We start from the raw sequence: 115343 nt of genomic DNA, 5'->3' as shown, positions 1-115343 counted from the left end.
GGGGAGCCCGAGGCATCCGGAGCATCGACCTCGACCTCGACGACGTCGCCGGGAACCACCACGGACGAGCCCGCGGGTGTGCCCGTGAGGATCACGTCGCCCCGCTCGAGGGTCATGAGCTGCGAGAGGTCGGCGATGAGCTGCGAGAAGGGGAACAGCAGGGTGTCGCTGGTGTCGTCCTGTACGAGCTCGCCGTTCACCCAGGTGCGCACGCGCAGGGCGTCGGGGGACAGGTCGGTCGCCGGGATCAGCGCGGGACCGAAGGGGGTGAAGCCGTCGCCGCCCTTCGACCGGACGTTCGAGCCCTTGTCGGCGGCCCGGAGGTCGTAGACGCCGAAGTCGTTGGCCGCGGTGACGGCGGCGACGTGCGACCAGGCGTCGGCGGGCGCGATGCGCCGGCCCGGCTCGCCGATGACGACGGCGATCTCGCCCTCGAACGCGAGCAGCTCGGTGCCGGCGGGTCGCTCGAGGGTGCCGCCCGTGGCGGCGAGCGAACTGGCGGGCTTGAGGAAGTAGCTGGGCGCGGCGGGCGTGCGGCCCCGCTGCGAGGCGCGCGACGGGTAGTTCAGGTGCACGGCGATGATCTTGCCGGGCGTGGCGATGCCGTCGATGGCCATGAGCGTCCTCGTCTCTTCGTATCTCAAATCGTATACGATCGGTTGGGGCGGTGCAAGGGACTGCTAGTAGGAGGCGCGCGACGTGCCATCCGGCCCGCGATCACCGGCCCCGATGAATCGGTCGGCGAGCGTCTCGGTCGCTCGGGCCACGAGCGAGACGTCGGCTCCGACCGCCACGAACGCCGCACCCTCGGCGAGGTACCGCTCGGCCTCCTCGGGCACGAACGCGTTGACGCCCGCGGGCTTGCCGGCCGCAGCTGCGGCACGGAGGGCCGTGACCACCGCGTCGACGACCTCGGGATGCGACGGCTCGCCGAGCCGGCCCATCGATGCCGCCAGGTCGGCGGGCCCGATGAAGATCGCGTCGACGCCGTCGACCGCGACGATCTCGTCGACCGCCTCGACGGCCGCCGCCGACTCGATCTGCACGGTGAGGCTCAGGGTCGACGACGCGTTCGCAAGGTACCCGGGCACGCGGTTCCAGCGCGACGAGCGCGCGAGCGAGGCGCCGACGCCGCGCACGCCGCCGGCGGGGTAGCGGATGGCCCGAACGAGCTCCTCGGCGTGCGCCGCACTGTCGACCATCGGCACGAGCAGGTTCTGCGCACCGAGGTCGAGCACCTGCTTGATGATCACGGTGTCGCCGATCGGCACGCGGACGACCGGCGCGACCGGGTAGGCCGACACCGCGTACAGCTGGGCGAGGATCGACTCGAGCCCGTTGGGGGAGTGCTCGCCGTCGATGAGCACCCAGTCGACGCCGCTGCCCGCCACGAGCTCGGCCATGACCGGGCTGCCCGAGCAGACCCACAGGCCGACGAGCGGGCGGTCGGACGCGGCGAGGCGCGCCGCGAAGGTCTCGGGCAGGTTCAGGCGAATCGGCACGTGATCGCTCCCAGGGGTCCGTACTCGGCATGGACGGTGTCGCCGCGCTCGACCCACATCGGGCGCGTGAACGAGCCGGCGAGGATGATCTCGCCCGCCTGGAGCGATTGGCCGTGCTGGGCGAGCTTGTCGGCGAGCCATGCGACGCCCATGGCGGGGTGGCCGAGTACTGCCCCCGCGACGCCCGACTCCTCGATGGTCTCGTTGCGGTAGAGCAGCGCCGAGACCCAGCGGAGGTCGACGGCGTCGGGCTTGACGGGGGTCCCGCCGACGACCATGGCGCCCATCGCGGCGTTGTCGGAGATCGTGTCGACGATCGTGCGGCCCTGCATCTCGATGTGCGAGTTGAGGATCTCGAGCGCCGGCACGACGTAGGCCGTCGCCTCCAGCACGTCGAAGATCGTCGTGCCCGGGCCGGTGAGCGGCTTCGCGAGCACGAAGGCCAGTTCGACCTCGATGCGGACGTTCGAGAAGCGATCGAACTCGACCACGGCGCCGGACTCGTGGACCATGTCGTCGAGGATCACCCCGTAGTCGGGCTCGGCGATGCCGGTCGCGACCTGCATGACCTTCGACGTGAGCCCGATCTTGCGCCCGACGAGGCGGCGGCCGCCCTCGATCGCGCGATCCGCCCACAGGCGCTGCACCGCGTACGCGTCCTCGACGGTCATGTCGGGGTTGCGAGCGGTGAGGAGCGGGACGGTGGTGCGATCGCGATCGGCCGCGAGCAGCTCGTCGGCGATCTCGGTGATGCGTGCTGGGTCGAGCAATGTGTCTCCACTCCGTCGTCGAGGCCTCTCGTGATGCTACGCGAAAGCGTGATCACATTTGGTATCCGAAATCATATACGATAGTCTCCGAGCCTGCCTCACGCTTCGAGGCGGCATCCATCCATCCGCGGACCGACAGAGGAGTCGAATCCCGCCATGACCGCGACACCCGGCACCGAGTTCCACGCCTCGACACGACCGCACGAGCTGCGGCGCGTCGCCTTCGCCACCGTGATCGGCACGACCATCGAGTGGTACGACTTCTTCCTGTACGCGAGCGCCGCCGCCCTCGTGTTCGGCGCACTCTTCTTCGCACCGGCCGGCCCGCAGTTCGCGACGATCCTCTCGTTCGCCACGGTGGGCATCAGCTTCCTCTTCCGCCCGCTCGGTGCGTTCCTCGCCGGCCACTACGGCGACAAGATCGGGCGCAAGGCGATGCTCGTGATCACGCTCATCCTCATGGGCTCGGCCACCACCCTCATCGGCGTGCTCCCGACCTACGAGCAGATCGGCATGGCCGCACCGGTCCTGCTCATCCTGCTCCGCATCCTCCAGGGCCTCTCGACGGGCGGCGAGTGGGGTGGCGCCGTGCTCATGGCCGTCGAGCACGCCCCCGGTGGGAAGCGCGGCCGGTTCGGCGCGTTCCCGCAGATCGGCGTGCCGATCGGCCTCCTGCTCGCCTCCGGCATGCTCGCGCTCATGACCGGCGTGATCTCGCCCGGCGACGCGTTCCTCGAGTGGGGCTGGCGCATCCCGTTCCTGCTGAGCTTCGTGCTCATCATCGTCGGCATCGTCGTGCGCCGCGCCGTCGACGAGAGCCCGGTCTTCCAGGAGATCGCCGCGAAGAAGGAGAAGGCCAAGACCCCGATCCTGACCCTCTTCCGTCGGCACTGGCTGCTGGTGCTGCTCGCGGCCCTCACCTTCGCCGGCAACAACGCCGCGGGCTACATGACCACGGGCGGGTACCTGCAGAACTACGCCACGATGCCCGTCGAGGAGGGCGGGCTCGTCGGCATGGATCGCACGCCCGTGCTCCTCGCCGTCGCGGGCGCCTCCATCGTCTGGCTCATCACGACCTTCGCCGCCGGCGCGGTCTCCGATCGCATCGGCCGCAAGAACACGTACATCATCGGCTGGATCGCGTTCCTCGCGACCGTGTTCCTCCTCTTCCCGCTCACGAACACCGGCAACCCGTGGCTGCTCTTCCTCGGCGTCTCGCTCTTCGCGATCGGCAACGGCTTCACCTACGGCCAGCAGGCGGCGTACTTCACCGAGCTGTTCCCGGCCTCCATCCGCTACTCGGGCGTGTCGATCACCTACGCGATCGGCGCGATCATCGGCGGCGCGTTCGCCCCGACGATCGCCGCCTGGCTCGTGCAGTCGACCGGCACCGCGACCTCCGTGGCGTTCTACATCGCCGGCGTCATGGTGGTCGCGTTCATCGCGACCCTCCTGCTGCGCGACCGCACCGGCATCCCGCTCGGACCCGACCACGAGGCCGAGCAGGCTGAGCGGCACTTCGTCTGGGAGAAGTAGCGCCCGGCTCGAATCCGAAGGAGCGGATGCCGCGTGCCTCACGGGGACGCGGCATCCGCTCGTTTCACGGCTCGTCGTCGCCGAGGGCGGCTTGGATCTCGCGAATGATCGCCCCGAGGCGGCCGGAGGCGAGGAGCCCGGGACCGAGCGGGCCCGTGCCATCCTCACCGACGGCCAGCAGGCGCCGGAGCGCCGCCCGGGTGTCATCGGTCACGCGTTCGAGCTGCCAGGCGATCTCGGCACGGGTCGCCGCGGCTCGATCGGGTGCGGCGAGCCCTGCAGCATTCGCGGCGTAGGCAGCCGCGCCGAGCGCGTGCGCCCCCATGTGCGCGACACCCGCGGCCTGTGCTGCGGCGCGGGCGGCGGCCACGGCGGCAGGGGAGCTCACAGCGTGCGCCGCCCGGCCGGCGACGAATCGTCGGCGGATCTCGCCGGCGGCGTCCAGCTCGCCCCGAGCGAAGGCCCGAGCGCGGGCGATCGCGTCGCGCGGCCGATCATCCGACGGCGCCTCGGCCTCGAACAGGTGCAGCACGTGCTCGGCGCACTCCGCCGCCCACGCCGCGACCTGGCGCCGATCGGGCTCGCTCAACGACTGCGGAGACGGCATGGGAGCAGCCTTCCACACGGGCTCGGGGCGAGTGGCTCAGCCGACACCGCGAGCGCCCGGACGGTGGCCGGTCCGGCGCGCCGCTACTCGGAGGCTCGCAGGGGCTCGAGGGCGGCGAGGACGAGGTCGAGGCCGAACATGAACTCCTGCGCCGGGTCGTAGTCGGCAGCGACGAGGGCCGCGGCGGACTCGTTGAGGAAGGGGAACTCGTCGGGCGGCAGCTGGGGCAGGAAGACGTCCTGCGTCATGTCCGCGAATTCATCGGCGGTGTCGAACTGCAGGCTCGCCTCCTGCAGGGCGAAACCGTAGACATAGCTGTTGAGCAGCCAATTGGCGTGCGTCGCCATCTCGACCGAGAAGCCGGCATTCCGCAAGCAGGCGGTGACCGCCTCGCGGTGGCGGAGGTTCGCAGGTCCCGGCGAGGTCCGCGACTCCATCAGGCCGACCGCCCACGGGTGACGTGCGAGAACCTGTCGAGTGGATTCGGCCTCCCTTCGCATCGCCGACTGCCAGTCGGTCTCCTCCGGCGGAAACTCGATCTCCTCGAAGACGAGGTCGATCATGGCGTCCAGCAATTGCTCCTTGCTCGCCACGTAGTGGTAGAGCGACATCGCGCCTGCGCCGAGCGCCCCGGCCAGCCGGCGCATGCTCAGCCCGTGCACCCCCTCGCGGTCGGCGAGTCGGACCGCCTCGACCACGACGCGCCGCTTGCTCAGCGCCGTGTCCGACGCGACCTGGTGGCCTTCTCGCTGTGACACGGATCTCCTCGCTGCCTCGATGACGCTTGACAATCGTACAGCGTACGGTCATAGTACAGCGTACGACGTACAGTGTACGAAGTTGAGGAGACGTCCATGGGAATCCAAGCGCGATGGAATGCCGGAGCACGTCCGATGCCGGATCCGACTCCGGCCAGCGCGGCGACGATGCGGGCCGCCGTCCAGCACCGTTACGGCCCGCCCTCAGTGCTCGAGTCGTCCGAGGTCGGGGTCCCGCGCCCCGATCGAGGCGAGGTGCTCGTCCAGGTGCGCGCGGCCTCGGTGCATCCCGGCGACTACTTCGTCATGACCGGTGAGCCGTACGTGGTGCGCTTGGCGTTCGGGCTTCGCCGGCCGCGTCACGGCATCCCGGGCAGGGACCTCGCCGGCGTGGTGGAAGCGGTCGGGACGGATGCCACGGCGATCCGTCCCGGCGAGAAGGTGTTCGGATGGAGCACGGCGGGAGCCCTCGCGGAGTACGCCTCGGTTCCGGCGGACCGGCTCGTGTCCGTGCCTGCCGACCTGTCGTTCGTGGACGCGGCAGCGGTGCCCACGTCGGGCATGACGGCGCTGCAGGCAGTGCGCGACATCGCGAACGTCCGACCGGGGCAGTCGGTGCTGGTCACGGGGGCGTCGGGCGGCGTGGGCTCCTTCGCGGTACAGATCGCCAAGGCCTTCGGCGCCGAGGTGACGGGAGTGTGCAGCACCCGGAACGTCGACATGGTCCGGTCGCTCGGTGCCGACCACGTCGTCGACTACACCGGGACCGACTTCACCCGCACCGGGAAGCGCTACGACGTCATCCTCGACAACGTGGAATCGGAGCCGCTGGCGGCGGTGCGTCGAGCGTTGACGCGCTACGTCGCGGCCGGCCACACCAGAGGGAAGGTCGTGATCACCGTCTGACGAGGGCCCCGGACGAGAACGACCCGACCCGTGAACATGCACGCCCAGACCTGCCGCTCCGGCGGCGACCGCTCCGCTATCGAAGGGAAGAACCGATGACCATCCGAACGACAACCGCGAACCCGCTCGACACTCCGCCGATCCCCGTGCAGGCCAAGCTGGCCGCCGCATGGACCAGCTTCATGTTCCTCTACGTCTACGTCGACATCTTGAACTTCTACAAGCCGGGCGTCGTCGACGCCATCCTGAATGGCCAGATCTGGAGGTTCGACATCAGCGCGACGTTGCTGACGATCTTCCTCGTGTCCGTGTCGATCCCGGCTCTGATGGTGGTGCTCTCCATGACGCTGCCCGCCCGGGTGAACCGCGCCACGAACCTCGTCGTGGCATCGCTCCTCGTCCCGTACTCGATCTTCAACGCCGCTGGGTCGACCTGGGAGTGGGCCGCCTTCTACGCCCTCTCCATCGGAATCGAGTTGCTGCTCCTGGCCGTCATCCTGCGCTCCGCCTGGACGTGGCCTCGCACGCCCGCCGTCCCCGCCGGTCCCGCGGCGACCGACATTCGACGCGAGGTTCGACCGTAGTGAACGGGCGCTTCGTCCTGCGGCGTGAAGCGCGCCGCGGCGGACCTGATCGGCCGGGCCGGCGGACGCCTCAGTCGCGCGGGCGCGAGTTCACGCGCAGGATCTCCTCCTGGTACGGGGCGGTGACCGTGTCGGAGATGCGGCAGTCGAGCAGCAGGAAGCGCCGTTCGTCGACAGGCTCGGCCGCCCAGCTCGTGAGGCGGTCGAGGTCGGCGAGCTCGCGCACGACGACGCCCTCGGCCCCGACGGCCGTCGCGAGGGCGGCGAAGTCGGTCTCGGGGATGCGCATGGGCGGCTCGGCGAGGCCCTTGCGTCCGTAGAGGTGGATCTCGGCGCCGTACGCGGCGTCGTTCCAGACGACCGCGATACCGCGTCCGCCGGCGGTGCGCACCGCAGTCTCGAGGTCGGCGATCGCCATGAGGCCGCCGCCGTCGCCGGTCGTGAGCACGATGGTCGAGTCGGGCTTCGCGGCGGCGGCACCCGCGACGCTCGGGAAGCCGAGGCCGATCGACTGGAAAGCCGTGCCGACCATCATCATGCGGTCGGGGGAGGCGACGGGCCAGTGCATGTTGGCCCAGCCGATGAAGTGCCCGCCGTCCGAGACGACGACGCGGTCCTCGGGCAGCAGCTCGCCGAGCCGGGCCGCGACGGAGCGCGGGTCGAGCCGTCCGTCGGTCGGGATGATGCCGACGCCCCGGTCGTGCGTGCGCAGCGGCGCGAGGTCGACCGACTCGCGCCATCCGGAGCCCGATGCGCCGAGGACCGCCAGCTCGTCGACGAGTGCGCGCGCGACGACCGCTGCGTCGCCCTGGATGAACGCACCGACATTCGGATGCGTCGCCGCCGGCTCCACATCGACCTGCGCCACGCGCGTGCCCGGCGCGAAGAGCTCGCCGAAGCGCATCGTGAACTGGTTGAGCGACGCGCCGAAGACGACCGCGACGTCCGCCTCGCGGATGAGCTCCATTGCGTCCTCGGCGCCGAAGCCGCCCGTCACGCCCAGGTCGTAGCGGCCGTCGGGAAACACGCCGCGGCCGAGCGCGGTCGTCGCCGTGATCGCGCCGGTCGCCTCGGCGAGTGCGCCGAGCGCTTCGCCGGCGCCCGCGAGCCCTGCGCCGCGGCCGGCGAGCAGCAGCGGATGGCGCGCGCCGGCCAGCGCCCGCGCGAGGTCGGCGATCGCCCGCCGGGCGAACGGGCTGCGCGGGGCGAGCGGCTCGGGCAGGTTCGGCTGCGGCGCCGTCGGCACCTCGCCCGCCTCGAGGGCCGCCACATCGTACGGGATGGCGAGCACGGTGGGCACCCGGTAGGTCAGGGCGTGTTCGACGGCGATGATCGTGGTGGCCGCGGCATCCGCTCGGCCGACCGTGTACGTGCGGGCGCCGACCGCTGACGCGAGGGCGATCTGGTCGACGTCCCAGGGGCGCGGGCCCGACGTGGGCTCGTCGCCGACGACGAGGATGAGCGGCACGCGCGCCTGCACGGCCTCGGCGAGCGCGGTCAGCGTGTTCGTGAATCCGGCGCCGTACGTCGCGGTCGCGGCGGCGAGACGGGTGGATGCGCGGTAGTGCGCGTCGGCCGCGACGACGCCGCCGGCCTCGTGGCGCACCGCGGTGAACGTCGCGCCGGTGTCGCGCTCGAGCGCGTCGAGGAAGTAGGCGTTGCCGTTGCCCATGACGCCGAAGACGTGGTCGACGTGGGCGGCGAGGGTGCGGGCGACGTGCGCGGAGACGGTGGGCATGGCGGAGCCTTTCGAGACGGGACGGAGGTCGTGTGTTCCGTATGTGTCTCGCGGCCGACGCCGGCATCGGCGACGCTTCGCGCCCATTTTTCGAGCGCCGGCGCCGCCTCGGGGAGTGGCGCCTGGACGCGACGAGTATACCGGCGGCGTCAGCCCGCGATCGCCCGCGCACGCACGGCCGACGGCGGCTCGCCGAACTCGGCCCGGAACGCGCGGCTGAAGTGCGCGGCATCCGGGAACCCCCAGCGAGCCGCGACCTCGCTCACGGGCCGGTGCGCGGCGAGCGGATCGACGAGCTCGCGGCGGCAGCGGTCGAGGCGGCGCGAGCGGATCCAGCTCGAGACCGTGAGGCCTTCCTCGTGGAAGATCGCGTGCAGGTGCCGCGTCGAGATGAAGTGCGCGGCCGCGATCGTCGAGGGGTTCAGGTCGGGCAGCGGCAGGTGCTCGTCGATGTACGCCTGCACGCGGCGCAGCATGGGGCGGTGCGGCTTGTCGGCGTCGCGCGCCAGGTCGAGCTGCTGCGCGTACATGGTCGTGACGAGGTCGACGGCGTTGCGTGCGAGGCGGGCGCCGACCGGTCCGTCGAGCTGCTCGAGCTGACCCGCGAGGCCGCCGAGGAAGCCCGACACCACGCGCGCGAGACCGTCCTCGCCCGAGAGCGTCGTCGCGGTCATGCCCCGCACCGCGTCGGTGGGCAGCTCGATGAGCCGGTGCGGCACCATGAGCACCGCGGTGCTGAAGCGCTCCTCGAACACGAGCGAGTAGGGCGTGTTCGTGTCGTAGATGGCGAGGTCGCCGGGGCGCACGACGGCCTCGCGCCCGTCCTGGATGAGGAGCCCCGTGCCCGAGAGCTGCAGCCCGAGCTTGAAGTACCGCTGCTCCTTGCGGGCGACCAGGGCCGGCGTGCGCTGGATGTCGTGCGCATCGGCGGTGACGACCGAGAGGTGCACTTCGTCGGATGACGCGGTGCGGACCTCGCCGCGGAACGGCTCCGGGCGATCGACGTGCACGCGCAACGGCACGAACGACTGCGACACGATCGCGCTGAACTCCGTGAAGTCGAGCGGCGCGAGCGTGGGCTGGGCGGCGGATGTCTCGGGGACGTGGGGCACGGCGTGACCTCGGTCTTCCTCCGGACGTCGTCGTCCGGCACGGGTCAGGTAATTCTACGCCTGTAGGGACAAAAACGACAGGCGGGTCGTGCAGCCATGGACAAGGGGCGTTCGCACACCGACAATCGGTCACCATGATGCGGGACGATGATGGCGGGCATCGTGCGAGGCTGCCCCGGCTTCGCTCCGACCCAACGAAGGGCTCCTGCCATGACCTCAGCGCCGACGATGCCGCCGCCGACGACCACCGGTGACCTCGGTCACCGCCGCCTCGGCGTGCCATCCGTCACCTTCATGATCATCGCGGCCTCGGCGCCGCTCACGGTCGTCGCCGGCGGCGTGACCACGACCTTCGCCGTGACGGGCGTCATCGGCGTGCCGCTCTCGTTCATCCTGCTGGCCGCCGCGCTCGCCGTGTTCGCGGTCGGCTACGCGGCGATGAGCCGGTTCGTGACGAACGCCGGCGCGTTCTACGCGTACATCGCGCAGGGGCTCGGCCGGCCGTTCGGCGTGGGCGCGTCGCTCGTCGCGCTGGTGGCGTACAACGCGATGCAGATCGGCATCTACGGCCTGTTCGGCTTCCAGGCCTCGATGTTCCTCGAGACGAAGTTCGGCATCGTCACGCCGTGGTGGCTCTGGATCCTCGTCTGCATCGTGATCGTCGGCGTCCTCGGCGTGAACCGCGTCGACCTCTCTGCGAAGGTGCTCGGTGCGCTCGTCGCGTTGGAGTTCGTCGCCGTGCTCGTCTTCGACCTGGTCTCGCTGGCGGTCGCGCCCGAGGGACTCAGCACCGCGGCCCTGCAGCCCGCGAACCTCTTCGTGCCCGGCGTCGGCGCGGTGCTCGCGTTCGGCATCGCGGCGTTCATGGGCTTCGAGTCGGCCGCCATCTACGGCGAGGAGGCGAAGGACCCGAAGCGGACGGTGGCGCGCGCCACGTACTCGGCCGTCGCGATCATCGGCCTGTTCTACGCCTTCAGCGCGTGGGCCTTCACGGTCGGCATCGGCCCCTCGAACATCGTCGAAGCGTCGGCGACGGCGGGACCCGACCTCATGTTCGCGTTCATGGGTGAGCACGCGCCCGTCATCATCAGCGACATCATGCAGGTGCTGTTCCTCACGAGCCTCTTCGCGGCGCTGCAGTCGTTCCACAACGCGGTGGCGCGCTACCTCTACTCGCTGGGTCGCGAGGGCGTCATCCACCGTGGGCTCGGTGCGGTTCGCACCGGGTCGCGCGCGCCGTGGGCGGGTTCGGTCGCGCAGAGCGTCATCGCGATCGTCGTGACCCTCGCGTTCGTCATCGCAGGCGAGGGGCTCGGGCTCAAGGCCGACTTCGCGCCGGTCGAGTTCCTCTACCCGGTGCTCACGATGTTCACCTGGCTCACGAACACGGGCGCCATGGGCCTCGTGCTGCTCATGGGCATCATCGCCATCGCCGTGATCGGCTTCTTCCGGCGCGACCGCCGCGGTGTCAGCACCTGGGCGGCCGTCGTCGCGCCGACCATCGCGGCGATCGTGCTGTTCACGGTGTTCGTGCTCATCGTCGCGAACTTCGACGTGCTGCTCGGCCAGACCGAGCCCTCGGCGCTCACGTTCGTGCTGCCGGCGCTGCTCATCGTTCCCGGCATCCTCGGCGTGATCTGGGCCTTCGTGCTCCGTCGCCGCGACCCCGCGCTGTACCGCAACATCGGTCACGGCATCGAGGAGGCCGAAGCCGCCGCGTTCGACCACGAGCCGCACCGCGGGATCTAGGCGAGGGCGGCGAGCACACCCGGAACGGCCATGGCGGCGAGCATGACGGTCGTGCTCGCCGCCTCGGCCGCGTGCCGGGCCCATCCGCGCGATCCGTCGGCCGGCCCGGAGCTCCGAGCCCGTCGGCGGTTCCGCAGCTCCACAGCCACGAGCCATCCGCCGAAGGCCGTCATCGCCATCGTCGCCGCCACGAACAGCAGCTCCGTGCCGGCATGGGCGTGGCCCGCCTCCGATGCGCCGGCGCCCGATCCACCGTCGGCGGCGACGAAGGCCCAGGCGCCCACGATGAACGCGAGCGCCCGGTGCAGCGCGTGTCCGCGGCGTCCGGGGGAGAGCGGGGCTCCGTGCGCGCCGCGAGTCGGCCGCAGGCGGGTGCCGAGCGCGATGCCGAAGCCGGCGAGCACCGCGGTCCACGCCAGTGCGGCGACGAATCGGGTGAACGCCATGTCGGTCATCGCGACGAGCATGGCCGCGGATGCCGCGACGTCGAGGGCCGTGCGACGGCCGCCGACCGCGCAGGCCGCACCCCCCAGTGCGCCGACCAGCATCGCGCCGTGTGCGAGTTCGCTCATCTCCGGACTTCCCTGTCTCGTGATCGCAAGCTATTATTCAACGAACGTAGAGAAAAAGGAACCAGCATGACGACGTTGTCAGCCGCTCAGGCCCATCACTCGCACTCCGCCACCGCGACCGCTCGCCCCGCGCGATCCGCTTCCGCCATCGGGCCCGCCGATCCGCTCCGCGGCATCGACGCCGACGAGATCGTCGAGACCCGCGCGATCCTCGCCGAGGCCGGCCTCGTCGCCGAGACCACGCGCTTCGTCTACGTGGGCGTCGATGAGCCCGACAAGGCCCACGTGCTCGCGGGCGGCGACCTGCCCCGCGTCATCCGTGCCCTGCTCCTCGACCAGGCCACCGGCGCCGCGCACGACGCGCGCGTCTCGCTGACCGAGCACGCCGTGCTCCGTGCCGACGAGATCGACGGCGCGAACGGCCAGCTGCCGATCCTCGACGTCGAGTTCGAGGCCATTTCCGACATGCTCGGCGCCGAGGACGAGTGGCACGCGGCGCTCGCCAAGCGCGGCATCGCGCACGACCAGGTCGCGCTCGCGCCGCTGTCGGCAGGGCAGTACGGCTTCGAGGACGAGCGCGGGCGCCGCGTCATCCGCGTGCTCGCCTTCATGCGGCAGTACGAGCAGGACCACTGCTGGGCGCACCCGGTCGACGGCCTGTGCGCCTACGTCGACATGGTCGAGGGCCGCATGTTCAAGCTCGTCGACCACAAGGTCTACGACATCCCCGCCGAGGGCGGGAACTTCGACGACCCCGAGGTGCAGGGCGCGCCGCTCGACACCCTCAAGCCGATCGCGATCACCCAGCCCGAGGGGCCGAGCTTCACCGTCGAGGGCGACCAGGTCTCGTGGGCGAACTGGCGGTTCTCGATCGCGTTCGACGCGCGCGAGGGGCTCGTGCTGCGCCGCATCCGCTATGCCGATGCCGACCACGGCGGCGAGGAGCGCGACATCATCTACCGCGCGTCCATCGCCGAGATGGTGGTGCCCTACGGCGACCCGTCGCCCGCGAGATTCTGGCAGAACTACTTCGACACCGGCGAGTACGTCTTCGGCCGCTACGCCAACTCGCTCGTGCTCGGGTGCGACTGCCTCGGCGAGATCCGCTACTTCGACGCGACGCTCGCCGACGAGTTCGGCAACCCCCGCGTCATCCCGAACGCGATCTGCATGCACGAGGAGGACTACGGCACCCTCTGGAAGCACACCGACATCTACACGGGCTCGAACGAGGTGCGCCGTCAGCGCCGCCTCGTGATCAGCTTCTTCACGACCGTCGGCAACTACGACTACGGGTTCTACTGGTACCTCTACCTCGACGGCACGATCGAGTGCGAGGCCAAGCTCACCGGCGTGCTGTTCAGTTCGGCCTACGATCCCGAGGCCGGCGACTACGCCAGCCAGGTCGCGCCCGGGCTCGGTGCGCCCTACCACCAGCACCTCTTCAGCGCGCGCCTCGACATGATGGTCGACGGCGTCGCCAATGCGGTCGACGAGGTCGACGCCGTGCGCGTGCCGATGGGCGAGGGGAACGAGTACGGCAACGCGTTCACCAAGAAGCGCACGCGCCTGCGGACCGAGTCCGAGGGCGTTCGCGATGCCGACCTCAGCGTGGGCCGCGCCTGGCACATCGTGAACACCGAGAAGACGAACCGGCTCGGCCAGCCCGTCGCCTACGAGCTGCTGGCGCAGGGGTTGCCGACGCTCATGGCCGACCCCGAGTCGGTCATCGCCAAGCGTGCCGGCTTCACGCGCAACCACCTCTGGGTCACGCGCTACGCGCAGGACGAGCGGTACCCCGCGGGCGACCTCGTGAACCAGAACCCGGGCGGCGATGGCCTTCCGCGCTACACCGCCGCCGACCGCTCGATCGACGGCGAGGACCTCGTGGTGTGGCACACGTTCGGCCCGACGCACTTCCCGCGCGTCGAGGACTGGCCGGTCATGCCGGTCGACTACGCGAAGTTCACGCTCAAGCCCTACGGCTTCTTCGACCGCAACCCCACGCTGAACGTGCCGTCCTCCGAGTCGATGGGCATGGCCTGCCACGCGGATGTCGCGGGGCACGGTGCGTCCGAGGCCGCCGGCTCGTGCGACTGCGCCACGGGGGCCTGCACGTGCTCGGGCCACGCGCACTGAGCGACGGATCCGATCCGGGGCGGATGGCGCGCATCAGCGCCATCCGCCCCAGCGACGTCAGCGCAGCAGATCGAGGTAGCCGTCGAGCAGGCCCGTGAGGCGGTCGGCCGAGGACGTGCCCGGTGAGACCACCGCGACGACCTGGACCCCGTCGAGCAGCGCCATGAAGAGGTCGGTCGAGCGCGCGACATCCACGTCGTCGCGGATCTCGCCGAGCCGTTTGGCGGTCTCGAGGTGGTCGGAGATCTCGCCGCGCCACTGCTGCATCGTGCGCTCGTGCAGGGCGAGCAGCTCGGGCTCGTTGGCCGCGTACTCCCAGAACGGGATCACGATGCGCGCCTCGAGCAGCCGCTCCTCGTCGAGCGGGAAGATCTGCAGCATGAGCGCGCGCAGGGCGGGCAGTCCCTCGAGATCGGCGCGGACCGCGGCGAAGCGCTCGTTCGTCGCCTCGAAGACATGCTCGAACGTCGCCCCGATCAGCTCCTCCTTGTTCCGGAAGTACGGGGACAGGCCGCCGTTCGCGACGCCCGACGCCTTGGCGATCTCGCGCATCGTCGTGGCGCGGAAGCCCTTCGCGGCGATCAGCCGCCACGTCGCATGCACGATCGAGAGTCGTCGCTCGTCGTGATCGACGATCTTCGGCATGGCCTCTCCCGGGTGTCGGTTCGCTCGCCCTCCACGATACGGGGGACGACGGCGGCGGCCGCCCGGATGCATCCCGGGCGGCCGCCGTGTCGTGGCGATCGGAGGCGTCAGCCGTTGATCACCTGTGGCACGCCGAGCGCCTTCAGGCCCTCGACGCCGAACTCGAGCCCGTAGCCCGACTGCTTGGCGCCGCCGAACGGCACCATGGGGTGCACGGCGCCGTGCGAGTTGATCCACACCGTGCCGGCCTCGATGCGGGCGGCGACGGCGCGGGCGCGCTCGCGGTCGGACGACCAGACCGAGGCACCCAGGCCCACATCGGTGCCGTTGGCCTTCTCGATCACCTCGTCGAGGTCGCGGTAGCGGATGATCGGCAGCGCCGGTCCGAACTGCTCCTCGTCGACCAGCGGGGCGCCGTCGTGGATGTCGGCGATCAGCGTCGTCGGGTAGAAGTTGCCCGGCTGGTCGCGGTCGGGTTCGCCGCCGAGCAGCACGCGAGCGCCCGACGCCTTGGCCGCCTCGACGAGACGGTCGACGATCTCGAACTGCTGCCGGTTCTGCAGCGGCCCGAGGACGTTCTGCTCGTCGAGGCCGACGCCCATCGGCATGGCCCGCGCGACGTCGACGAGCGCGTCGCACACGGCGTCGTAGACGTCCTCGTGCACGTAGAGGCGCTTCAGCGCGGCGCAGGTCTGCCCGGTGTTGATGAAGGCGCCCCAGAACAGGCCCTCGGCGATGGCCTTCGGGTCGACGTCGGGCAGCACGATGCCGGCGTCGTTGCCGCCGAGCTCGAGGGTCAGGCGCTTGACCGTGTCGGCCGAGCTGCGGATGATCGCCTTGCCCGTCGCGGTCGAGCCCGTGAACATGACCTTGCCGACCTCGGGGTGCGTCGAGAGCGCGGCGCCCACGTCGCGGCCGCCGCTGACGACGCGAAGCACGCCCTCGGGCAGGACGCTGTTGATCACGTGGACGAGCGCCAGCACGCTGAGCGGCGTGAACTCCGACGGCTTGACCACGACGGTGTTGCCCATGCGCAGCGCCGGCGCGATCTGCCAGACGGTGATCATCTGGGGCCAGTTCCACGGCCCGATCGCACCCACCACGCCGATCGGGCGGTAGGTGAGCTCGGCGTGCGTCTGCCCGTCGTCGAACACGACCTCGGTCTCGAGCGGCGTCGCGGCCGCGGCGCGCATCCATCCGGATGCCCCGCCCACCTCGAAGCGGGCGTTCGGGCCGTTGAGCGGCTTGCCCTGCTCACGGGACAGCAGGTGCGCGAGCGCCTCGGCGTTCGCGTCGATCGCGTCGGCGGCGGCGAGCAGCAGCTCGCTGCGACGCTCGTGCCCGAGTGCCGCCCACGCCGGCTGTGCGGCCCGGGCGGTGGCCACGGCGCGGTCGAGGTCTTCGACCGTGTGCACCGGCGCGCGGCCGATCAGCTCGCCGGTCGCCGGGTCGAGGATGTCGCGGACCTCGCCCGTCTCGGGCGTGATCGCGTCGAGCAGGTCGGCGTAGGGCGCCTCGAGAACGCCGGTCGGGGTGTCGATGGTCATGGTCTCCTCCACATCGAGTCGTGGCCGTCCACGTTAGGCAGGCGGTCGCCCGCGGGCTTGTCGCGCGGTGCGCCGCGGTTGACCGACCGCGCAGGGATGCGGTGCGTCATCCCCTCGACCCGCACGGCAGAATGGCTCGCGTGAAGACGATCCAACTGCGCCGGTACACGCTCGTCGACGGGGAGTACGACGCCTTCGTGGCGTGGTGGGAGGAGTGGATGCCGCGCGTGCGGCCCTCCGCGGGCTTCACGATCGAGTTCGCGTACGGCATCCGCGAGGGGAACCAGTTCGTGTGGGCCGTGAGTGCGCCCGGTGACGCCGCCGCCTTCCGCGCCCTCGAGCAGGAGTACCTCGCGTCCGATGCCCGTGCGGCGGCCTTCGACGGGGTTCCGCAGCGCGTCGCGGTGTACGACATCGCGCTCGTCGACGACGACGTGGCCTGATCGCCCTGGCCGACGACGTCCCCCGTATCGACGTCGAGTACACTGGCAGCGGCCCGAGGTACCACCGTGTACGCCCTTCCCGCTCATCCGGGCCGGTACCATCTGAACATCCCCAACTTGAGTGCGGTCGACGCTGCCCACCATCGCGCGCGGCCGAGAAGGGCATGACGTGAGCCACGAGTTCGACACCCGCCGCGAGGAATGGATCGCCCGAGAGGAGCTCGCCGAGCGGATGATCCCGCTCATCGGCGGCCTCTACCGACGGCACGGGGTGGTGACCTCCATCCACGGCCGCCGGCTCATCAACGCCTCGACCGTCGACCTGCTCAAGGCGCACCGCTTCGCCCGCCAGGCCGGCGACGTCGAGCTCGCGCTCGACGACACCATGCGCGTGCTCGAGGCGCTCGCCGAGATCGAACCCTCGCCCGCGTCGATCGACGTGGCCCGCCTGGTCGCGCGCTTCCACACCGCCGCGCCGGGCACCGACCTCGTCGACTTCCTGCGGTCCGAGCTCGCGCCGGTCCTCGTCGAGGGCGGCGAGCCCGCGACATCCGGCACCGACGTCGTGCTCTACGGCTTCGGCCGCATCGGGCGCCTGCTCGCCCGCATCCTCATCGCCCACGCGGGCGGCGGCCAGGGCCTGCGCCTTCGCGCGATCGTCGTGCGCAAGGGCAGCGAGAACGACCTCGCCAAGCGCGCCAGCCTGCTGCGTCGCGACTCGGTGCACGGTCCCTTCCAGGGCACCATCACCGTCGACGAGGAGGCGAACACCATTCTCGCGAACGGCACGCTCATCCAGGTGATCTACTCCGACGACCCGGGCACGATCGACTACACCGCCCACGGCATCTCCGACGCGATCGTCGTCGACAACACCGGCCGCTGGCGCGACGAGGCGGGCCTCGGGCGGCACCTCGAGTCGAAGGGCGTGGCGCGCGTCCTGCTCACCGCTCCGGGCAAGGGTGCGATCAAGAACATCGTCCACGGCATCAACCACGACGCGATCACGACCGACGACCGCATCCTGTCGGCGGCCTCGTGCACCACCAACGCGATCACTCCCGTGCTCGCCGCGATCCAGGACGCGTACGGCATCGTGCGCGGCCACGTCGAGACCGTGCACTCGTTCACGAACGACCAGAACCTCATCGACAACTTCCACAAGGGCGACCGGCGCGGTCGGTCCGCCGTGCTGAACATGGTCATCACCGAGACGGGTGCCGCGAAGGCCGTCGCCAAGGCACTGCCCGAGCTGCAGGGCAAGCTCACCGGGAGCGCCATCCGGGTGCCGACGCCCGACGTGAGCCTCGCCATCCTGAACCTGCAGCTCGAGCGGCCGACCGACAAGGCGACGCTGAACGCGTACCTGCGCCAGGTCTCGCTCACCTCGCCGCTTCGCCAGCAGGTCGACTACATCGAGTCGCCCGAGGTGGTCTCGACCGACTTCGTGGGATCGAACCGCGCCGGCATCGTCGACGGCCTGGCCACGATCGCCGACGGCACCGACGTCGTGCTCTACGTCTGGTACGACAACGAGTACGGCTACTCGTGCCAGGTCGTGCGGGTCATCGAGGCCATGTCGGGCGTTCACCCGCGCGTGCTGCCCGAGCGGCAGCCGGTGCGCGTCGAGCAGGTCGTCGCCGCGGCCGTGCCCGAGGTCGCCGAGGTCGGCTGAGTCCTGCGCGGCCGTAGGCTGAAGGCATGACCCACGACGCCGTGATCATCGACGTGATCCGCACCCCCGTCGGGCGCGGCAAGCCGGGCGGCATGCTCTCCGGCGTGCACCCCGTCGACCTTCTCGCGGGCGTGCTCACCGCGATCGTCGACCGCAACGACCTCGATCCCGCCCTCGTCGACGACGTGATCGGCGGCTGCGTCAGCCAGATCGGCGAGCAGTCGTACAACGTCACCCGCAACGCGCTGCTCGCCGCCGGCTTCCCCGAGTCGGTGCCCGGCACGACGATCGACCGGCAGTGCGGCTCGAGCCAGCAGGCGGCGACGTTCGCCGCGCAGGCCGTGCTCGCCGGCCAGGCCGACATCGTGATCGCGTGCGGCGTCGAGTCGATGAGCCGTGTGCCGCTCGGGTCGAGCGCGGCCGGCGCCGACCCGTTCGGCTCGCGCCTCCGCGCGCGCTACCCCGAGGGCCTCGTGAACCAGGGCGTCTCCGCCGAGCTCATCGCCGCGAAGTGGGGCTTCTCGCGCGACGAGCTCGACGGGTACGCGGCGCGCTCGCACGCGCTCGCCGCCGAGGCGGGGGAGTCGGGCGCGTTCGCGACCGAGGTCGTTCCCGTCTCCGGGGTCGACCGGCTCGTCGACGAGACCGTCCGTCCCGGCACCACCGTCGACTCGCTCGCGGCCCTGAACCCGTCGTTCCGCACCGACGCGCTCGCCGAGCGATTCCCGGATGTCTCGTGGAACATCACCCCGGGAAACTCCTCGCCGCTGACCGACGGCGCGTCGGCCGCGCTCATCATGAGCGCCGACGCCGCCGAGCGGCTCGGGCTCGAGCCGCGCGCCCGCTTCCGCGCGTTCTCGGTCGTCGGCAGCGACCCGCTGTACATGCTCACCGGGGTGATCCCGGCGACCGCGAAGGTGCTCGAGCGCGCGGGCCTGACCCACGACGACATGGACGCCTACGAGGTGAACGAGGCGTTCGCGTCGGTCCCGCTCGCCTGGCTCGCCGACACGGGGGCGGATGTCTCGAAGCTCAACCCGCGCGGCGGCGCCATCGCGCTCGGGCACGCCCTGGGGTCGAGCGGTACGCGCCTGCTCACGACGCTCGTCAACCAGCTCGAGGCCACGGACGGCACGTACGGCCTCCAGGTCATGTGCGAGGGCGGCGGCATGGCCAACGCGACGATCATCGAACGACTCTGAGCTCGTCCGAGCTCACTCACCCGACGAAAGGACCCGACACGTGGAACTCAGCGGCGCATCCGCGATCGTCACCGGCGGCGCTTCAGGACTGGGGCGTGCGACGGCGCAGGCCCTCGTCGACGGCGGCGCGCACGTCGTGCTGGTCGACCTGCCCGGCCCCCGAGGCGAGCAGGCGGCGGCCGAGCTGGGCGACCTCGCCCGGTTCGTGCCGGCGGATGTCGCGGACGAGGCGCAGGTGCAGACGGCCGTCGACGCGGCGTCGGCCGTGGGGCCGCTACGGGTCGCGGTGAACTGCGCGGGCATCGTCACCGCGAACCGGACCGTGGGCCGCGACGGTCCGGCGCCCCTCGAGGCGTTCGAGCGCACCATCCGGGTCAACCTCATCGGCACGTTCAACGTGACGAGGCTCGCGGCGGCCGCGATGGCCGCGACCGAGCCGGTGTCGGCCGGCGTGCCGGGCGGGCCGGCGACGAGCGAGCGCGGCGTCATCGTGAGCACCGCGTCGGTCGCCGCGTTCGACGGGCAGATCGGACAGGCCGCCTACTCCGCGTCGAAGGCCGCGGTCGCCGGCATGACGCTGCCCATCGCACGTGACCTCTCGAAGCTGCTCATCCGCGTCGTCACGATCGCGCCCGGCATCTTCGAGACGCCGATGATGGCCGGCATGTCCGACGAGGTCCGCACGTCGCTCGAGCAGCAGGTGCCCCATCCGTCGCGCCTCGGGCACCCGGCCGAGTACGCCGCACTGGTCCGCTCGATCATCGCGAATCCGATGCTCAACGGCGAGGTGATCCGCCTCGACGGCGCGATCCGGATGCAGCCGAAGTAGTCGTGAGACAGCGGATGCCGCGGGGCCGACGAACCCCGCGGCATCCGCCCGCCCGACTCAGACCCGGCCGAGCGCGAGCGCCGACCCGCCGCGACCGCGCACGGTCTTGACGACGCCGTCGATCACGTCCCAGATCGCGACGCCGACGAAGACGACCACGAGCACGATCGTCGTGACGTCGGACCCCTCGCCCCACGGCCAGCCGATGACGTCGAGGAACTCGGGATTGAACAACTGGCCGGTGGCGAACAGCCAGAGCGCCGGCACCGTGAACGCGACGTTGAGCACGACGTTCGCTGCGACGAGCCACCAGTTCCAGCCCTTCACGTAGATCGCGATCGCGAAGAGCATCTCGAGCACGATCAGCACGAGGAAATACGGCAGCCAGAAGGACCACAGGTCGGGGTTGAGGATCGGCATCGCCTGGGCGGCTCCGAAGGCGAACGGCACCGCCTGCTGCCACAGGATCACGACGGCGAAGAGCGTCAGGAACACGAGCGACGCGATGAGGTCGCTGAGGCGACCCGACCGGCCCGCATCCGGAAGCTCGCGGAGCTGTTCGGGCGTCCATGGGGCGAGGTCCTGCGTCTTCGGCGAGCGTTCGAGGATCGCGAACACCAGCGTGACCCAGAATGCGAGGTGCACCACGAGTGCGAGCACGGTCGACACGACGCTGGCGGCGACCTCGCCGGGCTGTGCCCCGGCGAGCAACTGCGCGAGCAGCAGTCCGGCCCCGGCGATCGGCAGCACGATCGCGTACAGCAGGGTGAGCAGCCGCTTCCAAGCCAGGAAGTAGCGCGGCCCGATGAGCTGCATCGGCCGGTCGGCGTAGTCGGCCGCGAGCGCGTCGGGGTCGCCCAGCTCGACGAGCACGGCGCGCTCGGCGTCGGCCGGGGCGGTGCCGTCGGCGAGGCGGGCGTCGACCTCATCACCGATGCGTTCGCGCAGCTCGCGGCCGAACTCGGCGCGCTGCGTCTCGGGCATCCGGCGAGCGGCGGCCCAGATGTAGCGGTCGGTCAGGGTGGGCGTCGGTTCGCTCATCGTTCGTCTCCCGAGGTGAGCCGGGTCAGCGCCCGGTCGATGTTCTTCCAGTCGGCGGTGAGGACGCCGGCGAGCTGCTCGCCCGCCGGGCTGGTGCGGTAGAACTTGCGTGGCCGGGCCTCGTCGGTGTTCCACTCGCTCGTCAGGAGGCCCTGCTTCTCGAGGCGCCGGAGCAACGGGTACAGCGTGTTCGCGTCGACTGTGATGCCGATGCCGTTGAGCGCCTCGAGCAGGGCGTACCCGTAGTCGGGCTCGCGCAGCCTGATCAGGCAGCCGAGCACGACCGTGCCGCGCCGCAGTTCCTGCAGGTGGCCGGAGGTGGTGTCATCCATGCTCATGTGAGGCACTGTACTGTGCGTCGCACACTATTGCAACACGCGCGATGACGGATGGCGCATCACGATGTACGTGCCGCTCGCCGCCTACTCGCCGGCGTGCGCCTCGAGGAACGCATATACCTCGGCGTCGTCGACACCCGGGAACGTGCCTGACGGCAGCGGCGAGAGCACGTGCGCGTGCAGGCGTGCGCTCGGCCACGCGTGGCCCGACCACCGCTCCGCCAGTTCGTTCGGCGCGCGTCGGCAGCACGACTCGTCGGGGCACGTCGAACTCGCGCGCACGGTGGTCTCGCGCCCGCGGAACCACTTCGCCTGGCTGAACGGCACGCCGATCGTGATGGAGAACTCCGCGGCATCCGTTCGGCCGGTCTGCGTCGCGCACCAGTACGTGCCGGCGGGCGTGTCGGTGTACTGGTAGTTCTCGGTCGTGCGGTTCGTGTGCTCGAACGCCGTTCGGGCGCTCCACTTCTTGCACACCCACTGGCCCTCGATCGACCCCGTGACATCCGTCGGCAGCGGCAGGCCGTCGTTCTCATAGCCCTTGAGCAGCGCGCCGTCGCCGTTCACCCGCAGGAAGTGCACGGTCATGTCGAGCCGGCTCGTGGCGAGGTTCGTGAACCGCAACGCCGCCGCCTCATGCGTCACGCCGAACGCGTCGCGGAAGTCCTCGATCGCGAGTCGCTTGTCCTTCTTCGCATCCTGCAGGAACGCGACCGACGCGTCCTGCGGCATGAGCGCCGCCGCCGCGAAGTAGTTGATCTCGAGTCGTTGCCACAGGAACTCGTCGTAGCTGGCCGGAGGAGTGTGGCCGAGCAACCGGTGCGCCATGGCCTGCAGGGCCATCGACCGCAGGCCGTGGCCCCCCGGGATCGACGCGGGCGGCAGGTAGATGCGGCCGTTCGCCAGGTCGGTGATCGACCGCGTCGAGTCGGGCAGGTCGTTGACGTAGATGAGCTGGAACCCGAGTCGCTCGGCCATGACGCTCACCTCGCGGTGCGTGAGGGCGCCGGAGCGGTGCCCGGCGGCGCGCACCTGCTCCTCGGCGAGGTCCTCGATCTCGGGCAGGTAGTTCGCCTGGTCGCGCATGCGCTCGCGCAGGTCGGTGTTGGCGCGGCGCGCCTCCTCGGGCGTCGCGATCGCCTCGCCCGCGCGACGCTCGAGCTCGCGGTGCAGGCCGACGATCGCCTCGAGCGACTCGTCGCTCATGCCGCGCGACGGCTTGACGTGCGGCAGTCCGAGGGTGGCGTAGAGCGGGCTGGACTGGGCGCGCCCGAGCTCGAGCTCGAGCGCGGCGCGGCGGCTCGGCGCCTCGCGCGAGAGCAGGTCGGACATGTCGACCTCGAGCGCCGTCGCGAGCGCGTCGAGCGTCGAGAGCTTGGGCTCGCGCTTGCCGTTCTCGATGAGGGAGAGCTGGCTCCCGGCGAGGCCGACGCGGTCGCCGAGCTGGTCGAGGGTGAGGCCGCGTTCGCCGCGGTAGTGGCGGATGCGGTGGCCGAGCGTGGCCAGGTCGGGACTGCCGAGCTTCATGCCTTCAGAATATCGAAAGATCACGCGTTCTTAACACGTCATGGGGCTGAATGTATGTCCTGTCTTCTCGCAGACTGGAAACACGCCACCGAACCTGGGGCTCCCGAACCTCCACGAAAGGGACGACGATGACCATCTCCGACTTCTCGGTCAGCGCCTCCGGATCCGCCTCGGACGCGGGGGACCGCCAGCGCGGCACCACCGACCCCGCCCTCCGCGCGTGGGTCGCCGAGATCGCCGCACTCACCAAGCCCGACGAGATCGTCTGGTGCGACGGTTCGAAGCATGAGGCCGACCTGCTCACCAAGCAGCTGGTCGCCGAGGGCAAGATGATCAAGCTCAATCCCGAGTGGCGTCCGAACAGCTTCCTCGCGCGCACCGACCCGTCGGACGTCGCGCGCGTCGAGGACCGCACGTTCATCTGCTCGACCTACGAGGAGGACGCCGGGCCCACGAACAACTGGCGCGACCCGCACGCGATGCGCGAGGAGCTCTCGCACGTGTTCGACGGCTCGATGAAGGGTCGCACGATGTACGTCGTGCCCTTCTCGATGGGTCCGCTCGGCGGCGAGATCAGCCAGCTCGGCGTCGAGATCACCGACTCGCCCTACGTCGTCCTCTCGATGGGCATCATGACGCGCATGGGCGAGCAGGTGTACCGCCTCATCGAGACCGGCGAACCGTGGGTGCGCACCATCCACTCGGTCGGCTACCCGCTCGTCGACGGCGTCGGCCACCGCCGCGACGACGTCGAGTGGCCCTGCAACGAGACGAAGTACATCGTGCAGTTCCCCGACTCGCGCGAGATCTGGTCGTACGGTTCGGGCTACGGCGGCAACGCCCTCCTGGCCAAGAAGGCCTTCGCGCTGCGCATCGCCTCGGTGATGGCGCGCGACGAGGGGTGGCTCGCCGAGCACATGCTGCTCATCAAGATCACCTCGCCCGAGGGCAAGGCGTACCACGTGGCGGCCGCATTCCCGTCGGCGTGCGGCAAGACCAACCTCGCGATGCTGCAGCCCACGATCCCCGGCTGGAAGGTGGAGACGATCGGCGACGACATCGCGTGGATGCGTCCCGGCGAGGACGGCCGCCTCTACGCGATCAACCCCGAGGCGGGCTTCTTCGGCGTCGCGCCGGGCACGGGCGAGTCGACGAACCCCACCGCCGTCCAGACGCTGTGGGGCAACACGATCTTCACGAACGTCGCGCTGCGGCCCGACGGCGACGTGTGGTGGGAGGGCCTGACCGACACCGCGCCCGCCGAGCTCATCGACTGGGAGGGGAACCACTGGACGCCCGAATCGGGACGCCCGGCCGCACACCCCAACTCGCGGTTCACCGTCGCGGCCGCGCAGTGCCCGCAGATCTCCGACGACTGGGACGCCCACGACGGCGTGCCCATCGACGCGATCCTGTTCGGCGGCCGCCGCGCCACCAACGTGCCGCTCGTCGCCGAGGCGCGCACCTGGAAGCACGGCGTCTTCATGGGTGCGACGATCTCGTCCGAGCAGACCGCCGCAGCCGAGGGCACCGTGGGCGAGCTGCGCCGCGACCCCTTCGCGATGCTCCCGTTCTGCGGCTACAACATGGCGGACTACTGGGGCCACTGGGTGAAGATGGGGCGCATCCTCGGCACGAACGCGCCGAAGATCTTCCAGGTCAACTGGTTCCGCAAGGGCCACGACGGGAAGTTCCTCTGGCCCGGGTTCGGCGAGAACTCGCGCGTGCTCGAGTGGATCGTCGGCCGCGTCGAGGGCACGGCCGAGGCGCGCGAGACGCCCATCGGGCTGCTCCCGGCCGAGGGTTCGCTCGACCTCGACGGACTCGAGATCTCGCAGGACACGGTCGACCACCTCTTCGAGGTCGACCCGAAGACCTGGCTCGCGGAGTGCGACCTCACCGAGGAGTACTTCGCCCAGTTCGGCGACCGGGTGCCCGCCGCACTCAACGCCGAGCTCTCGAGCCTGCGCTACCACCTGCAGCAGCAGGTCGCGTAGCGATCGCTCGCGGCCGGCCGTCCCTGGGCGGGGGCGGCCGGCGGCCGCGCGCATGGGGGTGCGCGCACGGCGACGGATGCCGCGGGCGCGGCGTGCACGGGAAGGCGCGCCTCGCCCGCGGCATCCGTCGCCCTTCCTCACGGCCGGCCCTGCGGTAGACCTTCACGCCACGCCCGGCGCCACGCTCGCGGGATCGTCGCGCGGGTCTACCGTGAGCCGTGGAGGGCGGCATGGAGTTCGGCACGGTCATCACGCGCGTCGGCGAGGTCATCGACATCATCGGCGTCGTCGCGATCGTCGTCGGGGTGCTCTACGCATTGACGGATGCCGCGGTGCGGCGCCTCCGACGCACCGGCCCGGTCTACGCGCGGTTCCGGCGCGTACTCGGCCGCGGCATCCTCATCGGGCTCGAGCTGCTCGTGGCCGCGGACATCATCCGCACGGTCGCCGTGACGCCGACCATGGAGTCGGTCGCGGTCCTCGGGCTCATCGTGCTCATCCGGACGTTCCTCAGCTGGTCGCTCGAGGTCGAGATCGCGGGTCGCTGGCCCTGGCAGAAGGCGCGCTTGGGCACCATCGACGACGAGGTGGCCGATGCCCCCGCCGCGCCGGCGCCCACCGGCGGCGCCGAGCGCGCGTAGTTCCGTCGGGCGGGCACGGCTCCATACCCGCGCGGCCGGGTGTGCCCGCATCCGCGAGGTGGTGCCGTGCGGCTCGTTCGCGTTGCCGGGCGCACCGCGGAGGAGTACCGTGCGGCGCATGGATTGGCTGTGGATCGCCGGTCTGCTGATCGTCGGGCTCGTCGTCCTGGGTGTGCTGCTGGCGATGCGGATCCGGCGCGATCGGTCGGCCGGGACCGAGGGACCCGACCTCTGGGATGACGCGGAGGCACAACGCCGCCGTGACGATCCCGGAATCCGCGAGTGGGATCGCGGCGGCTTCTGAACGGTCGAGCGCCGCCCGGCATGAGCTGAGCGTCAGGTGGCCAGCGGCCAGACCGCGGCGACGGTCCGCATCGCGCGTCCCTCGGGCGGCCTGAGGTCCACGAGTGCCGCCTGGGTGAGCCGGACGGTGCGGCCGGGCGGGATCGATCCGTGCGAGTTGTCGGTCACGTGCGGTCGATAGTCGAGCCGGGCGCGCGCGACGTCGACATCGGCGTCCCGAAGTGCGCCGAGCAGGCGCGTGCGCATCGCGCCGAGCGGTCCGCGGTCGCGGACGAGCGTGACCGGCACGTCGCGCTTCGGTCCGAACATCGCCCGGTCGAACGCCTGGGCCTCGATCGGACGTCGGCCGTGCAGCACCGGGCCGAGGAGCTCGGCGACCCACACGGCGTCGTGCCGCGTCTCGAACGGCTCGACGACGGTCACGTGCAGTGGCCACGCCGCGACCGGGAACGCGTCGCCCGACGCGAGCGGTTCGAGCGGCAGCACCACGGCGAAGCGTCCCATGCGGCGAGGCTACGCCGCATGGGACGCGTCGGTCGATGGTCGGGCCGGGGCGGTCAGGCGATGCCGGCCTGGTCGAACAGCTCGAGCAGGGCGGACGGCGCGAACCGCACCTCGATGGACCCGGTCGGCCCGCCGCCGGCGGAACCGATCCAGAGGCCCGAACCCTCGTGGACGCGCATCCAGCCGTCGCGGAAGACGAGGTTGGCGCCGAGGACGATCGCGATGGCCGGGCGGTCGCCCGCGCGGAGGTCGATCGAGCCCTCGATGTCGTGCTCGGCACGTGCGTCGACGTCCTCGCGGGCCTCGACGCCGACGAGCGGCCGGCACACGGGGGTCCCGAAGCCCGGCGCGTCGAACGGGCTCGACGTCGCGGCATCCGCGGTCACGCCGACGTGCACGCTGGTCGAGGCGAGGGCGGTCTCGGCGCGCCCGTCGAGCACCAGCCGGCTTCCGGCGCGGAACCGGTAGAAGAGGCGACCGTCCACCGGCGCGGCCGGCAGCGTCACCGCGGTCAGCCAGTTGCGCGACCAGGCGAGGGCGTCGCCCTGCCGGTTCGGCGCGTCGTACAGGCTCGCGGTGATGCGCACGGCGCCGTCGGCGCGCGTGGCGGCGGTGCGGAAGGCGCTCGTCCGCTCGCCTTGCGGCATGACCGAGCGGGCCTGCTCGAACGCGGGCAGGCGCTGGGTGTCCCATTCGCGCAGCCAGGTCTGCAGGCGGCCGCGGAGTTCGTCGAATCCGGGCGCGGCTGCGGCGGGCGCGTCGTCGACGGGCGGGGTGTCGAGCGCGGCGACGAGGTCGCGGGAGGAGAGGACCGCGGGGCCTGCGGTCCGGGGGGAATCGAGCAGCGTCATGGTGGTCCTCCGTCTGGGGCGGCGCGAGCGCGCCGGGATTGCGATGGAGGCCACGTTATGGACGATGCTCCGGCGCGACATCGGAGTCCGCCCCGGGTCGACATGGGGGATAACCCTGAACCCGGGCGGCGAGGATCGGTCGACTCGCGGCGCCTCCCGGCGCTCGAGGGCTCACACGAGGAGCTGGTGCTCGGCGAGTTCGCGATACAGCGGCACGGTCTCGACGAGCTGCTGGTGGGTGCCCTCGCCGATCACCCGACCCTCGTCGAGGACGACGATCCGGTCGGAGTCGACGACCGTCGACAGCCGGTGCGCGATCACGATCAGCGTGCGGCCGGCGGCGACCGCGTCGATCGCCTCGCGCATCATGCGCTCGTTCACGCCGTCGAGCGACGAGGTCGACTCGTCGAGCAGCAGGATCGGCGGCGCCGCGAGCAGCGCTCGTGCGATGGCGAGTCGCTGGCGTTCGCCGCCCGACAGCATGATGCCGTTCTCGCCGACCTGCGCGTCGAGCCCGGCGGGATCGCGATCGAGCACCGAGCCGAGGTTCACCGCGTGGAGCACGTGCTCGCACTCGTCGTCGGACGCATCGGGGCTGCCGAGCTTGAGGTTGTCGCGGATAGTGCCGGCGAGCACCGGTGCATCCTGCTCGACGTAGCCGATCTGGGCGCGCAGCTCGGCCCGATCGACGGCGCGGACGTCGAGCCCGCCCATCCGCACCGTGCCGACGCTCGGGTCGTAGAACCGCTCGATGAGGGCGAGGATGGTGGACTTGCCGGCTCCGGAGGGGCCGACGAGAGCGATGCGCTGCCCGCGCGGCACCTGGAAGGAGACGCCGCGCAGCACCGGCTGCCGGTCGGTGACGTCGGGCTCGGGCAGGTGCTCGTCGGGCGAGTCGTTGGCGGGGTCGGCCGGGTCGGACGGGCGCGTGAGCGCGTACGCGAAGTGCACGTCGTCGAACTCGATCGCCGCGGCATCGGGCAGCAGCCCCTCGTTGGCGGGACCGACGACGACGGCGCGAGCGGCGAGCTGCCGGTCGTGCGCGTCCTCGTCGGGGAGTTCGAGGATCTCCTGGATGCGGCCGAGCGCGCCGAGCGCCTGGTTGACCGAGGTGATCGCGCCGAACGCCTGGCCCAGCGGCAGGATCATCATGAACAGGAACAGGATGAACGCCACGAGGTCGGCGACCGTGATCGCGCCCGACGCGACGCGGAAGCCGCCGACGCCGAGCACGACGAGGAACGACACCTGCATCGCGATGCCGGCGATCGGCACGATGAGTGCCGAGATCTTGGCGACCTGCACGCCCATCGACCAGGCGCCCTCGGCCTCGCGGTCGACCGCGACGATCTCGCGCTCGGTCGCTCCGGCGGCGCGGATGGTCCGAACCGAGGTGATGGCGCGTTCGACGGATGCCGCGACGTCGCCGACCTTGGCCTGCGCTGCGTGCGACGCCTCGCGCACGCGCGACGACAGCAGGGTGACGGTCGTGATGGCGATGGCGATCACGAGCGCCGTGAGACCGAGCAGTGCCGCGTCGATGATGAGCATCGCGATGAGGGCGCCGACGAACGTGACGGCGCCGCCGATCGCCTCGACGAGGCCCTGTGTCAGGACGGCACGCAGCATGGTGGTGTCGCTGCCCACACGCGAGACGAGGTCGCCGGTGCGACGCGTGTCGAACTCGGCGATGGGCAGGTGCAGGATCTTGGCGATGAGCCGGCGGCGGCTCGAGAGCACCACGCCCTCGCCCGTGCGCTGCAGCAGGTAGTGCTGGTACCCGGTGATGATCGCGCTGACGACCACGAGCGCCACGAGTGCCCAGACCAGCCCGTCGAGCGGTTCGCCGGCCTCGACGATCGTGATGACCCGGCCGACGAGCAACGGCTGGGCGAGGCTCGCGACGGCGCCGACGACCGAGAGCACGGCGACGAGGATGAGCACCGGCCGGTGCTCGAAGATGAACGGCAGGAGCTGGCGGAAGGTCGCGCGAGGGCCGGGCGGAGTCTCGCCGCGACGGCCGAATGGGTTGCGGCGCCGCTCGCCGCCCGCGCCCGGGGCGGATGCCGGACGCTCCGTCGTCGGACGGTCGGTGGCCGCGGGGCGGCGGCCGGGCAGCGGGATGCCGCCGGTGCGGGCCGAGCGCTCGGCGGCGCGTTCTGCGGCGCGTGCGGCGGCGCGGGTGCCGGGACGGGTCTCGATGTCGCTCATGTCGTCTTCCTGTCGCGTGGCGCGCGGCTGCGGCATCCGTCGTCGCGCTCGCGGGCCGCCTTGCAGCATACGTCTCCCGGCTGGGAGCCGTGGCCGCGGGTTCGGGCCTGTGGATGGATCGCGGTTACGCGCGCCCGTACTTCTTGTGGACGGCCTGCTTGCTCACGTCGAGCGCGAGTGCGATGAGCTGCCAGCTCGACCCCGACGCGCGAGCGCGCCGGACCGCGGCGGCCTCGGCCCGATCGAGTTCACGGGTGACCTCGATGCGCGCGGCGCGGATGCGGCGCAGCGCGCGGTAGGGATCGTCGCCGTCGGCCGCGGCGATGGCGGTCTTGAGCGTGCCGTCGTCCATGCGTCAACCGTAGTTGACGAAGACCAGGACGTCAACCGCCGTTGACGTCGCCGCCCGGCGTGGCGATGACGGATGCCGCGAGCGCGTGTCCGGCGAGGCAGCACGCCGTGGCATCCGCCCCGGAGCGTGCCGCGGCGATGTAGCCCGCGGCGAACGCATCGCCCGCGCCGGTCAGGTCGCGCACCGAGGCAACGGGAGCGACGGGCACGCGCTCGACGAGCGAAGCCGCGTCGAACACCTCGGTCGGCCAGGGCCCGTGCTTGACGACGACACGCCGGGCGACGGATGCCGCGACGTCACCGCCGCGCGCGACCCCGAGCAGTGCCGCCTCGGTCTCGTTCGCGAACAGCACGTCGGGGCGCAGGTCGGCGAGCCACCCGAGCACGCGCTCGACGCCCAGCGTCTCGAGCAGGCCGGTCGAGGAGGCGTCGATCGACACCGTCGCGCCGCGGTCGCGAGCACGCGCCACGAGGCGTCGCACCTCGCCGCGCATGGGCTCGTGCTCGAACCCGTAGCTCGGCACGTGCAGCCAGGCGGCGTCGTCGAGCCAGCCCGGATCGACGCGTTCGAGCTCGGCCGCGGCCGCCCGGTCGGGGAACATCGTGCGCTCGCCGTCGGGCGCGACGATGAGCACGACCGCACCCGACCGGCCGGCACGCTGCACGCGCACGTCGACCCCGGTCGCAGCGAGCGCCGCCTCGAGGGCGCGGCCCGCGCCGTCGTCGCCGACCCGGCCGATGAAGCGGGTGGGTACCAGGGCGGCCGCGTGCGCGGCGACGTTCGCCGCGCTGCCGCCTCGCGAGCGGAACACCTGTGATGCGGAATCCGTCGCCGCGCGGATCGGCTCGGTCGCCCACACCACGATGTCCTCGAGCAGGTCGCCGACGACCACGAGCACACCGGTCGTCGGTCGCCCATCCGCCGGGTGGGCCCCCTCAGCCGGCGAGCTCACGCGCGATCTCCGCGCCGAGGCGCGCATTGCCGAAGTACACGGCGAGGTTCACCTCGAGGCTGCGGCCACCGGTGGCGCGCTGCACGTAGTCGAGGAGGAACGGTGTCGTGTCGTGCCCGGTGATGCCCGCGTCATCCGCCGCCTGCAACGCCTCGGCGAGCACGCGGTCGTGCTCGGCCGGATCGAGCTGCTCGGCCTCGGCGATCGGGTTCGCGACGAGGACGGCGGCCGGCAGCCCCAGCTCGTCACGCGCCCGTGTGACCGCCGCGATCTCGCCCGCGGACTCGACGCGCGCCGGCACGGGGAAGCCGGAGTCGGCGACGTAGAAGCCCGGGTATCGGTCCGTGCGGTATCCCACCACGGGGATGCCGAGCGTCTCGATCCGCTCGAGCGTCGCGGCGATGTCGAGGATCGACTTCACACCCGCGCTCACGAGCGTGATGGGGGTGACGGCGAGGGTCGGCAGGTCGGCCGACTCGTCGAACGTCTCGCCCGCGCCGCGATGCACGCCTCCGAGCCCGCCGGTCGAGAACACCCGGATGCCCGCCCGATGCGCGAGCCACGCGGTCGCCGCGACGGTCGTGCCCGCGTCGAGGCGTTGCGCGCGGGCGAGCGGCAGGTCGCGCGTGCTCGCCTTCACCACGGCCTCGGCGGTGCAGAGGTGCCGGATGTCGTCGGGCTCGAGCCCCACGACCGGGACCCCGGCCACGACCCCGATCGTCGCCGGCTCGACCCCGGCCTCGCGCACCATGGCCTCGGCCTCGAGACCGACGGCGAGGTTTCGCGGGCGGGGGAGGCCGTGCGTGAGGATCGTCGATTCGAGCGCGAGGACCGGGCGCCCCGCGGCGACGGCCTCGCGGACGCGATCGCCGACGCGGATGGCGCTCCCGGCGCCGGGGGAGGGGGCGGGCTGCATGGCGCCATGCTATGTCGGCACCCGGGTCTAGGGTGGGGAACCGTGCCGCAGCCCGTGATCGTCGCCGCCGACCTCGTCAAGCGATACGGGGAGTTCGCCGCCGTCGACGGACTCTCCTTCGAGGTCGCCCCCGGCGAGTCGTTCGGGCTGCTCGGGCCGAACGGGGCCGGCAAGTCGACCACGATGCGCATGATCGGCGCAGTCTCGGCGCGCACCGACGGCGAGTTGTCGATCCTCGGGCTCGATCCCGACCGGCACGGTCCCGACATCCGCTCGCAGCTCGGCGTCGTGCCGCAGGCCGACAACCTCGACGCCGAACTGCGCGTTCGCGAGAACCTGCTCGTCTACGGCCGGTACTTCGGGCTGCCGCGACGCGTGGTGGCCGAACGCGCCGACGAGTTGCTGCGATTCGCGCAGCTCGACGATCGGGGTTCCGCCAAGGTCGACGCGCTCTCGGGCGGCATGAAGCGGCGACTGACGATCGCGCGCGCGCTCATCAACGATCCCCGCATCCTGCTGCTCGACGAGCCGACCACCGGGCTCGACCCGCAGGCCCGCCACATCCTCTGGGACCGGCTGTTCCGGCTCAAGGAGCAGGGCAAGACGCTCGTGCTCACGACGCACTACATGGATGAGGCCGAGCAGCTCTGCGACCGGCTCATCGTGGTCGACCACGGCCGCATCATGGCCGAGGGCACGCCGGCCGAGCTCATCCGCCGGCACTCGTCGCGCGAGGTGCTCGAACTGCGGTTCGGCTCCGACCGCAACGAAGCGGTCGCGCAGGCCCTCGAGGGCACGGGCGACCGCGTCGAGGTGCTGCCCGATCGCATCCTCGTCTACACGGGCGACGGCGAGGCCGAGCTCGAGCGCATCTCCGACGCGGGGCTGCGGCCGCTCACGAGCCTCGTGCGGCGCTCGAGCCTCGAGGACGTCTTCCTCCGGCTGACCGGACGGAGCCTCATCGAATGAGCGACTCCCGCACGACGCCCGAGGCCGTGAGCGACGACGCCCGCCTGGCCCTCGCCGGCGGAGCGCGCCCTCGGCGGTTCGGCGCCTGGTACGTCGCCGAGCACCGCCTGCGCGTCATGTGGTCGTACGGGCAGACGATCATCGCGACGGGCTTCGGCGAGCCGCTCATCTACCTCTACGCGATGGGCGTCGGGCTCGCGACGCTCGTCGACCAGAACCTCGGGGCCGAGGCCGCCGGCGTCGGCTACCTCGTGTACGTCGCGCCGGCCCTCCTGTGCAGCGCCGGGCTCACCACCGCCACCATCGAGTTCTCGTACCCGGTGCTGCTCGGCTACAAGTGGAACCCCACGTTCAGCGGCATCCACGCCGGCCCGATCAGGCCCGGCCAGATCGTCGACGGGCTGGTCATCTCGGTGGTCATCCGACTCGCGGCGACGATGGCCGTGTACTTCGTCTTCATGCTCCTCTTCGGCGCCGTGCCGTCTCCGACGGGCTGGATGGCGATCGTCGTCGCCACCCTCACCGGCATGGCATTCGGCACGTTGCTCATGGCGTACGCCTCGACGATCCGCGACGACACCGGGCAGCTCGCGATGGTCGAGCGGCTCGTCGTGCTGCCGCTCACGCTGTTCTCGGGCACGTTCTTCCCGCTCACCGAGCTGCCGTGGTTCCTCCAGTGGATCGGATGGCTCTCGCCGCTGTGGCACGGCACCGAGCTCGCGCGCGTGCTCACGTTCGGGTACGCCGAGCCGATCTGGCTCACGGTGCTCCACGTCGTCGTGCTCGTGGCCATGACCGCGGTCGGGTGGGCCTGGTCGCGGCGCATCGCATTCCGGAGGCTGACCGCATGACCACGGTCGACCACGCCGCCCAGCACCGCACCCGTCGAGGGGTCGGGGCGCTGTACGCCGGCAACGCCCGATCGGTCATGTACCGCGGATGGCGCGCCACGCGCTCCACGAACTGGCTGGTCATGCTCAGCGGCCTGTTCGAGCCCATCTTCTACCTGCTCTCGCTCGGAATCGGGCTCGGCGCGCTCGTCGGCACCGTGACCGTCGACGGGCGCGAGGTGCCCTACGCGGCCTACATCGCCCCGGCGCTGCTCGCGGTCGCGGCCATGAACGGCGCGATCTACGACTCGACGTGGAACGTCTTCTTCAAGATCCGGTTCGCGAAGCTCTACGAGGGCATGCTCGCGACCTCGCTCGGTCCGCTCGACGTCGCGCTCGGCGAGATCTCGCTCGCCCTGCTGCGCGGCGGCCTGTACGCGGCCGGGTTCATGGTCGTGATGCAGGTGCTCGGGCTGGCGCTGTCGTGGTGGGCGCTGCTCGCGATCCCCGCCGTGCTGCTCATCGCCTTCGGGTTCGCGAGTGTCGGCATGGCGGTCACGAGCTACCTGAAGTCGTTCCAGGAGATGGACTGGATCAACTTCGTGATGCTCCCCATGTTCCTGTTCTCGGCGACCTTCTACCCGCTCTCGGTCTACCCCGAGCCGATCCAGTGGGTGATCCAGGCGCTGCCGCTGTGGCACGGCGTCGAACTCGTCCGCGGGCTGACGACGGGGGCGGTCGGTCCGGCCATGCTCGTCCACGTCGGCTACTACGTCGTGATGATCGCGTTCGGCATGTTCTTCACCACGAGGCGGTTGCGAGCGCTGTTCCTCGCCTGATCCCGGTCACTGTTTCGACGTGTGACGGCCCACCGCGACATCCGGTGACCCCGGGCGTATCGTCGCCTGCACGGTACGAACCCCGAGGAGCACGCCATGTCGACCCACCAGCCGCACGCCGCCGCCGAGTCCCGCACGGGCCTCGCGATGGGCATGCGCGGCTGCGTCGAGGGCGAGGCATGCGCGAGCGACCGCCCGGGCCACGGGCTGCACCCGATGCAGGACCGCCTGTCGCGCATCGCGTCGAGCCGCTGGGTCGACGCAGTGGTCACGGCGAGCGGCACCGACGGCTTCGTCGAGCTGCTCGACCTCGACGGCGGGCTGCACCGCGTGTGGCACCATGGCGCGCTGACCGGCGGCCTCGCGGTCGGCGACCCGGTCGCGCTGCACGGCGTCTACGGCGTGCTCGCGCGCGGCGACGACCGCTTCAGCGTCGCCGCCATCTGAGCCCCGACATGCGAGACGCGGCCGTCCAGGCCGCGTCCACGCCGATCGGGTGACGTCAGCTCGCGGGCATCATCTCCTTCATCGCGCCCATCATCTTCTCCATGGCCATGACCGCCTGGTCGCACGCCATGGCGCACATGCGGCAGTGCTCGCTCATCTCGGCGTGCATGTTGCACTCGGCGGAGCACGCGCGGCACATCTTCACGCACGTCTCCATCATCGACATCATGACCTGCGTGTCGTAGCCGGTCGTGCGGAGCATCATCCGCATCATCGTGTCGCACACGTCGGCGCAGTTGGCGCACATCGCCGCACAGCGGCCCATGCCCTCGCCCGCGTCCGCGTCGGCGCACATGATGCACGCCTGCATGCACGCGGAGAGGGCCTCCATACACTCCTGCATCATCGACATGTCCATATCCTTCATCGGCATGTCGGACGCCGACATCGCGCCCTTCATCATGTCCATCGTCATGTTCATCCGCGCACCTGCCGTCTCCGGGGGGCCGGGCGTCGACGTTGCCGGCTGAGTGTCCCGGCGACCCTGTCGGCGTCATGGTACGCCGCGGCTCGCACGGCCAGAAGGGGGTCGCGCCATCCGTCACCGGCGTGGAACGGAACCGGAACACGAACGGAACAGGGCGGATGCCGCGGGGCCGGTGAGCCCCGCCACATCCGCCCCGGATCGGGTGCGACGCGTTACAGCGACGCCGCCTCGGCCTCGCTCTCGGCGAGCTGGTCGCGGGCGCCGACTCCGGCGTCGTCGTAGTCGACGTCCTTGGTCTCCTTCGAGATGATCAGTGCGACCAGGGTCAGCACGCCCATGACCGAGAGGTAGATGCCGACCGGCCACGGCTGCCCGTCCGCCGCGGCCCACAGGGCGACGGCGATGAGCGGGGCGACGGCCGCGCCGAGGATCGACGAGACGTTGTACGCGACGGCCGACCCGGTGTAGCGCACGTTCGTCGGGAACAGCTCGGGCAGGATCGCGCCCATCGGTCCGAATGTCGAGCCCATGAGCAGGAACCCGAAGATGAGGAAGGCCTGCACGAGGGCGCCCGTGAACTTCGGGTCGAGCTGCGGCATGAGGAACAGGTTGAAGGTGAGGCCGAAGACGATGATCGCGACGGTCACCCAGATGAGCAGGCGGCGGCGTCCGATGGCGTCGGCGATCGGGCCCGACAGCAGCGTGAACAGCCCGAAGAACATGACGCCGATGATCTGCATCATGACGAAGTCGGGATAGGTGAACCCGAGTCCGGGATAGAACGCGGCGGCGAAGGCGTCGGCGTCGAACGGCTGGCCCGACGCCTCGGCGGCGGCCTGCGCGGCGGCGCTCGCGGTCTCGAGGTCGGCGGCCTTCGTGCCGTAGGACAGCGTGAAGTTCGTCATCAGGTAGAAGAGCACGTAGGTGGCCAGCATGATGAACGTGCCGAGGATGAGCTCGCGCCAGTTGTGGCGGAACGCGGTGCCGAGCGGGAGCTTGCGGATCGCACCCTTCTGCGCGGCCTTCGTGAAGGTGCTCGACTCGACGAGCTTGAGCCGCACCCACAGGCCGACGATGACCATGACGGCCGAGAAGAGGAACGGTACGCGCCATCCCCACTCGAAGAACCACTCGCGCGACGGCGAGAGCAGGTTGATCGCGAGGAACACGCCGTTGGCGATGATGAAGCCGATCGGCGCGCCGAGCTGCGGGAAGGTGCCGTACCAGGCGCGCTTGCCCTTCGGCGCGTTCTCGGTCGCGACGAGGGCCGCACCCGACCACTCGCCGCCGAGCGCGAAGCCCTGCGCGAGGCGGAGGATCAGCAGGAACAGCGCGGCGAACCATCCGATCTGCTCATGCGTGGGCAGCAGGCCGATGAGGAACGTCGCGACGCCCATGGTGAGCAGCGACGCGACGAGCGTGGCCTTGCGGCCGTACTTGTCGCCGAAGTGGCCGAACACGATCGCGCCGATGGGGCGCGCGACCATCGCCGCGCCGAACACGGCGAACGACGACAGCAGGGCCGTCGTCTCGTTGCCGGTCGGGAAGAACAGGATGGGGAACACGAGCACCGCGGCGGTCGCGTAGGCGTAGAAGTCGTAGAACTCGATGGTGGTGCCGACGAGGCTGGCGAGGATGACGCGCCCTCGCGAGTTGGCGGGCGCGGTGGCGGCGCGGGTGACGGCCGGCGCGGTCGAGTCGGCGGGGGATTCGGTTGCGGTCATGGCAGGACGGGACTCCGATGGTGACGAGTGCCGGCACGTCGGCGCTCGGTGGGCGCCGCACCGCGTCGGCGGAGGGAACCGCTGCTTGTGGCAACCTGCACACCCTACGCAGGCGTGTTGGTGCTCGCGACTCGGATGCGACGAACGGCCCGGTCGTGCGACGAACGGTCGTGTCATCCGATTTCGGCTCGTCTGGGACGTCACGTAAGGTTAGCCTTACCTCTGGCGCCCAGTCGGCGCAGCCCTCGTCTGATTCCGGAGCCCCCGCATGCGCACCACCCTGACCAGGACCGAGCCCGCCGTGCTCGACCTGCTCGGGGGCGACTCCTCCGCAGCGGCGATCGTGACGGGCGACGTGACGGTGGACTACGGGGAGCTCGCCGAGCGCGTGGCCGACCGTCGAGCCGCGCTGGGAACCGGCCGCCGGCTGGTGTTCCTCACCGGGTCCAACACGGTCGAGACCGTGGTGACGTACCTCGCGGCGCTCGCCGGCGGACACCCGGTGCTCCTCCAGGCGGGCGGGGCGGATGGCGCGCCCGGACTCGACGGCCTCATCGACCGCTACCGGCCCGACGTGATCGTCACCGCCGGCCCGGACGGCGCGGACGCCGAGGTCGACGACCGCGGTGCGGGCAGCCGGCACGCGTTCCATCCCGAGCTCGCGCTGCTCGCGAGCACGTCGGGATCGACGGGGTCGCCGAAGCTCGTCCGGCTCTCGCGTGCCAACGTGCTGAGCAACGCGCGCAGCATCGCGGACTACCTGCGACTGACGCCCGACGACCGTGCGGCGACGACGCTGCCGCTCCACTACTGCTACGGCCTCTCGGTCGTGAACAGCCACCTCATCTCGGGCGGCAGCCTGCTGCTCACCGATCGCTCCGTGGTCGAGCCCGAGTTCTGGAGCGAGTTCGACGCGGCGGGCGCGACGTCGTTCGCGGGGGTGCCCTACACCTACGACCTGCTCGATTCCACCGACTTCGCGCAGCGCCGACTTCCCTCGCTGCGCTACGTCACGCAGGCCGGCGGACGGCTCGCACCCGAACGTGTCCGTTCTCTCGCCCTCCTCGGCCGCGAACGCGGCTTCGAGATCGTCGTCATGTACGGCCAGACCGAGGCGACCGCACGCATGGCCTACCTCCCGCCGTCGCTCGCCGAGTCCGCGGCCGGGGCGATCGGCGTGCCGATCCCGGGCGGGTCGTTCCGCATCGACGAGTCGGTCGGCGGCGGCGCGCCCGGTGAGGGCGAGCTCGTCTACTCGGGACCCAACGTGATGATGGGCTACGCCGAGGAATCCTCCGACTTCATCCACGGGCCCGAGCACGACGAACTGCGCACGGGCGATCTCGCGCGGCAGCGCGACGACGGGCTGTACGAGATCACCGGTCGGCTCAGCCGCTTCGTGAAGGGCTACGGCCTGCGGCTCGACCTCGACCGAATCGAGCGGCTGCTCGCCACCGACGGCATCGAGGCGCGCAGCGTCGGGGTCGACGAGCGACTCGCGGTGTTCGTGCGGCACGAGCGGTTCGCGGCGGCCGCGCGCGAGGCGGTGCAGCGCCACAGCGGGCTGCCGACGCACGCATTCGACGTCCACGCGCTCGCCGAGTTCCCGCGCACGGCCAACGGCAAGCCCGATCACGCAGCGCTGCGCGCCCATGCCGCGATGCTGCAGGCGACGGTCATGGCGGCGACGGCGACGGATGCCTCGGGGTCGGCATCGACCGCGTCGGCGGACTCGGCGTCCGACCTCCGCGACCTGTACGCCGAGCTGCTCGCTCGTCCCGACGCGACCGAGGACGACAGCTTCACGACGCTCGACGGCGACTCGCTGAACTACGTCGAACTCGCGCTGCGGCTCGAGGAGCGCATCGGCGCCCTGCCCGCGGACTGGCCGAGCCGGCGGATTCGCGAGCTCGCACCTCGTGCTGCACCGCGCTCCGAAGCGGACCCCGCGACCGTCCCGGCCGACGAGGCGAGGACGGTCCACGACCTCGACCAGCCGAAGCCGCGGCGCCGCATCGCCCGGCTCGAGACCTCGGTCGTCCTCCGCGCCGCCGCGATCCTGCTCATCGTCGCGACGCATGCCGACGTGGTGCAGCTCAAGGGCGGCGCGCACCTGCTGCTCGCCGTCGCCGGCTTCAACCTGGCGCGCTTCCGTCTCAGCGGGGCCGCCGTGCGCGGCGGCGAGGAACGGGAAGCCCGCACACGCCGCGTGCGCGGGCTGCTGCGAAGCGTCCGGGCCCTCGCGGTGCCGGCGGTACTGTGGATCGGCGGCGTCGCGCTCATCGCCGGCACGTACGATCCTGCGACCGTGCTCCTGTCGAACTGGGCGGTGCCCGGCGCGACCGGGTGGAGCGAGCAGTGGCAGTTCTGGTTCCTCGAGGCGCTGATCTGGTCGTTCGTCGGGCTCGCGGTGCTGTTCGCGGTGCCGCGGGTCGGAGCGCTCGAGCGCCGGTATCCGTATGCCTTCGCGCTGGTCGTGCTCGGCGCGGTGCTGGCCTGGCGGTACGTCGTCGCCGGCGGCGTGACCCCCGACTCGCCCATGCGCTACGCACTGCCCGCGGTCGCCTGGCTCATCGCGCTGGGCTGGCTGGTGGCCCGCTCGACCACGCTGCTGCGCCGGGTGGCCGCGACCGCGATCGTACTCGCGACCGTTGCCGGGTTCTTCGGCGATCCGGTGCGCGAGTCCATCGTGCTCGTGGGGCTCGGCCTGCTCGTCTGGGTCACGAGCCTGCCGGTCCCCGCGTTCGCTGCGGGAGCGGTCGGCACCGTGGCCTCCGCCTCGATGTTCGTCTACCTGACGCACTGGCAGGTGTACCCGCCCATCGAGGAGGTCTCGCCGCCGCTCGCGATCGCGGCCTCCTTCGCCGTGGGCCTCGCCGCGTGGTGGGCATGGGGTCGACTCGGGGCCGCGACGCGACGGCTCAGCGCCAGGCGACGGCGAGGATGACGTTCAGGACGGTGAGCCCGCCGACGCTCCACAGCGCCCACGACGGCGCCGGGTCTTCTTGCGGAAGACGAACACGAGCTCTGTGATCACGACGGCGACCACGAGCTTGACCCCGATCTTGATGTTGTCGAGATCGAACAGGTGGTTCCGCTCGAAACCGGGTGGAAAGGTATCCGGCGGATACCTTTCCACCGGGTCTTCGAGGTGATTGCCATCACGAATCGACGACGCTGACGCGTTCTCGCCGAGCGACGTCGCCTGCGCCTCGGCGGTGACGCGCCGCCGAGCACCGCGGCGGAATCGGTGACTGAGGTCGCGTGCGACACTCCGACGCGGCTGCCGTGGCAGCGCTGCAGCGCTGAAGACCGCGAGTGGGCTCAGGCGCGCAGACCCCGCAGCAGGTTCGCCGTCGCGATCGCGGCCTCGGCGGCCTCGCGGCCCTTGTCCTCCTTCGAGCCGGGCAGGCCGGCGCGGTCGAGGCCCTGCTGCTCGTCGTCGAGGGTCAGGACGCCGAACCCGACGGGCTTGCCGGTGTCGAGGGCGACCCGCGTCAGGCCGTCGGTCGCGGCCGAGGAGACGTACTCGAAGTGGGGCGTTCCACCGCGGATGATCACGCCGAGGGCGACCACCGCGTCGGCACCCGCCTCGAGCGCCGCCTTCGAGACGACGGGCAACTCGAAGCTGCCGGGCACCCGCACGAGCGAGAACTCGGCGCCGGCCGACTCGAGCCTGCGCGTCGCGCCAGCGATGAGGCCGTTCGTGATCTCGTCGTGCCAGCTGCCGGCGACGATCGTGACGCGAAGGCCCCGGCCGTCGACGTCGAGTTCGGGGGATCCGGCTCCGCTCATGATGCGTGTCCTTTCAGGAGTTCGTCGGCAGCGCCATCCGTCAGCTGCTCGTCGTCGATCGCGTGACCCATACGGGTGCGCTTGGTCTCGAGGTAGCCCGCGTTCACGGCGCCGACGCCGACGACGAGCGGCAGCCGGTCGGCAACGCGGATGCCGTGCGCCTCGAGCTGGCGGACCTTCTCGGGGTTGTTCGTCAGCAGGCGCACCCGTTCGACGCCGAGGTCGTCGAGGATGGCGCTCGCCGCGGTGTAGTCGCGCGCGTCGATGGGCAGGCCGAGGGCGACGTTGGCGTCGAGCGTGTCGAGCCCGCCCTCCTGCAGCCGGTACGCGCGCAGCTTGTTGATGAGGCCGATGCCGCGGCCCTCGTGACCGCGGAGGTAGATCACGACGCCGCCGCGCTCGGCGATCGTCTCGAGCGCCGCGTCGAGCTGGGGGCCGCACTCGCACTTGAGCGAGCCGAACGCCTCGCCCGTCAGGCACTCCGAGTGCACGCGCGTGATGGCGCCGGATGGGTCGGCCGTGGGATCGCCCGCGATGATGGCGAGGTGGTCGGCGCCGGTGTTCCGGTCGCGGTAGGCGCGCACCCGGAACGTGCCGTGCATGGTCGGCAGGTTCGTCTCGACCTCGAACTGCACGCGCGAGGACTCCGCGATGGGCTCGGGCGCCTCACCCGCCGCGAGGTCCTGTCCGTCGTGCCACTCGTGCAGCCAGGCGACGAGGGCCTCGACCGTCGTGACCGGCAGGCCCTCGTGCTCGCCGAGCGTGATGAGCTCGGGCAGTCGCATCATCTCGCCGTCGTCGGCGACGAGCTCGCCGATGACGGCGACGGGGGACAGGCCCGCGAGGCGCATCAGGTCGACCGCCGCCTCGGTGTGGCCGGCGCGCTCGCGCACGCCGCCGTCGACCGCGCGCAGCGGCAGGATGTGCCCGGGGCGGATCAGTCGATCGGGCGTCGCGGCGGGGTCGGCGAGGATCCGCAGCGTGTGCGCCCGATCGGACGCCGAGATCCCGGTCGAAATGCGGTCGGCGGCGTCCACCGACACCGTGTACGCGGTTGCTCGCGCGTCCTCGTTGCGCTCGACCATCGGCGGCAGGCGCAGGCGATCGGCGAACGCGTTCGGCATGGGCGCGCACAGGTACCCGCTCGTGCGGCGCACCATCCACGCGATCCACTCCTGGGTCGCGAACTCGGCCGCCATGATGGCGTCGCCCTCGTTCTCGCGGCCCTCGTCGTCGGCCACGATCACGGGCTTGCCCGCACGCAGGGCGTCGAGCACCTCGGGCATCGTCGCGAGGCTCATCGGGCACCTCCGACCGGCTCGGCGAGCGAGGACGGCAACGACCGGTGCCCGTCGAGCCGCAGCATCCGCTGCACGTGACGGGCGAGCACGTCGGTCTCGAGGTTGACCCGGTCGCCCGGCTCGAGCCGGCCGAGCGTGGTCGCGGCCAGCGTCTCGGGGATGAGCGAGACCTCGAACCACGAGCCGTCCGCCTCGTCGCCGAGCGCCGACACGGTCAGCGAGACGCCGTCGACCGCGATCGAGCCCTTGTCGACGACGAGCGACGCGAGCGCGTCGGGCAGCGCGAACCGGATGACGCGCCACTCGTCGCCCGGGCGGACCTCGAGGACCTCGGCGGTGCCGTCGACATGCCCCTGCACGATGTGCCCGCCGAGGCGATCGCCGACGAGGGCCGCGCGCTCCAGGTTCACGGGCCGTCCGGCCGCGACCGTGTCGAGCGTCGACATCCGCAGCGTCTGGGCCATCACGTCGGCGCTGAACGACATCGCGTCGCTCTCCACGACCGTGAGGCACACGCCCGACACGGCGATCGAGTCGCCGTGTCGGACGCCCTCGACCACCTTCGGCCCGCGCACGGTCAGCCGCACGACGTCGGCGTTCGGCTCGACGCGAGTGACCTCGCCGAGCTCCTCGATGATTCCGGTGAACATGTCAGGCCCTTCCATGGGTGGGGATGTCGTGGTGCGCGGCGGCTCGCGGCCGCGCGACGACGAGCAGGTCGTCGCCGAGTCGCACCAGGTCGGTGAAGTCGTAGCGGAGGGCGTCGGCGATGGTCGCGACGCCCAGGTCGTCGACGGCGGTCCGCGGGCCGCCGATGAGGGCGGGGGCGAGGTACACGAGGACCTCGTCGGCCAGTCCGGCCGCGAGGAACGAGCTCGCGAGCTTCGGGCCGCCCTCGATGAAGAGCGAGCGGATGCCTCGGCGCTGCAGTTCGGCGAGGTCGGCGGCGAGGTCGGTCCCCGCCATCCGGATCGCCTCGTGCGGGTGGCGCTCGAGCGCGGCCCCGGATGGCACCTCGCGACGGCCGAACACGACGGGCACGGGCTGGTTCTCGAACAGCTCGCCGTCGGCGTCGCGCGCGGTGAGCGCCGGGTCGTCGGTGAGCACGGTGCCCGTGCCCACCGCGATGGCATCGGATGCCGCGCGGCGGAGGTGCACGTCGGCGCGTGCCTCGGGTCCGGTGATCCACCGGCTCGTGCCGTCCGCGGCGGCCGCCCGCCCGTCGAGGCTCGACGCCCACTTCACGGTGACCCGCGGACGGCGGTGCCGGGCGGCGAACAGCCAGTCCTCGAGGAACGCCCCCACCTCGTCGGCGAGCACGCCGGCCACCACCTCGACGCCGGCGCGCCGCAGGGTGCGCGCCCCGCCCGCGGAGTGATCACCGGGGTCGTCGACCGCGTACACGACGCGCGCGATGCCGGCATCGACGAGGGCGTGCGCACAGGGGCCGGTGCGTCCCGTGTGGTTGCACGGCTCGAGCGTGACGATGGCGGTCGCGCCGCGAGCCGCGCCGGGCGGCAGGGTCGACAGTGCGTCGACCTCGGCGTGCGGGGTTCCGGCACCGCGATGCCATCCCTCGGCGAGCACGTCGCCGTCGGGCGAGAGGATGACGCATCCGACACGGGGATTCACCCCGCGGGCCGGGCCGCGCTCGGCCAGCTCGAGCGCCCGGCGCATGGCCGCGACATCCGTCGCCGCGCGCGTCGCCGTGGACATCGGTCGCCTGCCTTCCAGGCTCCGGGATTCCCGGCGGCGCCGGAAACGTCGACGGCGCTCGTGAGCATCGCCGACACGTGCCGCCTCCCATCCGGACTTTCACCGTCGGTACCGGAGTTCCACCGGTTCAACCGCTCGCGCATGGCCGGACGGCCACGCGCTCCCGGCTCGCGGACTTTCACCGCCGGTTCGGACTTGCACCGACCCCGGAGCACGTTTCGTGTTCGATTCTAGGTCAACGCGGGGGAGCGGATCGTATTCCCGGCTCCCGGTGCCAGCGGAGCCGAGCCCTCAGCGGCACTGCGCGGCCGCGGCCACCTGCGCATCGGTCGGCCGCCCGTACGCCTCGATGCCGGAGCCGGGCAGGTCGTAGCCCATCCCGATGGCCCACGCCGTCGCCCACGACTCGTGGTCGCTGCCGGCTTGCTCGAACAGCGCCCGACACGCCTCGCGGATCACCTGCGTGTGGCCCACCTCATGGACGACGACCGCCTCGGCGTTCGGGTCGTCGCCCCACGCCCACTCGATGCTCTCGCTCAGGGTGATCAAGCCCCACTCGCCGCCGTCGACTCCGAACTCGGCGGTGCCGGAGTACCACGTGTCGCTCTCGAGCCCGGCGACCTCATAGGCCCAGGCGAAGTCGAGCGCGACGCCGTTGGCGATGGAGCGTGCGAACGCCTCGATCTCGGCGCGCACCGGATAGGCCTCGGCACGCGCGACCTCGGCCGCGTGCGATGCGCGCACGTCGGCGACCGCCGTGGCGAGTGCGGTGAAGGCGGCGGCATCGGTGCCGGACCCACCGCCGTCGACGAGCTGCTCGAGCACTCGGCGCGTCTCGGTGGTCGCCGAGGGGTTCGCCGCGAGTTCCGCTCGCGCGACCTCCTGCGCGCCCGTGATGAGCGTCTCGGTGGCCGCGTCGACCTCGTCGGCGGCCGCCAGCACGGCCTCGGCCGCGGCCTCGCTCGACGCGGCGGCGGCCGCACGCTCGGGGACGAGCTCCGAGATCTCCCACAGGTCGGCGTAGAGCTCCCAGGCGGGGGCGAACGCGTCGGGGTCGACCAGGTCGACGATGCCGAGCCGTGACGCGCCCGCGTCGGCGTCGAGCACCGACCGCAGCCCGACCAGCGCATCGGCCAAGGCCGTGCGGTCATCCTCGCCCACGAGGTCGGGCGTGAGGACGGCCTCGAGCGACTCGGTGCGGCTCGCGGCCGACTCGGCGCGCGCCGCGGCCTGGTCGTAGGCCGCGTCGGCCTCGTCGTGGCGTGCGTCGGCCGCGACCCATGACGGCCAGAGCTGCCGGTGCAGCTCGGTGGCGACGAGCTGGTGGCCGACCGCGGCGATGAGGACGCCGACGACGACCGCGACCACGGCGGTCGCGGCCGGGCTGCGTCGTTCGGGCGGGCGGGGTGGGTCGGTCATCCGACGGTCACGCTACCCGTCGGGCCTGCTCCGCGCGATCACGAATCTGTCACGCCTCGCCGACGAGACCTCGCGCCGTACCCTCGTCGATGATGAGGTCGGTGACCAGTCCGGCCGCGAGGGCGCCGGTCAGGCTCGGCAGCTTGGCCCGCCCCGAGACGACGCAGATGCGGCGGGGTGCGCGTCGAAGGGTGCCGAAGTCGGGCCCGGTGCCTCGTGCGTTCATCTCGATGCCGTCGGTCGAGCCGTCCGCACGGTAGAAGACCGTCGCGACGTCGCCGACGACCCCGTCGCGAGAGAGCGACTGGTAGTCGGCGCGCTCGAGGTACCCGCCCTGGTACACGTGGCTCGGAACCTCGGCGAAGGGCGAGCCGATGCCGAAGATCGCGACATCCATCGCGGCCTGGAGGTCGAGCATGCGCCGCGTGCTGCGCTCACGCCAGAAGGCCTGCTTCGTGGCGGGATCGTCGAAGAACGCGGGGACGGGGAACTGCTGCACGCGTGCGCCGAACGCGTCGCCGAACCGGCGCAGCAGTTCCGAGGCGTACAGGATGCCGGTCGTGCGGAGGTTGCCGGCGCCGTTGAGCTGCACGACCTCGGAGTTGTGCGTCGCCTTGGGCGCGAGGTGCCGGCTCATCGCGCTCATGGTCGAACCCCACGCGACGCCGATCGTCTGGTTGGAGTCGATGAAGCGGCTGAGAATCCGTGCAGCCGAGAGCGCGACGCGTTCGAGCCGGTCGACGTCGCTCGCGTGGTCGGGCACGGGCACGACGTGCGCGGAGACCTCGTGGCGCTCGAGGATCTCCTGCTCGAGCCGGCTCGGCAGGTCGAGCGGCGAGTGGATCGAGATCTCGACGAGGCCGGTCGCGCGTGCATGGCTCAACAGGCGCGAGACCGACGATCTCGAGGTGTGCAGCTCCTTCGCGATGGCGTCCATCGTGAGGTCCTGCAGGTAGTAGAGGTGCGCCGCTCGCAGCGCGTCGCGGGTCTTGCCCGTGGGCAGTTCGCCGTCGATCGCCGGCCCCGCGGCATCCGTCACCGTCATCTTCGCCCCTTGCACGTATGTTCAATCGGCTTGCAAGCATGTGCGCATGTGCTCACGATGTATTCATCCACAGCCGGCCCGCCTCCGCAAGCCGGCGTGACCGCAGCTCGAAAGGACAGCGATGTCGCCCATCACGTCGACGACGACCCGCCCGCACGCGCCCCGCATCCGAGCCGAGGTGTCGGCGCTGCGCGCACGACCGACCGCCGAGGTCGTGATCATCGGCGGGGGCATCAACGGCCTCGCCACGTTCCGCGACCTCGCCCTGCAGGGCGTCGACGTCGTGCTCGTCGAGCGTGACGACTTCGTGTCGGGCGCCTCGTCGGCCTCGAGCCACATGATCCACGGCGGCATCCGCTACCTCGAGAACGGCGAGTTCCGGCTCGTCAAGGAATCGGTCGAGGAGCGGAACGGGCTGCTGAAGATCGCGCCCCACTACGTCAAGCCGCTGCGCACGACCGTGCCGATCCACTCGACGTTCTCCGGCATCCTCTCCGCGCCGTTGCGGTTCCTCACGCACAAGCAGGGCCGGCCCACCGAGCGCGGCGCGGCGCTCATCAAGGCGGGCCTCACCATGTACGACGCGTTCTCCCGCGACGGCGGCAGCGTGCCGCGGCACCGGTTCCTCGGCGCGAAGAAGTCGCTCGCCGAGCTGCCCGCGCTGAACCCGCACCTGAAGTACACCGCGACCTACTTCGACGCGAGCATGCACGACCCCGAGCGGCTCGCGCTCGACGTGCTGTTCGACGGCCTGGCGGCCGGCCCGCATGCCCGGGCGGCGAACCACCTCGAGGCGATCGGGTTCGGTGCCGATGGGGTGCGCGTGCGCGACGCGATCACGGGCGAGGAGTTCGACCTCGCCGCCGACGTCGTCGTCAACGCGTCCGGCCCCTGGACCGACCTGACGAACGCGCGGCTCGGGCGCGAGAGTCGCTTCATGGGCGGCACCAAGGGCTCCCACATCGTGCTCGACCATCCGGAGCTGCTCGAGGCGACCGGAGGCCGCGAGATCTTCTTCGAGCACGAGGACGGCCGCATCGTGCTCATCTATCCGCTCAAGGGCCGGGTCATGGTCGGCACCACCGACCTCGAGCACGACATGCGCGAGCCCGCGGTGTGCACCGAAGCCGAGGTCGACTACTTCTTCGACCTCATCGCGCACGTTTTCCCAGGCATCCTCGTCGACCGTTTGCACATCGTGTACCGCTTCTCGGGGGTGCGGCCGCTGCCGCGCCACGACGACACCCAGCCCGGCTTCGTGAGCCGCGACTACCGCATCGAGCGGGCGGATGTCGCAGAACGCCCGGGCACCACGCTGCTCAGCCTCGTGGGAGGCAAGTGGACCACCTTCCGGGCCCTCGCCGAGCACCTCGCGGACGAGGTCCTCGGACTGCTCGGCCGAGCACGCGTGCGCTCCACGAAGGGCCTGCCGATCGGCGGCGGCGCGGGGTATCCGACGACGGACGACGCCCGCCTCGTGTGGGTGGCCGGACACGGCGACGGGGTCGGGCGTGCGCGCGCCGAGGCGCTGCTCGAGCGCTACGGCACGCGCGCGGAGGCGCTGATCCGCGAGGTCGAGGGCGGCCCCGAGACACCGCTCGCCGGGCACGACGGGTACACCCGCGAAGAGGTCGCCTGGCTGGTGCGGAACGAGCGCGTCGTGCACCTCGCCGACCTCGTCCTCCGGCGCACGAGCCTCGCCTTCACGGGCGCACTCACGCCCCTGTTGCTCGACGAGCTCGCGGCGGTCGCGGGCGACGAGCTCGGGTGGGAGGCCGTCGAGCGACGCGCCGAGGTCGAGGCCACGCTCCGCGTGCTCGCCGACCGCCACGGCGTCGTGCTCGAGGCAGCGTCGCTGATCGAGTAGCCGGGGAGCGAATCTGCACAGACGTGCACCCGGGACGCCGGTTTCCGGGGGGAACGCGCCGGTACGTTTCATCGGGGCCGCGCGGATGCGGCATCCCGATCACAACGAAAGAAGGTCAACGTGGACACTCTCGGTGTCGTGTTCCTGTCGGAACTCGTCGGCACGGCCATGCTCGTGCTGCTCGGCTGCGGCGTCGTCGCCAACGTCGCGCTCGCCAAGAACAAGGGACTCAACGGCGGGTTCCTGATGGTGAACTTCGGCTGGGGCCTCGCCGTCTTCGCCGGCGTCATCGTCGCCTACGCCTCGGGCGCGCACCTGAACCCGGCCGTGACCCTCGGGCTCGTCGCGAACGGCGCGACCGAGTTCGGCAACCCCGCCTTCGGAACGGGCGTGCCGGTCGACGTGCTCTCGGTGCTCACCTACATCGGCGCCCAGCTGCTCGGTGCGTTCCTCGGCGCCGTCGTGGCCTGGCTCGCCTACAAGCAGCACTTCGACGCCGAGCCCGAGCCCGCGAACAAGCTCGGCGTCTTCTCGACCGGCCCCGCCATCCGCTCGTACGGATGGAACCTCGTCACCGAGATCATCGGCACGTTCGTGCTCGTCTTCGTCGTCATCGGCTTCGGCCGCCAGGGCGACGCCTCGGGCCTGGCGGCGCTCGGCGCGCTGCCCGTCGCACTCCTCGTGGTCGGCATCGGCGCCTCACTCGGCGGTCCGACCGGGTACGCGATCAATCCGGCCCGCGACCTCGGCCCGCGCATCGCGCACGCCATCCTCCCCATCGCCGGCAAGGGCGGCAGCGACTGGTCCTACTCCTGGGTTCCGGTCGTCGGCCCGATCGTCGGCGGCCTGCTCGCCGGCTGGGTCGCGATCCCGCTCCTGCCGCTCCTCGGCTGAGCCGCGGCATCCGCCCACCCCACCCACCCGCATCACCCATTCACTGACAGCAACGGAGTTCTCAGATGGCTGACTACGTCCTCGCGATCGACCAGGGCACCACCTCGTCGCGTGCGATCATCTTCGACAGGGCCGGATCGATCGTCTCGACCGGGCAACTCGAGCACGAGCAGATCTTCCCGAAGGCCGGTTGGGTCGAGCACGACCCCGCCGAGATCTGGCGCAACACGGGCGAGGTCATCGGCCAGGCCCTCGGCAAGGCGAATCTGACCCGCCACGACATCGCCGCGGTCGGCATCACCAACCAGCGCGAGACGGCGGTGGTCTGGGATCGCACGACCGGCGAGCCCGTCTACAACGCGATCGTCTGGCAGGACACGCGCACGCAGCCCATCGTCGATCGCCTCGCCGCCGACGGCGGCGTCGAGCGGTTCAAGGACACGGTGGGCCTGCCGCTGGCCACCTACTTCTCGGGCACCAAGATCGTGTGGATCCTCGAGAACGTGCCCGGGGCGCGCGAGAGGGCCGAGGCGGGCGACCTGCTCTTCGGAACGACCGACACCTGGGTGCTGTGGAACCTCACGGGCGGCGTCGAGGGCGGCGTGCACGCGACGGATGTCACGAACGCCAGCCGCACGATGTTCATGGACCTCGAGACCCTCCAGTGGGACGACGAGATCCTCGCCGCGTTCGGCGTCCCGCGCTCGATGCTCCCGGAGATCAGGTCGTCGTCGGAGGTGTACGGCGTCGCGAACGAGCACTCGCTGCTGCGCGAGACGCCGATCGCCGGCATCCTCGGCGACCAGCAGGCGGCGACCTTCGGCCAGGCCGCGTTCGACGTGGGCGAGGCGAAGAACACGTACGGCACGGGCAACTTCCTCATCTTCAACACGGGCGAGGAGATCGTCCACTCGAAGAACGGGCTGCTCACCACGGTGGGCTACAAGCTCGGCGACCAGCCCGTGCACTACGCGCTCGAGGGATCGATCGCGGTGACGGGCTCGCTCGTGCAGTGGCTGCGCGACAACCTCGGGCTCATCTCGTCGGCCGCCGAGGTCGAGGAGCTCGCGAAGTCGGTGGAGGACAACGGCGGCGCGTACTTCGTGCCGGCCTTCTCGGGGCTCTTCGCCCCGTACTGGCGTCCGGACGCGCGGGGCGCGCTCGTGGGCCTGACCCGCTACGTGCAGAAGGGGCACATCGCGCGGGCGGCACTCGAGGCGATCGCGTTCCAGACGCGCGACGTCGTGGACGCCGTGAACGCCGATGCGGGGATCGACCTCACGGAACTTCGCGTCGACGGCGGGGCGACGTCCAACGACACGCTGCTGCAGTTCCAGGCCGACATCCTCGGCGTGCCGGTCGTGCGACCGGTCGTCGCCGAGACGACCGCGCTGGGCGCCGCCTACGCGGCCGGCCTCGCGGTCGGCTTCTGGGCCGACCTCGACGACCTTGCCAAGAACTGGCAGGAGGATCGTCGTTGGGAGCCCTCGATGGACGAGGCCGAGCAGGGCCGGCTGCTGCGCAACTGGCGGAAGGCCGTCACGAAGACCCTCGACTGGGTCGACGACGACGTGCGCTGATCCGAGCGCCGTCGTCCCTCCGGTGGTCGGGTGGCACGCCCCTGGCGGGCGCTACCCGACCACCAGGCGGTCGCGGAGCAGGGCCGGGAGCTCGGCGAGCGAGCGGATCTCGAGCACGCCGGCGGCCGCGGCATCGGCCGCGTCGGATTCGTCGGGTCGCTCGCCGGACCGGTTGAGCCACACGCCGACGAGCCCCGCCCGTGCGGCGCCGATCGCATCGGTGCGCAGTCGGTCGCCCACGTAGGCGGCCGCTCCGACCGGCGAGGATGCAGCGAATCGCGCGACTGCCGCACGGAAGATCCGCGCATCGGGCTTGGTCACGCCCTCGGAACCCGAGGCGACCACGTGCTCGATGCGACCGGGATGCCCCACCTCGAGTCCGAGCCGCACGAGCTTGGCGAGCTGGAAGGCCTCCTCGCCGTTCGTGATGATGCCGAATCGCACTCCCGGAAGGGCCCGCTCGAGCGCGTCGAACGCCGGCTCGACGTCGTCGTGCAGCGCCCACGACGCGCGGTAGTGCTCGAAGTATCGCGCGAACCACGCCCCCGCCGCCTCGTCGTCGAGGGCGTCGCCGTGCGCGCGGGCGAACTCGGCCGCGCGGGCGCGCCGCTGCTGCTCGAAGGTCAGCTCCCCGGCGAGGTACGCGTGGTAGTGCCGTTCCTCGAGCTCGTGCCAGAGCGCGCGGGACTCCGCGACCTCGGCCTCGTATCCTCGCTCACGCAGGTGCGCGAGGATGCCCGAGGCGACCGCCTCGCGATGCGCCATGAGCGTGTCGTCGAGGTCGAACAAGACGACGGCGCCGCGGGCCGTCGGCTCACGCGACTCCGCACTGTGGGTCGGGCTCGCGTTCACCGTCGGCGGAGGAACCCGACGCGCTCGTAGACCGTCGCGAGCGTGCGATCGGCGCGCTCGGCGGCCTTCTCGGCGCCCATCGCGAGCAGCCGATCGAGCTCGGCCGGGTCTTCCATGAGCTCGAGCGTGCGCGCGCGGATCGGCGCGACGCGATCGACCACGACCTCGGCCAGGTCCTTCTTCAGGTCGCCGTAGCCGCGGCCGTCGTACTCGGCCTCGAGTTCGGGGATGGTGCGGCCCGTGACGGTCGCGTAGATGTCGAGCAGGTTGGCGATGCCCGGCTTCGCCTGCGGGTCGTACCTGACCTCGCGCTCGTTGTCGGTGACCGCGCTCTTGATCTTCTTTGCGATGACCTTCGGGTCGTCCATCAGGTTGACGAGGCCGTTCGGGCTCGATGCCGACTTCGACATCTTGGTGTTCGGCTCCTGGAGGTCGTAGATGCGGGCCGACTCCTTCGGGATGAGCGCCTCGGGCACGACGAATGTCTCGCCGAAGCGCGAGTTGAACCGCGCTGCGAGGTCGCGCGTCAGCTCGAGGTGCTGCCGCTGGTCGTCGCCGACGGGAACGAGCTGCGTGCCGTAGAGCAGGATGTCGGAGGCCATGAGCACCGGGTAGGTGAAGAGGCCGACCGTGGTCGCCTCGGCGCCGTACCGGGCCGACTTGTCCTTGAACTGCGTCATGCGGCTGGCCTCGCCGAACCCGGTCAACGTGCCGAGCACCCAGGCGAGTTCGGTGTGCGCGAGCACGTGCGACTGCACGAACAGGGTCGCTCGCTCGGGATCGACGCCGGCGGCCAGGTACTGCGCGGCCGTGCGGCGCGTTGCCTCGTGCAGCACCGCCGGATCCTGCGGGACGGTGATGGCGTGCAGGTCGACGACGCAGTAGATCGGATCGTGGTCGTCCTGGAGGGCGACCCAGTTCACGAGGGCGCCGAGGTAGTTGCCGAGGTGGAGCGAGTCGCCCGACGGCTGCATGCCGGAGAAGACGACGGGGCGTGCGGTGTTCATATCGGTGTCAGGTCCTTGAGGTCAGATGGCGTAGTCGACGACGACGGGGGCGTGGTCGGACCATCGCTCGTCGTAGGCGTCGGCGCGGTCGACCGAGTACGCGGCCACCGCCTCGGCCAGCTTCGGGGTCGCGAGCTGGTAGTCGATGCGCCATCCGCTGTCGTTGTCGAACGCCTTGCCGCGCCACGACCACCAGGTGTACGGCCCGGGGACCTCGCCGGCGACGCGTCGACCGACGTCGACCCAGCCGAAGCCGGCGCCGGCGTTGTAGCCGTCGTCGCCTTCGGCGCCCAGGAAGCGGTCGAAGTAGGCGCGCTCCTCGGGCAGGAACCCGGCGTGCTTGAGGTTGCCCTTCCAGTTCTTGATGTCGAGCGTGCGATGGCCCACGTTGAGGTCGCCGACGACGACGGCGAGCTCGTGGTCGGCGAGCTGCGCCATCCGCTCGCTCATCGCATCGAGGAAGCGGTACTTCTCGACCTGCTTGGGCGAATCGGCGACACCGGATGGGACGTAGCAGCTCACCACGGTGACGATGCGGCCGTCGACCTCGTAATCGGCCTCGAGCCACCGCCCGGCGGTGTCGTGGTCGCCGACGCCGAGCTCGACGCGGTGGATGCTCGCATCGGCACGGCTCGCGATCGCCACGCCCGCGCGGCCCTTCGCCGACGCCGGGTCGTGCACGAGGCTCCACTCGTCGCCGAGGAGCTCGGCGACGTCGTCGGTGGACGCTCGGACCTCTTGCATCGCGAGGATGTCGATGTCGCGCGCGGCGAGCCATTCGCCCATGCCGCGGCGGAACGCCGCCCGGATCCCGTTCACGTTGGCGCTGGCGATACGGAGCGGGGACGCGGAGGGCATGCCTTCGATCCTAGGCGAGGCCACCGACGCCGCCGGCCGCCCGCTCACGTGCCCGGATCGCCGCCGTCCTTCCGTCGTGACGCGCGTCGCGGGTCGGTCGGACGCGGCCCCCGCGGCCCGGCGGCGGCGTTCGCGCGCTCGAGGTCGCGCTCGGCGTCGGCCTCGGCCAGCTCGGCGTCCGCGAGGGCGGACTTCGCGCGCGAGACGCGCCGCTGGGCTTGGTAGCGCTGGTACCAGGGACTGCTCTCGAGGGCGTCCGCCGCGGCGCGCACCTCGCTGCGCCGCTCGGACGTGTCGGCACGGCGGCGCGCGAGCGACGCCTGCGCCGTGCGCTGGGCATCGGTCACGAGCTGCAGCGACTCCGCGGCATCCGCCGTCTCGACCGCGACCCACGCCGCCGCGACCAGGATGATGATGCTCGCGATCCGGAACCACAGCAGGAGGCCGATGAACACCGTGAACGTCGCGAGCAGCGGGTTCTGCGTCGCGAGCCCGACGAGCGTGCCGCCGAGCAGCTGGAGAACGGAGAGCGCAGCCGAGCCGAGCAGCGACCCCACCCACATGCGGCGCCACGGGACGGCGGCGCCCGAGAGGAACCGGAAGAGCACCGCGAGCGCGAGCGTGTCGATGACGAAGACGACGGCGAGCGAACCGGCGCGGATCGTGTCGGACGCGATCGCCGACCCGGAGTCGCCCGAGACCCCGAACCACCTGAGCAGGCTCTCGAACAGCGTGGTCGCCACGATCGAGAGCACCGCCGCGACGAGCAGCGTGATGCCGAAGGCCAGCGCGGCGAGGAAGTCCCGCGTCTTCAGCATCACGTAGGAGCGGTCGTCGCGCGGCAGTCCGAACGTGCTCCGCACCGCGAGGCGGGTGTAGGTGATCCAGTCGGTCGCGGTCCAGATCAGGCCCGCGAGGGCCACTGCGCCCGTCAGGCCGAACAGGCTCGTGCTCGTCGTCGCGACCTCTTGGAGGTCCTCGGTGGAGATGATGCCCTGCGGCCCGACGAGCCCGGGTGCGTACGTGTTGATGAGCGAGATGAGCGCGTTGAGCGTCTCCTCGTTGGAAGTCAGCCAGATCCCTGCCACCGCGAAGGCCACGTACACGGCGGCGAAGACCGCGAACAGCGACTGGTAGCTCATCCCCGCGGTCAGGAGGAAGCCGTTGCGCGAGAGGAAGTGCCGCCAGACGCGGATCGGGAAGAACTCCATGGTGCGGTAGGTGAGCTCGGTCACCTTCGCGATCGGCTCGTCGAAACGCTCGCGCACGCTCTCGGCGACCTCGGCGGCGGGTGACCGGGCACGGCCGTTCGATTCCGGAGCGGATGTCGCGGGCGAGGCCCCGTCGGCGGGCACGCCCGAGGCATCGTCGGGCGTCCCGTCCCCGCGCCCCCGATCGCGTTCGCTCACACGCTCACCCTAGCGAGCGGATGCCACGGCACCGGCGGGGCCAAGGGCCCGGCGCTCGCATGGCACCCCGGGAACGACGGAGGGGCCGGCGCGACGCGCCGACCCCTCCGCGGGAGCGTGGACCGGGCTCAGGGGGAGCCGCGCAGGATGGCCTGCTTGACCTCGGCGATGGCCTTGGTGACCTCGATGCCGCGCGGGCACGCGTCGGTGCAGTTGAAGGTCGTGCGGCAGCGCCAGACGCCCTCCTTGTCGTTGAGGATGTCGAGGCGCACCTTCGCCTCGTCGTCGCGCGAGTCGAAGATGAACCGGTGGGCGTTCACGATCGCGGCCGGGCCGAAGTACTGGCCGTCGGTCCAGAACACGGGGCACGACGAGGTGCACGCGGCGCACAGGATGCACTTGGTGGTGTCGTCGAAGCGGGCGCGCGACGCGACGTCCTGGATGCGCTCCTTGCCGGGCTCGGGCGTCGTGTTCGCCTGAAGGAACGGCTGCACCTCGCGGTAGCTCGCGAAGAACGGCTCCATGTCGACCACGAGGTCCTTCTCGAGCGGCAGGCCCTTGATCGCCTCGACGTAGATCGGCTTGGAGATGTCGAGGTCCTTGATGAGCGTCTTGCACGCCAGTCGGTTGCGGCCGTTGATGCGCATGGCGTCGGACCCGCAGATGCCGTGCGCGCACGAGCGGCGGAACGTCAGCGAGCCGTCCTGTTCCCACTTGATCTTGTGCAGCGCGTCGAGCACGCGATCGGTCGCGTACATCTCGACGTCGAAGTCCTGCCAGCGCGGCTCGGTGTCGACGTCGGGGTCGAAGCGGCGGATCAGGAACGTGACGGTGAAGGCCTGGGTCGCGGCATCCGCGGCGCCGGTCGACGCGGTCTCGAGCGTGGCGGTCGTCACGTCAGTACTTCCTCTCCATCGGCTGGTATCGGGTGATCGTCACGGGCTTCCAGTCGAGCCGGATGTGGTCGGCCGCGTGCGAGGACTGCGGGTCGCCCGAGAGGTACGCCATCGTGTGCTGCATGTACTTCGCGTCGTCGCGGTTCGGGAAGTCGTCGCGCATGTGGCCGCCGCGGCTCTCCTCGCGGTTCGCGGCGGACGTCACCACGACCTCGGCCAGGTCGAGCAGGAAGCCCAGCTCGACCGCCTCGAGCAGGTCGGTGTTGAACCGCTTGCCCTTGTCCTGGACCGCGACGTGCTTGTAGCGCTCGCGCAGGTTCGAGATGACGGATGCCACGTGGGCCAGCGACTCGCTGGTGCGGAACACCTGGGCGCCCTTGTCCATCTCGTCCTGCAGCTCCTTGCGGATCGCGGCGATGCGCTCGGTGCCGTCGGAGTCGCGCAGCGCGTCGAGGAGCGTGCGCACGCCGGCCGCCGGGTCGTCGGGGAGGGGCGTGAAGTCGACCGTCTTGACGTACTCGACGGCATTGCGACCGGCGCGCTTGCCGAAGACGTTGATGTCGAGCAGCGAGTTGGTCCCGAGGCGGTTCGAGCCGTGCACCGAGACGCACGCGCACTCGCCGGCCGCGTACAGGCCGGGCACGACCGTCGTGTTGTCGCGCAGCACCTCGGCCGCCACGTTGGTCGGGATGCCGCCCATCGCGTAGTGCGCGGTGGGCATCACGGGGACGGGCTCGTACACCGGGTCGACGCCGAGGTAGGTGCGTGCGAACTCGGTGATGTCGGGCAGCTTCGTCTCGAGCACCTCGGCGCCGAGGTGCGTGCAGTCGAGCAGCACGTAGTCCTTGTGCGGCCCGGCACCGCGGCCCTCGGCGACCTCCTGCACCATGCAGCGCGCGACGATGTCGCGGGGCGCGAGGTCCTTGATGGTGGGCGCGTAGCGCTCCATGAAGCGCTCGCCCGACGCGTTCCGCAGGATCGCGCCCTCGCCGCGGGCACCCTCGGTGAGGAGGATGCCGAGGCCCGCGAGGCCGGTCGGGTGGAACTGGAAGAACTCCATGTCCTCGAGCGGCAGGCCCTTGCGCCAGATGATGCCGACGCCGTCGCCCGTGAGGGTGTGCGCGTTCGAGGTGGTCTTGTAGATCTTGCCGAAGCCGCCGGTGGCGAAGATGATCGCCTTCGCCTGGAAGACGTGCAGCTCGCCCGTCGCGAGCTCGTAGGCCACGACGCCCGACGGCTGGGGGACGCCGTCGACCTCGGTCATGACCAGGTCGAGCGCGTAGTACTCGTTGTAGAACTCGATGCCGAGCTTCACGCAGTTCTGGAACAGGGTCTGCAGGATCATGTGACCCGTGCGGTCGGCCGCGTAGCATGCGCGACGCACGGGCGCCTTGCCGTGGTCGCGCGTGTGCCCGCCGAAGCGGCGCTGGTCGATCTTGCCCTCGGGCGTGCGGTTGAACGGCAGGCCCATGTTCTCGAGGTCGATGACCGCGTCGATGGCCTCCTTCGCCAGGATCTCGGCCGCGTCCTGGTCGACGAGGTAGTCGCCACCCTTGACGGTGTCGAACGTGTGCCACTCCCAGCTGTCCTCCTCGACGTTCGCGAGCGCTGCGGCCATGCCGCCCTGCGCCGCGCCCGTGTGGGAGCGGGTCGGGTAGAGCTTCGAGATGACGGCCGTCTTCGCGCCGGGCCCGGCCTCGATGGCCGCGCGCATGCCGGCACCGCCGGCGCCGACGATGACGATGTCGTACTGGTGGAGGTGGACGCCGTCGACGACCGTCGTCTCGACGTGGTTCTCGGTGGTCACGTGTCTCCTATGCGGTGCAGAACGAGGGGAGGAGCTCGGCCGGCGATCCGGCGGGGCACGGGTCGAACGTGAAGATCACGAGCGTGCCGAGCACGAGCAGGACGACGGTCGCGAGCAGGAGCGCGCCCTTCAGCACCTTCTGCACCGCGCCGGGGCTCGTGTAGTCGTTGATGATCGTGCGCATGCCGTTCGCGCCGTGGATCAGCGCGAGCCAGAGGATGAGGAGGTCCCAGACCTGCCAGAACGGGCTGGCCCACTTGCCGGCGACGAAGCCGAAGTCGATGGCCTTCACGCCCTCGCCGTCGACGAGGTTCACGTAGAGGTGGCCGAAGATGAGGACGACGAGGAGCACGCCCGAGGCGCGCATCCAGATCCAGCCCCACTTCTCGAGGTTGACGCCCCTGCGGGGCGCCCGCCGCGCCGGCGTGCGCGGGGATTCGATGACGGTCATCTCGCGCTCCTAGTGGCTGAAGACGTTGATCAGGTGGCGCGGGGTGAACGCGAGCATGGTGAGCACCCACAGCGCCACGACGACGTAGAAGAGGACCTTCTGGTTGCGGGTGGCCCACGACCAGAAGTCGACGAGGATGATGCGCAGTCCGTTGAACGCGTGGAAGACGATCGCGCCGACGAGCGCCACCTCGCCGAGGCCCATGATCGGCGTCTGGTAGGTGCCGATGACCGCGTTGTAGGCGTCGGGGCTCACGCGAACGAGGGCGGTGTCGAGGATGTGCACGAGGAGGAAGAAGAAGATCGCGACCCCGGTGATCCGGTGCAGCACCCACGACCACATGCCCTCGCGGCCGCGGTAGAGCGTGCCGCCCGGCTTCTGCTGTGCCGGTTGGGGTGCGGTCGGGGTCCGTGTCGTCGTTGCGGACATGGACAACCCTCCTGGCGGTGTGCGTCGCCCGACTGTGGGCGTGACGGGACCGATGGCCCGGCACCGAGTCTATCCCCGCCGCGAGCGTGCTTCGTTCGCCGCCGCGTCCATGCAGGGCCCCGCCACTATCCTGATCGGATGCGACAGGCTCCCCTCGAACGCTTCTACAGCGTGATCCCCGCCGGCGGCGTCGGCTCCCGGCTCTGGCCGCTGTCGCGCGCCGACGCGCCCAAGTTCCTGCACGACCTCACCGGCTCGGGGCAGACGCTGCTACGGGACACGTGGGACCGCCTGGCGCCGCTGTCGGGCGAGCAGCGCATCATGGTCGTCACGGGTCGCGCGCACCGCGCCGCCGTCGAGGCCCAGCTGCCCGAGCTGACCGACGAGAACATCGTCCTCGAGAGCGAGCCCCGCGACTCGACCGCGGCCATCGGCCTCGCGGCGGCGATCTTGGAGCGCCGCGAGCCGGGCGTGATCATCGGCTCGTTCGCGGCCGACCACGTGATCTCCGGGACCACGCTGTTCCGCGAGGCGGTCACCTCCGCGGTCGCCGCGGCCGACGCGGGCTACATCGCGACGATCGGCATCACGCCGACGGAGCCGGCGGTGGGCTTCGGCTACATCGAGTGCGGCGAGGAGCTCGAGATCCCCGGGGCGAGGCATGCGTCGGCGGTCTCGAGCTTCGTCGAGAAGCCCGACCTCGACACGGCTCGCACCTACCTCGAGGGCGGCCGCCATCTCTGGAACGCGGGCATGTTCATCGCACGTGCCGACCGCCTGCTCGAGGAGCTCGCGCGCACCAAGCCCGAGCTCCACGCCGGCCTCGTCGAGCTCGCCGCGGAATGGGACGACCCGGCCACCCGCGGGCCCGCGGTCGACCGCATCTGGCCGGGGCTCGAGAAGATCGCGATCGACTACTCGGTCGCCGAGCCCGCCGCCGAGCGCGGCCGGCTCGCCGTGATCCGCGGCCACTTCCAGTGGGACGACGTGGGCGACTTCGCATCGCTGGCGAAGCTGAACACGGCCGGCCGTTCGGGCGAGCTGGCGATCCTCGGCGAGAATGCGCGCGTCCTCGCCGACGCCGCGAGCGGCATCGTGGTCAGCCGTGCCGATCGCGTCATCACGCTCATCGGGGTCCGCGATATCGTCGTCGTGGACACGCCGGACGCGTTGCTCGTCACCACGAGCGAGCACGCGCAGCGCGTGAAGGCCGTCGTCGACGCCCTGCGTCTCGGCGGATCCAGCGACGTGCTGTAGGCACGGGAAGGCGGTCGGGATGTCGGTGCGCAGGGTCCTCACGTTCGGAGCCGCGCTCGTCGCGGCATCCCTCGCCCTCGCCGGGTGCGGCCCGGCACCCGAGGGCGGCGACGACGGCGCCCAGGCCGAGGTGTGCGCGCGCATGGTCACCAACTCCGGCGGCCTCGAGGACCGTTCGTTCAACCAGTCCAGCTGGGAGGGCCTGCAACAGGCCGAGGAGGAGTACGGCATCGAGGCCGAGGCGCTCGTCTCGACCGGCGAGACCGACCTCGAGCCGAACGTGCAGCAGGCCGTCGACTCCGGCTGCGAGCTCATCGTCACCGTGGGATACGAGCTCGCGCAGGCCACGCTCGACCAGGCCGAGGCCAACCCCGATCTCGCCTTCTCCATCGTCGACGAGGTGGTCGAGGCCGAGAACGTCAAGCCCGTCGTCTTCGACACCGCGCAGGCGTCCTTCCTCGCCGGCTACCTCGCCGCGGGCGTCTCGAAGACGGGCGTCGTGGCGACCTTCGGCGGTGGCAACCAGCCACCGGTCACCCTGTTCATGGACGGCTTCGTCGACGGCGTCGCGATGTACAACGAGGTGCACGGCACCCAGGTGCGCGCGCTCGGCTGGAACAAGCAGACGCAGGACGGCGCGTTCACGGGCGACTTCGAGGACGTCAACAAGGGCAAGGTGCTCACCGAGGGCTTCATCGACCAGGGGGCCGACGTGATCCTCCCCGTCGCGGGCCAGGTGGGCGAAGGGGCGGCCGCGGCCGCGCTCGAGCGCGGCGGCACGTCGATCATCTGGGTCGACAGCGACGGCTACGACACACTTCCCGAGCAGTACCGCGCGGTCCTGCTGACGAGCGTGCTGAAGAACACCCAGCAGGCGATGGTCGAGATCGTGGGCGACGTCGTCGAGGACTCCTTCACGAACGAGCCCTACGTCGGCACGCTCGAGAACGGCGGCGTCGAGATCGCGCCGTACCACGACCTCGAATCGCTCGTCCCCGCCGAGCTGCAGGGCGAGATCGAGGGCGTCAGGCAGCGGATCATCTCGGGTGAGCTCGTCGTCGAGTCGCCCTCCACGCCCTGAGCCGGATGGTGCGTCCCCCGCTCGGGGGTGAGCCATCCCTGCTCATATGAGCAGAATGTCGCGGCTTCATAACCATTGCCCGACCGGGCCGAACGACCCGTGGCGCCCGCCGAAACATTGGGTAACGTGACCTCACGGTCCCCGAGACCTGATCGGGGTGCAGTCTTTTGGAGGACACTGTGACGTTCACGTTCAAGAAGGCCGCGTTCGGCGGCCTGGCGACGCTCGGCGCGGTCGCGCTGCTCGCGGGCTGCGCATCGGCCCCCGAAGAGGCCGAAGACGGCGGCGCCTCGGGCGAGGCGATCGACTTCCAGCCGTGCATGGTCTCCGACGCCGGCGGCTTCGACGACAAGTCGTTCAACCAGCTCGGCTTCGAGGGCATCACCAAGGCGGCCGACGAGCTCGGCGTCGAGGCCATCACCGTCGAGTCCGCGTCCGAGACCGACTACGCGCCGAACCTGACGAGCCTCGTCGACCAGGGCTGCGACCTCATCGTGACCGTCGGCTTCGCTCTCTCGGCGGCGACCGTCGAGTCGGCGCTCGCCAACCCCGACATCGAGTACGTCATCATCGACGACGCGGCCGACAACGACTTCGACGGCACCGTCGACTCCGAGAACATCAAGCCGATCCTCTTCGACACCGCCCAGGCGGCGTTCCTGGCCGGGTACGCGGCGGCAGACTTCAGCGAGACCGACAAGATCGGCACGTTCGGCGGCATGAACTTCCCGACCGTCTCGATCTTCATGGACGGCTTCAAGCAGGGCGCCGACTACTACAACCAGGAGAAGGGCACGAGCGTCCAGGTCCTCGGCTGGGACGGCACCGACGGCCTCTTCACGGGTGGATTCGAGGCGAACGACACCGCTCGCCAGGTCGCCCAGGGCCTGATCGACCAGGACGTCGACGTGCTGCTGCCCGTCGGCGGCCCGATCTACCAGTCGGCTGCGGCGGCGATCCGCGAGGCCGGCCGTGACATCGCCCTCATCGGCGTGGACGCGGACTTCACCGAGACCGACCCCGACGTCGCCGACCTCGTGCTGACCTCGATCCTCAAGGGCATCGACGTCGGCACCTACGAGGCCGTGCTCGCCGCCGGCCAGGGCGAGTTCGACGCGACGCCGTTCATCGGCACGCTCGAGAACGAGGGCGTCGGCCTCGCGCCGTTCCACGACTTCGAGTCGAAGGTCTCCGACACGCTCCAGGGCGAGCTCGACGAGCTGAAGGATGCGATCATCGCCGGCGACATCGAGGTCAAGTCCTACCTCGCCGGTTAAGGACGACCCGCATGGACGGGGAGGTCGGCACCAGCCGACCTCCCCGTTCGGCATTCCTGCCCGCGCATCCGCGCAGGCGCGTCAACATGTGAGCAGGCCCCCTCGGGCCGTTCCGACATCCGCGCAGCACCCCCAACAGATGCAGCGCGCTCACTAGGATCGGGGACATGAAGCTCGAACTTCGCGGCATCACGAAGCGCTTCGGCAGCCTGGTCGCCAACGACCACATCGACCTCACCGTGGAGGCTGGAGAGATCCACTGCCTCCTCGGCGAGAACGGCGCGGGCAAGTCGACGCTGATGAACGTGCTCTACGGCCTGTACCAAGCCGACGAGGGCGAGGTGCTCCTCGACGGCGAGGTGCAGCACTTCGCCGGACCGGGTGACGCGATGGCCGCTGGCATCGGCATGGTGCACCAGCACTTCATGCTCATCCCCGTGTTCACGGTGGCCGAGAACGTCATGCTCGGCAACGAGTCCACCCGCACCGGCGGGTTGCTCGACCTCGCGGCGGCCCGCGAGAAGGTTACCGAGATCTCGAAGCGATTCGGCTTCCACGTCGATCCCGACGCGCTGGTCGAAGACCTCCCCGTCGGCGTCCAGCAGCGCGTCGAGATCATCAAGGCGCTCTCCCGCGACGCGCGCGTGCTCGTCTTCGACGAGCCCACGGCCGTGCTCACGCCGCAGGAGACCGACGAGCTGATGGGCATCATGCGCCAGCTCAAGGAGTCGGGCACGTCCATCGTGTTCATCACGCACAAGCTGCGCGAGGTACGCGAGGTCGCCGACCGCATCACGGTCATCCGCCTCGGCAAGGTCGTCGGCGAGGCGTCCCCCACCGCGTCGAACGCCGAGCTGGCCTCCCTCATGGTCGGTCGCACGGTCGAGCTGAAGGTCCACAAGGAGGAGCCGACGCTCGGCGAGCCCTCGCTCGTGGTCGACGGCCTCACCGTGATCGACCCGCTCGGTCACCTCGTCGTCAACGACGTGAGCTTCGAGGTGCGTCGGGGCGAGATCCTCGCCGTCGCGGGCGTCCAGGGCAACGGCCAGACCGAGCTCACCGAGGCGCTGCTCGGCCTGCAGGAACGCGTCGAGGGCACGGTCCGCCTCGAGGGCGTCGAGCTCGTCGGAGCCAGCGTGCGCCGCATCCTCGAATCCGGCGTGGGCTTCGTGCCCGAGGACCGCAACGAGGACGGCCTGGTCGGCGAGTTCACGATCGCCGAGAACCTGATGCTGAACCGGAGCGAGAGTCCGCCGTTCGTGCGGGCCGGCAACCTCCAGCGCGGTGCGCTGGCCGAGTTCGCGCGCGAGAAGGTGCGCGAGTTCGACATCCGCACGCAGGGCATCGACGTCTGGGCGAGCCGGCTCTCGGGCGGCAACCAGCAGAAGGTCGTGCTCGCGCGCGAGTTGAGCCGCGACCTGCGCCTGCTCGTCGCCGCCCAGCCCACCCGCGGCGTCGACGTCGGCTCGATCGAGTTCATCCACAAGCGCATCGTCGAGGCGCGCGACGCCGGTGTCCCGGTGCTCGTCGTCTCGACCGAGCTCGACGAGGTCGAGGCGCTCGCCGACCGGATCATGGTCATGTACCGGGGTCGCATCGTCGGGATCGTCCCCGGCAACACGCCCCGCGACGTCCTCGGCCTCATGATGGCCGGCGAAACCCCCGCAGAAGGAGCGGCCGCATGAGCGACCCCCAGGACCCGCGGGGCGACGCGCCCCGCGCCGACGAGCCCGACCTCGACATCGACGTCGTCCTCGAAGAACCCGGCGCCGTGTCCGAGGAGCCCGCCGCGGCCCCGGTCGCCGGCCCCGGCGTCACGCCGACGCCCGAAGGCGCCGAGGTGCCGCCGCCGTCCCGCTGGCACACGACCCTGCGCGACATCGCGACGGGCAACGCCATCATCTCCGTGCTCGCGGTCCTGCTCGCGCTGCTGGTCGGCGCGATCATGATCGCCTTCACCGACGAGCGCGTCCAGGAGACGAGCGTCTACTTCTTCGCGCGTCCGACCGACACGCTCATCGCGGTCTGGGATTCCGTGTCGGGCGCTTACTCGGCGCTGTTCCAGGGTGCGGTCTACAACTTCCGGCGCGACAACTTCATCGACGGCATCCGCCCGCTCACCGAGACGCTGACCTTCGCGACGCCGCTGATCGCGGGTGGCCTCGGCGTGGCGCTCGCGTTCCGCGTCGGCATGTTCAACATCGGTGGACGCGGCCAGATGCTCATCGCCGCGTCGGTGGCGGGATGGCTCGCATTCGGCTTCGACCTGCCCTGGGGCATCCACATGCTCGTGGCCCTCGTCGGCGGACTCGTGGGCGGCGCCCTCTGGGCCGGCATCGCCGGTGTTCTCAAGGCGCGCACCGGCGCCCACGAGGTGATCGTGACGATCATGCTGAACTACGTGGCCTTCTACCTCGTGTCGTGGCTGCTCCGAACGCCCGGCCTCCTGCAGGCGCCGGGGTCGTCGAACCCCAAGACGCCCGCGATGAAGGAGACGGCGGTCTTCCCCGCGCTGCTGGGCGACCAGTACAACCTGCACTTCGGGTTCATCCTCGCGGTGATCGCGACCGTGGTCGTCTGGTGGATCCTGAGCCGCTCCAGCCTGGGGTTCAAATTCCGCGCCGTCGGCATCAACCCCAACGCGGCGCGCGTGGCCGGCATCAACGTCAAGGGCATGTACGTCTACGCGATGCTCATCTCGGGCGCGCTCCTGGGCCTCGCCGGCGTGAGCCAGGTGCTCGGCACCGTGACGAGCGGTTTCACGGCCGGCATCGACGCCGGCATCGGCTTCGACGCGATCACCGTGGCACTGCTCGGCCGCTCGACGCCGTGGGGCACCTTCGCGGCCGGCATCCTCTTCGGCGCGTTCAAGGCCGGCGGCTTCGCCATGCAGGCCGCCGAGGGCGTGCCGATCGAGATCGTGCTCGTGGTGCAGTCGCTCATCGTGCTCTTCATCGCCGCGCCGCCGCTCGTGCGCACGATCTTCCGACTGCCCGACCCCGACCGCCGCAAGCGACCCACGCGCGTGACCCCGAAGGAGGTGGTGGCGAAGTGACCAGCTCACTGGCGAACGCCCCCGTGGCCCCGCAGTCCGCGTCGCTCGACACGACGGTCGTGACGAGCTGGAAGGCGCCCATCGCCTTCGGCATCTTCACGCTCGTGCTGCTCGCCTTCGCCGTGTTCGCACCGCGATCCGGCGGCACGACCACCTATCGGCTCTCGACGGCCAACGACGTCATCCAGCTCCCAGAGCTCGTCGTCCCCGCGATGCCCGCGCTGTGGACCGTCGTGATCCTGCTCGCGATCGCCACGGCGTACTCGGCGTGGCTCGTCTCGCAGAAGCGCCGCGTGCCGCTCTGGCTGGTCGTCGTCTACGCGATCCTGTTCATGTTCGGCTTCCTGACCTGGGCCGGCGCGGGTGCATCGCTGCCGATGATCGGCCTGCTCTTCGGCTCGCTGAGCCTCGCGGTCCCGCTGATCTTCGGCTCGCTGGCCGGCGTCATCGGCGAGCGTGCCGGCGTCGTCAACATCGCGATCGAGGGCCAGCTCCTCGCGGGCGCCTTCACCGCGGCCGTCGTCTGCTCGATCGTGTCGACGTCGACCGGCCAGTCCTGGCTCGGCCTCATCGCGGGCACCGTGGCGGCCATGGTCGCCGGCATGCTCGTCGGGATGGTGCTCGCGGCCTTCGCGATCAAGTACTTCGTCGACCAGGTCATCGTGGGCGTGGTGCTCAACGTGCTCGTGGTGGGCCTCACGAGCTTCTTCTTCTCGCAGGTGCTCGCCCCGAACGCCGCCGAGCTCAACAACACCGGCCAGCGGTTCGAGCGGCTGCCCATCCCGATCCTCAGCGAGATCCCGATCATCGGACCCGTCCTGTTCCGGCAGACGATCATCGTGTACCTCATGTACATCGCGGTCGCGCTGGTCTACGTCGGCCTGTTCCACACCAAGTGGGGCCTGCGGGTCCGCGCGGTGGGCGAGCACCCGCAGGCGGCCGACACCGTCGGCATCAACGTCAACCGCACCCGGTTCTGGAACGTGGCGCTCGCGGGCGCGATCGCCGGCCTCGGCGGCACGTTCTTCACGATCGGCTCGGGCATCGCCTTCAACAAGGAGATGACCGCGGGCGCGGGCTTCATCGCGCTCGCCGCCGTCATCTTCGGCCAGTGGGATCCGATCAAGGCGACCCTCGCGGCGCTGCTGTTCGGCTTCGCATCGAACCTGCAGAACACGTTGTCGGTCATCGGTTCGCCCGTGCCGAGCGAGTTCATGCTCATGCTGCCGTACGTCGTGACCATCTTCGCCGTCGCCGGCCTGGTCGGGAAGTCGCGGGCGCCCGCGGCCGACGGCAAGCCGTACATCAAGTCCTGACCCGAGGAGCACCATGACCGCCCAGCACGCGATCGACTGGGACCACCTCCGCGAGATCGCCCGCGAGGCGATGGCGAAGGCGTACGTCCCGTACTCTCAGTTCCCCGTCGGCGCGGCAGCCATCGCCGACGACGGCCGCATCGTGAGCGGATGCAACGTCGAGAACGCCTCCTACGGCGTCACGCTGTGCGCCGAATGCTCGCTGGTCTCCGCCCTGGTCATGTCGGGCGGCGGCCGGCTCACGGCGTTCACGTGCGTCGACGGCCACGGGAACGTGCTCATGCCCTGCGGCCGGTGCCGCCAGCTGCTCTTCGAGCACTCGGCCGACGGCATGATCCTCGAGACCGTGTCGGGACTGAAGACCATCGACGAGGTGCTGCCCGACGCGTTCGGTCCGCGACAGCTCGCCGAGTTCCGAGGGGAGTCCGCATGAGCGCGGTCGAGGCCTTCGACGCCGTCGACCTGATCCGCACGAAGCGCGATCGCGGCGAGCTGTCGACCGAGCAGATCGGCTGGCTCGTCGACGCGTACACCCGGGGATACGTCGCCGACGAGCAGATGTCGGCCATGACCATGGCGATCTTCCTCAACGGCATGACGCGCCGCGAGATCCGCGACATGACCATGGCGATGATCGCCTCGGGCGAGCGCATGGACTTCTCCGGCCTCGGCAAGCCCACGACCGACAAGCACTCGACGGGCGGCGTGGGCGACAAGATCACGCTGCCCCTGATGCCGCTCGTGGCGTCCTTCGGCGTCGCCGTGCCGCAGCTGTCGGGCCGCGGTCTCGGCCACACGGGCGGCACACTCGACAAGCTCGAGTCCATCCCCGGATGGCGCGCCGAGCTGTCGAACGACGAGATGTTCGCGCAGCTGCGCGACGTCGGCGGCGTGATCTGCGCGGCGGGCGCGGGCCTCGCCCCCGCCGACAAGAAGCTGTACGCGCTCCGCGACATCACGGGGACCGTCGAGGCCATCCCGCTCATCGCCTCGTCGATCATGTCGAAGAAGATCGCCGAGGGCACGGGGGCGCTGGTGCTCGACGTGAAGTTCGGCTCGGGCGCGTTCCTGCAGGACATCGAGCGCTCTCGCGAGCTCGCTCGCACCATGGTCGAGCTCGGCGAGGATGCGGGCGTGGCGACGTCGGCGCTGCTCACGAACATGAACGTCCCGCTCGGACTCACCATCGGCAACGCCAACGAGGTGCGCGAGTCCGTCGAGGTCCTCGCGGGCGGCGGGCCTGCAGACATCCGCGAGCTGACCGTCGAACTCGCGCGCGAGATGCTCGCGCTCGCCGGGCAGGCCGACGTGGACGTCGAGGCCGCGCTCGACGACGGTCGCGCGATGGACACCTGGCGTGCGGCCATCCGCGCGCAGGGCGGCGACCCCGACGCGCCGCTGCCGACGGCGCGGGAGCAGCACGTGGTGGTGGCCGAACGCGACGGCGTGCTCGTCCGGCAGGAGGCGCTGCCGTTCGGCATCGGGGCATGGCGCCTGGGCGCCGGGCGGGCACGCAAGGAGGACCCGGTCCAGCACGCCGCCGGCATCGACCTGCACGCCAAGCCCGGCGATGCGGTCCGCAAGGGCGAGCCGCTGTTCACGCTCCACGCCGATGAGCCCGAGCGCTTCGCACGCGCCCTCGAGGCCGTCGAGGGCGCGTGGACGATCGGCGAGCCCGGCGACGAGATCCAGGACGGCGGCCCCCTCATCGCCGACCGCATCGGCCGCTGACGCCGCGCGAAATGGCCACGCCGGGCGAGGCGCGCGCCGCTATCGTGGTGGGGTGGACACGCACGCGACCGACTACCGGCTCGAGGGGGACGGCACCGACATCCGGTCGCTGCCCAAGATCTCGTTGCACGATCACCTCGACGGCGGCCTGCGGCCGCAGACCCTGATCGAACTCGCCGACGAGATCGGCCACGAGGTGCCCGCGGCCGACGCCGAGGCGCTCGGCACCTGGTTCGCCGAGCAGTCGAACTCGGGTTCGCTCGTCGAGTACCTCAAGACGTTCGACCTGACGACCGCGGTCATGCAGACGCGCGACGGCTTGGCCCGAGTCGCCCGCGAGTTCGTGCTCGACCTCGCCGAGGACGGCGTGATCTACGGCGAGGTGCGCTGGGCGCCCGAACAGCACCTCACGCGCGGGCTCTCGCTCGACGAGACCGTCGAGGCCGTGCAGGCCGGTCTCGACGAGGGCGTCGACGAGGTGCGTCGGCAAGGCGGTCGCATCCGCGTGGGGCAGCTCGTGACGGCCATGCGCCACGCCGACCGCGGGCTCGAGATCGCCGAGCTCGCGGTTCGCCATCGCGATCGCGGCGTCGTCGGCTTCGACATCGCGGGAGCCGAGGCCGGGTTCCCCGCCAGCCGGCACCGCACGGCCTTCGACTACCTCGCCACGCGGTTCCTCCCCGTCACCGTGCACGCCGGCGAGGGCGACGGCCTCGAGTCCATCCGCAGCGCACTGTTCGACGGCCGGGCCCTGCGCCTGGGCCACGGCGTCCGCCTCGCCGAGGACCTGACCATCGAGCGCCAGGACGACGAGAACACCTACGTCTCGCTCGGTCCGGTCGCGCAGTGGGTTCGCGACCGCGAGATCGCGCTCGAGACGAGCCCGTCGTCGAATCTGCAGACCGGCGCGATCGCGCGGTGGGGTGACGAACTCGTCGACCACCCGTTCGACCTGCTCTACCAGCTCGGCTTCCGTGTCACCGTCAACACCGACAACCGCCTGCAGTCGTCCACGAGCCTCACCCGTGAGCTGGCGCTGCTCGTCGACGCCTTCGGCTACGACCTCGACGACCTCGAGACGTTCCAGCTGAACGCCGCCGCGGCCGCGTTCCTGCCTCTCGACGACCGCGAGGACCTGGTCGAGCAGATCCAGGACGGCTTCGACGAGGCCTGACCCGATTCCGATCGCATGACGCTTCCCCCGCTCCCCGACGATGCCGTGATCCTGGCCGCTCGCGCAGACGACTGGCGTGCCGCCGTCCGAGAGGCCGGGCGGGGGCTGGCCCGATCCGGCGCGACGCGCGAGGGCTACGCCGACCGCATGATCGCGGTGCTCGAGGAGTTCGGCGCGTACATCGTCATCGCGCCCGGCCTGGCGCTCGCGCACGCGCGACCGGGACCTGACGTCGTGCGCAGCGGGCTCGCGGTCGTCACCCTCGCCGAGCCCGTGGCGTTCGGCCATCCGCACAACGACCCGGTGCGCGTGGTCGTCGGACTCGCGGTCTCGAACGCCGAGGAGCACGTGGCCAGCGTGGCGGGCCTGGCGAACGTCTTCAACGAGCGGTCGGCCATCGACCGGCTCGCCGGTGCGCGCTCCGCGGCCGACGTGATCGCCGTGTTCGACGAGGGCGCTGAGGCGCGCCGCGAGGCGACGGATGGCACGGGGGCGGCCTCATGAGGATCGTCGCGGTGTGCGGGCTCGGCGTCGGCACGTCGGCCATCCTGAAGGCGAACGCGGAACGCGCGCTCGACCGGCTCGGGCTCTCGGCCGACGTGACGGCGAGTGATCTCGCGGGCATCGCCGACGCCGCGGCCGACGCGCAGGTCGTGCTCACCTCGACCGAGCTGGCCGACCGGGTGCGCGCCGCGCTCGGCCGGACCTGGTCCGAGATCGTCGAGGTCGAGAACTACTTCGACGTCGAGGAGATCGGCCGCAAGCTCGACGCGTCGCTCGGCTGAGGCGACTCGGGCTCAGGCGACGAGCTCGCGCATGCCCGCTTCGAGTCGAGCGACCATGTCGGAGGCGGCGGCACGCCGTTCGGCCACCGTCCCCTCGGCGGACGCCGCGTCGATGTAGACCTTGAGCTTCGGCTCGGTGCCGCTCGGTCGGACCATGACCCGCGCGCCGCCATCGAGCCGGATGCGCAGCACGTCGGACGGCGGGAGCCCGTCGACGCCGCGCGCGAGGTCGTCGATCCGCTCCACGCGGACCCCGCCCACCTCGGCCGGGGGCTGCGCCCGCAGCCGCGCCATGACGCCGGCGATGCGAGAGAGGTCGGTCACGCGGATCGACACCTGAGACGAGGCGAACGCGCCGAACCGCTCGACGAACTCGTCGAGCAGATCGGCGACCGTGCGGCCATCGGCCGCGGCGGCGGCCGCGAGCGACAGGAACGCCACGCCTGCCGAGATGCCGTCCTTGTCGCGCAGCGTCGCGGGATTCACGAGGTAGCCGAGCGCCTCCTCGAAGCCGAACACGAGGCCCGGCGCCCGCGAGATCCACTTGAAGCCCGTGAGCGTCGCGGCGAAGTCGAGTCCGTGCGCGCGCGCCACGACCTCGAGGCCGGGGGAGGAGACGATCGAACACGCGAGCGTGCCCCGCGTGCCGCCGCCGTCCGCCGCCGGCGCCGCGGCATCCGCCCCGGTCACCTGCTGTGCGACCAGCCAGCCGAGCAGCAGCCCGACCTCGTTGCCAGTCAGCCTGCGGTAGCCCCCCTCGGCCGAGGGGTCGGGGATCGCGATCGCGAGCCGGTCGGCGTCGGGGTCGTTCGCGATGACGAGGTCGGCGCCCGCCTCGCGGGCCGCCTCGAAGGAGAGGTCCATGGCGCCCGGTTCCTCGGGATTCGGGAACGTCACGGTCGGGAACCGGCCGTCGGGCTCGATCTGCGCCGAGACGAGTGTGGGGACGTCGAAGCCCGCGGTCTCGAGCACGCGCCGCATGGTCTCCCAGCCCACCCCGTGCATGGCCGTGTAGACGACGCGCGGCTGCGCCGGCGGGGGGCCGGCGATGGCCGCCGTCTCGGCCACGTACGCGTCGACGACCGACTCGGGTGCGGTCTCGAATGCGCCGCGCGGCAGCTCGGGCACGGTCGTGCCCTCGGCGACCCGCGAGATGTGCGCCGCGATCTCGGCGTCGGCCGGCGCCACGATCTGCGATCCGGCATCCTCGCCGCCGAGGTACACCTTCATTCCGTTGTCGTTCGGCGGGTTGTGCGAGGCCGTGATCATGACCCCGGCGCTCGTGCCGAGGTGCCGGACCGCGAAGGCGAGCACGGGAGTGGGCAGCAGCCGGGGCAGCAGGATGGCGCGCACGCCCGCGCCCGCCATGACCTCGGCGACGTCGCGGGCGAACGCCTGGGAGTTGCGTCGGCCGTCGTAGCCGACGACGACCGAGGGCGTCGTGCCGTCCGTCGCACGCTCGAGCAGGTAGGCCGCGAGGCCCGCGGCGCCCTGGGACACGAGCACGCGGTTCATCCGGTTGGGACCGGCGGCGATCTCGCCGCGCAGCCCCGCGGTGCCGAACGCGAGCCGGCTGTCGAAGCGATCGGCGAGGTCGGCGGCCGCGGCGGCGTCGCCCGACCGCGCGCCCTCGACGATGGCGGCGAGCTCGTCGCGGGTCTCGGGGTCGGGGTCCTGGGCCATCCAGGCCTCGGCGAGGGCGATGCGGTCGGCGTCGGTGGACTGCGGCATCCGTTGCCTTCTCTCTCTCGATGCGGCGGCGCGTCGTCGCGCCGCGAGGGCCGGGTGCGGACCGCGGCTAGATGGCCGCGACGACCTTCGCGAGCAGGTCGGAGATGGCCGCCTCGGCGTTGCGGCCGGCCTCGATGACCTCCTCGTGGCTGAGCGGCGTCGTCTGGATCCCGGCCGCGAGGTTGGTGATGAGCGACATCCCGAGCACCTCCATGCCGGCCTGCCGCGCCGCGATGGCCTCGAGCGCGGTCGACATGCCGACGATGTGCCCGCCGATGGTCTTGGCCATCTGCACCTCGGCCGGCGTCTCGTAGTGCGGCCCGCGGAACTGCACGTACACGCCCTCTTCGAGCGAGGGGTCGATCTGCTTCGCGACGCCGCGCAGCCGTGCCGAATACAGGTCGGTCAGGTCGACGAACGTCGCGCCCTCGAGCGGCGAGTCGCCCGTGAGGTTGATGTGGTCGCTGATGAGCACGGGCGTGCCCGGCGTCCAGTGCTCCTTGATGCCGCCGGCGCCGTTGGTGAGGATCATGGTCGTGGCGCCGGCGGCCGCCGCGGTGCGCACCGAGTGCACGACCCGGCGCACGCCGTGTCCCTCGTAGTAGTGCGTGCGCGCGCCGATCACGAGCGCGCGCTTGCCGTTCGGCAGGGCGACCGAGCGGAGCGTGCCGACGTGTCCCTCGAGCGCGGGCTTCGAGAAGCCGGGCACCTCGGTCGCGGGGATCGTGTGGGTCGTCTCGCCGATCAGTTCGGCCGCGGCGCCCCAGCCCGATCCGAGCGTGAGGGCGAGGTCGTGCCGCTCGACGCCGGTGAGCTCCGCGATGCGGGCGGCGGCGTCGCGAGCGACGGCGAACGGGTCGGCGGCGGGGTCGTCGAGCGGGTTCTGCTGCTGCATCCCATCATGGTACGCATCGGTCGGATGCCGCGGGACGGCGTGCGCACCGGCGTGCTCGCGTGCGCGCGCCATCCGACCGCTCGGCCGCGTTCGCGCGTGCGGTCGCGCGTGCGGAAGAATGGTCCGCATGTCTCACACCGAGTTCGAGCGCACGCAGCGGATCGCCGTACTCGGAGGTGGACCGGGCGGCTACGAGGCCGCGCTCGCGGCCGCACAGCTCGGCGCCGAGGTCACGCTCGTCGAGCGGGCCGGCGTCGGCGGCTCCGCGGTGCTCACCGACGTCGTGCCGTCGAAGTCGCTCATCGCGACCGCCGAGGCGTCGAACGCGGTCAAGGAGGCCGCCGACCTCGGCGTGCAGTTCTACGCGAAGGGCGACCACGAGAAGGCCGTCAAGCCGCAGGTCGCGATCAACCTCCAGGCCGTGAACAAGCGGCTCCTCGGGCTCGCGGCCCAGCAGTCCGAGGACATGCGCTCGAACCTCATCGAGGCCGGCGTGCACCTCGTGCAGGGCGAGGGCCGGCTCGACGGGCCGAACGCGATCATCGTCTCGACCGCGAAGGGCGGCACCGACTTCGACCGCATCGAGGCCGACACGCTCGTCATCTCGACGGGCGCGACGCCGCGCGTGCTGCCCACCGCCGTGCCCGATGGCGAGCGCATCCTCACGTGGACGCAGCTCTATCACCTCACGCAGGTGCCCGAGCACCTCATCGTCGTCGGCTCGGGCGTCACCGGCGCCGAGTTCGCGTCGGCCTATCGGGCGCTCGGCGCGAAGGTCACGCTCATCTCGAGCCGCGACCAGGTGCTCCCGGGCGAGGATGCCGACGCGGCATCCGTCATCGAGAAGGTCTTCAAGCGCAACGGCATGAAGGTCATGAACAAGTCCCGCGCCGAGTCGGTGGTCGCCGACGCCGACGGCGTCGTGGCGACCCTGACCGACGGGCGCGAGGTGCGCGGCTCGCACTGCCTCATGGCGGTCGGGTCGGTGCCGAACACGCGCGACCTCGGCCTCGAGGAGGCGGGCGTGCAGCTTGCCGAGTCGGGGCACATCCGCGTCAATCGGGTCGCGCGCACCTCGATGCCGAACATCTACGCGGCGGGCGACTGCACGACGTTCCTGCCGCTCGCATCGGTGGCGTCGATGCAGGGCCGCACCGCGGTGTTCCACGCCATGGGCGACATCGTCAACCCGCCCGAGAATCGCAACATCACCTCGAACATCTTCACGCAGCCCGAGATCGCGACGGTCGGCTGGACCGAGAAGGAGATCGACGAGGGCGTCGTGCCCGGAGCCGTGTACAAGCTGCCGCTCTCGTCGAACCCGCGCGCCAAGATGATGGGCATCCGAGACGGCTTCGTGAAGCTGTTCGCCTCCGCCGGATCCGGCGCGATCATCGGCGGCGTGATCGTCGCCCCGAAGGCGTCCGAGCTGATCTTCCCGCTCGCGCTCGCGGTCGAGCACCGGCTCACCGTCGACCAGTTCGCCGAGGCCTTCCCGGTCTATCCGTCCTTGTCGGGTTCGCTGACGGATGCCGCGAGGGCCATGCACGTCGTACGCTGACCCTTGTGCGCCTCGACGCCGACGGCGCGTGAGAGGGGGAGGCTCATGGACTGGCGCGTGAAGTCCGTCGAGGCGACGATCGCCGATTCAGGTGATGAGGAGCGCAGCCTCAAGCGGTCGCTCGGCACGTGGGACCTGGCGCTCATGGGGATCGCGGTCGCGGTCGGCGCGGGCATCTTCTCGGTCGGCGCCAACGCGGCGGCGAACTTCGCCGGGCCGAGCGTGATCGTCTCGTTCATCCTCGCCGCCATCACCTGCGGGCTCGCGATCATGTGCTACGCGGAGTTCGCGTCGACCGTGCCGGTCGCCGGCAGCGCCTACACGTTCACGTACGCGACGATGGGCGAGCTGCTCGCCTGGATCATCGGCTGGGACCTCATCCTCGAGATGTTCACCGGCGCCGCCGTGATCGCGAAGTACTGGGGCGTGTACCTCGGCGAGGCGCTGCTGGCGTTCGGAGTGCCGTTCCCCGCGACGCTCGACCTCGGCGGGATCGAGGTCAGCTGGCCGGCGTTCCTCGTCGTCGCGGTGTTCACCGCGCTGCTCGTGGCCGGAACGAAGCTCACGTCCCGCGTGGGCTGGGTGTTCACGCTCATCAAGGTCGCGATCGTGCTGTTCGTGATCGTGGTCGGGTTCTTCTTCCTCAACGCCGCGAACTTCACGCCGTTCATCCCCGAACCCGTCCCGACCGAGGGCGGCTCGGCCGACGTGTGGACGCAGTCCCTGTTCTCGTGGGCCACCGGCGCGGCGCCCGCGCAGTACGGCGTGTTCGGCATGCTCGCCGCCGCCTCGCTCGTCTTCTTCGCCTTCATCGGCTTCGACGTCGTCGCGACGAGCGCCGAGGAGGTCCGCGAGCCGCAGAAGCGCCTGCCGCGCGGCATCTTCCTCGGACTCGGCATCGTGACGGCGCTCTACGTGCTCGTCTCGATCGTGATGACCGGGATGGTGTCGTACCAGGAGCTCGCGAAGGAGGAGGCGCCCTCGCTCGCCACGGCATTCCGGCTCGTCGGCCAGGAATGGGCGTCAGCGGTCATCTCGGTCGGCGCGCTCGCCGGACTGACGACCGTGATCATGGTGCTGCTCCTCGGGCTCTCGCGCATCGTGTTCGCCCTGAGCCGTGACGGCCTGCTCCCGCGGTGGCTGTCGGTGACGACGCACCACACCAAGACGCCGGCGCGCATCCAGATCATCGGCGGCACCATCGTGGCGCTCGTCGCGGCCTTCACCGACGTCGGGCTGCTCGAGGAGATGATCAACATCGGCACGCTCTCGGCCTTCGTGCTCGTGAGCCTCGGCATCGTGGTGCTTCGTCGCACCCGGCCCGACCTGCCGCGCGGCTTCCGGGTGCCGTGGTCGCCCGTGCTGCCGATCCTGTCGGCGGTCCTCTGCTTCTGGCTGATGCTCAACCTCACGACGCTCACCTGGGTGCGGTTCCTCGTGTGGCTCGCCATCGGCGTCGTGATCTACCTGCTCTACGGCCGCCGACGCTCGCGCGTGGGCGAGGAGGTCAGCGAGGTCGAGCTCCCCACGCCGCAGGGCGCTCCGCCGTTCGGCTGAGCCGCGCGCGCCGAGGCCGTCGGCGCGACGCCGCTACGCCCGTCAGGCGGCGGGCGCGTCGGCGATCGACAGGAGCAGGTGGCCGCTGGACACGGTCGCACCGGGCTCGGCGTTGACCAGCCCGATGACGCCGTCCTTGTGGGCGACGATGGGCTGCTCCATCTTCATCGCCTCGAGCACGAGCACGAGGTCGCCCTTGACGACCTTGTCGCCCTCGGCGACGGCGACCTTGACGACCGTCGCCTGCATGGGCGCGGTGACCGCGTCGCCCGTCGAGGTGTCGACCGAGTGGTGCACCGCGCGCCGGCGCGGCGCGGGTCCGGCGGTCGCCGACGCGGAGGTCGCGCCGGCGAGGCGCTTCGGCAGCGACACCTCGACGCGGCGGCCGTCGACCTCGACCACGACGCTCGTGCGAGCCGCCGGGCCCTTGGCCTCCTCGAGCTCACCGGTCCACGGTTCGAGGCGGTTGTCGTACTCGGTCTCGATCCAGCGCGTGTAGACCGAGAACGGCTGCCCGTTGGTCGGAGCGAACGCGGGGTGGGCCACGATGTCGCGATGGAAGGGGAGCACCGTCGGCAGTCCGGCGACCTCGAACTCGTCGAGCGCGCGACGAGCGCGCTCGAGGGCGTCCTTGCGAGTCGCGCCCGTGACGATCAGCTTGGCGAGCAGCGAGTCGAACGCGCCCGAGATCTCGTCGCCGCTCGTGACACCCGAGTCGACGCGCACGCCGGGGCCCCCGGGGAAGCGCAGCTGGTGGATGGGTCCGGGTGCGGGGAGGAAGTTGCGACCCGGGTCCTCGCCGTTGATGCGGAACTCGATCGAGTGGCCCGTGGTCTCGGGGTCGGGGTAGTCGAGGACGCCGCCCTCGGCGAGCCGGAACTGCTCGCGGACGAGGTCGAGCCCGGTGACCTCTTCGGAGACGGGGTGCTCGACCTGGAGGCGCGTGTTCACCTCGAGGAAGGAGACCGTGCCGTCCTGGCCGATGAGGAACTCGCATGTGCCCGCGCCGACGTAGCCGACCTCTTTGAGGATGGCCTTCGACGCGTCGTACAGGAGCCGGTTCTGCTCCTCGGTGAGGAACGGCGCGGGCGCCTCCTCGACGAGCTTCTGGTGCCGCCGCTGCAGCGAGCAGTCGCGCGTCGAGACGACGACGACGTTGCCGTGCTCGTCGGCGAGGCACTGGGTCTCGACGTGGCGGGGCTTGTCGAGGTACTTCTCGACGAAGCACTCGCCGCGGCCGAACGCGGCGACCGCCTCGCGCGTGGCCGACTCGAAGAGCTCGGGCACCTCCTCACGCGTGCGGGCGACCTTGAGTCCGCGGCCGCCGCCGCCGAATGCGGCCTTGATGGCGACCGGCAGGCCGTGCTCGTCGACGAAGTCGAGCACCTCCGCGGCATCCGCCACCGGGTTGAGCGTGCCTGGTGCGAGGGGCGCGCCGACCTTCTCGGCGACGTGCCGGGCGGAGACCTTGTCGCCGAGGCGCTCGATCGCCTCGGGCGACGGCCCGATCCACACGAGGCCGGCAGCGATGACGGCGCGGGCGAAGTCGGGGTTCTCGGCCAGGAAGCCGTACCCGGGGTGCACGGCGTCGGCGCCGGAGCGGCGGGCGACGGAGAGGAGCTTGTCGATGACGAGGTACGTCTCGGCACTCGTCGTGCCGTCGAGCGCGTACGCCTGGTCGGCGAGCTTGACGTGGCGGGCATCGCGGTCCTGGTCGGCGTAGACGGCGACCGAAGCGATGCCCGCGTCGCGAGCCGCGCGGATGACGCGGACGGCGATCTCGCCACGGTTGGCGATGAGGACCTTGGTGATGCGACGCATGATCCCCAAGCCTATTGGCGGATTCCCAGCCGCCTTTGGGCGCGGTCGACAAAAAAGCCGGGGGAGCGTGTCGTTCGCGAACAATGATCGGATGCCGCTCCGCGTGTTCCGGCTGGTCGGGCTCCGATTCGACGCTTCAGCGCAAGTCCCAGAGATCCGTCCACCGGACGCCCAACTCGCGGACGAGTTCGCGCAGCGTCGACAGGGAGAGTCCCACCACCGTCGAGGGATCGCCGGTCACGGACCGGATGAACGGCCCGCCGAGGCTGTCGACCGTGAACGCGCCAGCGACCGCGAGCGGCTCGCCCGTGGCGACGTAGGCGTCGATCTCGGCGTCGTCGAGCCGGGCGAACTCCACCACCGCCGACGCGGGACGGCCAACCGCGGCCCGAGGCGCCCCGTCGCGATGGTCGATGAGCCAGTGGCCCGACCACAGCACGCCCGATCGCCCGTTCTGCCCGGCCCAGCGCGCGCGTGCGACCTCGGGCCGGTGCGGCTTGCCGTGCAGCTCGCCGCCGACCAGGAAGGCGGAGTCGCCGCCGAGCACGAGCCCGTCGATCGGCCGGCCGTCCACGTCGCGGCCCACGATCGCCTCGGCCTTGCGCCGCGCGAGGAGCTGCACGAGCTCGTCGGGCGAGAGCGGGCCGTGCTCTGCCTCGTGCGCCGTCACCGCCGCTTCCTCGTCGACCGCGGGTGCGACGAGCAGCGGCTCGACGCCCGCCTGCCGCAGGAGCTGCCGACGTGCGGGCGAGGTGGAGGCGAGGTAGAGGCGCATCCCCCCATCCTGCCGGTCGCGCCGTGTGCGATGCTCGGGTCATGGCACAGGATCGTCGTCGTCGCCGCCCGGCCCGCGGCCACCGCCGAGGCGGCTCGGCCCGGCCCGCTGCGCCGGGACCCGTCCTCGACCTCGAGGTCGAGCGCATCGCGCACGGCGGCGTCGCGGTCGCCCGGCACGAGGGCCGGGTCGTCTTCGTCGCCGACGCCATCCCGGGCGAGCGCGTGGCGGCGCAGGTCGTGGACGCGGGACGCGAGCGGTTCTGGCGCGCCGAGACGATCTCGGTGCTGCGCGCCTCGCCCGATCGCCGCGAGCACCCCTGGGCCGAGGCATCCGTCGACCGGGCCCCGGAGCAGCGTGCCGGCGGCGCCGAGTTCGGCCACATCGCGATGGCCAGGCAGCGCGAGCTCAAGGCCGACGTGCTGCGCGATGCACTGCGGCGCATGGGCGGAGTCGAGGCGGAGGCCGCGGTCGAGCCCGTCGATCCCGCCGTCGCGCCGGGCGTCGACCCCGAGGCCGGCACCGGATGGCGCACTCGCGTGCGACTCCACGTCGCGCCCGACGGCACCGTGGGTCCGTACGCGGCGCGCAGCCACACCGTGGTGCCGGTCGCCTCGCTGCCGCTCGCGGCGCCCGCCATCCAGGCCATCGCACCGATCGCACGCACGCTCGAGGGCGCCACCGCCGTCGACCTCGTCGCCCCGGCCGACGGCGACCCCCAGCTGATCGTCCGCTCGCCCGGCGACCACCGCAGCCGACGCGATGCGGCGCCGACGATCACCGAGCGCGTCGGCGAACGGCGCTTCACGGTCGACCGCGACGGCTTCTGGCAGGTGCACGTCGGCGCGGCAGCGACGTTGACGGCCGCCGTGCAGGACCTCGTCGACCCCGATCGCTTCGATCCCGCCGCCGACAACCAGGACCTCTACGGCGGCGTCGGCCTGCTCGCCGCCGCCGTGGGCGATCGATTCGGGTCGGGCGTGCGGATCACCACCGTCGAGGCCGACGCCGGAGCCACCGAGCACGCGGGCGCGAACCTCGCCGACTGGGTGGGCGCTCGCGCCGTGACGGCACGGGTCGACCGCTACCTCGACGAACTGGCGGCGGCGCCGGATGCCGCGACGCGGGGCCTGCGCGGGGCGACCGTCGTGCTCGACCCGCCGCGGTCCGGCGCGGGTCGGGCCGTCGTCGACCGGCTCGCCGCGCTGCGGCCCGCCCAGGTCGTCTACGTCGCCTGCGACCCCGTCGCGCTGGCACGGGATGTCGGGCTGTTCCGCGCCCACGGGTACGAGCTCGAGGCGCTCCGCGCCTTCGACCTCTTCCCGGACACGCACCACGTCGAGGCGGTCGCGCGACTGGCCGCTATCGTGTGAGGACCAGCACGGAACCAGACGACGGAAGCCGGATGACGGGGGTGGCCGAGTGACGGAGCAGTCCGATGGGGGCCGCGGCGCGACGACCGTCGCCATCGTCGACGACCACGAGGCCGTGCGCCTCGGCCTGCGGGCCGCATGCCGCGACGCCGGCTACGACGTCGTCGCCGACACCGCCGACGTGCCCACCCTGCTCGCGGCCTTCGAGGATCCGGGCAGCGAGCCTCCGCGGGTGGTGCTGCTCGACCTCTCGCTCGGCGACGGATCGAGCGTGACCGACAACGTACGCAGCGTCCTCGCCTCGGGCAGTCAGGTGCTCGTGCACAGCATCGCCGATCGCGTCGCCGCGGTCCGCGAGGCGCTCGCTGCGGGCGCGGCCGGGGTGATCCCGAAGTCGTCGCCGACCTCGGCCGTGATCGCGGCCATCGCGACGGTGGCGCGCGGCGAGGCGCTCAACAACGTCGAATGGGCGAGCGCGATCGAGGCCGACCGCGACTTCGCGAAGGCGCAGCTCGGTCGGCGCGAACGCGACGTGCTGCACCTGTACGCCTCGGGGCTGCCGCTGAAGCTCGTCGCCCAGCAGCTCGGGATCGCGCATTCCACCGCTCGCGAGTACCTCGACCGCATCCGGGCCAAGTACGTCGAGGTCGGGCGCCCGGCGCCCACGAAGGTCGACCTGCTGCGCCGGGCGGTGGAGGACGGCATCCTGCCGGGGCTCGACGCCGAGGCCGGTGATGGCCGGGCCTGACTGGCGCGCGAGCCGGCTCGCGTCGCGCCGCGGAGCGGTGAGCCGTGCGCAGGTCGAGATCGTCTCCGGACGCGCACTCGGCGCATTCGGCGTCGTCTTCGGGGCGCAGACGGTCCCCACCGCGATCGAACAGTCGGCCTACCTCGTCGACGGCGCGGGCGTGGCGATGATGGCGCTGCTCTACGGCGCCATCGCGGCGCTCGCGGCCGCCACGTTCACCCGCCTGGCCGTGCGCGGCGCCGCGGTCGCGTTCGCGGGACTCTACGTGCTGTGCCTGATCGCCTGGCCCTGTGCTCGTCGTCGACACCGCGGCCATGGATGGCGAGACGCCGTGGCTGTACTACCTGTGCACCGTGGCGACGACCGCGTCGGTGATCGCCGTGCCCGTGGCGCCCGCGGCCGCCTATACGGTCGCGGTGCCCGCCCTCTACGGCGTCGTGCGGTTGAGCCCGTCCGGTGGCGCGGCCGACGAGCCCGTGCGCGCCGTCCTCGACACGCTCTACGCGGTGATCCTCGGCATCGTCGTGCTGGTCATCATCACCATGCTGCGCCAAGCCGCCGAGGCAGTCGACGCGGCGCAGGAGGGCGCGTTGCAGCGCTACGACATGGCCGCGAGGCAGCACGCGAACGAGATGGAGCGCGTGAAGGTCGATGCGCTGGTGCACGACAGCGTGCTGACCACCCTGCTGTCCGCCGCCGCTGCGAACACGCCCGCGGAGCGCCAGCTCGCGTCGCGCATGGCCGCGGATGCCGTGCGACGTCTCGACGAGGCCGCCGTCGAGGTGCCCGGCGTCGCCGATCGAGCCGATCTCTCGGTGCTCGCCCGTCGCCTGCGCTCGGCGGTCACGGGCTTCTCCGCGCCGTTCATCGTGCGCGTGACCGACACGAGCGGGGTCGAGCTCCCCGTGGAGGCGGTCGACGCACTCTCGTCCGCCGCGGTGCAGGCGATGGTCAACAGCGTCCAGCACGCCGACGGCCCGATCGGCCGGGTGCGGCGCGAGCTCGAGATCCGCGGCGTCGGCGCGGGCGGATGCGTGATCGAGGTCGTGGACAACGGCTCGGGCTTCGAGCCGGCCGAGGTGCCGTTGAGCCGGCTCGGCCTGCGCGTGTCGATCGAGGAGCGGATGGCGAACGCGGGCGGCTCGGCCCGCATCGACTCCGCCCCGGGCCGAGGCACGCGAGTGACGCTCGCCTGGCCCGCCGGGCTGGACGGGGGCCGATCGTGATCTCGGTCCCTCGTTGGCTGCTCCTCGTGCTCGCCGCGCTGTTCTCCGCGTACCACGTGGTGCTCGGCGTCATCTCGCTCACCGTGCCCGACTCGCCGTGGCCGGCGCTCGTGGCGCTCGCGCTCTACGCGGTCGCCACCGCACTCAGCCTGTGGCCGGTCCGCCGGGCGCGCATGCCCGACTGGCTCGCGGCGCTCAACCTCGCCGTCAGCATCGTGCTGCCCATGCTGGTCACGAGCCAGCTGGATCCGAACAACGACAACGGCTACGCGACCTGGTACGTGGCCGCAGTGGGAACGCTGATGACCATCACCGCGGCCCGTCGTCAGCTGGTGGCCGCCTGGCTCGGGGTCATCGCGCTCGCCGTGCAGACCGTCGTGTGGGCCGGGCCGCTCGCGCTCGGCGAACTGGGAGTCATCGGCAGCATCGTCTGGGTGGCGATCGCGCACATGCTCTCCGCGGCGCTCGCCGGCGCGGCGCGCGCGACGCGGCGGTATGCGCAGGCCGAGCGCGAGGCGGCCGCCTGGCAGGCGGCCCAGGACGCGCACCTCTTCGAGGGGCGGATGCGCCTCGCGCACACCCAACGGCTCGCCGCGCCCATGCTCAGGCGGATCGCCGACGAGGACCACTCGCTCACCGATGCCGAACGGCGGGAGTGCCGCACGCTCGAGGCGGCGATCCGCGACGAGATCCGAGGGCGGATGCTGCTGACCGACGCCGTGCGACAGGCGGTCAAGCGCGCGCGCGACCGCGGTGCGACGGTCACGCTGCTCGACGAGGGCGGCATCGACGACCTCGACGAGGCGTCGCGCGACCGCGTGCTCTCGCAGCTCGCCGATGCGCTGGACGCCACGCGCGCCGACCGCCTCATCGCCCGCACGGCGGCCGAGGGCTCGCCCGTCGCGGTCACCGTGGTCGGGCTGCGGGGCGGCGGCGAGGACGAGGTCGCTCAGTCGGAGGACGCCGAGGTCGACCTCTGGATGGAGATCCCGCGAGCCGGGTGAGGCGCTCGTGCCGCGTGAACGGGTCCGGACATGGAAGCGGGGGGTCGGCCCCTACCGACCCCCCAGCAAGCCCGAGTCACGGCGACAACCCGAATATCGCCCTGACTCGCCCCCAGAGCGCCACCGGTTACCCAGCCGGTGACGAGACGGCCTCCTGAGGAGCCCGTACGTCCATGGTACGGATCGGGGCGCGTCTGCGAAGTCAGCATTTCGGGGGACAACGAGGGGGACATCATGCGGACCCGGCCGCGCGACGCGCCCCACTCGGGGGACACACCCGGATCAGCGGACGGACATGGCCCATCGCCGCGGGCCGACCTCGACGTGGGGACGCACCGCGCCGCGCAGGTGGGCCCATTCGCTGCGCCCGGGCGGCGGGGGTGCGGCCTGCACTTCGCCGACGGCGGCGACGATGACGGCGGTCACGGCCGCGGCCTCCTCGGCCGACACGTCGCGCGTGAGGAACTTCAGGTCGATCGACGACGCGGCCTCGCCGGCGTCGCCCGATGCGGTGGTCATGACGAGGCCTCCTAGAGCGGGATGTTGCCGTGCTTCTTGGGCGGCAGGCTCGCGCGCTTGGTACGCAGCGCCCGGAGCGCCTTGGTCACCGACACGCGCGTCGCCGCGGGCTCGATGACGCCGTCGAGCTCGCCGCGCTCGGCGGCGAGGAACGGGGAGGCGACGTTGTACGTGTACTCGTTGGCCAGCCGCGTCCGGACGGCCGCGACATCCTCGCCGGCCTCTTCGGCGCGCTTGATCTCGCCGCGGTACAGGATGTTCACCGCGCCCTGGCCGCCCATGACGGCGATCTCGGCGGTCGGCCAGGCCAGGTTGATGTCGGCGCCGAGCTGCTTCGAGCCCATGACGATGTACGCGCCGCCGTACGCCTTGCGGGTGATGACCGTCACGAGCGGCACGGTCGCCTCGGCGTAGGCGTAGAGCAGCTTCGCGCCCCGGCGGATCACGCCGGTCCACTCCTGGTCGGTGCCGGGGAGGTAGCCGGGCACGTCGACCAGGGTGAGGATCGGGATCGAGAACGCGTCGCAGAATCGCACGAAGCGCGAGGCCTTCTCGCCCGCCGCGATGTTCAGCGTGCCCGCCATCTGGCTCGGCTGGTTGGCGATGATGCCGACCGAGCGGCCCTCGACGCGCGCGAAGCCGACGACGATGTTCGGCGCGAACAGCGGTTGCACCTCGAGGAAGTCGCCGTGGTCGACGATGCCCTCGATGATCGAGTGCATGTCGTACGGCTGGTTGGGCGAGTCGGGGATGACCGTGTTGAGGCGCCGGTCGTCGTCGGTCACCTCGAGCTCGACGTCGGCGTCGTACACGGGCGCCTCGGACATGTTGTTGTCGGGGAGGAACGACACCAGCGTGCGCGCGTAGTCGAGCGCGTCGGACTCGTCGCTCGCGAGGTAGTGCGCGACGCCCGACACCGTGTTGTGCGTCAGCGCGCCGCCGAGCTCCTCCATGCCGACGTCTTCGCCGGTGACGGTCTTGATCACGTCGGGGCCGGTCACGAACATCTGGCTGGTCTTGTCGACCATGATCACGAAGTCGGTGAGCGCGGGGGAGTACACCGCGCCGCCGGCGGCGGGGCCGCAGACGATCGAGATCTGGGGGATCACGCCCGAGGCCGCGGTGTTGCGGCGGAAGATCTCGCCATACTTGCCGAGCGCGACGACGCCCTCCTGGATGCGCGCGCCGCCCGAGTCGAGGATGCCGATGATGGGCACCCCGGTCTTGAGGGCGAGCTCCATGACCTTGATGATCTTCTCGCCCGCGACCTCGCCGAGGGATCCGCCGAAGATCGTGAAGTCCTGCGAGTAGACCGCGACCTGGCGGCCGTGGATCGTGCCGGTGCCGGTGACCACCGCGTCGCCGTAGGGGCGCTTCCGGTCCATGCCGAAGGCGTGCGTGCGGTGGCGCACGAACTCGTCGAGCTCGACGAACGAACCGGGGTCGAGCAGCTCGGCGATGCGCTCGCGAGCGGTCATCTTGCCCTTGGCGTGCTGCTTCTCGATGGCCGCCTCGCCGGAGGCGGTCACGGCCTCGTGATAGCGCTGCTTGAGGTCGGCGAGCTTGCCCGCGGTGGTGGAGAGGTCGGGGCCGTCGGTCGTCGATTCGGTCACGCGGTTCACTCTACCGGCGCCCATACGGGCCGGTTCGTTGAGGGATTCCCACAAAAAGGCACGGCCGGGTGGTGGTGATCGCCACGCCGACCCGACGCACGGACACTAGCCTGAACCCGACGAGGGAGGTCGGGCATGGAGTGGGAGCGATCGCGCGCGGTCGTGCCGAGGTTCGAGTGGCTCGAGACGGCGGGGTCCACCAACGACGTCCTCCGCGAGGCGGCGACGGGGCCGGATGCCGCGGGGTGGCCGCACGGCGCCGTCGTCGTGACCGACGACCAGACCCGTGGTCGCGGGCGGCTCGGCCGCACCTGGCTCGCACCCACCGGCAAGACGCTCGCCATCTCGGTCCTGCTCCGGCCCGCCGCGGCGGCAGGACCCGGCGCCGGACGGGCCACACGGCTGCCCGCCGATGCGTTCGGCTGGCTGCCACTCATCGCCGGGGTCGCCATGACCGAGACCGTGCGCGATGCGGTCGCCGCGGCATCCGCCGACCGCGGCGGCGAGGACGACGGCACCGGGGGCGTCGACGTCGAGCTCAAGTGGCCCAACGACGTGCTCGTGTCCGGGTACAAGGCGTGCGGCATCCTCTCCGAGCTCGTCGCCGAGGACGCCGTCGTGATCGGCGCGGGACTCAACCTGACGCTCGACGAGCACGACCTGCCCACGCTCACCTCGACGTCGCTGCTGCTCGCGACCGGACGCCGACCCGACGCCGATGCCGTGCTGAGCGGGTACCTCTCGCGCCTGCTCGACCTCGTCGACCGCTTCATCGCGTCCGGCGGCGACCCGTCGGCGAGCGGCGTGGCCGAGCGCGTGGCCGCCGTGTGCGGCACGCTCGGGCACGAGGTGCGCGTCGAGCTGCCGGGGGGCGGTGAGCTGGTCGGCGTCGCCGAGCGCCTCGACGACGACGGCCGCCTCGTCGTGCGGGACCGCGAGAACGGCGAGCCGCAGGCTGTCGCCGCAGGAGACGTCACGCACCTGCGGTATTAATGGGCCGTATGGCGGACGCGCGCACGGGACCCGTGGCAGGGGCCGACGAACGCGTCGTGGCGCGGCTGCGGCGTCACGGCCGCGTGCTCGCGCTGCCGGCCCTCCTACTCATCGCGACCGCCGGCGCGACGGCGTATCTCGTCCCCGCGCTCGAAGGTTGGCCGCAGCTCGCGGCACTGGTCGCCGCCGCGCTCGTCGCGGTGGTCGGCTGCGCGGTGCCGTACCTGGCGTGGCTCGCCTCGCGCGCCACCGTCACGACCCGGCGCGTCATCGTGCGCCGCGGGCTCTTCGTCCGCGTGCGCCGCGAGCTCTGGCACCGGCGCGGCTACGACGTGCAGATCAGCCGATCGTGGATGCAGCGGCTCATCGGCTCGGGAGACGTGCGACTCGAGACCGGGCACGAGGTGCCCATCGTGCTCAAGGACCTTCCGGACCCGCTCGCCGTGCAGGCGGCGCTGCACGAGCTCATGGCGGAGTCCCACGCACTCGGCGGACCCGCGCTCGGGCCGTCGGCGCTCGGCCCGCCCACCCCGATGGAGGGCGACACCTTCGCCTGGGGCGGCCGCTGACGGTTCCGCCCCACCCGCTCGTGCGAGGCAGCCAGCCGGAGCGCGTACTGTAGTCGGGCGGCGCGCGCTCCCCGCGGGCCGGGCGAGAAAGGCACCACCACTTTGGGCGAGGAATGCATCCACGGGTTCGACGAGGGTCTCTGCGCGATCTGCTCCCCACCGCCTGAGCCCGAGGCCCCCGCTCGAGCGGCGCGCACCCGTGCGACGCGTGCGGCCGGGACGGGTCCCGCCGCGGCGCGCGGCGGCGGCTCGACGCGGGCGTCGCGCCCCGCGGCATCCGCTCGGTCGCCCCGCCTCGCCGGTGCGTCGGCACCGCCGCTCGACGCCGGGAAGGCCCGGCTCTACCACGTGACCCACATCGAGAACCTCGGCCGCATCCTCGGGGCGGGCGCGCTCCTCGCCGACGCGGGCGACCCGCCGGCGTCGCCGGTCGTCGACGTCGCCGACCCGGCCGCCCGCGCCTACCGTCGGTCGACGAGCGTCGGCGACACGGGCGCGCACGTGGCCGAGTACGTCCCGTTCCTGCTCTCGACCGACGCGCACGTGTGGGACGCGATCCGCACCGGGACGCCCGACCCGCGCCTCACCGCCGAGGCGGTGCGCCGGCCGGCCGCCGACCACGTGCTGCTCGTGACCTCGGTCGCGGCCGCGGCGGGCGCCCGGCTCCATTCGCCGGGCGAGGTGGCCGTCAGCGAGACGGATGCCGCGCTCGGCGGCGCCGCGATCGCCGCGACGTGGCCCGACGCCGAACGCGCCATCGCGCGCGTCACCTTCGCCGACGAGGGCGCTGGCCTGCGCGCCGCCGAGGTGCTCGTGCGCGGGAGCGTGCCGATCGAGCGCATCGCGCTCATCGCGGTCGCGAACGATCGCGTGCGCGACCGTGTCCGCGCCGCGCTGCAGGCCGTCGGCGCGAAGGTCCGCGTGGCGGTCTACCCGCCCTGGTTCCTCGGCGGCGCCGAGTAGTCGGAGCCTCGCTCGCCGGCGCGCCCCTCGCTCGCGCCGAAGGCCTCGCCGGAATGGCCGGACCCCTCGAGGGGCGCCGGCTCGAGCGGCGGCTCCTCGAACAGCGCACGCTGCGCCTCCTCGACCCGGGCGCGGTTCGACAGGCCGTCGGTGCGGTGGTGGCCGAACACCCAGTACCGGTAGAGGACGAAGCGGAACGCCGTGCCGAGGGCCAGGCCCACGACGTTGGTCGAGATGTTGTCGGCGAGCAGGCTCGTGAGTCCGAGCACGTGATGGCTGATCCACAGGCACAGCAGTGCGATCGCCATGCCGCCGACCGACACGATCGCGTACTCGGCGAACTCCCGCAGCGCGTGCCGACGACGGTGCCGCCGGAACGTCCAGTAGCGGTTGCCCAGCCAGTTGAACACGATCGCGACGGTCGTCGAGATGGTCTTGGCGCCGATCGCGGACTGGGCCCACGTGCCCTCGCCGAACACGCCGACCCGCAGCGCGTTGAACAGCGCGATGTCGATCACGAAGCCGATGAGACCGACGACGCCGAACTTCACGAGATACGCCAGGAACCCGTGCCACGCGCGCGTCGCGAGCGAGCGCAGCGTGCCGGGCATCCCCCGATCCTAGCCGCGACCCCGCCGTAGACTGGGGTGTCGCGGCGCACCGGGCGTCGCGGGAACGGACGGTTCGGACCGGTGCGAGTCGGAGTGATCGGCGCAGGGCAGTTGGCACGGATGATGATCCCAGCGGCGATCGAGCTCGGCGTCGAGCTCCGGGTGCTCGCCGAGGGCGACGGCATGGCCGCATCGCTCGCGGCCGACCGGGTCGGCGACTACACCGACGCTGCGACCGTGCTCGCCTTCGCGCGTGGGGTCGACGTCGTGACGTTCGACCACGAGCACGTCCCGCAGGACGTGCTGCGCACGCTCGTTGATGCCGGCGTCCCCGTGCATCCCGGCCCCGACGCGCTCCGCTACGCGCAGGACAAGCTGCTCATGCGCGCGCGGCTCTCGGAGCTCGGCCAGCCGGTGCCCGACTGGGCGCGCGTGACCACGCCCGACGAGCTCGACGCGTTCATCGCCGACCACGCCGGCGCCGCGGTCGTGAAGACCCCGCGCGGCGGGTACGACGGCAAGGGCGTGCGAGTCGTGCGCAGCGCCGCCGAGGTCGCGGAGTGGTTCGCGGCCGCCGGCGAGGACGGCCGCGATGGCGCGCTGCTGGCCGAGGAGCTCGTCGACTTCCGGCGCGAGCTCGCGCAGCTGGTCGCACGCCGCCCGTCCGGCGAGGTGGTCGCCTGGCCGCTCGTCGAGACCGTGCAGGTCGGCGGAGTGTGCAGCGAGGTCATCGCGCCCGCCCCGAGCTCGGCCGGCCGCCTGGCCGATGTCGCGGCCGACGTCGCGATCGCCGTCGCCGAGGGGCTCGGCGTGACCGGCGTGCTCGCCGTCGAGCTGTTCGAGACGAGCGACGACCGCGTGCTCGTCAACGAGCTGGCCATGCGTCCGCACAACTCCGGCCACTGGACCATGGACGGCTGCACCACCGGCCAGTTCGAGCAGCACCTGCGGGCGGTGCTCGACCTGCCGCTCGGCGGCACCGGATGCCACGACGACTGGTCGGTGATGGTGAACCTGCTGGGCGGGCCTCCCGAGGGCACGCTCACCGACCGCTACGCCGACGCGCTCGCCGGTCATCCGACCGTCAAGATCCACAACTACGGCAAGGCGCCGCGCCCCGGCCGCAAGGTCGGACACGTCACGGCGGTCGGGCCCGATCTCGACGAGGCCGTGTACGAGGCCCGGGCCGCGGCGAAGGCCCTCCAGGACTGACGGAGCGCCCTCCGACTTCTTCCAGTCGCCAGCCCTAATATCTATCGGGTGATCGCAGGCAACCCCACCCCGCTCGTCGGCGTCGTCATGGGCTCCGACTCCGACTGGAACGTGATGCGCGAGGCATCCGAGCTCCTCGACGAGTTCGGCGTTCCGCACGAGGTCGAGGTGGTGTCGGCGCACCGCACGCCCGAGAAGATGATCGCGTACGGCAAGGAGGCCGCGGGCCGCGGCATCCGGGTCATCATCGCCGGCGCCGGCGGCGCCGCCCACCTGCCGGGCATGCTCGCCTCGGTCACGACCCTGCCGGTCGTCGGGGTGCCCGTGCCGCTCTCGCGGCTCGACGGACTCGACTCGCTGCTCTCGATCGTGCAGATGCCGGCCGGCGTGCCCGTCGCGACGGTCTCGATCGGCGGCGCGAAGAACGCCGGCCTGATCGCCGTGAAGATCCTGGCCACCTCCGACGACTCGCTCCGCGACGCGCTGGCCGACTACGCCGCGTCGCTCGCGGCGCTGGTCGAGGAGAAGAACGAGCGACTGAAGTCCACCCGATGACCCTCGCCGCAAGCCCCATCCGGTACCCGGACACCAAGTCCCGGCCGCTCATGACGCGGCGCGGATGGTGGCTCGTCGTGCTCAACCTGCTCATCCCCGGTTCGGCGCAGGTGCTCGCCGGCGATCGCCGGCTGGGCCGGTTCGGGCTCGGCGCGACCCTCACGCTCTGGGCCCTCGTCGTCCTCGGCGTGGTCGCGTACTTCGTCGCACCGACGATCATCTACACGATCGCGTCGAACAGCATCGCGCTGTGGATCATCGCGATCGGGCTCGTGTTCTACGCGGGGCTGTGGGTGGTGCTCACCCTCGACACGCTCCGCCTGGTGCGGCTCGTGAAGGCCGCGCCGTCGGCGCGCGCGGGCATCGCCGCGTTCACGACGGTCGCGCTCGTGCTCGTGTCGGGCACGGCCGCCTACGGCGCGTACGTCGCGACCACCGCCAGCGGCTTCCTCTCGTCGGTGTTCGCGGCCGGCCCGAGCGAGCCGCCCGTCGACGGCCGCTACAACATCCTGCTGCTCGGCGGCGACTCCGGTCCGGATCGCGAGGGCATGCGACCCGACAGCATGACCGTCGTGAGCATCGACGCCGAGACCGGCAGCGCCGTCATGGTCGGCCTGCCGCGCGATCTCGAGGACGTGCCGTTCCCCGACCACTCGCCGCTCGCCGCCATGTACCCCGAGGGCTACGGATCGATCGACGGGTGCAACGTCGACACGTGCCACCTCAACTCGATCTACACGGAGGTCGAGCTCAAGAGCCCCGAACTGTACCCCGACGCGACCGCTCGCGGCAGCGAGCCCGGCATCGACGCGATGATGGATGCCGCCGAGGGCGTCACCGGCCTGCCGATCCAGTACTTCGTGCTCATCGACATGCAGGGCTTCGAGCAGCTCGTGAACGCGCTCGGCGGCGTCGAGATCGACGTCGAGACCCGCATCCCGATCGGCGGCGACGAGGACAACAACAACGTCGACGGATGGATCGAGCCCGGGCTCCAGAAGCTGGACGGCTATCACGCGCTCTGGTACGGCCGAGCGCGGTACGGGGTCGCGGGCGGCGACTATGCGCGGATGGCGCGCCAGCGCGTCCTTCAGGAGGCCATCCTGCGGCAGTTCACGCCCGCGAACGTGCTGACCAAGTTCCAGGACGTCGCCCAGGCGGGCGAGGAGACGGTTCGCACCGACATCCCGCAGTCGATGCTCGGCTACTTCGTCGACCTCGCGATGAAGACGAGGGAGCAGCCGATCACGACGGTCGAGCTCGTCCCCGAGACCGGCGTCGATCCCATGGAGCCCGACTGGGAGCTCGTGCACTCGCTCGTCGCGCAGGCCGTCGCGCCGCCGGCGACCGAGGAACCCGCGGGCTGACGCGACCGCGCGTCGCGACCGACGCGCGGCACGGCGGCTCGCCGCTACAGGTCGGCGTGCAGCTGCCAGACGCGCTCGGCGGAGTCGCGCCAGCTGAAGGCGCGCGCACGATCGGATCCGGCGATCGAGAGGCGCTCGGCGACATCGCGGTGCTCGACGACGGCGGTGATGGCGGCGGCGAGCCGATCGACGTAGCCGCCGCCCACGCCGACGGGAACCGCGATCCCGGCGTCGGCCGCGACCTCGACGTACGCCGGCGTATCCGAGTGCACGACCGGGACGCCGATGCTCATGGCTTCGATGATCGACGTGCCATCACCCTCGTCGTGACTCGGCGCCACGAACGCCACGGCGCCGGCCAGCACGCTCGCGAGCTGGGCCGCATCGCGCGGCTCGATCGCGTGGACGCGCTCGGGCGCGACCCCGGCCTCCTCGGCGACCGTCGCGAGGTGCAGTTCGCCCCAGCTCTCGGGACCGAGCACGACGAGCTGCAGGTCGGGCACGCCGGGGCGGCCGAGCGCGGCGAGCAGGTCGCCGACGCCCTTGCGCGGCTCGAGGGAGCCCTCGACCACGAGGTAGTCGTCGGGCAGGCCGAGCTCGATCGCGCTCGAGCGCACGAGCACCTCGGGCGGGCGCTCGAGCCCCAGGCGAGGCGCGGTTCCGATCACGCGGACCCGGTCGCCCAGGTCGACGATCGAGGAGAGCCGCTCGGCGAGCGCATGCGTGGGCACGACCACGGCATCGGCGTGCCGGCGGGCGCGCTTGAGCATGGCCTTCTGCCACGCGACGGTCGCCGAGGTCAGCGAGTCGGGGTGCGTCCAGGCGAGCAGGTCATGCACGGTCACCACGATCTGCTCGCCGGGCGTCGTGCGGTCGTGACGGCGCAGCGGCGCGAACAGCGACGGCGCGTGGATCATTCCGCCGCCGGGCGAGGTCGTGAGGCCGAACTGCCACGCGGCGGCCAACTCGCGCCGGGCGAGGCTCGACTTGTAGAGCCCGGCGAGGCCGGGGAACATCGCCTCGATGCGCTCGTAGTCGGTCGGCAGCGAGCTCGACACGATGCCCTCGACGTCGCAGCCGCGCGGCGCGGTGGCGATGAGCGCCTGGGTGAGGGCCTCGGCGTACCGGCCGATCGGGCCCGGGACGGGGGCGACGACCTGGTCGACGATCACGCGGAGCGTGGTGGGCATGCCCCTCCTTCTGATGCGGCTCGGCGGCTCGGACGGCTCGTCAACTGTACCCGGCGGCCCGTCGGCGAGGTCGGGATCGCGCGGGCTGTGGACAGCCGGGCGGCTCCGGACAGGGCAAGATGGATGGGTCCCGTTCCCGCCGAGTCCGAGAGCCGATGAGTCCGACTTCCCCGCCAGCCCGCGTCGTCGCGGTCGTCGTCGCGTACAACCGACGCGACCTCCTCTCGGAGGTCCTCGAGGCCCTCATCGCCCAGGACTCGCCCGTCGCGCGGATCGTGGTCGTCGACAACGCGTCGACCGACGGCTCGGCCGAGGTCGCTCGAGCGGCCGGCGAACTCGTCGACCTGGTCGAACTGCCCCGGAACACCGGGGGCGCGGGCGGGTTCGCCGCCGGCATGGCGGTCGCGCTGGCCGACCACGATCCCGACTGGATCTGGCTCATGGACGACGACACCGTCCCCACCCCGTCGGCGCTGCGCGCCCTGCTCGACGCCGTCTCCGGCACCGACGTCGCGGTCGCCGGTTCGCGGGTCGAGTGGTTCGACGGCAGCGAGCACCCCATGAACACGCCCCGGCCGAAGCCGTTCGCGAGCGCGGGCGAGCGGCGCCAGGCCGCGTCCGGGCGAGCCGTCCCCATCCGGAGCACCTCGTTCGTCTCGATGCTCGTGCGTGCCGACGTCGTGCGAGCGGTCGGACTGCCGATCGCCGACTACTTCATCTGGAACGACGACTTCGAGTACTCCACGCGCGCGCTGCGGGGCCGACGTGGGCTGCACGTGCCGGCCTCGGTCGTCGTGCACAAGACCCGCGTGCTCGGGTCGACCGACACCGACCCGGGGGAGCGGTTCTACTACGAGGTCCGCAACAAGCTGTGGATGTTCCGCCGCTCGCGGAGCCTCGCGTGGTGGGAGAAGGTGCTCTACGGCGGCTCGAGCGCGTTGCGATGGCTCCGCACGGTCGTCCGCTCGCACGACCGGGCCACGCTGGCCGACGGCTGGCGACGCGGATGGCGCGACGGCACGAGGTTCCGCCCGCGGCCGAACTCCGACGCACTGGCCGACCTCGGCCGCGCGAGCGATGCCGTGAGAGCGGTGGAGCCGGCGTGAGCGAGCCGTTCGCCCTGCTGATGGCGGTGTACCGCGGCGATCACCCGGTGCACTTCGACAAGGCGTTCTCATCGTCCGTCATGGCCCAGACGCGCCCGCCCGCGCAGGTCGTGCTCGTCCAGGACGGGCCGGTGTCGCCCGGACTCGAAGGCGCCATCGAGGGCGCGATCGCCAAGTCGCCCGTTCCGGTGCGTCATCACCGCATCGCGCAGAACGCCGGGCTGGCCGGAGCGCTCGCCGAGGGACTCGCCTTGAGCGAGCACGACATCGTCGCCCGCATGGACGCCGACGACATCTCGCTGCCCGAGCGATTCGCCGCGCAGGTGCCGCTGATCGAGGGCGGACTCGACCTCGTCGGGACCGGCATGCTCGAGTTCCTCGACGACGACGGCTCCATCGTGGGCCGGCGCGTGCCTCGGACCGAGCAGGCCGAGATCGAGCGGTACGCCCGGTTCCACGACCCGTTCAGCCATCCGACGGTCGTCTACCGCCGCACGGCGGTCGAGCGCGCGGGCGGATACCAGCCGCTCGGCCTCATGGAGGACTACTGGCTCTTCGCGCGCATGATCCACACCGGCGCGCGCGTCGGGAACCTCGCCGAGCCCCTCGTCATGTACCGCGTCGGAGAGGGCGCGTACGCCCGTCGCGGCGGTGTCGCGCAGTGGCGCAGCGAACTCCAGCTGCAACGCGCACTCCGGCGCATCGGCTTCACGTCGCGTACCCAGTACGTGCGGAACGTGGCGGTTCGCGGCACCTACCGATTCGTGCCCGAGCCCATCCGCCGCCGCGCCTACCGGCGCCTCATCGCGCGCGGCTCGAGCGTCGACCACGCCTGATCGGGCCCCGTCGGCGTCGATCCCGGGCGTCCGACGGTAACACGACGCGCCGGGACGAGCGGGCGCCCGCACGAGCGGTGCGCCCGTAGCATGTGGCGCGTGTCCCGCCCGGCGCGGGAGGCGCGGCGGGAGTGGTGATGCGTTCGGTTCGACGGTTCTGGGCGGCGGCGGCAGCGGTCGTCGCGCTGGTCGCCGGCGCCGTCACCGCGGCCGGCGGATCGGCCGAGCAGGCGGTCGCGGCGGATCCGAAGGACTTCAATCCGGGCATGATCATCAGCGACCAGGTGTTCTACGACAGCTCGACCATGACGGTGGCGCAGATCCAGGCCTTCCTCGATGCGCGCGTGCCGTCGTGCGCGAGCGGCTACGTCTGCCTGAAGAACTACGCGCAGGCGACGACGAGCCAGCCCGCACGGAGCGAGGGGTGCACCGCCTACACCGGCCAGTCCAGCGAGTCCGCCGCGCTCATCATCTACAAGGTCGCCCGCGCGTGCGGCATCAATCCGCGTGCGCTCATCGTGCTCATCGAGAAGGAGCAGGGGCTCATCTCGGACTCCACGCCGTCGACCCGGCAGTTCCGCTCGGCCACGGGGTACGGATGCCCGGACACCGCCGATTGCGACACGCTGTACTACGGCTTCTTCAACCAGGTGTACAACGCCGCGTGGCAGTTCAAGAAGTACCGGGCGAACCCGACGATCCGCGCGTACCAGGCCGGCCGCTACAACACGATCCTGTGGCATCCGAACACCGGATGCGGCTCGTCCCAGGTGTACATCCAGAACCAGGCCACCGCGGGGCTCTACATCTACACCCCCTACCGCCCCAACGCCGCGGCGCTCGCGAACCTGTACGGCACGGGCGACTCGTGCTCGAGTTACGGCAACCGCAACTTCTGGCGGATGTTCACCGACTGGTTCGGAGCCACGAGCGCCCCGGCCGCACCGACCTCCGTGGCCTCCGACGAGATCCCGCTCGTGTACGCGGTCGACGGCGCCGGCGCGTTCTGGCTCTACCCCGGCACGGGGCGCGGAGGCTGGGGTCCGCGGTTCAAGGCGGGCGTCGGATGGGGCGGCATGCGCTTCGTCGAGGGCGTCGGCGACGTGACCGGCGACAGTCACCGAGATGTGCTCGCCGTGGACGGCGAGGGTGCGCTCTGGATCTACCCGACCGACGGGTCCGGTCGCTTCGTGCCGCGCCTCGCGGCCGGCACCGGGTACGGGCAGATCACCGCCCTGCTCTCCGCGGGCGACTTCGATCGGGACGGCGACCAGGACGTCTTCACGCGCGACGCCGCCGGGAACCTGCGACTGCACGCGAACAACGGGGCCGGCGTCTTCGCCGCCCCGCGCACGGTGGGGGTCGGCTGGGGCCCCTTCACCGCGCTCGTCGGCGGTCTCGACTTCGACCGGAACGGACGCACCGACGTGCTCGCGCGCGACTCCGTCGGCGGCCTGTGGCTGTACGGCGGAAACGGTCGCGCGGGCTGGTCGGGGGCGTCGCGCATCGGCACGGGCTGGACGGCGTTCGACCGGATCCTCACGCCGGGCGACTTCGACGGGGACGGCGCGGAGGACGTGCTCGCCCGGGACGCCGCCGGGACGCTCCGCCTCTATCCCGGCAACGGCTCGGGCGGATGGAGGACCCCGCGCATCGTGGGCACCGGCTGGAGCGGCATGAAGATGATGGCGGGTCCCGGCGCGGAGGCGGTCGCCTCCGTCGCGCTGGCCACGGGCATGGGCGACCTGACCGGTGACGGGGCGCGCGACCTGCTCGCGCAGGACACCGGGGTCGGCACCTGGATCTATCCCGGCAACGGCTCGGGCGGCTGGCTGCCCCGTCGCACGGCTCCGGGTGACTGGAAGGGCCTGAACCTGGTGCTGGGCGCCGGGGACTTCAACCGCGACGGGCTCCGCGACGTCCTCGCACGCGACGCGGCGGGCGACCTCTGGCGCTACCCGAGCGACGCAGTCGGCGGGTTCGGCGCACGGGTCAAGGCCGGCAACGGATGGAGCGGCTTCACCGCGATCGTGGGCGCCGGCGACCTCGATGGCGATCGCGACTGGGACCTCGTCGCGACCGACGCGGCCGGCGTGCTCTGGCGCTACCCCGGCGACGGCAAGGGCGGATTCGGCGCGCCCGCGGCGATCGGGCAGGGCTGGAAGGACATGCGTCGCGTCTTCAGCCCTGGTGACTTCGACGGCGACGCGCGACCCGACCTGCTCGCCGTCACCCCCACGGGCGACCTGCGGCTCTACCCCGGCAACGGTGCGGGCGGCTACAACGCGGCGCGCCTCGTCGGCAACGGCTGGCAGAGCATGACCTGGCTCGGCAGCCCCGGTGACTTCGACGGCGACCTCCGATCCGACGTGCTCGCGCGCACGTCCGATGGCGTGCTGCGCCTGTACCCGGGGAATGGACGAGGCGGCTGGCTGTCGGCGCGCGACGTCGGCACCGGATGGCAGGCGATGGAGCTCATCGGCTGATCGACGGCGCGCGGGCCGACATGACGCCGCGCGCTCGTCGGCTAGGATCGTCGCGTGTGCTCCGTGAGGTCTGGCGGGTGAGGGCCGGTACTCCCATCGCGGAGGTCGTGATCGCGGTGCACGATGCACGTCGACCGGTCGGCCGGGCGATCGAGTCGATCGTCGGCGCGCCGGGCGCCCGGGCGGATGCGCCGCCCGTCCGCGTGACGGTCGTGTGCCACAACCTTCCGGCGACCGCCTTCGGCGAGACGGCCGAGCGGTTCGCCGACGCCGACGTGCGCTGGCTCGAGCTCCACGACGGCATCCGAAGCCCCGCCGGTCCGTTCAACCACGGCCTCGCACTCGCCGAGGCGCCCTGGGTCGGCGTGATGGGGTCGGACGACTCGTTCGACCCCGGCGCGGTGGACGCGCTCGTGGGCCGCCTTCGCGCCGACGCTCCGCAGGTCCTGCTCTATCCGCTGCGCCACCAGGACGGGCCTCCGATGGCCAACCCCCTCAGCCGGCGAGCCCGTCACCGTCGCCTCGACCCCGTCAAGGACCGACTGGCCTACCGGACGGCACCGCTCGCGCTCATCCAGCGCCCGCTCGTCGGGGAGCTGGGCCTCCAGTTCGCGCCCGGGCTGCGCAGCGGGGAGGATGCGGGCTTCTCGGCCCGGCTCTGGAACCTCGCGGAGCGCATCGACTTCCACCCGGCCGACCCCGGCTACGTCATCGGGGCCGACGCGGTGGACCGCGTGACCGCCGCCCCCATGGACGTCGAGGACGAGGTCCGCCCGTACCGCGACCTGTTCGCGGAGCCCTGGGTCGCGGCGCTGCCGCGTCCTCGTCGCCAGGCGCTCGTCGTGAAGACGGTCCGCATCCACCTCATGGGCGCCGTCCTGCGTCGCGCCCGGGCGGGTGCGTTCGCCGACGGCGACCTCGAGGCCTACCGCGGCCTCCTGGCCGCCGGGCTCCGTCTGGCCCCCGACGCGCTCGCGCCGATGTCCCGGCGCGATCGCGCGGTGCTCGACGCGGTCCTCGCTTCGGCGCCCGAGGGCGCAGTCGTCGAGGCGGTGCGCCGCCACGACGCGGCGCATCGGGCAGATCGCCTGCTGACCCGCTCCCCGTGGCGGGCCCTCGACCGCGAGAGCGACCTGCGACGCATGCTCCGGTACGTCGGATGGCCCCGTTGAGCGCAACACCCGCCGCGCGAGCGGCCGAGGAAGGAACGATGTCGAAACCACAGCTGCTCATCCTGTCGTTCTCGTCGATCGCAGGGGACGCGCGCGTGCTGAAGCAGGTGCGCCTCTTCCGCGACCGCTACGCGGTCACGACGTGCGGATACGGTCCGCCGCCGGAGGGCGTCGTCGAGCACGTCCGGATCCCCGACGACCGCCCCGCGCACGACCTGAACGGCCGGCTGATCACGCTGCACTGGTACCGGCGTGCCCTGTGGTCCATCCCGGCCGTGGCCTGGGCCGGCGACGCACTCGCGGGACGGCGGTTCGATGCGGTGCTCGCGAACGACCTCGAGGCCGTTCCCGTGGCCGTGCGGCTCGCCGGAGGGACGCGCGTTCACGCCGACCTGCACGAGTACACGCCTCGCCTGCACGAGGAGCACGAGGCCTGGAACCGCCGGATCCGGCCGTTCCACGAATGGGTCGCCCGTCGCTACGCCACCCGCGCGGCCTCCTGGACCACCGTCAGCGGCGGGCTCGCGCGCGAGTACGAACGGCAGTTCGGCTTCTCGCCGCGCATCGTCACGAACGCCGCGCCGTACGCCGACCTGCAGCCCACCCCGGTCGGCGACCGCATCCGCATCGTGCACAGCGGAGCGTGCCTGCGCAACCGCAACATCATGGCCATGGCCGAGGGGGTGGCCGCGGCATCCGCCCCGGTGTCGCTCGAGCTCTACCTGACGCCCAACGATCCCGGCTACCTCGAGGAACTCCGTCGATTCGCCGAGCAGAGCGCCGGCGCCGACGGCGTGCCGAGCGTCGTCCTGCACGATCCTGTGCCCTACGACTCGCTCATCCGCACGCTCAATGGCTTCGACCTCGGCATCCACGTGCTGCCGCCGGTCAACTTCAACAACGAGTGGGCGCTCCCCAACAAGCTGTTCGACTACGTCCAGGCGCGCCTCGGGGTGGTCGTCGGGCCGTCCGCCGAGATGGCGGAGTACGTGCGGACGCACGACCTCGGACTCGTCCTCGACGACTTCAGCGCCGAGGCCCTCACACGGGCACTCGACGCGCTCGACCGCGAGGCCGTCGCGGGATTCAAGCGATCGGCGGATGCCGCGGCCGAGCCCATGTCGGCCGAGGCGCAGGTGCACGTCTGGGCCGACTGCGTCGGCCGGATCATCGAGGAGGCTCGCGCATGAGCCGCACGTCCCTGCTCATCATCTCGTTCTCCGCCATCCGGTCCGACGCCCGCGTGCTGAAGCAGGTGCAGGAGTTCTCGCGCGACTACGACGTCACCACCTGCGGGTACGGCGAGCGGCCCGACGGCGTCGTCGACCACGTCCGGCTGCCCGACGACGCCGCCGCGTGGCGGTACGACAAGCCGTCGGTCGTGCTCCGCCGCTTCCGCCGCGCCTACTGGACCAATCCCGCGGTGGCCGCCGCCTGGCCGCTGCTCGACGGCCGCCGCTTCGACGTGGTGCTCGCGAACGATGTCGACACCGTGCCGATCGCACTCCGGCTCGCGCCCGCGAAGGGCGTCCACGCCGACCTGCACGAGTACGCACCGAAGCAGAAGGAGGACGTGCTCGTCTGGCGCCTGTTCCTGGGTCCGCTCATGACGTGGCTCGTGCGGCGCGCCGTCACCCGCGCCGACTCGGTCACGACCGTCGGACAGGGCATCGCGGACGAGTACCGGCGCGTGTTCGGCGTCGACGCGGGCGTGGTGACCAACGCCGCTCCGTACGTGGAGGCGGCGCCCGGCCCGGTGGGCGACCCCATCCGGCTGGTGCACAGCGGGGCCGGCCTGCGCGACCGCAACATCCTCGCCCTGGTCGAGGCGGTGGAGGCGGCATCCTCGCGCGTCACCCTCGACCTGTACCTCACCGAGAACGACCCGACCCTCATCGCGGAACTGCGGGAGCGCCGCTCCGAGCGCGTGACGCTGCATCCGCCCGTCCCGTACGTCGAGCTGTCGGCGACCCTGAACGGATACGACGTCGGGATCCACGCGCTGCCGCCCACGAGCTTCAACAACCGCTGGGCGCTCCCGAACAAGCTGTTCGACTACGTGCAGGCGCGGCTCGGCGTCCTCATCGGACCGTCGCCCGAGATGGCCGCCATCGTCGAGCGCCACGGCATCGGTGCGGTGGCGAGGGGGTTCGCCGTCGCCGACCTCACCGACGCCATCGATCGCATGGACGCCGAGACCGTCCGGCGGTGGAAGGCCGCCTCGGACGGTGCGGCGCACGAGCTCTCGAGCGCGACCCAGGTCGCCGTGTGGCGTCGCGCGATCGACGCCCTCGCGGCCCAGCCGGGCTCAGCGTGAGCGGCGCACCAGTTCCTCGATGACGCGCTCGGCGGCGCGACCGTCGCCGTAGGGCGTGGCATCCGTCGCCTCGGGCGCAGGTCGTGCCACCGCGTGCCGGATCTCGTCGCCGCTGTTCGCGAGCACGTTCCAGCCCAGTTCGACCGTCTCGACCCACTCGGTCTCGGTGCGGACCGTCGTGCAGGGCACGCGGAGCAGGAACGCCTCCTTCTGGAGGCCGCCCGAGTCGGTGACGACGCCGCGCGACGACAGCACCGCGCCGACGAGGTCGGGGTACGCGAGCGGAGCGTGCGACACCAGCGAGCCCGCGTCGAGATGGATGCCGTGCTGCTGGGCGCGCGCGATCACGCGCGGGTGCGCGAGCAGGACCACGGGGTGGTCGATCGCGGCGAGCGACTCGACGATCATCCGGAGCCGCTCGGGATCGTCGGTGTTCTCGGCGCGGTGGATGGTGGCGACCGAGTAACCGCCCGGCTGCAGGCCGAGCTCGTCGATGAGCGCGACCGGCTGGCCCGCCCGCGCGTCCCGCACCTGCATCAGGACGTCGGTCATCACGTCGCCCACGACGACGGTGCGCTCGGCGAGCCCCTCATCGGCGAGGTGGCGCGCCGCGACATCCGTCGGCGCGAGCAGGAGGTCGGCGGCGTGGTCGGTCAGGACGCGGTTGTGCTCCTCGGGCATGCGGCGGTTGAACGAGCGCAGCCCGGCCTCGAGGTGCGCCACGGGCAGGTGCAGCTTCACGGCGCTGAGCGCCGCGGCGAGGGTCGAGTTGGTGTCGCCGTAGACGAGCACCCAATCGGGTGCATGCTCCTCGAACACCGCGTCGAGCGCGCCGAGGATGGCCCCGGTCTGCACGCCGTGGCTGCCTGAGCCCACCCCGAGGTGCACGCCCGGCGCCGGGATGCCGAGGTCGTCGAAGAACACGTCGGAGAGCATCGGATCGTAGTGCTGGCCCGTGTGCACGATCTCGTGCTCGACGCCCGCGGCGGCGGCCGCGTGGGCGATGGGGGCGAGCTTGACGAACTGGGGACGTGCACCGACGACGCTGATGACCTTCACGGGCCTCGATTCTACGTGGCGGGGCCGGTGCTACCGTACTCGGGTGCGGGTCCTCGCCGTCACGACGTGGTTCCCCTCGGCGGCGGCGCCCACCTCGGGGGTGTTCGTCGAGCGCGACGTCGAACTGCTCCGCCACGCGCACGACGTCGACGTGCTGCACCTGCACCCACCCGGTGCCGTCGGCCGCGCGGATGTCGCCGCCGGCGTCCGCCGCCTGGAGATGTCGACGTCGAGTCCGGCCCAGGTCCTCCGCGCCGCCCGCACGCTGCGCGCGGGACTCCGCCGGTACGACCTGGTGCACACGATGTCGCCGTCCGCGCTGCTTCCGTTCGCACCGGTCCGCGTGCGCATCCCGTGGGTGCACACCGAGCACTGGTCGGCGCTGCTCGACACGTCGACCGTCGGTCCGGCGGTGCGGATCGGACTCGCGGCGACCCGGCGGCTCATGCGACGCCCCGACGCGGTGGTGGCCGTCAGCGGCGCGCTCGCCGAGCAGTTGTCATCCCATCTCGGACGGCCGGTCGATGTCATCCCCGACGTAGTGGACGCGCCCGCGCGCCCCGCGCCACGCCCGATCCACGAAGCGCCGCTGCGGCTCGTCGCGGTGGGCGCGCTCATCCCGCGCAAGGGTCCCGATCTCGCCGTCGAGACGGTCGCCGAACTGCATCGCCGCGGGCGCGACGCACGGCTCACCTGGGTCGGCGAGGGTCCGATGCGCGACGAGGTGGCCGAGCTCTCGGCCCGGCTGGGGGTCGACGACGCCGTGAAGTTCGTCGGCGAGGTCCCGCCGGACGACGTCCGAGAGGCGCTCGCCGCCGCCGACCTCTTCCTCATGCCGACCTCGGTCGAGACCTTCGGCGTCTCGATCGCCGAAGCGCTCCTCAGCGGGCGGCCCGTCATCGTCGGCGCGACGGGCGGCCAGCGCGACTTCGTCGACGAGCCCGACGGCATCCTCGTGGCGGAACGGACTGCGACGGCCTACGCCGACGCGGTCGAGCGCTCCCTGGCGCTCACGGCCGACCGCACCGCCGACGACATCGCGGACGCGATCCGCGACCGCTTCCGGCCCGAGGCCCGGGCCGCGGCGTACGAGGGCGTCTACCGCGAGGCAGCGCGCGGCCGGCGAGCCGGTCGACGCGACGAGCCCGCCGCCCGAGCGCCGCGGGTCAGGCCCGGCCGATGACCCGGTAGGTCACGTCGTCGCCCCACGCCTCGGCGGAGCTCACACGGCGCCCGTCGATGAACGCGCGCACGCCGGGAAGGTCGGTCGGCGAGAGGTCGCGGTACTCGCGGTGGTCGGCCTGGACGATCGCCGCGTCGACCGGCTCACCCAGCCGGTACGGCGCGAACCCGTATCCGGCGAGCTCCTCGTCGGTGTACAGCGGATCGTGCACGAGCGGCTCGGCGCCGCGACGGCGGAGCGACTCCACCGTGTCGAAGACGCCCGAGAACGCCGTCTCCTTGACGCCACCGCGGTAGGCGGCGCCGAGGACCACGACCCTGGCTCCGGCGAGATCGCCGAATGCGCCCTCGAGCATGCCGACCGCGTAGTCGGGCATGTCGAGGTTCGCCTCGCGCGCCGCGCGGACGACGGTCGCGTCGGGGTCGTTCCAGAGGTACAGGCGCGGATAGACCGGGATGCAGTGCCCGCCGACCGCGATGCCCGGCTGGTGGATGTGGCTGTAGGGCTGCGAGTTCGAGGCCTCGATGACCTTGTACACGTCGACCCCGGACTTCTGGGCGAACCGCGCGAACTGGTTCGCGAGGCCGATGTTCACGTCGCGGTAGGTCGTCTCGGCGAGCTTCGCGAGCTCGGACGCCTCGGCCGACCCGAGGTCCCAGACGCCGTTCGCGCGGGGGAGGTCGGTCCGCTCGTCGAAGTCGAGCACGGCCTCGTAGAACTCGACGGCGCGGCGGGCGCCCTCGTCGGAGAGCCCGCCGACGAGCTTGGGGTACTTGCGCAGGTCCTCGAAGACCCGGCCGGTGAGCACGCGCTCGGGAGAGAACACGAGGTGGAAGTCGCGTCCCTCGACCAGGCCCGACACCTCCTCGAGCATGGGCTTCCAGCGTCCGCGCGTCGTGCCGACGGGGAGCGTCGTCTCGTAGGCGACGAGCGTGCCCGGCGAGAGGTGCTCCGCGAGCGAGCGCGTCGCGGCATCCATCCACCCGAAGTCGGGGCGGGCCTCGGCGTCCACGAAGAGCGGCACCACGAGCACGACCGCGTCGGCGCCGGGGATCGCGTCGGCGTAGTCGGTCGTCGCGCGGAGCCGGCCTGCATGCACGAGCTCGGACAGCTGCTCCTGCAGGTGCGCCTCACCGGGGAACGGCTCGGTGCCGGCATTGACGAGTTCGACGGTGCGCGGGTTGACGTCGACGCCGACGACGTCGTGGCCCTTCGACGCGAACTGCACGGCCAGCGGCAGTCCGATCTTGCCCAGGGCGATGACGGCGATCTTCAACGTGTGCTCTCTTCCTCGTGTCGTGGCGGGACTCAGCAGCCCGTCACCTCGTACAGTCTCGCGTCGCCGCGCTCGGCCACCAAGGTGAGGCCCTCGGGGTCGCGCGGCAGGTCGGTCAGGCCGGGATACAGCTCGGCGCGGGCGTCGTCGACGAACAGCATCCGGTCGTCGGAGTCGATGACGTGGGTGACGCCGAGTTCGCGCGCGGCCTCGCACGCCTCGGGCGTCGCGTCGGCGAGCCCCTCGGCGATCGCGCGGTGCGCGGGCGGGTAGGCGCCGCCCACGTGGGGGAACAGCGCACGTCGGCCCGTGTAGGCGTAGACGAGCGCGCTGCCGTTCCACGGATTCCCGGCGATCACGGCATCCTCTGGCACGAGTCGGTCGACGTCGCCGAACAACTCGAGCTCGTCGGGGTTCACGGACGCGCTCTGCGCGTCGAGGCGGAACGAGCGCTCGAGGTCGCCCCGCATGCTCGGGACGGCGCCGAACTGGGTCCCCACGACCGCGATCGCGGCGACGAGCGCGACGACGCCGAGCACGAGCCCGCTCGAGGGCTCGGCGCCGCGGCCGCGAGCGAGGCGCCGGAGCCCGAGCTCGACCCACTCGAGGACCAGCACGAGTCCGATGGCGGCCAGCGGAACGGCGACGACGGGTCCGAGCGCGGCGAGGCGGAACGCGTCGTTGTACCAGAGGCCGGTGATCGCCGTGCGGAGCGGGCCCTCGGGCCATCCGTTGGCGAAGCCGAACAGGACCGCGGCGAGCAGCCACGACACCACGAGCCACACCGGGGTGCGACGCAGCAGGAGGCCGCCGATGACGCCGACGAGGACGAGGATCGTCGAGACCCAGCCGACCGTGATGTCGAGCGGGCTGTTGCGCAGTGCCTCGGCGACCGAGAGGTAGAAGGGCCGCACCGACGGCCAGCCGTTGTCACCGGTGCCGAAGCGCGTCCACACGAAGGCCTCGACCGCGAACACCGCGAGGGTGCCGACCACGATGAGCGCGCGACGCGAGGCGCGGGAGGGCGCTCGCAGGCCGCGCACGGCCGCGCTGACGACGAGGGGCGCGCTCAGCGCGAACACCGAGAACAGCGCGTTGGGGTGCGCCATCGTGGCGGCGCCCGTCGCCATGACCGCGGCGATCGCCCAGCCCGTCGCGGTCATGCCCGCCCCGGTGGCGGGTCGTGCCGCGGGCTCGACCTCCGGATCGGGCGCGGTTCCGGCGCCCGCCCGACCGAGGCGGCGCGGGCCACCGCGCAGCAGGCCCACGAGCGCTCCGAGGGCGACCGGGACGAGCGCGACCGCCAGCGAGTTCGGGTACAGCACGCCGTACCACGCGAGCAGGTACGGGAACGCGGCGAAGCCGGCGCTCAGCGCACCGCCCAGCACGAGGACGAGCGGACGCGAGCCGAACAGCATCCGCACCAGGAAGGCGCACGCGACCGGCCACACGAACGCGGCGACCGCGAGCGAGACCGCGTTCGCGGTGACGACGACGCTCGAACCGGTCGCCTGCATGGCGAGTGCCGCGAATGCGTGCCAGGTGGTCGGGTAGAAGCCGGATGCCGCCGCCGGCGTGGTCATGGTCATATGCAGCGGCGAGGCGTCGGCGGTGTCGGCGATCCAGCGGATCGCGTTGAGGTGGAACAGCGCGTCGTAGGTCTGCGAGGGATGCCGCGGCGAACCCATCCCGGGCAGCAGCGTGGCGAGGATCAGCGCCCCGCCGGTCGCGACGCCGCCGAGGACCGGGAGCAGTTCGGACCACCGCCCGGGATCGGAGCCGGCGCGGGCGGTGAAGCGGCGCAGGCCCCAGGACACGAGCGCGGCGACGAGCGCCACGATGCCGACCGGGAGGAGTCCCCAGTCGAGCCCGATGAGCGGCGCGAGCAGCGACGCCGCTCCGACGATGCCCACGGAGGCGGCGACTGCGACGCCGAGGGCCGCGGCCCCGCGCAGTCCGAGCAGGATCGCGAACGGCGCTCCGGGCACGACGAAGAGCACGATCGCGACGGCGATCGCGGGCACGGCCTCCAACCAGGTCATCGGTGCGAGCGGGCTCGGCTCACGCCTCGCCGTCGCCCGACTCGAGCGGCGCGGAGCCCTCGAGGTACGGACGGAGGCGGTTGTCGAACATGCTCAGCGCCGACCCGATGGCCATGTGCATGTCGAGGTACTTGTACGTGCCGAGTCGGCCGCCGAACAGCACGTCGCGCTCCTGCTTGGCGAGCGTCCGGTACTTCAGGAGCCGTTCGCGGTCGGCCGCCGTGTTGACCGGGTAGTACGGCTCGTCGCCGTGCTCGGCGAACCGCGAGTACTCGCGCATGATGACCGTGCGGTCGGTCGGATAGTCGCGCTCGGGGTGGAAGTGGCGGAACTCGTGGATGCGCGTGTACGGCACCTCGGCGTCGGCGTAGTTCATGACGCTCGTGCCCTGGAAGTCGCCGATGTCGAGGACCTCCTCCTCGAAGTCGAGCGTGCGCCACTGCAGCGCCCCCTCGGCGTAGTCGAAGTAGCGGTCGACGGGCCCGGTGTAGACGACCGGCACTCGACCGACGGCGTTGCCCTTCGAGTAGGGCTGGGACTCGTCGAAGAAGTCCGTCCCGAGCTGCACCTCGATGTTGGGGTGGTCGGCCATGCGCTCGAGCCACGCGGTGTAGCCGTCGGTGGGCAGGCCCTCGTACGTGTCGTTGAAGTAGCGGTTGTCGTACGTGTACCGGACGGGCAGGCGCGAGATGATCTCGGCGGGAAGGTCGCTCGGGTCGGTCTGCCACTGCTTCGCGGTGTAGTGCTTGATGAAGGCCTCGTAGAGGGGCCGGCCGATCAGCTGGATGCCCTTGTCGTTGAGGTTCTGCGGGTCGGTGCCGGCGAGCTCGCCCGCCTGCTCGCGGACGAGTTCTCGCGCTGCGCCCGGACCGTGCGCCGAGCGGAAGAACTGGTTGATCGTGCCGAGGTTGATCGGCATCGGGTACACCTCCCCGCCGTGCTGCGTGTAGACGCGGTGCACGTAGTCGGTGAAGGTGGTGAACCGGTTGACGTACTCCCACACCCGCTCGTTCGAGGTGTGGAACAGGTGCGCGCCGTAGCGGTGCACCTCGATGCCGGTCTGCGCCTCGTCCTCGCTGTAGGCGTTGCCGCCGATGTGGGGTCGCCGGTCGATGACGGTGACGCGGAGGCCGAGTTCGCGGGCGGCGTGGTCGGCGATCGTGAGGCCGAAGAAGCCGGATCCGACGACGAGCAGGTCAGTGTTCACGGGGTGGGGGTTCCTCTCGGGACGACGCTCAAGCGTACTCGACGCCGCATCCGCACTCGCCGAATGCCCTGGGCGGATGCCATCGTGATCAGCGGATCGCGGCCAGGACGGCGTCGGCGGCGTTCGTGCCCACCGCGTCGAGCGACGCGTTGGCCTGGACCCAGGCCGCGCGAGCGGCGCGCTCCTCCTCGCCACCACCGGATCGCCACGCGTCGATCGCCCGCACCATGGCGTCGGACACGGCGGCGGTCGTGAAGTCCACCGCCTCGCCGAGGCCGTGGTCGCGGACCAGTGCCGCGCCGCTGCCCGTGCCCGCGAAGATCACGGGAGCGCCGCACGCCGCGGCCGCGTAGGTCTTCGTCGGCCGCGCGAAGTCGTACCCGATGCCGGGCACGATGCTCACCAGGGCGGCGGCGGCGCCGCGGATCCACTCGGCCGCCTCGGCCGGCGGCACGACGCCGCCGAGGACGATGCGTCGGTCGCCGACGCGTGCCGCCTCGGCGCGGATGGCCGGCTCGGACGCACCCTGCCCGAAGTACCTGAGCCGGGCATCGGGATGACGCTCGAGCACGGCCGGCATCGCGCTCGCGAAGAGCTCGGCGCCCTGCCACTCCGACATGGTGCCCGTGTACACGAGGTAGGGCGCGCCGTCGTCCTTCGCGGGTCCGTCCGGCGAGAACATCCCCGTGTCGACGCCGTTGCCGACGGTCGCCACGCGGTCGCGGCGGGCGCCCAGCTCGACCAACCGGTCGGTGACCTCGTCGGAGATCGACAGCACGCTCGCAGCCCGGCGGAGCACGGCGCTCTCCATCGCGCGCATGAGGCGCACGACCAGGCCGGGCGCACCCATCGAGATCACGCCGTCGGTCCAGACGTCGGCCGCATAGTACGCGAAGGGCTTGCGCCGCAGGGCGCTCACGACCGAGACGACCATGCCCGTCGTGGGCGGTGCCTCGGCGACCGCCAGGTCGTACCGGGCGAACAGGAGCCGGAAGGCGAGCGGGATGTCGAAGCTCAGGTACTGCACGTAGCCGCGCACGTTCCCGCCGCGATCGCGCAGGACCGGGAACCGGGACACGCGCAGACCGGGTTCCTCCACCGCGCCGGGGGGCGCGCTCGGGGGCGGCGTCGTGGTCACGACGCGTACGCGGCATCCGCGTCGGACGAAGCCGCGCGCGAGGGCACGGAGCCGGAACGCGCCGGCGCTCACCTCGGGCGCGAACAGGCGCGAGGCGATGAGGACTCGGGGGCGTCCGCCATCGCTACGCGGCGGGCAGCGATCGCGACTGGCCGGTGCGCGCGGAGTCGACGACGGCCTCGGCCACGCGCAGGGTCGTCAGGCCCTCGCGCATGGTGACCGTGTTCGACGAGATGCCGAGGATGGCGTCGCGGAAGGCCTCGTGCTCGGACCGGAGCGGCTCGCGCTTGGTGAGCGCGTAACGGGTCATCGACCCCTCGGAGACGCCGCGGAACGCCGCAACGGACTCCCACTCGGTGGTCTGCGTGCCGTTCTCGTAGAACGCGAGGTCGGCGCTGACCGTGTCGGCCACGAACGCGCCGCGCTCGCCGGTGACGACCGTGATGCGCTCCTTCATCGGCGAGAGCCAGTTCACGAGGTGGTTCGTGATCGCCCCGCTCTCGAGCTGGCCCGTCGCGGAGACCATGTCCTCGTGCGGCCGTCCGCTGCGCGTGGTGGTGCGAGCCGCGATGGCCGTGTACCGGGACTGCGCGAGCCAGGCGGTGAGGTCGATGTCGTGGGTGCCGAGGTCCTTCACGACCCCGACGTCGGCGATGCGAGCCGGGAAGGGGCCCTGTCGACGCGTGGCGATCTGGTAGAGGTCCCCGAGCTCGCCCTCCTCGAGGCGGCGGCGCAGGTCCTGCAGGGCGGGGTTGTAGCGCTCGATGTGCCCGACCGCACCGACCAGTCCGGCCCGCTCGAACGCGGCGGCGACCCGCTCGCCCGCGGCGCTGTCGCTCGCGATGGGCTTCTCGACCAGCGTGTGCACCCCCGCGTTCGCGAGCTCGAGCGCGACGGCCTCGTGGTAGCCGGTCGGCACGGCGACGACCGCCGCGTCGATTCCCTGCTCGATGAGGGCCGCGACGGACTCGAGGACGGGGAGCCCGCCCGCGACGCCGTGGGGGTCGCCCTGCGCGTCGGCGACGGCGACGAGGCGAACCCCGTCGACCTCACGCGTGACGCGCACGTGGTGACGGCCCATCATGCCGAGGCCGATGACGCCGATCCGGAGTTCCGCCATCACGCACCCGCCTTCGCGAGCGCGTTCACCGCGGAGACGATGCGCTCGAGGTCGGCCTCGGAGAGCGAGGGGTGCACGGGCAGCGAGAGCACCTCGCGGGCCGCGCGCTCGGTCTCGGGCAGGTCGAGCTCGAGGCCGAACGACGGGAGGCGGTGGTTGGGGATGGGGTAGTAGACGCCCGATCCGATCTGGTACTGCTCGCGCAGCGCGGTGGCGAACGCGTCGCGGTCTTCCGGAACCCGGATCGTGTACTGGTGGTAGACGTGCTCGGCGCCCTCGGCGACCGGCGGCGTGACGACGCCCTCGAGGTTCGCGTCGAGGAAGGCCGCGTTGCGGCGGCGGGTCTCGGTCCAGCCGAGCACCTTGGTGAGCTGCACGCGGCCGATCGCGGCGTGGATGTTGGTCATGCGGGCGTTGAAGCCCACGACCTCGTTCTCGTACTGCTTCTCCATGCCCTGGTTGCGCAGGAGTCGCAGCATCCGCTCGACATCGGCCTCGCCCGTCGAGACCATGCCGCCCTCGCCGCTCGTCATGTTCTTCGTCGGGTAGAGGCTGAACATCGCGAAGCGGCCGAACGTGCCGACCTTGCGGCCGTCGAGGCTCGCCCCATGCGCCTGCGCGGCGTCCTCGAAGAGCGCCAGGCCGTGCTGGGTCGCGAGCTCCTCGAACGCCGTCATGTTCGCCGGGTGGCCGTAGAGGTGCACGGGCATGATGCCGACCGTGCGCTCGGTGATGCGTGACGCGACATCGGCCGGGTCGAGGTTGAAGTGGTCGGGCTCGATGTCGGCGAAGACCGGCGTGGCGCCCGTCAGGGCCACCGAGTTCGCCGTCGCGGCGAATGTGAACGACGGCACGATGACCTCGTCGCCGGGACCGATCCCCGAGGCGAGCAGCCCGAGGTGCTGGCCGGCCGTGCCGGAGTTCACGGCGACGACGGCGCGGCCGTCGAGCAGCACGTCCGAGAACTCCTGCTCGAACGTGGCGACCTCGGCGCCCTGCGCCAGCATGCCGGAGGCCAGCACCGCGTCGACCGCAGCGCGCTCCTCCTCGCCGACGATCGGCTTGGCGGCCGGGATGAACTCGCTCATGACTGCTCCTCCCGCAGGATCCCTGCGTCTTCGATGTATCGTTCGCCCGTCTCGGGGCACACCCATGCGTCGCCGCGCTGCTCGAGCGGCACGCCCGCCTTGCCGACCCAGCGGATGCGTCGGGCCGGGACGCCGGCGACGAGCGCGAAGTCCGGGACGTCCTTCGTCACCACCGCGCCCGCGGCGACCGTCGCCCAGCGACCGATGGTCACGGGCGCGACGCACACGGCGCGGGCGCCGATCGACGCGCCGTCGCGGATGGTGACGCCGACCGGCGTCCAGTCGCGGGCGCTCTTCAGCGAGCCGTCGGGGCCGACGGCGCGCGGGTACGTGTCGTTGGTCAGTACCACGGCGGGACCGATGAACACGCCCTGGCCGAGCTCGGCCGGCTCGTAGACGAGCGCGTAGTTCTGCACCTTGCAGTTGTCGCCCATGACGACGCCGCTGCCGATGTAGGCGCCCCGGCCGACGATGCAGTTCTCGCCGAGGCGGGCGCCCTCGCGCACCTGCGCGAGGTGCCAGACCTTGCTTCCCTCGCCGATGGTGGCGTCGTCGGCGACGTCCGCACTCGCAGCGATCGTTGTCACGGGGGGTGTCCTTTCCGGCCGGATGCCCGCGTGCGGGCGTGCGGCGGCGATCAGTCGGGGGAGTCCGTCTCGGCGTCGTCGGGTCGCGACGCGCCGTCCAGGCGCTCCAACTTTACCCGTTGCAGCGCGACCTCCTCGGCGAGGGTCCTGGTGCGGTCCTCGAGATCGGTGAGCTCACCGGCGTGCTGGAGGCTGACGAGGAACAGGATGACGATGCTGACGAAGAAGACGAGGTTGGTCGGGACCTCCACGCTCAGCACGTCGGCGGCCCAGGTCAGCGTCGACGGGAAGATGCCGACGACGAGTGCCCCGAGGGCCGCGATGAACCACCACACCGCGTGCCGCTCGCGGAGCCGCCGGCGTCGCAGCAGCTCCACGACCGCCGCGAACGCGATGACCGACGCGACCACGCCGAGCAGGTAGGTGCCCGTGCTCATCGGCTGCCTCCGCTCTCGGGGATGATCACGCGGGGTCGCAACAGCGCGAAGCCCAGCGCCACGAACGCGCGGACGAGGTACACGGCCGCCTTGACCGGGCGGTGCGAGGGCTCGCCGCCCTGGCGCGGCCGCATCGCGACCGGGACCTGGCGGATGCGCAGGCCCGCCCTGGCCGCGATGACCAGCGCCTCGACGGTATCGCCGAGGTACTCGGCCGGGTAGTGCTGGGCGAACAGCGCGATCGCCCGCGGTCCGTTGGCCTTGAAGCCGCTCGTGGTGTCGGTCAGTCGCGTGCGGCTGATCCCGCTGATCACGCGCGACAGCACGAGCATCGCCCAACGTCGCGGCCCACGCGTCGAGTACGAGCCCTTGCCGGCGAACCGGGCACCGATCGCGATGTCGGCCTCGCCGAGCGCGGCGATGAGCTCGGGAACCTCGGCCGGATCGTGCTGGCCGTCGGCGTCGAGCTGGACGACCGTGCGATAGCCCTCGTCCTCGGCGTACCGGAAGCCGGCGCGCATCGCCCCGCCGACGCCGAGGTTGAACGGCAGCTGGAGCACGGTGGCGCCCGCGGCGCGTGCGCGTTCGGCCGTGGCATCCGTCGACCCGTCGTCGACGACGAGGCAGGGAACCCCCGGCATCGCGCGCTGGATCTCCTGCAGGACGGGTCCGACCGAGGCCTCCTCGTTGAACGCGGGCAGCACGATGAGCGTGCCCTGAGGCCTCGGAAGCATGGAGGGATCGTACCAGTGACGAAACGGGAGCCTCCGGAGCGCGACCCCGGGGCGGGATCCCCGGACCGCGGGGACTCAGTGGCCTCGCACCGGCGATGTGGGAGGATGACCCCCGCGACACGTGAGAGGAGAATCTGGTTCCGTGAAGCTCATCTGGCGCACCTTGCGCCGCCTGCTGCCCATCCTGCCGCCCGAGGAACGCGCGTTCCTGTGGTGGTTCGTGGTCCTCTCCAGTGCGCTCGCCCTCATCGACATCGTGGCCCTCGGCATCCTCGCGCTCGCGCTCGGATCGATGGTGCAGTACGCGCCGATCCCGTTCCCGATCATCGGCGAGGTCGGCACCGACGGCTACGTGTGGGTCCTCCTCGTCGTGTCGCTGCTGATCATCCTCAAGTCGGGCCTGAACGTCCTCCTCCAGTGGTTCGCGACCCGCAAGTTCGCCAAGTACGAGCTCACCGTGGGAGACCGGCTGTTCGACGCGTACATCCGCGCCCCGTGGGTCGAGCGCATCACGCGCAGCACGTCCCAGCTCGTCCGCCTGGTCGACGTCGGCGTCGCGACGACCACGACCGGGTTCCTCCTGCCGGTGATCACCCTGCCGTCGCTGCTCACGACGTTCGTGGCCGTCTTCGTCGTCGTGCTGGTCGCAGCGCCGCTGACCGCGTTCATCACCCTCGTCTACCTCGGCCTCATCGCCCTGCTGCTGTACCGGTGGGTCGGGCGTCGCGCCGTGCAGGCCGGCCGGGTCAACCGCGACTACTCCATCCGCGCCGCATCGATCATGACCGACATGGTCAATGCGCTGAAGGAGATCACGCTGCGGAACAAGGCGGCCGAGGTCGCGGCGAACGTGCACCGCAACCGCATCTCGTCGACGCGGGCCCGCGCCAACCTCTACTTCCTCGGCGCCGTGCCGAAGTTCGTGCTCGACGGCGCGCTCGTCGGCGGCTTCGTGATCGTCGGCGGGGCGGCGTACCTCATCGGCGGCCTCCCCGAGGCGATCGCCGCCGTCGCGCTGTTCGGCGTCGCCGGGTTCCGCATCGTCCCCTCGATCATCTCGTTCCAGGGGCTGCTCACGAACGCCCAGGCCAACGCGCCCCACGTCGAGATGGTCGTCGGCGACGTCGAGGACGCTCAGGAGCACCTGCGCCGCGCCGAGGAGATCGGCCACGAGCCGCTGCAGGGCGAGCCCCGGCGACTCGTGCTGCACGACGTCTCGTTCAGCTACCCCGAGTCCGACCGTCCGGCCGTCGACGGCATCGACCTCGACATCCCGATGGGCTCGACCGTCGGGCTGGTCGGACCGTCCGGTGCGGGCAAGTCCACCATCGTCGACATCCTGCTCGGCCTCATCTCGCCCTCGCAGGGCACGATCGAGGTCGACGGCATGCCGCTCGAGCGCGTGCTCGCGGCCTGGCGCGACCGGGTCGGCTACGTGCCGCAGCAGGTCGCGCTCTTCAACGGCTCGGTCGCCCAGAACGTCGCGCTGTCGTGGGAGGGCGAGATCGACTACGACCGCGTGCGCCGCGCGCTCGAGCGCGCGCAGCTGTGGCCCGCCATCGCGGCGCGCCCCGGGGGCATGGACTCGCTCATCGGCGACGCGGGCATCTCGCTGTCGGGCGGGCAGCGCCAGCGCCTCGGCATCGCCCGCGCGCTGTACAGCGAGCCGCTCGTGCTCGTGCTCGACGAGGCGACCAGCGCCCTCGACACGAAGACCGAGGCGGATGTCTCGCGCGCCATCCGCGAGCTCCAGGGCAAGGTGACCGTGGTGTCGGTGGCCCATCGCCTCTCGACGGTCCGCGACAACGACCTGCTCTGCTACCTCAACGACGGCCGGATCGTCGCGCAGGGCACGTTCGCCGAGCTCGTGGACCGCGTGCCCGACTTCCGGGTCCAGGCGGCGCTCGCCGGGCTCGCCTGATGCTGCCCTCGGGGCTCCAGGCGCTCGGCATCCGCACGCTGCGGCACGTGCCCGACCGGCTGCTCTCGATCGGGCTGCCGAGCCGGCTGCGATTCGACCCGTGGTCGGTCCCGACCCCGGAGCCGCGGGCCGACGCGCCGGTCCGCGTGTTCGTCGGACCGGTGAACTTCGCCGGCCAGGGATGGCAGTGGGCACGGGCGCTCGAGCGCAACCTGCCCGGGGTCTCCGCGGTCTCGATGGCCTATTCGGCGACCTCCGGTTACGGCTTCCCGATCGACATCGAGGTCCCCGCGTCCGTGTACCTGCTGTCGGGGTCCTGGCAGCGCCGTCATCGCACCGCGGTGCGCTCCCGGTTCACGCACGTCATCCTCGAGGCGGGCCGGCACCTCTTCGGCCGCGCGTACGACGAGCGCGTGCTCGACGAGATCCGCGACCTGCAGGCCGCGGGGGTCCGGGTGGCCATGCTCACGCACGGGAGCGACATGCGCAGCCCGGCCCGCCACGTCGCCGCGCACCCCGACTCGCCGTACGGCGAGTGGTCGCTGTCGCCCGTGCTCGAGGCCGAGGCGGCGCGGAACCGTGCGCTCCTCGACGAGGCGGGCGTGCCGATCTTCGCGTCCACGCCCGGCATGCTGGCCGATGTCCCGGAGGCCGTCTGGCTCCCCGTCGTGGTCGACGTCGAGCGGTGGGCCGGCGGCCCGACGCCGCTCGAAAGGGCCCGGCCGGTGGTCGTGCACCTGCCGAGCAAGGCGGTGGTCAAGGGATCCGACCTCATCGAGCCCAAGGTGCGCCGGCTGCACGAGGACGGCCTCATCGAGTACCGCCGGGTCGAGGGCGTGCCCTCGGCCGAGGTGCCGGGGATCTTCCGCGAGGCCGACATCGTGCTCGACCAGTTCCGCCTCGGCGACTACGGCGTCGCCGCGTGCGAGGCCATGGCCTCCGGCCGCATCGTCGTGGGCAACGTCGACGCGTCGGTTCGCGAGGCCGTGCGGACGACGTACGGACGCGATCTGCCCATCGTGGAATCGTCCGCGTCCGAGGTCGCCGGCGTCATCCGCGCGATCGTCGCCGATCCGGCCCGGTTCCGCGGCGTCGCGTCGGACGGT

105 protein-coding genes and 1 riboswitch (2 of these 106 cut by a window edge) are annotated in these 115343 nt (G+C 71.6%); of the genes, 52 read left to right on the top strand and 53 right to left on the bottom strand.

The features are described 5' to 3' along the window. The 3 genes from BLT99_RS09360 to hpaH all read right to left on the bottom strand — a co-directional run. A protein-coding gene (locus tag BLT99_RS09360; RefSeq protein WP_092671433.1) for a fumarylacetoacetate hydrolase family protein crosses the window boundary here: on the bottom strand, positions 1-617 show its beginning. The gene continues 910 nt to the left of window position 1, outside the view; only the first 617 of its 1527 coding nucleotides appear in the window; the start codon lies at positions 615-617; its stop codon lies beyond the left edge, outside the window. 63 nt (positions 618-680) lie between these two features. Then, positions 681-1502, bottom strand: coding sequence for an aldolase/citrate lyase family protein (locus tag BLT99_RS09355; RefSeq protein WP_092671430.1), 822 nt, complete (start codon positions 1500-1502; stop codon positions 681-683). After that, on the bottom strand, positions 1487-2272 hold the full coding sequence (hpaH, locus tag BLT99_RS09350; protein WP_092671427.1) for a 2-oxo-hept-4-ene-1,7-dioate hydratase: 786 nt from the start codon (positions 2270-2272) through the stop codon (positions 1487-1489). The genes BLT99_RS09355 and hpaH overlap by 16 nt, the downstream gene beginning before the upstream one ends. 156 nt (positions 2273-2428) lie before the next feature. Between hpaH and BLT99_RS09345 the strand changes: the two genes are divergently transcribed. Continuing rightward, positions 2429-3808 carry an MFS transporter gene (locus BLT99_RS09345; protein ID WP_092671424.1) on the top strand — a complete coding sequence of 460 codons (1380 nt, stop codon included), beginning with the start codon at positions 2429-2431 and terminating at the stop codon, positions 3806-3808. Positions 3809-3872: 64 nt separating this feature from the next. On the opposite strand, the gene BLT99_RS09340 is transcribed toward BLT99_RS09345, so the two are convergent. Further along, positions 3873-4415 (bottom strand): putative immunity protein, encoded by a 543-nt coding sequence (locus BLT99_RS09340; RefSeq protein ID WP_092671421.1) that lies wholly within the window; start codon positions 4413-4415, stop codon positions 3873-3875. 83 nt (positions 4416-4498) lie between these two features. Further along, on the bottom strand, positions 4499-5173 hold the full coding sequence (locus BLT99_RS09335; RefSeq protein WP_092671418.1) for a TetR/AcrR family transcriptional regulator: 675 nt from the start codon (positions 5171-5173) through the stop codon (positions 4499-4501). A 135-nt stretch (positions 5174-5308) separates the two neighbouring features. Between BLT99_RS09335 and BLT99_RS09330 the strand changes: the two genes are divergently transcribed. Both BLT99_RS09330 and BLT99_RS09325 read left to right on the top strand, forming a co-directional pair. After that, positions 5309-6079: an NAD(P)-dependent alcohol dehydrogenase gene (locus BLT99_RS09330; RefSeq protein WP_229724732.1), complete on the top strand. Its 771-nt coding sequence runs from the start codon at positions 5309-5311 to the stop codon at positions 6077-6079. A 95-nt stretch (positions 6080-6174) separates the two neighbouring features. Then, positions 6175-6663, top strand: a complete 489-nt coding sequence (locus BLT99_RS09325) for a DUF6326 family protein (RefSeq protein ID WP_092671412.1) — start codon at positions 6175-6177, stop codon at positions 6661-6663. A 70-nt stretch (positions 6664-6733) separates the two neighbouring features. On the opposite strand, the gene BLT99_RS09320 is transcribed toward BLT99_RS09325, so the two are convergent. Next, positions 6734-8401, bottom strand: a complete 1668-nt coding sequence (locus BLT99_RS09320) for a thiamine pyrophosphate-binding protein (RefSeq protein ID WP_092671409.1) — start codon at positions 8399-8401, stop codon at positions 6734-6736. Between the two features lie 149 nt (positions 8402-8550). Further along, the gene (locus BLT99_RS09315; protein ID WP_229724733.1) at positions 8551-9513 is read right to left on the bottom strand and encodes an AraC-like ligand-binding domain-containing protein; all 963 of its coding nucleotides are present in this window, start codon (positions 9511-9513) and stop codon (positions 8551-8553) included. 210 nt (positions 9514-9723) lie between these two features. Between BLT99_RS09315 and BLT99_RS09310 the strand changes: the two genes are divergently transcribed. Next, on the top strand, positions 9724-11262 hold the full coding sequence (locus BLT99_RS09310) for an APC family permease (protein ID WP_092671406.1): 1539 nt from the start codon (positions 9724-9726) through the stop codon (positions 11260-11262). Here BLT99_RS09310 and BLT99_RS09305 read toward each other — a convergent pair. Continuing rightward, positions 11259-11834 carry a hypothetical protein gene (locus BLT99_RS09305; RefSeq protein ID WP_092671403.1) on the bottom strand — a complete coding sequence of 192 codons (576 nt, stop codon included), beginning with the start codon at positions 11832-11834 and terminating at the stop codon, positions 11259-11261. The genes BLT99_RS09310 and BLT99_RS09305 overlap by 4 nt on opposite strands. Before the next feature lie 66 nt (positions 11835-11900). Between BLT99_RS09305 and BLT99_RS09300 the strand changes: the two genes are divergently transcribed. Beyond that, positions 11901-13973: a primary-amine oxidase gene (locus BLT99_RS09300; RefSeq protein ID WP_092671400.1), complete on the top strand. Its 2073-nt coding sequence runs from the start codon at positions 11901-11903 to the stop codon at positions 13971-13973. Positions 13974-14030: 57 nt separating this feature from the next. Here BLT99_RS09300 and BLT99_RS09295 read toward each other — a convergent pair whose 3' ends face one another. Further along, complete coding sequence (locus BLT99_RS09295) at positions 14031-14618, bottom strand: TetR/AcrR family transcriptional regulator (RefSeq protein ID WP_092671397.1); 588 nt, start codon at positions 14616-14618, stop codon at positions 14031-14033. 107 nt (positions 14619-14725) lie between these two features. Then, complete coding sequence (locus BLT99_RS09290) at positions 14726-16165, bottom strand: aldehyde dehydrogenase family protein (RefSeq protein WP_092671394.1); 1440 nt, start codon at positions 16163-16165, stop codon at positions 14726-14728. A 140-nt stretch (positions 16166-16305) separates the two neighbouring features. Between BLT99_RS09290 and BLT99_RS09285 the strand changes: the two genes are divergently transcribed. The 4 genes from BLT99_RS09285 to BLT99_RS09270 all read left to right on the top strand — a co-directional run bounded on the left by BLT99_RS09285 (position 16306) and on the right by BLT99_RS09270 (position 20314). Next, on the top strand, positions 16306-16608 hold the full coding sequence (locus BLT99_RS09285; RefSeq protein ID WP_092671391.1) for a hypothetical protein: 303 nt from the start codon (positions 16306-16308) through the stop codon (positions 16606-16608). 169 nt (positions 16609-16777) lie between these two features. Next, positions 16778-18283, top strand: a complete 1506-nt coding sequence (locus tag BLT99_RS09280) for a glyceraldehyde-3-phosphate dehydrogenase (RefSeq protein WP_092675970.1) — start codon at positions 16778-16780, stop codon at positions 18281-18283. Positions 18284-18309: 26 nt separating this feature from the next. Further along, on the top strand, positions 18310-19485 hold the full coding sequence (locus BLT99_RS09275) for a thiolase family protein (RefSeq protein ID WP_092671388.1): 1176 nt from the start codon (positions 18310-18312) through the stop codon (positions 19483-19485). A 40-nt stretch (positions 19486-19525) separates the two neighbouring features. Next, the gene (locus BLT99_RS09270; protein WP_092671385.1) at positions 19526-20314 is read left to right on the top strand and encodes a 3-hydroxyacyl-CoA dehydrogenase; all 789 of its coding nucleotides are present in this window, start codon (positions 19526-19528) and stop codon (positions 20312-20314) included. 57 nt (positions 20315-20371) lie between these two features. On the opposite strand, the gene BLT99_RS09265 is transcribed toward BLT99_RS09270, so the two are convergent. From BLT99_RS09265 to BLT99_RS09255, 3 genes are all read right to left on the bottom strand, one after another. After that, a complete protein-coding gene (locus BLT99_RS09265; protein ID WP_092671382.1) occupies positions 20372-21355 on the bottom strand; it encodes a permease prefix domain 1-containing protein in 984 nt (327 codons plus the stop codon). Further along, on the bottom strand, positions 21352-21687 hold the full coding sequence (locus BLT99_RS09260) for a PadR family transcriptional regulator (protein WP_197675544.1): 336 nt from the start codon (positions 21685-21687) through the stop codon (positions 21352-21354). The genes BLT99_RS09265 and BLT99_RS09260 overlap by 4 nt, the downstream gene beginning before the upstream one ends. Positions 21688-21777: 90 nt before the next feature. After that, the gene (locus tag BLT99_RS09255; protein WP_092671377.1) at positions 21778-23220 is read right to left on the bottom strand and encodes a helix-turn-helix domain-containing protein; all 1443 of its coding nucleotides are present in this window, start codon (positions 23218-23220) and stop codon (positions 21778-21780) included. Between the two features lie 128 nt (positions 23221-23348). Between BLT99_RS09255 and BLT99_RS09250 the strand changes: the two genes are divergently transcribed. From BLT99_RS09250 to BLT99_RS09240, 3 genes are all read left to right on the top strand, one after another. Then, positions 23349-25217 carry a phosphoenolpyruvate carboxykinase (GTP) gene (locus tag BLT99_RS09250; RefSeq protein WP_092671374.1) on the top strand — a complete coding sequence of 623 codons (1869 nt, stop codon included), beginning with the start codon at positions 23349-23351 and terminating at the stop codon, positions 25215-25217. A gap of 230 nt (positions 25218-25447) precedes the next feature. Continuing rightward, a complete protein-coding gene (locus BLT99_RS09245; protein WP_092671371.1) occupies positions 25448-25858 on the top strand; it encodes a DUF1622 domain-containing protein in 411 nt (136 codons plus the stop codon). A gap of 118 nt (positions 25859-25976) precedes the next feature. Continuing rightward, positions 25977-26162: a hypothetical protein gene (locus tag BLT99_RS09240; RefSeq protein ID WP_092671368.1), complete on the top strand. Its 186-nt coding sequence runs from the start codon at positions 25977-25979 to the stop codon at positions 26160-26162. Positions 26163-26194: 32 nt separating this feature from the next. On the opposite strand, the gene BLT99_RS09235 is transcribed toward BLT99_RS09240, so the two are convergent. The 6 genes from BLT99_RS09235 to BLT99_RS09210 all read right to left on the bottom strand — a co-directional run bounded on the left by BLT99_RS09235 (position 26195) and on the right by BLT99_RS09210 (position 31947). Next, the gene (locus tag BLT99_RS09235; protein ID WP_092671365.1) at positions 26195-26665 is read right to left on the bottom strand and encodes a 2'-5' RNA ligase family protein; all 471 of its coding nucleotides are present in this window, start codon (positions 26663-26665) and stop codon (positions 26195-26197) included. A gap of 53 nt (positions 26666-26718) precedes the next feature. Continuing rightward, a complete protein-coding gene (locus BLT99_RS09230; protein WP_092671362.1) occupies positions 26719-27516 on the bottom strand; it encodes a hypothetical protein in 798 nt (265 codons plus the stop codon). Between the two features lie 171 nt (positions 27517-27687). Beyond that, positions 27688-29727 (bottom strand): ABC transporter ATP-binding protein, encoded by a 2040-nt coding sequence (locus BLT99_RS09225; RefSeq protein WP_092671359.1) that lies wholly within the window; start codon positions 29725-29727, stop codon positions 27688-27690. Positions 29728-29851: 124 nt separating this feature from the next. Beyond that, complete coding sequence (locus BLT99_RS09220; RefSeq protein ID WP_092671356.1) at positions 29852-30079, bottom strand: hypothetical protein; 228 nt, start codon at positions 30077-30079, stop codon at positions 29852-29854. Positions 30080-30110: 31 nt separating this feature from the next. Next, positions 30111-31031: a carbohydrate kinase family protein gene (locus BLT99_RS09215; RefSeq protein WP_229724734.1), complete on the bottom strand. Its 921-nt coding sequence runs from the start codon at positions 31029-31031 to the stop codon at positions 30111-30113. Then, on the bottom strand, positions 31015-31947 hold the full coding sequence (locus tag BLT99_RS09210; protein WP_092671350.1) for a pseudouridine-5'-phosphate glycosidase: 933 nt from the start codon (positions 31945-31947) through the stop codon (positions 31015-31017). Before BLT99_RS09210 ends, BLT99_RS09215 begins: the two co-directional genes overlap by 17 nt. A gap of 42 nt (positions 31948-31989) precedes the next feature. On the opposite strand from BLT99_RS09210, the gene BLT99_RS09205 reads away from it, so the two are divergent. The 4 genes from BLT99_RS09205 to BLT99_RS09190 all read left to right on the top strand — a co-directional run bounded on the left by BLT99_RS09205 (position 31990) and on the right by BLT99_RS09190 (position 35032). After that, positions 31990-32916 carry an ABC transporter ATP-binding protein gene (locus BLT99_RS09205; protein WP_092671348.1) on the top strand — a complete coding sequence of 309 codons (927 nt, stop codon included), beginning with the start codon at positions 31990-31992 and terminating at the stop codon, positions 32914-32916. Beyond that, positions 32913-33767, top strand: coding sequence for an ABC transporter permease (locus BLT99_RS09200; protein ID WP_092671345.1), 855 nt, complete (start codon positions 32913-32915; stop codon positions 33765-33767). Before BLT99_RS09205 ends, BLT99_RS09200 begins: the two co-directional genes overlap by 4 nt. Beyond that, a complete protein-coding gene (locus BLT99_RS09195; RefSeq protein ID WP_092671342.1) occupies positions 33764-34585 on the top strand; it encodes an ABC transporter permease in 822 nt (273 codons plus the stop codon). Before BLT99_RS09200 ends, BLT99_RS09195 begins: the two co-directional genes overlap by 4 nt. A 96-nt stretch (positions 34586-34681) precedes the next feature. Then, on the top strand, positions 34682-35032 hold the full coding sequence (locus BLT99_RS09190; RefSeq protein ID WP_092671339.1) for a hypothetical protein: 351 nt from the start codon (positions 34682-34684) through the stop codon (positions 35030-35032). Positions 35033-35087: 55 nt separating this feature from the next. On the opposite strand, the gene BLT99_RS09185 is transcribed toward BLT99_RS09190, so the two are convergent. Both BLT99_RS09185 and BLT99_RS09180 read right to left on the bottom strand, forming a co-directional pair. Further along, positions 35088-35513 (bottom strand): hypothetical protein, encoded by a 426-nt coding sequence (locus BLT99_RS09185; RefSeq protein WP_231945680.1) that lies wholly within the window; start codon positions 35511-35513, stop codon positions 35088-35090. A gap of 218 nt (positions 35514-35731) precedes the next feature. After that, positions 35732-37243: an MFS transporter gene (locus tag BLT99_RS09180; RefSeq protein ID WP_092671336.1), complete on the bottom strand. Its 1512-nt coding sequence runs from the start codon at positions 37241-37243 to the stop codon at positions 35732-35734. A 268-nt stretch (positions 37244-37511) separates the two neighbouring features. Here BLT99_RS09180 and BLT99_RS09175 point away from each other — a divergent pair, with 268 nt between their 5' ends. Next, the gene (locus tag BLT99_RS09175) at positions 37512-40190 is read left to right on the top strand and encodes an AMP-binding protein (RefSeq protein WP_092671333.1); all 2679 of its coding nucleotides are present in this window, start codon (positions 37512-37514) and stop codon (positions 40188-40190) included. A 377-nt stretch (positions 40191-40567) separates the two neighbouring features. On the opposite strand, the gene ribH is transcribed toward BLT99_RS09175, so the two are convergent. From ribH to BLT99_RS09145, 6 genes are all read right to left on the bottom strand, one after another. Beyond that, the gene (gene ribH / locus BLT99_RS09170; RefSeq protein WP_092671330.1) at positions 40568-41038 is read right to left on the bottom strand and encodes a 6,7-dimethyl-8-ribityllumazine synthase; all 471 of its coding nucleotides are present in this window, start codon (positions 41036-41038) and stop codon (positions 40568-40570) included. After that, positions 41035-42339, bottom strand: coding sequence for a GTP cyclohydrolase II (ribA, locus tag BLT99_RS09165; RefSeq protein WP_092671327.1), 1305 nt, complete (start codon positions 42337-42339; stop codon positions 41035-41037). Before ribA ends, ribH begins: the two co-directional genes overlap by 4 nt. Beyond that, the gene (locus BLT99_RS09160; protein WP_092671324.1) at positions 42336-42989 is read right to left on the bottom strand and encodes a riboflavin synthase; all 654 of its coding nucleotides are present in this window, start codon (positions 42987-42989) and stop codon (positions 42336-42338) included. Before BLT99_RS09160 ends, ribA begins: the two co-directional genes overlap by 4 nt. A gap of 1 nt (position 42990) precedes the next feature. After that, positions 42991-44055, bottom strand: coding sequence for a bifunctional diaminohydroxyphosphoribosylaminopyrimidine deaminase/5-amino-6-(5-phosphoribosylamino)uracil reductase RibD (ribD, locus tag BLT99_RS09155; RefSeq protein ID WP_229724736.1), 1065 nt, complete (start codon positions 44053-44055; stop codon positions 42991-42993). Positions 44056-44128: 73 nt separating this feature from the next. Beyond that, a riboswitch (FMN riboswitch) is annotated at positions 44129-44274 on the bottom strand. Positions 44275-44346: 72 nt separating this feature from the next. Beyond that, positions 44347-45474 carry a hypothetical protein gene (locus BLT99_RS09150; RefSeq protein ID WP_092671321.1) on the bottom strand — a complete coding sequence of 376 codons (1128 nt, stop codon included), beginning with the start codon at positions 45472-45474 and terminating at the stop codon, positions 44347-44349. Between the two features lie 49 nt (positions 45475-45523). After that, entirely contained in the window at positions 45524-46519 is a 996-nt protein-coding gene (locus BLT99_RS09145; protein ID WP_092671318.1) for a sugar-binding transcriptional regulator, read from the bottom strand. Between the two features lie 121 nt (positions 46520-46640). Here BLT99_RS09145 and BLT99_RS09140 point away from each other — a divergent pair, with 121 nt between their 5' ends. The 3 genes from BLT99_RS09140 to glpK all read left to right on the top strand — a co-directional run bounded on the left by BLT99_RS09140 (position 46641) and on the right by glpK (position 50860). After that, on the top strand, positions 46641-48386 hold the full coding sequence (locus BLT99_RS09140) for a glycerol-3-phosphate dehydrogenase/oxidase (protein WP_092671315.1): 1746 nt from the start codon (positions 46641-46643) through the stop codon (positions 48384-48386). Between the two features lie 120 nt (positions 48387-48506). Next, on the top strand, positions 48507-49280 hold the full coding sequence (locus tag BLT99_RS09135; protein ID WP_092671312.1) for an MIP/aquaporin family protein: 774 nt from the start codon (positions 48507-48509) through the stop codon (positions 49278-49280). A gap of 65 nt (positions 49281-49345) precedes the next feature. Continuing rightward, on the top strand, positions 49346-50860 hold the full coding sequence (gene glpK, locus BLT99_RS09130; RefSeq protein ID WP_092671309.1) for a glycerol kinase GlpK: 1515 nt from the start codon (positions 49346-49348) through the stop codon (positions 50858-50860). A 51-nt stretch (positions 50861-50911) separates the two neighbouring features. Here the strand turns inward: glpK and BLT99_RS09125 are convergent, their stop codons facing one another. The 8 genes from BLT99_RS09125 to sdhC all read right to left on the bottom strand — a co-directional run bounded on the left by BLT99_RS09125 (position 50912) and on the right by sdhC (position 58569). Next, positions 50912-51649, bottom strand: coding sequence for an HAD family hydrolase (locus BLT99_RS09125; protein WP_229724737.1), 738 nt, complete (start codon positions 51647-51649; stop codon positions 50912-50914). 59 nt (positions 51650-51708) lie between these two features. After that, positions 51709-52719: a tryptophan--tRNA ligase gene (gene trpS, locus BLT99_RS09120; RefSeq protein WP_092671306.1), complete on the bottom strand. Its 1011-nt coding sequence runs from the start codon at positions 52717-52719 to the stop codon at positions 51709-51711. A gap of 21 nt (positions 52720-52740) precedes the next feature. Beyond that, positions 52741-53577 carry an exodeoxyribonuclease III gene (locus tag BLT99_RS09115; protein ID WP_092671303.1) on the bottom strand — a complete coding sequence of 279 codons (837 nt, stop codon included), beginning with the start codon at positions 53575-53577 and terminating at the stop codon, positions 52741-52743. A 44-nt stretch (positions 53578-53621) separates the two neighbouring features. Beyond that, positions 53622-54986 (bottom strand): YihY/virulence factor BrkB family protein, encoded by a 1365-nt coding sequence (locus BLT99_RS09110; RefSeq protein WP_229724738.1) that lies wholly within the window; start codon positions 54984-54986, stop codon positions 53622-53624. Positions 54987-55114: 128 nt separating this feature from the next. After that, positions 55115-55882, bottom strand: a complete 768-nt coding sequence (locus BLT99_RS09105) for a succinate dehydrogenase iron-sulfur subunit (protein WP_092671300.1) — start codon at positions 55880-55882, stop codon at positions 55115-55117. Position 55883: 1 nt separating this feature from the next. Further along, a complete protein-coding gene (sdhA, locus tag BLT99_RS09100) occupies positions 55884-57689 on the bottom strand; it encodes a succinate dehydrogenase flavoprotein subunit (RefSeq protein WP_092671297.1) in 1806 nt (601 codons plus the stop codon). A gap of 7 nt (positions 57690-57696) precedes the next feature. Further along, complete coding sequence (locus BLT99_RS09095) at positions 57697-58140, bottom strand: succinate dehydrogenase hydrophobic membrane anchor subunit (RefSeq protein ID WP_092671294.1); 444 nt, start codon at positions 58138-58140, stop codon at positions 57697-57699. A gap of 9 nt (positions 58141-58149) precedes the next feature. Further along, a complete protein-coding gene (gene sdhC / locus BLT99_RS09090) occupies positions 58150-58569 on the bottom strand; it encodes a succinate dehydrogenase, cytochrome b556 subunit (RefSeq protein WP_092671291.1) in 420 nt (139 codons plus the stop codon). A gap of 138 nt (positions 58570-58707) precedes the next feature. Here sdhC and BLT99_RS09085 point away from each other — a divergent pair, with 138 nt between their 5' ends. The 11 genes from BLT99_RS09085 (at position 58708) to BLT99_RS09035 (ending at position 70245) form a co-directional block, all read left to right on the top strand. Then, complete coding sequence (locus BLT99_RS09085; RefSeq protein WP_092671288.1) at positions 58708-59826, top strand: mannose-1-phosphate guanylyltransferase; 1119 nt, start codon at positions 58708-58710, stop codon at positions 59824-59826. 19 nt (positions 59827-59845) lie between these two features. Further along, complete coding sequence (locus tag BLT99_RS09080; RefSeq protein WP_092671287.1) at positions 59846-60907, top strand: BMP family lipoprotein; 1062 nt, start codon at positions 59846-59848, stop codon at positions 60905-60907. Between the two features lie 179 nt (positions 60908-61086). Continuing rightward, on the top strand, positions 61087-62184 hold the full coding sequence (locus BLT99_RS09075) for a BMP family lipoprotein (protein ID WP_197675481.1): 1098 nt from the start codon (positions 61087-61089) through the stop codon (positions 62182-62184). Positions 62185-62351: 167 nt separating this feature from the next. Then, positions 62352-63869 carry an ABC transporter ATP-binding protein gene (locus tag BLT99_RS09070; protein ID WP_092671285.1) on the top strand — a complete coding sequence of 506 codons (1518 nt, stop codon included), beginning with the start codon at positions 62352-62354 and terminating at the stop codon, positions 63867-63869. Continuing rightward, positions 63866-65239, top strand: a complete 1374-nt coding sequence (locus BLT99_RS09065) for an ABC transporter permease (protein ID WP_229724739.1) — start codon at positions 63866-63868, stop codon at positions 65237-65239. Before BLT99_RS09070 ends, BLT99_RS09065 begins: the two co-directional genes overlap by 4 nt. Further along, a complete protein-coding gene (locus BLT99_RS09060) occupies positions 65236-66555 on the top strand; it encodes an ABC transporter permease (RefSeq protein WP_092671282.1) in 1320 nt (439 codons plus the stop codon). Before BLT99_RS09065 ends, BLT99_RS09060 begins: the two co-directional genes overlap by 4 nt. Positions 66556-66568: 13 nt before the next feature. Further along, positions 66569-66988: a cytidine deaminase gene (locus tag BLT99_RS09055; protein ID WP_092671279.1), complete on the top strand. Its 420-nt coding sequence runs from the start codon at positions 66569-66571 to the stop codon at positions 66986-66988. Further along, the gene (locus BLT99_RS09050; protein ID WP_092671276.1) at positions 66985-68286 is read left to right on the top strand and encodes a thymidine phosphorylase; all 1302 of its coding nucleotides are present in this window, start codon (positions 66985-66987) and stop codon (positions 68284-68286) included. The genes BLT99_RS09055 and BLT99_RS09050 overlap by 4 nt, the downstream gene beginning before the upstream one ends. 52 nt (positions 68287-68338) lie before the next feature. Then, positions 68339-69460, top strand: a complete 1122-nt coding sequence (locus BLT99_RS09045; RefSeq protein WP_092671273.1) for an adenosine deaminase — start codon at positions 68339-68341, stop codon at positions 69458-69460. A gap of 15 nt (positions 69461-69475) precedes the next feature. Then, entirely contained in the window at positions 69476-69964 is a 489-nt protein-coding gene (locus BLT99_RS09040; protein WP_092671270.1) for a PTS sugar transporter subunit IIA, read from the top strand. After that, on the top strand, positions 69961-70245 hold the full coding sequence (locus tag BLT99_RS09035; RefSeq protein WP_092671267.1) for a PTS sugar transporter subunit IIB: 285 nt from the start codon (positions 69961-69963) through the stop codon (positions 70243-70245). Before BLT99_RS09040 ends, BLT99_RS09035 begins: the two co-directional genes overlap by 4 nt. A 12-nt stretch (positions 70246-70257) precedes the next feature. Here the strand turns inward: BLT99_RS09035 and BLT99_RS09030 are convergent, their stop codons facing one another. Next, positions 70258-71976, bottom strand: a complete 1719-nt coding sequence (locus BLT99_RS09030) for a phospho-sugar mutase (protein WP_092671263.1) — start codon at positions 71974-71976, stop codon at positions 70258-70260. A 67-nt stretch (positions 71977-72043) separates the two neighbouring features. After that, complete coding sequence (locus tag BLT99_RS09025) at positions 72044-72871, bottom strand: purine-nucleoside phosphorylase (protein WP_092675952.1); 828 nt, start codon at positions 72869-72871, stop codon at positions 72044-72046. A 118-nt stretch (positions 72872-72989) separates the two neighbouring features. Here BLT99_RS09025 and BLT99_RS09020 point away from each other — a divergent pair, with 118 nt between their 5' ends. Together BLT99_RS09020 and BLT99_RS09015 are read left to right on the top strand one after the other, a co-directional pair. Next, the gene (locus BLT99_RS09020; RefSeq protein WP_371874233.1) at positions 72990-74432 is read left to right on the top strand and encodes an NAD(P)H-quinone dehydrogenase; all 1443 of its coding nucleotides are present in this window, start codon (positions 72990-72992) and stop codon (positions 74430-74432) included. A gap of 45 nt (positions 74433-74477) precedes the next feature. Next, positions 74478-75989, top strand: a complete 1512-nt coding sequence (locus tag BLT99_RS09015; RefSeq protein ID WP_092671257.1) for an APC family permease — start codon at positions 74478-74480, stop codon at positions 75987-75989. A 42-nt stretch (positions 75990-76031) separates the two neighbouring features. Here BLT99_RS09015 and BLT99_RS09010 read toward each other — a convergent pair whose 3' ends face one another. Together BLT99_RS09010 and BLT99_RS09005 are read right to left on the bottom strand one after the other, a co-directional pair. Next, on the bottom strand, positions 76032-77810 hold the full coding sequence (locus tag BLT99_RS09010; RefSeq protein WP_092671254.1) for an acetyl/propionyl/methylcrotonyl-CoA carboxylase subunit alpha: 1779 nt from the start codon (positions 77808-77810) through the stop codon (positions 76032-76034). A 136-nt stretch (positions 77811-77946) separates the two neighbouring features. After that, complete coding sequence (locus tag BLT99_RS09005; protein WP_092671251.1) at positions 77947-78585, bottom strand: Maf family protein; 639 nt, start codon at positions 78583-78585, stop codon at positions 77947-77949. Between the two features lie 41 nt (positions 78586-78626). On the opposite strand from BLT99_RS09005, the gene BLT99_RS09000 reads away from it, so the two are divergent. The 4 genes from BLT99_RS09000 (at position 78627) to BLT99_RS08985 (ending at position 82936) form a co-directional block, all read left to right on the top strand. Continuing rightward, a complete protein-coding gene (locus BLT99_RS09000; RefSeq protein ID WP_133988576.1) occupies positions 78627-79958 on the top strand; it encodes a class I SAM-dependent RNA methyltransferase in 1332 nt (443 codons plus the stop codon). 49 nt (positions 79959-80007) lie between these two features. Then, positions 80008-80706, top strand: a complete 699-nt coding sequence (locus tag BLT99_RS08995) for a response regulator transcription factor (RefSeq protein ID WP_229724740.1) — start codon at positions 80008-80010, stop codon at positions 80704-80706. Positions 80707-80996: 290 nt separating this feature from the next. Continuing rightward, the gene (locus BLT99_RS08990) at positions 80997-81932 is read left to right on the top strand and encodes a sensor histidine kinase (protein WP_092671245.1); all 936 of its coding nucleotides are present in this window, start codon (positions 80997-80999) and stop codon (positions 81930-81932) included. Then, entirely contained in the window at positions 81929-82936 is a 1008-nt protein-coding gene (locus tag BLT99_RS08985) for a hypothetical protein (protein ID WP_092671242.1), read from the top strand. The genes BLT99_RS08990 and BLT99_RS08985 overlap by 4 nt, the downstream gene beginning before the upstream one ends. Before the next feature lie 282 nt (positions 82937-83218). On the opposite strand, the gene BLT99_RS08980 is transcribed toward BLT99_RS08985, so the two are convergent. Both BLT99_RS08980 and BLT99_RS08975 read right to left on the bottom strand, forming a co-directional pair. Further along, positions 83219-83455: an acyl-CoA carboxylase epsilon subunit gene (locus BLT99_RS08980; RefSeq protein WP_092671239.1), complete on the bottom strand. Its 237-nt coding sequence runs from the start codon at positions 83453-83455 to the stop codon at positions 83219-83221. A gap of 11 nt (positions 83456-83466) precedes the next feature. Further along, on the bottom strand, positions 83467-85092 hold the full coding sequence (locus BLT99_RS08975; protein WP_092671236.1) for an acyl-CoA carboxylase subunit beta: 1626 nt from the start codon (positions 85090-85092) through the stop codon (positions 83467-83469). Between the two features lie 111 nt (positions 85093-85203). On the opposite strand from BLT99_RS08975, the gene BLT99_RS08970 reads away from it, so the two are divergent. From BLT99_RS08970 to BLT99_RS08960, 3 genes are all read left to right on the top strand, one after another. Next, on the top strand, positions 85204-86061 hold the full coding sequence (locus BLT99_RS08970; protein ID WP_092671233.1) for a biotin--[acetyl-CoA-carboxylase] ligase: 858 nt from the start codon (positions 85204-85206) through the stop codon (positions 86059-86061). An 8-nt stretch (positions 86062-86069) separates the two neighbouring features. Continuing rightward, the gene (locus BLT99_RS08965) at positions 86070-86630 is read left to right on the top strand and encodes a PH domain-containing protein (protein ID WP_157674966.1); all 561 of its coding nucleotides are present in this window, start codon (positions 86070-86072) and stop codon (positions 86628-86630) included. A gap of 348 nt (positions 86631-86978) precedes the next feature. Then, a complete protein-coding gene (locus tag BLT99_RS08960; protein ID WP_157674965.1) occupies positions 86979-87593 on the top strand; it encodes a DarT ssDNA thymidine ADP-ribosyltransferase family protein in 615 nt (204 codons plus the stop codon). Here BLT99_RS08960 and BLT99_RS08955 read toward each other — a convergent pair. Continuing rightward, positions 87560-88204, bottom strand: coding sequence for a GtrA family protein (locus tag BLT99_RS08955; RefSeq protein ID WP_092671224.1), 645 nt, complete (start codon positions 88202-88204; stop codon positions 87560-87562). The genes BLT99_RS08960 and BLT99_RS08955 overlap by 34 nt on opposite strands. Positions 88205-88297: 93 nt before the next feature. On the opposite strand from BLT99_RS08955, the gene BLT99_RS08950 reads away from it, so the two are divergent. From BLT99_RS08950 to BLT99_RS08940, 3 genes are all read left to right on the top strand, one after another. Next, positions 88298-89416, top strand: a complete 1119-nt coding sequence (locus tag BLT99_RS08950) for a 5-(carboxyamino)imidazole ribonucleotide synthase (RefSeq protein ID WP_092675945.1) — start codon at positions 88298-88300, stop codon at positions 89414-89416. Between the two features lie 87 nt (positions 89417-89503). Beyond that, positions 89504-89971 carry a 5-(carboxyamino)imidazole ribonucleotide mutase gene (gene purE / locus BLT99_RS08945; protein WP_092675942.1) on the top strand — a complete coding sequence of 156 codons (468 nt, stop codon included), beginning with the start codon at positions 89504-89506 and terminating at the stop codon, positions 89969-89971. Next, on the top strand, positions 89968-91338 hold the full coding sequence (locus BLT99_RS08940) for an LCP family protein (RefSeq protein WP_092671221.1): 1371 nt from the start codon (positions 89968-89970) through the stop codon (positions 91336-91338). The genes purE and BLT99_RS08940 overlap by 4 nt, the downstream gene beginning before the upstream one ends. A 44-nt stretch (positions 91339-91382) precedes the next feature. On the opposite strand, the gene BLT99_RS08935 is transcribed toward BLT99_RS08940, so the two are convergent. Next, the gene (locus BLT99_RS08935) at positions 91383-92528 is read right to left on the bottom strand and encodes a glycosyltransferase family 4 protein (RefSeq protein WP_092671218.1); all 1146 of its coding nucleotides are present in this window, start codon (positions 92526-92528) and stop codon (positions 91383-91385) included. A 155-nt stretch (positions 92529-92683) separates the two neighbouring features. Between BLT99_RS08935 and BLT99_RS08930 the strand changes: the two genes are divergently transcribed. From BLT99_RS08930 to BLT99_RS08905, 6 genes are all read left to right on the top strand, one after another. After that, on the top strand, positions 92684-93634 hold the full coding sequence (locus BLT99_RS08930; RefSeq protein WP_092671215.1) for a glycosyltransferase: 951 nt from the start codon (positions 92684-92686) through the stop codon (positions 93632-93634). Then, positions 93631-94470, top strand: coding sequence for a glycosyltransferase (locus BLT99_RS08925; RefSeq protein ID WP_229724743.1), 840 nt, complete (start codon positions 93631-93633; stop codon positions 94468-94470). Before BLT99_RS08930 ends, BLT99_RS08925 begins: the two co-directional genes overlap by 4 nt. Positions 94471-94607: 137 nt before the next feature. Next, positions 94608-96956, top strand: a complete 2349-nt coding sequence (locus BLT99_RS08920) for an FG-GAP repeat domain-containing protein (protein WP_133988575.1) — start codon at positions 94608-94610, stop codon at positions 96954-96956. Positions 96957-97012: 56 nt separating this feature from the next. Then, positions 97013-98128, top strand: a complete 1116-nt coding sequence (locus BLT99_RS08915) for a glycosyltransferase family A protein (protein ID WP_166670937.1) — start codon at positions 97013-97015, stop codon at positions 98126-98128. 38 nt (positions 98129-98166) lie between these two features. Continuing rightward, positions 98167-99318 carry a glycosyltransferase family protein gene (locus tag BLT99_RS08910; protein WP_092671203.1) on the top strand — a complete coding sequence of 384 codons (1152 nt, stop codon included), beginning with the start codon at positions 98167-98169 and terminating at the stop codon, positions 99316-99318. Beyond that, positions 99315-100445 carry a glycosyltransferase gene (locus tag BLT99_RS08905; protein ID WP_092671200.1) on the top strand — a complete coding sequence of 377 codons (1131 nt, stop codon included), beginning with the start codon at positions 99315-99317 and terminating at the stop codon, positions 100443-100445. The genes BLT99_RS08910 and BLT99_RS08905 overlap by 4 nt, the downstream gene beginning before the upstream one ends. Here the strand turns inward: BLT99_RS08905 and wecB are convergent. Further along, positions 100437-101504 (bottom strand): non-hydrolyzing UDP-N-acetylglucosamine 2-epimerase, encoded by a 1068-nt coding sequence (gene wecB, locus BLT99_RS08900; RefSeq protein WP_092671196.1) that lies wholly within the window; start codon positions 101502-101504, stop codon positions 100437-100439. The genes BLT99_RS08905 and wecB overlap by 9 nt on opposite strands. A gap of 43 nt (positions 101505-101547) precedes the next feature. Here wecB and BLT99_RS08895 point away from each other — a divergent pair, with 43 nt between their 5' ends. Continuing rightward, a complete protein-coding gene (locus BLT99_RS08895) occupies positions 101548-102687 on the top strand; it encodes a glycosyltransferase family 4 protein (RefSeq protein ID WP_166670936.1) in 1140 nt (379 codons plus the stop codon). Here BLT99_RS08895 and BLT99_RS08890 read toward each other — a convergent pair. From BLT99_RS08890 to BLT99_RS08850, 9 genes are all read right to left on the bottom strand, one after another. Further along, positions 102671-103963, bottom strand: a complete 1293-nt coding sequence (locus tag BLT99_RS08890; RefSeq protein ID WP_092671190.1) for a nucleotide sugar dehydrogenase — start codon at positions 103961-103963, stop codon at positions 102671-102673. The two genes, BLT99_RS08895 and BLT99_RS08890, sit on opposite strands and share 17 nt — an antisense overlap. 32 nt (positions 103964-103995) lie before the next feature. After that, a complete protein-coding gene (locus BLT99_RS08885) occupies positions 103996-106005 on the bottom strand; it encodes a DUF6541 family protein (protein WP_133988574.1) in 2010 nt (669 codons plus the stop codon). Between the two features lie 19 nt (positions 106006-106024). Then, complete coding sequence (gene glf / locus BLT99_RS08880; protein WP_092671184.1) at positions 106025-107212, bottom strand: UDP-galactopyranose mutase; 1188 nt, start codon at positions 107210-107212, stop codon at positions 106025-106027. Between the two features lie 88 nt (positions 107213-107300). Further along, complete coding sequence (locus BLT99_RS08875) at positions 107301-108422, bottom strand: glycosyltransferase (RefSeq protein ID WP_231945679.1); 1122 nt, start codon at positions 108420-108422, stop codon at positions 107301-107303. A 52-nt stretch (positions 108423-108474) separates the two neighbouring features. Then, positions 108475-109470 (bottom strand): Gfo/Idh/MocA family protein, encoded by a 996-nt coding sequence (locus BLT99_RS08870; RefSeq protein ID WP_092671178.1) that lies wholly within the window; start codon positions 109468-109470, stop codon positions 108475-108477. After that, positions 109470-110558: a DegT/DnrJ/EryC1/StrS family aminotransferase gene (locus BLT99_RS08865; protein WP_092671175.1), complete on the bottom strand. Its 1089-nt coding sequence runs from the start codon at positions 110556-110558 to the stop codon at positions 109470-109472. The genes BLT99_RS08870 and BLT99_RS08865 overlap by 1 nt, the downstream gene beginning before the upstream one ends. Further along, on the bottom strand, positions 110555-111145 hold the full coding sequence (locus tag BLT99_RS08860; protein WP_092671171.1) for an acyltransferase: 591 nt from the start codon (positions 111143-111145) through the stop codon (positions 110555-110557). Before BLT99_RS08860 ends, BLT99_RS08865 begins: the two co-directional genes overlap by 4 nt. Before the next feature lie 50 nt (positions 111146-111195). Continuing rightward, positions 111196-111582: a DUF2304 domain-containing protein gene (locus BLT99_RS08855; protein ID WP_092671168.1), complete on the bottom strand. Its 387-nt coding sequence runs from the start codon at positions 111580-111582 to the stop codon at positions 111196-111198. Then, positions 111579-112316 (bottom strand): glycosyltransferase family 2 protein, encoded by a 738-nt coding sequence (locus BLT99_RS08850; RefSeq protein ID WP_092671165.1) that lies wholly within the window; start codon positions 112314-112316, stop codon positions 111579-111581. Before BLT99_RS08850 ends, BLT99_RS08855 begins: the two co-directional genes overlap by 4 nt. A gap of 142 nt (positions 112317-112458) precedes the next feature. On the opposite strand from BLT99_RS08850, the gene BLT99_RS08845 reads away from it, so the two are divergent. Beyond that, complete coding sequence (locus tag BLT99_RS08845; protein ID WP_092671162.1) at positions 112459-114237, top strand: ABC transporter ATP-binding protein; 1779 nt, start codon at positions 112459-112461, stop codon at positions 114235-114237. Next, a protein-coding gene (locus tag BLT99_RS08840) for a glycosyltransferase family protein (protein WP_092671159.1) crosses the window boundary here: on the top strand, positions 114237-115343 show its 5' portion. Its footprint extends 78 nt past the window's final position; only the first 1107 of its 1185 coding nucleotides appear in the window; it begins with the start codon at positions 114237-114239; the stop codon falls past the right edge of the window. The genes BLT99_RS08845 and BLT99_RS08840 overlap by 1 nt, the downstream gene beginning before the upstream one ends.

The sequence above is a fragment of the Agromyces flavus genome, assembly GCF_900104685.1.
Classification (GTDB): Bacteria; Actinomycetota; Actinomycetes; order Actinomycetales; family Microbacteriaceae; genus Agromyces; species Agromyces flavus.
The sequence above is the reverse complement of the archived record's forward strand: the minus strand, read 5'-3'. Positions and strand labels throughout refer to the sequence as shown.

Bases quoted from the DNA above. Each gene is read 5' to 3' on its own strand.
- BLT99_RS09085 (WP_092671288.1), top strand. From the start codon at position 58,708: ATGCGACAGGCTCCCCTCGAACGCTTCTACAGCGTGATCCCCGCCGGC.
- BLT99_RS08965 (WP_157674966.1), top strand. From the start codon at position 86,070: ATGGCGGACGCGCGCACGGGACCCGTGGCAGGGGCCGACGAACGCGTC.
- BLT99_RS09200 (WP_092671345.1), top strand. From the start codon at position 32,913: ATGAGCGACTCCCGCACGACGCCCGAGGCCGTGAGCGACGACGCCCGC.
- BLT99_RS09055 (WP_092671279.1), top strand. From the start codon at position 66,569: ATGACCGCCCAGCACGCGATCGACTGGGACCACCTCCGCGAGATCGCC.
- BLT99_RS09345 (WP_092671424.1), top strand. From the start codon at position 2,429: ATGACCGCGACACCCGGCACCGAGTTCCACGCCTCGACACGACCGCAC.
- BLT99_RS09250 (WP_092671374.1), top strand. From the start codon at position 23,349: ATGACCATCTCCGACTTCTCGGTCAGCGCCTCCGGATCCGCCTCGGAC.
- BLT99_RS09025 (WP_092675952.1), bottom strand. From the start codon at position 72,871: ATGCAGCAGCAGAACCCGCTCGACGACCCCGCCGCCGACCCGTTCGCC.
- BLT99_RS09300 (WP_092671400.1), top strand. From the start codon at position 11,901: ATGACGACGTTGTCAGCCGCTCAGGCCCATCACTCGCACTCCGCCACC.
- BLT99_RS08940 (WP_092671221.1), top strand. From the start codon at position 89,968: ATGACCCTCGCCGCAAGCCCCATCCGGTACCCGGACACCAAGTCCCGG.
- BLT99_RS08975 (WP_092671236.1), bottom strand. From the start codon at position 85,092: ATGGGCGCCGGTAGAGTGAACCGCGTGACCGAATCGACGACCGACGGC.
- BLT99_RS08935 (WP_092671218.1), bottom strand. From the start codon at position 92,528: ATGCCCACCACGCTCCGCGTGATCGTCGACCAGGTCGTCGCCCCCGTC.
- BLT99_RS09265 (WP_092671382.1), bottom strand. From the start codon at position 21,355: ATGAGCGAACCGACGCCCACCCTGACCGACCGCTACATCTGGGCCGCC.
- BLT99_RS08980 (WP_092671239.1), bottom strand. From the start codon at position 83,455: ATGACCACCGCATCGGGCGACGCCGGCGAGGCCGCGTCGTCGATCGAC.
- BLT99_RS09160 (WP_092671324.1), bottom strand. From the start codon at position 42,989: ATGTTCACCGGAATCATCGAGGAGCTCGGCGAGGTCACTCGCGTCGAG.
- BLT99_RS09030 (WP_092671263.1), bottom strand. From the start codon at position 71,976: ATGCCGCAGTCCACCGACGCCGACCGCATCGCCCTCGCCGAGGCCTGG.
- BLT99_RS09000 (WP_133988576.1), top strand. From the start codon at position 78,627: ATGGCACAGGATCGTCGTCGTCGCCGCCCGGCCCGCGGCCACCGCCGA.
- BLT99_RS09140 (WP_092671315.1), top strand. From the start codon at position 46,641: ATGTCGCCCATCACGTCGACGACGACCCGCCCGCACGCGCCCCGCATC.
- glpK (WP_092671309.1), top strand. From the start codon at position 49,346: ATGGCTGACTACGTCCTCGCGATCGACCAGGGCACCACCTCGTCGCGT.
- BLT99_RS08870 (WP_092671178.1), bottom strand. From the start codon at position 109,470: ATGGCGGAACTCCGGATCGGCGTCATCGGCCTCGGCATGATGGGCCGT.
- BLT99_RS09015 (WP_092671257.1), top strand. From the start codon at position 74,478: ATGGACTGGCGCGTGAAGTCCGTCGAGGCGACGATCGCCGATTCAGGT.
- BLT99_RS08905 (WP_092671200.1), top strand. From the start codon at position 99,315: ATGAGCCGCACGTCCCTGCTCATCATCTCGTTCTCCGCCATCCGGTCC.
- BLT99_RS09275 (WP_092671388.1), top strand. From the start codon at position 18,310: ATGACCCACGACGCCGTGATCATCGACGTGATCCGCACCCCCGTCGGG.
- BLT99_RS09240 (WP_092671368.1), top strand. From the start codon at position 25,977: ATGGATTGGCTGTGGATCGCCGGTCTGCTGATCGTCGGGCTCGTCGTC.
- BLT99_RS08930 (WP_092671215.1), top strand. From the start codon at position 92,684: ATGAGTCCGACTTCCCCGCCAGCCCGCGTCGTCGCGGTCGTCGTCGCG.
- BLT99_RS09340 (WP_092671421.1), bottom strand. From the start codon at position 4,415: ATGCCGTCTCCGCAGTCGTTGAGCGAGCCCGATCGGCGCCAGGTCGCG.
- BLT99_RS09225 (WP_092671359.1), bottom strand. From the start codon at position 29,727: ATGAGCGACATCGAGACCCGTCCCGGCACCCGCGCCGCCGCACGCGCC.
- ribA (WP_092671327.1), bottom strand. From the start codon at position 42,339: ATGAGCCTCGCGACGATGCCCGAGGTGCTCGACGCCCTGCGTGCGGGC.
- BLT99_RS09220 (WP_092671356.1), bottom strand. From the start codon at position 30,079: ATGGACGACGGCACGCTCAAGACCGCCATCGCCGCGGCCGACGGCGAC.
- BLT99_RS09230 (WP_092671362.1), bottom strand. From the start codon at position 27,516: ATGACGCTGCTCGATTCCCCCCGGACCGCAGGCCCCGCGGTCCTCTCC.
- BLT99_RS09035 (WP_092671267.1), top strand. From the start codon at position 69,961: ATGAGGATCGTCGCGGTGTGCGGGCTCGGCGTCGGCACGTCGGCCATC.
- BLT99_RS08855 (WP_092671168.1), bottom strand. From the start codon at position 111,582: ATGAGCACGGGCACCTACCTGCTCGGCGTGGTCGCGTCGGTCATCGCG.
- BLT99_RS09320 (WP_092671409.1), bottom strand. From the start codon at position 8,401: ATGCCCACCGTCTCCGCGCACGTCGCCCGCACCCTCGCCGCCCACGTC.
- BLT99_RS09080 (WP_092671287.1), top strand. From the start codon at position 59,846: ATGTCGGTGCGCAGGGTCCTCACGTTCGGAGCCGCGCTCGTCGCGGCA.
- BLT99_RS09150 (WP_092671321.1), bottom strand. From the start codon at position 45,474: ATGACCGACCCACCCCGCCCGCCCGAACGACGCAGCCCGGCCGCGACC.
- BLT99_RS09305 (WP_092671403.1), bottom strand. From the start codon at position 11,834: ATGAGCGAACTCGCACACGGCGCGATGCTGGTCGGCGCACTGGGGGGT.
- BLT99_RS09190 (WP_092671339.1), top strand. From the start codon at position 34,682: ATGTCGACCCACCAGCCGCACGCCGCCGCCGAGTCCCGCACGGGCCTC.
- BLT99_RS08910 (WP_092671203.1), top strand. From the start codon at position 98,167: ATGTCGAAACCACAGCTGCTCATCCTGTCGTTCTCGTCGATCGCAGGG.
- BLT99_RS09010 (WP_092671254.1), bottom strand. From the start codon at position 77,810: ATGCGTCGCATCACCAAGGTCCTCATCGCCAACCGTGGCGAGATCGCC.
- BLT99_RS08885 (WP_133988574.1), bottom strand. From the start codon at position 106,005: ATGACCTGGTTGGAGGCCGTGCCCGCGATCGCCGTCGCGATCGTGCTC.
- BLT99_RS09145 (WP_092671318.1), bottom strand. From the start codon at position 46,519: ATGACGGTGACGGATGCCGCGGGGCCGGCGATCGACGGCGAACTGCCC.
- BLT99_RS09260 (WP_197675544.1), bottom strand. From the start codon at position 21,687: ATGGATGACACCACCTCCGGCCACCTGCAGGAACTGCGGCGCGGCACG.
- BLT99_RS08865 (WP_092671175.1), bottom strand. From the start codon at position 110,558: ATGAGCGAGTTCATCCCGGCCGCCAAGCCGATCGTCGGCGAGGAGGAG.
- BLT99_RS09115 (WP_092671303.1), bottom strand. From the start codon at position 53,577: ATGCCCTCCGCGTCCCCGCTCCGTATCGCCAGCGCCAACGTGAACGGG.
- BLT99_RS09295 (WP_092671397.1), bottom strand. From the start codon at position 14,618: ATGCCGAAGATCGTCGATCACGACGAGCGACGACTCTCGATCGTGCAT.
- BLT99_RS09020 (WP_371874233.1), top strand. From the start codon at position 72,990: ATGGTCCGCATGTCTCACACCGAGTTCGAGCGCACGCAGCGGATCGCC.
- BLT99_RS09195 (WP_092671342.1), top strand. From the start codon at position 33,764: ATGACCACGGTCGACCACGCCGCCCAGCACCGCACCCGTCGAGGGGTC.
- BLT99_RS09005 (WP_092671251.1), bottom strand. From the start codon at position 78,585: ATGCGCCTCTACCTCGCCTCCACCTCGCCCGCACGTCGGCAGCTCCTG.
- BLT99_RS09235 (WP_092671365.1), bottom strand. From the start codon at position 26,665: ATGGGACGCTTCGCCGTGGTGCTGCCGCTCGAACCGCTCGCGTCGGGC.
- sdhC (WP_092671291.1), bottom strand. From the start codon at position 58,569: ATGTCCGCAACGACGACACGGACCCCGACCGCACCCCAACCGGCACAG.
- BLT99_RS09175 (WP_092671333.1), top strand. From the start codon at position 37,512: ATGCGCACCACCCTGACCAGGACCGAGCCCGCCGTGCTCGACCTGCTC.
- trpS (WP_092671306.1), bottom strand. From the start codon at position 52,719: ATGAACACCGCACGCCCCGTCGTCTTCTCCGGCATGCAGCCGTCGGGC.
- ribD (WP_229724736.1), bottom strand. From the start codon at position 44,055: ATGTCCACGGCGACGCGCGCGGCGACGGATGTCGCGGCCATGCGCCGG.
- BLT99_RS09180 (WP_092671336.1), bottom strand. From the start codon at position 37,243: ATGACCGCAACCGAATCCCCCGCCGACTCGACCGCGCCGGCCGTCACC.
- BLT99_RS08970 (WP_092671233.1), top strand. From the start codon at position 85,204: ATGGAGTGGGAGCGATCGCGCGCGGTCGTGCCGAGGTTCGAGTGGCTC.
- BLT99_RS09185 (WP_231945680.1), bottom strand. From the start codon at position 35,513: ATGAACATGACGATGGACATGATGAAGGGCGCGATGTCGGCGTCCGAC.
- BLT99_RS09210 (WP_092671350.1), bottom strand. From the start codon at position 31,947: ATGCAGCCCGCCCCCTCCCCCGGCGCCGGGAGCGCCATCCGCGTCGGC.
- BLT99_RS09040 (WP_092671270.1), top strand. From the start codon at position 69,476: ATGACGCTTCCCCCGCTCCCCGACGATGCCGTGATCCTGGCCGCTCGC.
- BLT99_RS09095 (WP_092671294.1), bottom strand. From the start codon at position 58,140: ATGACCGTCATCGAATCCCCGCGCACGCCGGCGCGGCGGGCGCCCCGC.
- BLT99_RS09330 (WP_229724732.1), top strand. From the start codon at position 5,309: ATGCCGGATCCGACTCCGGCCAGCGCGGCGACGATGCGGGCCGCCGTC.
- BLT99_RS08955 (WP_092671224.1), bottom strand. From the start codon at position 88,204: ATGCCCGGCACGCTGCGCTCGCTCGCGACGCGCGCGTGGCACGGGTTC.
- BLT99_RS09310 (WP_092671406.1), top strand. From the start codon at position 9,724: ATGACCTCAGCGCCGACGATGCCGCCGCCGACGACCACCGGTGACCTC.
- ribH (WP_092671330.1), bottom strand. From the start codon at position 41,038: ATGAGCGGAGCCGGATCCCCCGAACTCGACGTCGACGGCCGGGGCCTT.
- BLT99_RS09245 (WP_092671371.1), top strand. From the start codon at position 25,448: ATGGAGTTCGGCACGGTCATCACGCGCGTCGGCGAGGTCATCGACATC.
- BLT99_RS08850 (WP_092671165.1), bottom strand. From the start codon at position 112,316: ATGCTTCCGAGGCCTCAGGGCACGCTCATCGTGCTGCCCGCGTTCAAC.
- BLT99_RS09255 (WP_092671377.1), bottom strand. From the start codon at position 23,220: ATGAAGCTCGGCAGTCCCGACCTGGCCACGCTCGGCCACCGCATCCGC.
- BLT99_RS09050 (WP_092671276.1), top strand. From the start codon at position 66,985: ATGAGCGCGGTCGAGGCCTTCGACGCCGTCGACCTGATCCGCACGAAG.
- BLT99_RS08920 (WP_133988575.1), top strand. From the start codon at position 94,608: ATGCGTTCGGTTCGACGGTTCTGGGCGGCGGCGGCAGCGGTCGTCGCG.
- BLT99_RS09325 (WP_092671412.1), top strand. From the start codon at position 6,175: ATGACCATCCGAACGACAACCGCGAACCCGCTCGACACTCCGCCGATC.
- BLT99_RS09290 (WP_092671394.1), bottom strand. From the start codon at position 16,165: ATGACCATCGACACCCCGACCGGCGTTCTCGAGGCGCCCTACGCCGAC.
- BLT99_RS09065 (WP_229724739.1), top strand. From the start codon at position 63,866: ATGAGCGACCCCCAGGACCCGCGGGGCGACGCGCCCCGCGCCGACGAG.
- purE (WP_092675942.1), top strand. From the start codon at position 89,504: ATGGGCTCCGACTCCGACTGGAACGTGATGCGCGAGGCATCCGAGCTC.
- BLT99_RS09070 (WP_092671285.1), top strand. From the start codon at position 62,352: ATGAAGCTCGAACTTCGCGGCATCACGAAGCGCTTCGGCAGCCTGGTC.